General features: G+C 62.3%; 107 protein-coding genes, 2 pseudogenes and 1 riboswitch (2 of these 110 only partly in view). Of the genes and pseudogenes, 40 read left to right on the top strand and 69 right to left on the bottom strand.

Annotated elements, in window-relative coordinates; all coding sequences use genetic code 11:
- The 11 genes from J3P96_RS11180 to J3P96_RS11130 all read right to left on the bottom strand — a co-directional run.
- Positions 1-160 carry the beginning of a sugar ABC transporter ATP-binding protein gene (locus tag J3P96_RS11180; RefSeq protein ID WP_434630219.1) on the bottom strand. 1394 nt of this gene lie to the left of the window's left edge, so 160 of the gene's 1554 nt are visible here — the first part of the coding sequence; its start codon is at positions 158-160; its stop codon lies off the left edge, out of view.
- 73 nt (positions 161-233) lie between these two features.
- Positions 234-1157: a sugar ABC transporter substrate-binding protein gene (locus J3P96_RS11175; protein ID WP_434657094.1), complete on the bottom strand. Its 924-nt coding sequence runs from the start codon at positions 1155-1157 to the stop codon at positions 234-236.
- Between the two features lie 53 nt (positions 1158-1210).
- Positions 1211-1411, bottom strand: coding sequence for a hypothetical protein (locus J3P96_RS11170; protein ID WP_434573496.1), 201 nt, complete (start codon positions 1409-1411; stop codon positions 1211-1213).
- Between the two features lie 94 nt (positions 1412-1505).
- Positions 1506-2558 (bottom strand): Gfo/Idh/MocA family protein, encoded by a 1053-nt coding sequence (locus tag J3P96_RS11165; RefSeq protein ID WP_434657092.1) that lies wholly within the window; start codon positions 2556-2558, stop codon positions 1506-1508.
- A 255-nt stretch (positions 2559-2813) separates the two neighbouring features.
- A complete protein-coding gene (locus tag J3P96_RS11160; protein ID WP_434657090.1) occupies positions 2814-3824 on the bottom strand; it encodes a Gfo/Idh/MocA family protein in 1011 nt (336 codons plus the stop codon).
- 29 nt (positions 3825-3853) lie between these two features.
- Positions 3854-5785, bottom strand: a complete 1932-nt coding sequence (iolD, locus tag J3P96_RS11155; protein WP_434657087.1) for a 3D-(3,5/4)-trihydroxycyclohexane-1,2-dione acylhydrolase (decyclizing) — start codon at positions 5783-5785, stop codon at positions 3854-3856.
- 149 nt (positions 5786-5934) lie between these two features.
- Positions 5935-6756 carry a TIM barrel protein gene (locus J3P96_RS11150; protein WP_434630210.1) on the bottom strand — a complete coding sequence of 274 codons (822 nt, stop codon included), beginning with the start codon at positions 6754-6756 and terminating at the stop codon, positions 5935-5937.
- Positions 6757-6789: 33 nt separating this feature from the next.
- Positions 6790-8292, bottom strand: coding sequence for a CoA-acylating methylmalonate-semialdehyde dehydrogenase (locus J3P96_RS11145; protein ID WP_434657085.1), 1503 nt, complete (start codon positions 8290-8292; stop codon positions 6790-6792).
- 29 nt (positions 8293-8321) lie between these two features.
- Positions 8322-9131, bottom strand: a complete 810-nt coding sequence (iolB, locus tag J3P96_RS11140; protein ID WP_434657083.1) for a 5-deoxy-glucuronate isomerase — start codon at positions 9129-9131, stop codon at positions 8322-8324.
- A complete protein-coding gene (iolE, locus tag J3P96_RS11135) occupies positions 9128-10021 on the bottom strand; it encodes a myo-inosose-2 dehydratase (RefSeq protein WP_434601148.1) in 894 nt (297 codons plus the stop codon). The genes iolB and iolE overlap by 4 nt, the downstream gene beginning before the upstream one ends.
- Positions 10022-10211: 190 nt before the next feature.
- A complete protein-coding gene (locus J3P96_RS11130) occupies positions 10212-12149 on the bottom strand; it encodes a bifunctional 5-dehydro-2-deoxygluconokinase/5-dehydro-2-deoxyphosphogluconate aldolase (protein WP_434657081.1) in 1938 nt (645 codons plus the stop codon).
- Positions 12150-12461: 312 nt separating this feature from the next.
- Between J3P96_RS11130 and J3P96_RS11125 the strand changes: the two genes are divergently transcribed.
- Entirely contained in the window at positions 12462-13382 is a 921-nt protein-coding gene (locus J3P96_RS11125; protein ID WP_305500359.1) for a MurR/RpiR family transcriptional regulator, read from the top strand.
- 32 nt (positions 13383-13414) lie between these two features.
- The gene (locus J3P96_RS11120) at positions 13415-14026 is read left to right on the top strand and encodes a glutathione S-transferase (protein WP_434657078.1); all 612 of its coding nucleotides are present in this window, start codon (positions 13415-13417) and stop codon (positions 14024-14026) included.
- A 173-nt stretch (positions 14027-14199) separates the two neighbouring features.
- Here J3P96_RS11120 and hcnC read toward each other — a convergent pair whose 3' ends face one another.
- The 3 genes from hcnC to hcnA are packed head-to-tail and all read right to left on the bottom strand — an operon-like array spanning position 14200 to position 17184.
- Entirely contained in the window at positions 14200-15459 is a 1260-nt protein-coding gene (hcnC, locus tag J3P96_RS11115) for a cyanide-forming glycine dehydrogenase subunit HcnC (protein ID WP_434657076.1), read from the bottom strand.
- Positions 15443-16861 carry a cyanide-forming glycine dehydrogenase subunit HcnB gene (hcnB, locus tag J3P96_RS11110; RefSeq protein ID WP_434657074.1) on the bottom strand — a complete coding sequence of 473 codons (1419 nt, stop codon included), beginning with the start codon at positions 16859-16861 and terminating at the stop codon, positions 15443-15445. Before hcnB ends, hcnC begins: the two co-directional genes overlap by 17 nt.
- Positions 16858-17184, bottom strand: coding sequence for a cyanide-forming glycine dehydrogenase subunit HcnA (gene hcnA / locus J3P96_RS11105; RefSeq protein WP_434657072.1), 327 nt, complete (start codon positions 17182-17184; stop codon positions 16858-16860). Before hcnA ends, hcnB begins: the two co-directional genes overlap by 4 nt.
- Positions 17185-17457: 273 nt before the next feature.
- Here hcnA and J3P96_RS11100 point away from each other — a divergent pair, with 273 nt between their 5' ends.
- The gene (locus tag J3P96_RS11100) at positions 17458-18141 is read left to right on the top strand and encodes a response regulator transcription factor (protein ID WP_305500352.1); all 684 of its coding nucleotides are present in this window, start codon (positions 17458-17460) and stop codon (positions 18139-18141) included.
- Positions 18119-19504 (top strand): sensor histidine kinase, encoded by a 1386-nt coding sequence (locus J3P96_RS11095; protein ID WP_434657070.1) that lies wholly within the window; start codon positions 18119-18121, stop codon positions 19502-19504. Before J3P96_RS11100 ends, J3P96_RS11095 begins: the two co-directional genes overlap by 23 nt.
- Before the next feature lie 186 nt (positions 19505-19690).
- On the opposite strand, the gene J3P96_RS11090 is transcribed toward J3P96_RS11095, so the two are convergent.
- The 6 genes from J3P96_RS11090 to J3P96_RS11065 form a co-directional block, all read right to left on the bottom strand.
- Entirely contained in the window at positions 19691-19939 is a 249-nt protein-coding gene (locus tag J3P96_RS11090) for a DUF1652 domain-containing protein (RefSeq protein WP_305500349.1), read from the bottom strand.
- A gap of 233 nt (positions 19940-20172) precedes the next feature.
- Entirely contained in the window at positions 20173-21657 is a 1485-nt protein-coding gene (locus tag J3P96_RS11085) for a PAS domain S-box protein (protein WP_434657068.1), read from the bottom strand.
- A gap of 91 nt (positions 21658-21748) precedes the next feature.
- Complete coding sequence (locus J3P96_RS11080; RefSeq protein WP_434657065.1) at positions 21749-22882, bottom strand: HlyD family secretion protein; 1134 nt, start codon at positions 22880-22882, stop codon at positions 21749-21751.
- Positions 22879-24540: an MFS transporter gene (locus J3P96_RS11075; RefSeq protein WP_434657063.1), complete on the bottom strand. Its 1662-nt coding sequence runs from the start codon at positions 24538-24540 to the stop codon at positions 22879-22881. Before J3P96_RS11075 ends, J3P96_RS11080 begins: the two co-directional genes overlap by 4 nt.
- 140 nt (positions 24541-24680) lie before the next feature.
- Positions 24681-24959: a hypothetical protein gene (locus J3P96_RS11070; RefSeq protein WP_305500342.1), complete on the bottom strand. Its 279-nt coding sequence runs from the start codon at positions 24957-24959 to the stop codon at positions 24681-24683.
- Between the two features lie 139 nt (positions 24960-25098).
- On the bottom strand, positions 25099-26511 hold the full coding sequence (locus J3P96_RS11065) for a hypothetical protein (protein ID WP_434657061.1): 1413 nt from the start codon (positions 26509-26511) through the stop codon (positions 25099-25101).
- Positions 26512-27117: 606 nt separating this feature from the next.
- Here J3P96_RS11065 and J3P96_RS11060 point away from each other — a divergent pair.
- The 7 genes from J3P96_RS11060 to J3P96_RS11030 all read left to right on the top strand — a co-directional run bounded on the left by J3P96_RS11060 (position 27118) and on the right by J3P96_RS11030 (position 34293).
- Positions 27118-28416 carry an OprD family porin gene (locus tag J3P96_RS11060; protein ID WP_434657059.1) on the top strand — a complete coding sequence of 433 codons (1299 nt, stop codon included), beginning with the start codon at positions 27118-27120 and terminating at the stop codon, positions 28414-28416.
- 170 nt (positions 28417-28586) lie between these two features.
- Positions 28587-29408, top strand: a complete 822-nt coding sequence (locus J3P96_RS11055; protein ID WP_434657055.1) for an NAD-dependent epimerase/dehydratase family protein — start codon at positions 28587-28589, stop codon at positions 29406-29408.
- A gap of 41 nt (positions 29409-29449) precedes the next feature.
- Positions 29450-30355, top strand: a complete 906-nt coding sequence (locus J3P96_RS11050) for an SMP-30/gluconolactonase/LRE family protein (protein WP_434573457.1) — start codon at positions 29450-29452, stop codon at positions 30353-30355.
- Positions 30356-30411: 56 nt separating this feature from the next.
- Positions 30412-31380, top strand: a complete 969-nt coding sequence (locus J3P96_RS11045; protein WP_434573455.1) for a TRAP transporter substrate-binding protein — start codon at positions 30412-30414, stop codon at positions 31378-31380.
- 76 nt (positions 31381-31456) lie between these two features.
- Positions 31457-31984 (top strand): TRAP transporter small permease, encoded by a 528-nt coding sequence (locus J3P96_RS11040; protein ID WP_434573453.1) that lies wholly within the window; start codon positions 31457-31459, stop codon positions 31982-31984.
- Positions 31984-33264, top strand: coding sequence for a TRAP transporter large permease (locus J3P96_RS11035; RefSeq protein WP_434657052.1), 1281 nt, complete (start codon positions 31984-31986; stop codon positions 33262-33264). Before J3P96_RS11040 ends, J3P96_RS11035 begins: the two co-directional genes overlap by 1 nt.
- A gap of 159 nt (positions 33265-33423) precedes the next feature.
- Positions 33424-34293: an aldose 1-epimerase gene (locus tag J3P96_RS11030; protein ID WP_434657050.1), complete on the top strand. Its 870-nt coding sequence runs from the start codon at positions 33424-33426 to the stop codon at positions 34291-34293.
- Positions 34294-34442: 149 nt separating this feature from the next.
- On the opposite strand, the gene J3P96_RS11025 is transcribed toward J3P96_RS11030, so the two are convergent.
- Complete coding sequence (locus J3P96_RS11025) at positions 34443-35243, bottom strand: sulfite exporter TauE/SafE family protein (protein ID WP_434657048.1); 801 nt, start codon at positions 35241-35243, stop codon at positions 34443-34445.
- A 207-nt stretch (positions 35244-35450) separates the two neighbouring features.
- Between J3P96_RS11025 and J3P96_RS11020 the strand changes: the two genes are divergently transcribed.
- Positions 35451-36314, top strand: a complete 864-nt coding sequence (locus J3P96_RS11020; RefSeq protein ID WP_434573445.1) for an MBL fold metallo-hydrolase — start codon at positions 35451-35453, stop codon at positions 36312-36314.
- 167 nt (positions 36315-36481) lie between these two features.
- Here J3P96_RS11020 and bkdR read toward each other — a convergent pair whose 3' ends face one another.
- Entirely contained in the window at positions 36482-36970 is a 489-nt protein-coding gene (gene bkdR, locus J3P96_RS11015; RefSeq protein ID WP_003202929.1) for a Bkd operon transcriptional regulator BkdR, read from the bottom strand.
- Positions 36971-37164: 194 nt separating this feature from the next.
- On the opposite strand from bkdR, the gene J3P96_RS11010 reads away from it, so the two are divergent.
- From J3P96_RS11010 to J3P96_RS10990, 5 genes are all read left to right on the top strand, one after another.
- Positions 37165-38400: a 3-methyl-2-oxobutanoate dehydrogenase (2-methylpropanoyl-transferring) subunit alpha gene (locus J3P96_RS11010; RefSeq protein ID WP_434657045.1), complete on the top strand. Its 1236-nt coding sequence runs from the start codon at positions 37165-37167 to the stop codon at positions 38398-38400.
- Position 38401: 1 nt separating this feature from the next.
- Positions 38402-39460 (top strand): alpha-ketoacid dehydrogenase subunit beta, encoded by a 1059-nt coding sequence (locus tag J3P96_RS11005; protein WP_305500321.1) that lies wholly within the window; start codon positions 38402-38404, stop codon positions 39458-39460.
- On the top strand, positions 39461-40741 hold the full coding sequence (locus tag J3P96_RS11000) for a dihydrolipoamide acetyltransferase family protein (RefSeq protein WP_434657043.1): 1281 nt from the start codon (positions 39461-39463) through the stop codon (positions 40739-40741).
- An 18-nt stretch (positions 40742-40759) separates the two neighbouring features.
- Positions 40760-42142: a dihydrolipoyl dehydrogenase gene (gene lpdA / locus J3P96_RS10995; RefSeq protein WP_434657041.1), complete on the top strand. Its 1383-nt coding sequence runs from the start codon at positions 40760-40762 to the stop codon at positions 42140-42142.
- 280 nt (positions 42143-42422) lie between these two features.
- The gene (locus J3P96_RS10990) at positions 42423-43442 is read left to right on the top strand and encodes a branched-chain amino acid aminotransferase (RefSeq protein ID WP_305500317.1); all 1020 of its coding nucleotides are present in this window, start codon (positions 42423-42425) and stop codon (positions 43440-43442) included.
- Positions 43443-43775: 333 nt separating this feature from the next.
- On the opposite strand, the gene J3P96_RS10985 is transcribed toward J3P96_RS10990, so the two are convergent.
- Positions 43776-44531 carry an ArsR/SmtB family transcription factor gene (locus J3P96_RS10985; RefSeq protein ID WP_434657038.1) on the bottom strand — a complete coding sequence of 252 codons (756 nt, stop codon included), beginning with the start codon at positions 44529-44531 and terminating at the stop codon, positions 43776-43778.
- A gap of 82 nt (positions 44532-44613) precedes the next feature.
- On the opposite strand from J3P96_RS10985, the gene J3P96_RS10980 reads away from it, so the two are divergent.
- Entirely contained in the window at positions 44614-45732 is a 1119-nt protein-coding gene (locus tag J3P96_RS10980) for a cytochrome P450 (RefSeq protein ID WP_434657035.1), read from the top strand.
- A gap of 15 nt (positions 45733-45747) precedes the next feature.
- Here J3P96_RS10980 and J3P96_RS10975 read toward each other — a convergent pair whose 3' ends face one another.
- The gene (locus J3P96_RS10975) at positions 45748-46089 is read right to left on the bottom strand and encodes an FKBP-type peptidyl-prolyl cis-trans isomerase (RefSeq protein ID WP_434657032.1); all 342 of its coding nucleotides are present in this window, start codon (positions 46087-46089) and stop codon (positions 45748-45750) included.
- 141 nt (positions 46090-46230) lie between these two features.
- Between J3P96_RS10975 and J3P96_RS10970 the strand changes: the two genes are divergently transcribed.
- Complete coding sequence (locus tag J3P96_RS10970) at positions 46231-47295, top strand: M4 family metallopeptidase (RefSeq protein WP_434657029.1); 1065 nt, start codon at positions 46231-46233, stop codon at positions 47293-47295.
- Positions 47292-47615 carry a protealysin inhibitor emfourin gene (locus J3P96_RS10965; protein ID WP_305500309.1) on the top strand — a complete coding sequence of 108 codons (324 nt, stop codon included), beginning with the start codon at positions 47292-47294 and terminating at the stop codon, positions 47613-47615. Before J3P96_RS10970 ends, J3P96_RS10965 begins: the two co-directional genes overlap by 4 nt.
- Positions 47616-47619: 4 nt before the next feature.
- Here the strand turns inward: J3P96_RS10965 and J3P96_RS10960 are convergent, their stop codons facing one another.
- Positions 47620-47928 carry an RcnB family protein gene (locus J3P96_RS10960; RefSeq protein ID WP_434573428.1) on the bottom strand — a complete coding sequence of 103 codons (309 nt, stop codon included), beginning with the start codon at positions 47926-47928 and terminating at the stop codon, positions 47620-47622.
- A 295-nt stretch (positions 47929-48223) separates the two neighbouring features.
- On the opposite strand from J3P96_RS10960, the gene J3P96_RS10955 reads away from it, so the two are divergent.
- Positions 48224-49324, top strand: a complete 1101-nt coding sequence (locus J3P96_RS10955) for a DNA alkylation repair protein (protein WP_434657027.1) — start codon at positions 48224-48226, stop codon at positions 49322-49324.
- A gap of 9 nt (positions 49325-49333) precedes the next feature.
- Here the strand turns inward: J3P96_RS10955 and J3P96_RS10950 are convergent, their stop codons facing one another.
- A complete protein-coding gene (locus J3P96_RS10950; RefSeq protein WP_434657025.1) occupies positions 49334-51412 on the bottom strand; it encodes a putative bifunctional diguanylate cyclase/phosphodiesterase in 2079 nt (692 codons plus the stop codon).
- 96 nt (positions 51413-51508) lie between these two features.
- Positions 51509-51673, bottom strand: coding sequence for a hypothetical protein (locus J3P96_RS10945; protein ID WP_434601175.1), 165 nt, complete (start codon positions 51671-51673; stop codon positions 51509-51511).
- A gap of 34 nt (positions 51674-51707) precedes the next feature.
- Here J3P96_RS10945 and J3P96_RS10940 point away from each other — a divergent pair, with 34 nt between their 5' ends.
- A complete protein-coding gene (locus J3P96_RS10940) occupies positions 51708-52349 on the top strand; it encodes a DUF1345 domain-containing protein (RefSeq protein WP_434657022.1) in 642 nt (213 codons plus the stop codon).
- A 53-nt stretch (positions 52350-52402) separates the two neighbouring features.
- Here J3P96_RS10940 and J3P96_RS10935 read toward each other — a convergent pair whose 3' ends face one another.
- From J3P96_RS10935 to J3P96_RS10915, 5 genes and pseudogenes are all read right to left on the bottom strand, one after another.
- Entirely contained in the window at positions 52403-53704 is a 1302-nt protein-coding gene (locus J3P96_RS10935) for an ATP-binding protein (protein WP_434657020.1), read from the bottom strand.
- Between the two features lie 3 nt (positions 53705-53707).
- Positions 53708-54409, bottom strand: a complete 702-nt coding sequence (locus J3P96_RS10930; RefSeq protein WP_305500301.1) for a response regulator transcription factor — start codon at positions 54407-54409, stop codon at positions 53708-53710.
- Positions 54410-54625: 216 nt separating this feature from the next.
- Entirely contained in the window at positions 54626-55810 is a 1185-nt protein-coding gene (locus tag J3P96_RS10925) for a pyridoxal phosphate-dependent aminotransferase (RefSeq protein ID WP_434657018.1), read from the bottom strand.
- A gap of 41 nt (positions 55811-55851) precedes the next feature.
- A pseudogene (locus J3P96_RS10920) lies at positions 55852-56451 on the bottom strand (methyl-accepting chemotaxis protein); the annotation flags it as partial.
- Positions 56452-56754: 303 nt separating this feature from the next.
- Positions 56755-57477, bottom strand: a pseudogene (locus tag J3P96_RS10915) (MCP four helix bundle domain-containing protein); the annotation flags it as partial.
- Between the two features lie 178 nt (positions 57478-57655).
- Positions 57656-57876: riboswitch (cobalamin riboswitch) on the top strand.
- A 97-nt stretch (positions 57877-57973) separates the two neighbouring features.
- On the opposite strand from J3P96_RS10915, the gene J3P96_RS10910 reads away from it, so the two are divergent.
- From J3P96_RS10910 to cobM, 4 genes are all read left to right on the top strand, one after another.
- Complete coding sequence (locus J3P96_RS10910) at positions 57974-58162, top strand: CbtB domain-containing protein (protein WP_420764493.1); 189 nt, start codon at positions 57974-57976, stop codon at positions 58160-58162.
- An 11-nt stretch (positions 58163-58173) separates the two neighbouring features.
- Complete coding sequence (locus J3P96_RS10905; protein ID WP_434657016.1) at positions 58174-58869, top strand: CbtA family protein; 696 nt, start codon at positions 58174-58176, stop codon at positions 58867-58869.
- The gene (locus J3P96_RS10900) at positions 58866-59270 is read left to right on the top strand and encodes a cobalamin biosynthesis protein (protein ID WP_434657014.1); all 405 of its coding nucleotides are present in this window, start codon (positions 58866-58868) and stop codon (positions 59268-59270) included. Before J3P96_RS10905 ends, J3P96_RS10900 begins: the two co-directional genes overlap by 4 nt.
- A 67-nt stretch (positions 59271-59337) precedes the next feature.
- Positions 59338-60084 (top strand): precorrin-4 C(11)-methyltransferase, encoded by a 747-nt coding sequence (cobM, locus tag J3P96_RS10895; RefSeq protein ID WP_434657012.1) that lies wholly within the window; start codon positions 59338-59340, stop codon positions 60082-60084.
- Positions 60085-60537: 453 nt separating this feature from the next.
- On the opposite strand, the gene nfuA is transcribed toward cobM, so the two are convergent.
- Both nfuA and J3P96_RS10885 read right to left on the bottom strand, forming a co-directional pair.
- Positions 60538-61122: a Fe-S biogenesis protein NfuA gene (nfuA, locus tag J3P96_RS10890; RefSeq protein WP_003182850.1), complete on the bottom strand. Its 585-nt coding sequence runs from the start codon at positions 61120-61122 to the stop codon at positions 60538-60540.
- Between the two features lie 37 nt (positions 61123-61159).
- Positions 61160-61408, bottom strand: coding sequence for a hypothetical protein (locus tag J3P96_RS10885; protein ID WP_434657010.1), 249 nt, complete (start codon positions 61406-61408; stop codon positions 61160-61162).
- A gap of 51 nt (positions 61409-61459) precedes the next feature.
- Here J3P96_RS10885 and metH point away from each other — a divergent pair, with 51 nt between their 5' ends.
- From metH to J3P96_RS10865, 4 genes are all read left to right on the top strand, one after another.
- Positions 61460-65170: a methionine synthase gene (metH, locus tag J3P96_RS10880; protein WP_434657008.1), complete on the top strand. Its 3711-nt coding sequence runs from the start codon at positions 61460-61462 to the stop codon at positions 65168-65170.
- A 96-nt stretch (positions 65171-65266) separates the two neighbouring features.
- Positions 65267-65485: a DUF2970 domain-containing protein gene (locus tag J3P96_RS10875; protein WP_024781254.1), complete on the top strand. Its 219-nt coding sequence runs from the start codon at positions 65267-65269 to the stop codon at positions 65483-65485.
- Between the two features lie 549 nt (positions 65486-66034).
- Positions 66035-67693, top strand: a complete 1659-nt coding sequence (locus J3P96_RS10870; RefSeq protein ID WP_434573404.1) for a nitrite/sulfite reductase — start codon at positions 66035-66037, stop codon at positions 67691-67693.
- Positions 67677-68171 carry a DUF934 domain-containing protein gene (locus J3P96_RS10865; protein WP_305500286.1) on the top strand — a complete coding sequence of 165 codons (495 nt, stop codon included), beginning with the start codon at positions 67677-67679 and terminating at the stop codon, positions 68169-68171. Before J3P96_RS10870 ends, J3P96_RS10865 begins: the two co-directional genes overlap by 17 nt.
- 195 nt (positions 68172-68366) lie before the next feature.
- Here the strand turns inward: J3P96_RS10865 and sohB are convergent, their stop codons facing one another.
- Entirely contained in the window at positions 68367-69398 is a 1032-nt protein-coding gene (gene sohB / locus J3P96_RS10860) for a protease SohB (RefSeq protein ID WP_305500284.1), read from the bottom strand.
- Between the two features lie 226 nt (positions 69399-69624).
- Between sohB and J3P96_RS10855 the strand changes: the two genes are divergently transcribed.
- The 3 genes from J3P96_RS10855 to J3P96_RS10845 all read left to right on the top strand — a co-directional run bounded on the left by J3P96_RS10855 (position 69625) and on the right by J3P96_RS10845 (position 71723).
- Entirely contained in the window at positions 69625-70335 is a 711-nt protein-coding gene (locus J3P96_RS10855; RefSeq protein WP_434630134.1) for a histidine phosphatase family protein, read from the top strand.
- 52 nt (positions 70336-70387) lie between these two features.
- Positions 70388-70705: an SCP2 sterol-binding domain-containing protein gene (locus tag J3P96_RS10850; RefSeq protein WP_434657005.1), complete on the top strand. Its 318-nt coding sequence runs from the start codon at positions 70388-70390 to the stop codon at positions 70703-70705.
- A gap of 154 nt (positions 70706-70859) precedes the next feature.
- Complete coding sequence (locus tag J3P96_RS10845) at positions 70860-71723, top strand: LysR family transcriptional regulator (protein ID WP_305501220.1); 864 nt, start codon at positions 70860-70862, stop codon at positions 71721-71723.
- A gap of 141 nt (positions 71724-71864) precedes the next feature.
- Here J3P96_RS10845 and J3P96_RS10840 read toward each other — a convergent pair whose 3' ends face one another.
- Positions 71865-72092, bottom strand: a complete 228-nt coding sequence (locus J3P96_RS10840; RefSeq protein WP_305500279.1) for a YdcH family protein — start codon at positions 72090-72092, stop codon at positions 71865-71867.
- 217 nt (positions 72093-72309) lie between these two features.
- Between J3P96_RS10840 and J3P96_RS10835 the strand changes: the two genes are divergently transcribed.
- Positions 72310-72831, top strand: a complete 522-nt coding sequence (locus J3P96_RS10835; RefSeq protein WP_434573397.1) for a DUF4142 domain-containing protein — start codon at positions 72310-72312, stop codon at positions 72829-72831.
- A gap of 51 nt (positions 72832-72882) precedes the next feature.
- On the opposite strand, the gene J3P96_RS10830 is transcribed toward J3P96_RS10835, so the two are convergent.
- From J3P96_RS10830 to J3P96_RS10760, 15 genes are all read right to left on the bottom strand, one after another.
- Entirely contained in the window at positions 72883-73149 is a 267-nt protein-coding gene (locus J3P96_RS10830) for a hypothetical protein (protein WP_434573395.1), read from the bottom strand.
- Positions 73150-73242: 93 nt separating this feature from the next.
- Entirely contained in the window at positions 73243-75354 is a 2112-nt protein-coding gene (locus J3P96_RS10825) for an ATP-binding protein (RefSeq protein ID WP_434657003.1), read from the bottom strand.
- 282 nt (positions 75355-75636) lie between these two features.
- A complete protein-coding gene (locus J3P96_RS10820) occupies positions 75637-78714 on the bottom strand; it encodes an error-prone DNA polymerase (RefSeq protein ID WP_434657001.1) in 3078 nt (1025 codons plus the stop codon).
- Positions 78711-80132: a Y-family DNA polymerase gene (locus J3P96_RS10815; RefSeq protein WP_434601186.1), complete on the bottom strand. Its 1422-nt coding sequence runs from the start codon at positions 80130-80132 to the stop codon at positions 78711-78713. Before J3P96_RS10815 ends, J3P96_RS10820 begins: the two co-directional genes overlap by 4 nt.
- 7 nt (positions 80133-80139) lie before the next feature.
- A complete protein-coding gene (gene imuA, locus J3P96_RS10810; RefSeq protein ID WP_434656999.1) occupies positions 80140-80763 on the bottom strand; it encodes a translesion DNA synthesis-associated protein ImuA in 624 nt (207 codons plus the stop codon).
- Positions 80763-81380 (bottom strand): transcriptional repressor LexA, encoded by a 618-nt coding sequence (gene lexA, locus J3P96_RS10805; protein ID WP_305500270.1) that lies wholly within the window; start codon positions 81378-81380, stop codon positions 80763-80765. Before lexA ends, imuA begins: the two co-directional genes overlap by 1 nt.
- Positions 81381-81862: 482 nt before the next feature.
- The gene (locus tag J3P96_RS10800) at positions 81863-82138 is read right to left on the bottom strand and encodes a DUF971 domain-containing protein (RefSeq protein ID WP_434656997.1); all 276 of its coding nucleotides are present in this window, start codon (positions 82136-82138) and stop codon (positions 81863-81865) included.
- The gene (locus tag J3P96_RS10795) at positions 82135-83097 is read right to left on the bottom strand and encodes a HEAT repeat domain-containing protein (RefSeq protein WP_434656996.1); all 963 of its coding nucleotides are present in this window, start codon (positions 83095-83097) and stop codon (positions 82135-82137) included. Before J3P96_RS10795 ends, J3P96_RS10800 begins: the two co-directional genes overlap by 4 nt.
- Positions 83094-83942, bottom strand: coding sequence for an ABC transporter ATP-binding protein (locus J3P96_RS10790; protein ID WP_434656994.1), 849 nt, complete (start codon positions 83940-83942; stop codon positions 83094-83096). The genes J3P96_RS10795 and J3P96_RS10790 overlap by 4 nt, the downstream gene beginning before the upstream one ends.
- Complete coding sequence (locus J3P96_RS10785; protein WP_434601190.1) at positions 83942-84724, bottom strand: ABC transporter permease; 783 nt, start codon at positions 84722-84724, stop codon at positions 83942-83944. Before J3P96_RS10785 ends, J3P96_RS10790 begins: the two co-directional genes overlap by 1 nt.
- Before the next feature lie 129 nt (positions 84725-84853).
- Positions 84854-86260 (bottom strand): ABC transporter substrate-binding protein, encoded by a 1407-nt coding sequence (locus J3P96_RS10780; RefSeq protein ID WP_434656992.1) that lies wholly within the window; start codon positions 86258-86260, stop codon positions 84854-84856.
- 236 nt (positions 86261-86496) lie between these two features.
- Entirely contained in the window at positions 86497-86742 is a 246-nt protein-coding gene (locus tag J3P96_RS10775; protein ID WP_003180418.1) for a 4Fe-4S dicluster domain-containing protein, read from the bottom strand.
- 24 nt (positions 86743-86766) lie between these two features.
- Positions 86767-88506 carry a fumarate reductase/succinate dehydrogenase flavoprotein subunit gene (locus J3P96_RS10770; protein ID WP_434656989.1) on the bottom strand — a complete coding sequence of 580 codons (1740 nt, stop codon included), beginning with the start codon at positions 88504-88506 and terminating at the stop codon, positions 86767-86769.
- On the bottom strand, positions 88503-89255 hold the full coding sequence (locus tag J3P96_RS10765) for a GntR family transcriptional regulator (protein ID WP_305500258.1): 753 nt from the start codon (positions 89253-89255) through the stop codon (positions 88503-88505). Before J3P96_RS10765 ends, J3P96_RS10770 begins: the two co-directional genes overlap by 4 nt.
- 97 nt (positions 89256-89352) lie before the next feature.
- Positions 89353-90237 (bottom strand): LysR family transcriptional regulator, encoded by an 885-nt coding sequence (locus J3P96_RS10760; RefSeq protein ID WP_434656987.1) that lies wholly within the window; start codon positions 90235-90237, stop codon positions 89353-89355.
- A 129-nt stretch (positions 90238-90366) separates the two neighbouring features.
- On the opposite strand from J3P96_RS10760, the gene J3P96_RS10755 reads away from it, so the two are divergent.
- Together J3P96_RS10755 and J3P96_RS10750 are read left to right on the top strand one after the other, a co-directional pair.
- The gene (locus tag J3P96_RS10755) at positions 90367-92010 is read left to right on the top strand and encodes a GMC family oxidoreductase (protein WP_434656985.1); all 1644 of its coding nucleotides are present in this window, start codon (positions 90367-90369) and stop codon (positions 92008-92010) included.
- A 207-nt stretch (positions 92011-92217) separates the two neighbouring features.
- Positions 92218-93840, top strand: coding sequence for an MFS transporter (locus J3P96_RS10750; protein ID WP_434601197.1), 1623 nt, complete (start codon positions 92218-92220; stop codon positions 93838-93840).
- A 41-nt stretch (positions 93841-93881) separates the two neighbouring features.
- Here the strand turns inward: J3P96_RS10750 and J3P96_RS10745 are convergent, their stop codons facing one another.
- The 4 genes from J3P96_RS10745 to J3P96_RS10730 all read right to left on the bottom strand — a co-directional run bounded on the left by J3P96_RS10745 (position 93882) and on the right by J3P96_RS10730 (position 98453).
- Positions 93882-96359 (bottom strand): TonB-dependent siderophore receptor, encoded by a 2478-nt coding sequence (locus tag J3P96_RS10745; RefSeq protein WP_434656983.1) that lies wholly within the window; start codon positions 96357-96359, stop codon positions 93882-93884.
- 112 nt (positions 96360-96471) lie between these two features.
- On the bottom strand, positions 96472-97422 hold the full coding sequence (locus J3P96_RS10740; RefSeq protein ID WP_434656981.1) for a FecR domain-containing protein: 951 nt from the start codon (positions 97420-97422) through the stop codon (positions 96472-96474).
- On the bottom strand, positions 97419-97940 hold the full coding sequence (locus J3P96_RS10735; RefSeq protein ID WP_434656979.1) for a sigma-70 family RNA polymerase sigma factor: 522 nt from the start codon (positions 97938-97940) through the stop codon (positions 97419-97421). The genes J3P96_RS10740 and J3P96_RS10735 overlap by 4 nt, the downstream gene beginning before the upstream one ends.
- A gap of 105 nt (positions 97941-98045) precedes the next feature.
- Positions 98046-98453 (bottom strand): response regulator, encoded by a 408-nt coding sequence (locus J3P96_RS10730; RefSeq protein WP_305500247.1) that lies wholly within the window; start codon positions 98451-98453, stop codon positions 98046-98048.
- 241 nt (positions 98454-98694) lie between these two features.
- Here J3P96_RS10730 and J3P96_RS10725 point away from each other — a divergent pair, with 241 nt between their 5' ends.
- Together J3P96_RS10725 and J3P96_RS10720 are read left to right on the top strand one after the other, a co-directional pair.
- Positions 98695-100641, top strand: coding sequence for a DNA topoisomerase III (locus tag J3P96_RS10725; RefSeq protein WP_434656975.1), 1947 nt, complete (start codon positions 98695-98697; stop codon positions 100639-100641).
- A 663-nt stretch (positions 100642-101304) separates the two neighbouring features.
- Complete coding sequence (locus J3P96_RS10720; RefSeq protein WP_434656972.1) at positions 101305-101634, top strand: hypothetical protein; 330 nt, start codon at positions 101305-101307, stop codon at positions 101632-101634.
- 58 nt (positions 101635-101692) lie between these two features.
- Here the strand turns inward: J3P96_RS10720 and glsB are convergent, their stop codons facing one another.
- On the bottom strand, positions 101693-102601 hold the full coding sequence (gene glsB, locus J3P96_RS10715; protein WP_434573347.1) for a glutaminase B: 909 nt from the start codon (positions 102599-102601) through the stop codon (positions 101693-101695).
- A 226-nt stretch (positions 102602-102827) separates the two neighbouring features.
- Between glsB and J3P96_RS10710 the strand changes: the two genes are divergently transcribed.
- Complete coding sequence (locus J3P96_RS10710) at positions 102828-103022, top strand: hypothetical protein (protein WP_434573346.1); 195 nt, start codon at positions 102828-102830, stop codon at positions 103020-103022.
- A 6-nt stretch (positions 103023-103028) separates the two neighbouring features.
- Here the strand turns inward: J3P96_RS10710 and J3P96_RS10705 are convergent, their stop codons facing one another.
- The 12 genes from J3P96_RS10705 to J3P96_RS10650 all read right to left on the bottom strand — a co-directional run bounded on the left by J3P96_RS10705 (position 103029) and on the right by J3P96_RS10650 (position 112742).
- A complete protein-coding gene (locus tag J3P96_RS10705) occupies positions 103029-104048 on the bottom strand; it encodes a hypothetical protein (protein WP_434656970.1) in 1020 nt (339 codons plus the stop codon).
- A gap of 193 nt (positions 104049-104241) precedes the next feature.
- Complete coding sequence (locus J3P96_RS10700; RefSeq protein WP_434656968.1) at positions 104242-105648, bottom strand: saccharopine dehydrogenase C-terminal domain-containing protein; 1407 nt, start codon at positions 105646-105648, stop codon at positions 104242-104244.
- Between the two features lie 101 nt (positions 105649-105749).
- On the bottom strand, positions 105750-106559 hold the full coding sequence (locus tag J3P96_RS10695) for a DUF3618 domain-containing protein (RefSeq protein WP_434630095.1): 810 nt from the start codon (positions 106557-106559) through the stop codon (positions 105750-105752).
- Positions 106556-106987, bottom strand: a complete 432-nt coding sequence (locus J3P96_RS10690; RefSeq protein ID WP_434573341.1) for a phage holin family protein — start codon at positions 106985-106987, stop codon at positions 106556-106558. The genes J3P96_RS10695 and J3P96_RS10690 overlap by 4 nt, the downstream gene beginning before the upstream one ends.
- Positions 106987-107652, bottom strand: a complete 666-nt coding sequence (locus tag J3P96_RS10685; protein ID WP_434601203.1) for a hypothetical protein — start codon at positions 107650-107652, stop codon at positions 106987-106989. Before J3P96_RS10685 ends, J3P96_RS10690 begins: the two co-directional genes overlap by 1 nt.
- A 268-nt stretch (positions 107653-107920) precedes the next feature.
- Positions 107921-108421, bottom strand: a complete 501-nt coding sequence (locus J3P96_RS10680; protein ID WP_434601204.1) for a ferritin-like domain-containing protein — start codon at positions 108419-108421, stop codon at positions 107921-107923.
- Between the two features lie 126 nt (positions 108422-108547).
- Positions 108548-109477: a ZIP family metal transporter gene (locus J3P96_RS10675; RefSeq protein ID WP_434573336.1), complete on the bottom strand. Its 930-nt coding sequence runs from the start codon at positions 109475-109477 to the stop codon at positions 108548-108550.
- A gap of 107 nt (positions 109478-109584) precedes the next feature.
- The gene (locus J3P96_RS10670; protein WP_434557679.1) at positions 109585-110466 is read right to left on the bottom strand and encodes a manganese catalase family protein; all 882 of its coding nucleotides are present in this window, start codon (positions 110464-110466) and stop codon (positions 109585-109587) included.
- 260 nt (positions 110467-110726) lie between these two features.
- Positions 110727-111104 carry a general stress protein gene (locus J3P96_RS10665; RefSeq protein ID WP_039589227.1) on the bottom strand — a complete coding sequence of 126 codons (378 nt, stop codon included), beginning with the start codon at positions 111102-111104 and terminating at the stop codon, positions 110727-110729.
- A gap of 511 nt (positions 111105-111615) precedes the next feature.
- Positions 111616-111864, bottom strand: coding sequence for a metallothionein (locus tag J3P96_RS10660; protein WP_305500228.1), 249 nt, complete (start codon positions 111862-111864; stop codon positions 111616-111618).
- Between the two features lie 26 nt (positions 111865-111890).
- Positions 111891-112160 (bottom strand): hypothetical protein, encoded by a 270-nt coding sequence (locus J3P96_RS10655; RefSeq protein ID WP_434656964.1) that lies wholly within the window; start codon positions 112158-112160, stop codon positions 111891-111893.
- A gap of 72 nt (positions 112161-112232) precedes the next feature.
- Positions 112233-112742: a ferritin-like domain-containing protein gene (locus J3P96_RS10650; RefSeq protein ID WP_305500226.1), complete on the bottom strand. Its 510-nt coding sequence runs from the start codon at positions 112740-112742 to the stop codon at positions 112233-112235.
- 180 nt (positions 112743-112922) lie between these two features.
- Between J3P96_RS10650 and J3P96_RS10645 the strand changes: the two genes are divergently transcribed.
- A complete protein-coding gene (locus J3P96_RS10645; protein ID WP_434656962.1) occupies positions 112923-113750 on the top strand; it encodes an NAD-dependent protein deacetylase in 828 nt (275 codons plus the stop codon).
- A 111-nt stretch (positions 113751-113861) separates the two neighbouring features.
- On the opposite strand, the gene J3P96_RS10640 is transcribed toward J3P96_RS10645, so the two are convergent.
- Positions 113862-114699: the 3' portion of a LysR substrate-binding domain-containing protein gene (locus J3P96_RS10640; RefSeq protein WP_434656959.1), read on the bottom strand. It continues 65 nt past the right edge of the window; only the last 838 of its 903 coding nucleotides appear in the window; its start codon lies beyond the right edge, outside the window; the stop codon is at positions 113862-113864.

Here is a 114699-nt window from a genome sequence, read left to right as displayed (position 1 = left end):
CCGAGCCGGGGCGCACCCGCAGTTGCACGTCGGACAGGGCCACCACGCCGGGAAAACCCTTGCTGACGTTGACGACTTCCAACAGGTACGGTTCGTCAGGTAATGCGCCCGGCTGGAAAGTCGCCGCCGGGGCGCTCGTAGCAGTCGCTGATGCGAACATGGTCAGGTACTCCCTCGGCAAGATCGGCGCGGCGACCTTGCCTGTTTATTGTTGTGATGGAACGGGTGGGACGTCACTTGAACTGATCGACGTTCTCCGGCGTGATCAGGCGATAGGGCACCACGACGGATTGCATCTTCTCGCCCTTGGCCATTTTCACCGCCGTGTCGATGGAGCCATCGGCCTGGCCCTTGGCGTCCTGGAACACCGAGACCGCCATCTCGCCTTTCTTGATGGCGTTCAAGCCGTCCGGCGTACCGTCGACTCCAGCTATCAGGACACTGCCCTTCTTGGTGCCCGCTTGCTTGAGGGCCATGGCGGCGCCGATGGCCATCTCGTCGTTGTTGGACACCACAGCCTGGAACTCGCGGCCCTGGGTCAGCCAGTCATTGACCAGGGTCATGCCCTTGTCCCGCGACCAGATGCCGGTCTGTTCCTGTTCGATCTTGATGCCCGGGTACTTGGCCAGCACTTCCTTGACGCCCTTGGTGCGGTTGGTGGTGGAGTTGTTGGCCAGGTCGCCCAGCAGGATCACGATGTCGCCCTTGCCGTCCATCTTGTCGGCCAGGTATTGCATCTGCATGCGCCCGGCTTCCAGGTCATCGGAGGCCACGGTGACCACCCCTTCCGGCAACTTCAGATCGTCCGGGCGGCGGTTGACGTACACCAGCGGGATGCCCGCGGCCACCGCGGCCTTGGTGATGCGCTGGGTCGCGGCGGTGTCAACGGGGTTGACGATGAGCGCGTCGACCTTCTGGCTGATGAAGCTTTCCACCTGGCTGAGCTGCTTGACCACGTCACTGCGCGCATCTTCGAATTGCAGGGTGACGCCGTCCGGCAGGGACTTGGCTTTCTTGTCCATGGATTCGCGCAGGTAGGTCAACCAGGTGTCATCGAACTGGGACATGCTGACGCCGATCTTCAGGTCTGCCAGGGCAACGCCGCTGGCGAACATCAATGACAGGGCCAGCGAGGCAATACGGGTCTTGGTCTTCATGAACGGTCTTTCTCCACATTTTTGTTGGTCTTATGGATAAGGCGTGACGGACTTCAGGAACGCGGCAAACGCACGATCGGTGCGCCGGGCATGCAGCACACCACGGCGCCCTTGCGCTGGATGCACAGGGATTCGAAAAAAGGAAGGATTGCGGACAGGCGCAAGGGCAGTGGCAGGTGAAACGCAGAGCGGTTGAAGGTTTTCATCGACGGTACCTGGCTGTGTTTCTTGTTTTTGTTTAGTTCGTCGTTCATTCAAGCCGGGCCTGGATAAACGCGAACAGGGTTGTCGGTCACCTGGAATCGACTTTATTGGAAAATATTTTCCATATCAACTGATTTTAGAATTTTATTCGTTTTTTGTTCCATGACCAACGGGCGTGGATAAATACACCACGTTGCCCTGCTCCGCGCTTTGCCTTGCAGCGTCCAAGACACGGGTCGTGGCCAAGGCGTCGCGAGCGGCGACCGGCAGCGGCCCGTCGCCCTGCAAGGCGGCCTGGAGACGCTGGTAGAACGCCAGCCAGCAACCGCGTTCCGAAGCCACGCGCTCACGCTCGGCACCGTGTTCGAACCAGCCCCAGCGCCGGTGCTCCTCGGCGCCCCAGCGCTCGCCTGCGATGGCCGGGCTCAATCCCGCCAACGCCTGGGCTTCCTGCCCATCGAGGCCTTCGACGGTATAGCAGCCTTCGCTGCCACTGACCCGAAAGCGTGGGCGCGGCGCGTCCTGCAGGCAACTGCCGCGCAAGTGCGACACTACGCCGTTGGCGTGGGCCAGCGACATGAAGAAGCCGTTGTCGTAGGCCTGGTCCGGCCGTCGATAATCCAGCTCGGCGTAAACCCGCAGCACCGGGCCAAACAATTGCAGTGCCTGGTCCACCAGATGGCTGCCCAGGTCCCGCAGGAATCCCCCGCCGCTGACCTTGCCCACCGAGGACGGTGAGTAACGTTCGACGCTGGATTCAAAGCGAATCACCTGCCCCAGTGCGCCGGATCCGAGCAACTTGCGCACGGTCAGGAAATCCGAATCCCAGCGCCGGTTCTGGTACACGCTCAACGGCACATTGCGCCGTTCGGCGGCCAGCACCATCGTTTCGGCCAAGGCGGCGTCAAGGGCGAAAGGCTTGTCGCTGACCACCGCCACGCCGAGTTCGATGGCTTCCAGCACCAGCGCCGGGCGCGCTTCCAGCGGCGTGGACACCGCCACCGCATCGACGCCGGCCGCCACCAGTTGCGCAAGGCTGTCGAACGCTTGGGCCTGTGGATGCTCGCTTGCCAATTGCTGGCGCCGCTCGGCGGAGCGGGTTACCACGCCGACGAAAGTAGCCCCCGGCAGGCTGCTGATCAGCGGCGCATGGAAAAAACGCCCGCCCTTGCCGTAGCCTACTAATCCGATTCGCATGAAAGCCCCTTATGTAGATGCAACTCCTGTGGGAGCGAGCCTGCTCGCGAAAGCGTCAGGCCCGCCAGCATTAATATCGCCTGACCCACCGCCTTCGCGAGCAAGCTCGCTCCCACAATTTGACCGAGTACCTTCAGGGTAAACGAGGTCGACTGTGGGAGCGGGCTTGCTCGCGAAGGCGGCGGTAATTTCAACATTGATGTCGACTGACACTACGCCTTCGCGAGCAAGCCCGCTCCCACGGGAAAATGGTGCTCAGCCGTAGAATCGTGGCCGTTCGGGCAGTTCGACCTTGACGATCTGCCCGCTCTGCTGCGCTTCGATACACGCGTCCGCCGCCACCGCCGCAGCGAACCCATCCCAGGCCGAGGGGCCGCCCACCTGGCCGGCGCGCACGCCGTCGATGAAGGCCTGCAGTTCGACGTCGTAAGCGCCGATGAACCGATCTTTCCAGTCCATCAGGATCGCATTGGAAAGCTTGGCGCCGCTGCGCAGTTGCACCTGGGACGGTTCTGGCAGCCTGGCGATGCCGGTCTCCCCCACCACTTCGCACTGGATGTCGTAGCCGTACTGGCAATTGACGAACACTTCGACGTCGATGCGCGTGCCCTTGGCGGTCTCCAGCAGGACGATCTGTGGATCGCGCAAGTGCGCCAGGGCCTTGCTGGTCTTGCGTGGAAACACCACCTGCACCGAGACGTAGTCGTCGGCCAGCAACCAGCGCAACACATCCAGCTCGTGAATCAAGGTGTCGGTGATGGCCATGTCGGTCTTGTAGTTTTCGCCCACGCTGGGGTTGCGGTGGGCACAGTGCAGCATCAACGGCTCGCCGATCTGTCCGCTGTCGATCACCGACTTGAGCGCCCGATAACCTTCATCGTAGGGGCGCATGAACCCGACCTGTACCAGGCGCTTGCCGTGGGCCACTTCGGCTTCGACGATACGGCGGCAACCTTCGGCGGTAACGGCCAACGGCTTCTCACAGAACACCGGCTTGCCGGCGGCGATGGCCGCCAGCACGAATTCTTCATGACTCGGGCCCCAGGACGTGACGAGGATCGCCTCGACGTCCGGCGCCTTGACCAGTGCATGGCCGTCGGGATAGACCTCGGCGGTCAACTTCAGGTCGGCCACCACTTTCGCCGCTTGCACCAGGTTGATGTCGGTCACCGCGACGACCTGGCTGTTGAGCAACGTCTGGCTGCAACGACGGATATGGTCCTGGCCGATGGCCCCGGTGCCGATGACGCCCAGCTTCAAAGACATGTGGAACTCCTTTCGTAGGGTTGGGGCAATCAGTATTGACGGGCCTTGGCCAGTCGTTCGTTGAGGGTCTTGGCGACGGCATCGGTACGGGCGCTGGTAGAGACTTGCGCCACGCCGACCCGCCACCACGACAGGTACTTGTGGATCATGGTCTTGGGCAGGACCTTGATGTCGATCAGCGTCGAGACCGTCTGGAGTCGAGCGTCGGCCAGCGCGGCGTGCAGTTCCTCCAGTGTCTTGACCTTATAGGTCTTGCAACCGTAGGCCGCCGCGCTCATGGCGAAATCCACCGGCACGAAGGCGCCGTCGAGCTTGCCCGTCTCGGGGTTGCGAAAGCGGAACTCGGTGCCGAAGCTGTCCATGCCGTGTTCCATCTGCAGGTTGTTGATGCATCCGAACGTCATGTTGTCCAGCAGCACCACATTGATCTTGCGGCGCTCCTGGATCGAGGTGGCAAGTTCGGAGTGCAGCATCATGTAGGAGCCATCGCCCACCAGCGCGTAGACCTCTTTGTCCGGCTCGGCGAGCTTCACGCCCAGGGCGGCATTGACCTCGTAGCCCATGCACGAATAGCCATATTCGACGTGGTAGGTATTCACGCCCTTGCTGCGCCAGCTGCGCTGCAAATCACCCGGCAGGCTGCCGGCGGCGGCGACGATGACGGCATCATCGGCCAGGGTTTCGTTGAGAGTGCCTAGCACGCGGCTCTGGGTCAGGCAGGAGCCGGTGAGCTCGATGAACTCGCGAAACACCGCCGGGTCCATGTGGTCGTTGATTTCCGGGACGAAATCCTTGGCCTGGTAATCCGCCTGGTAGACCCGGTCCACTTCGGCGTCGAGTTGGGCCTTGGCATCGGCTATCTGCCCGCCCCATTCGGCGCGATAATCCCCCATCGCGGCCGACAAGGCCTCCAGGCCCGAACGGGCGTCGGCCAACAGTTGCACGCCGTCGAGTTTCAAGGCATCGCATGGGCTGATGTTGAGGTTGAGAAACTGCACCTCGGGATGCTGGAACAGCCATTTCGACGCCGTGGTGAAATCACTGTAGCGGGTGCCAACGCCGATGATCAGGTCCGCTTCCTTGGCCAGCAGGTTCGCCGCCAGGCAACCGGTTTCGCCGACGCCGCCGACGTTCAATGGATGACTGGAGACCACGGCGCTTTTGCCCGCCTGGGTTTCGGCGAAGGGGATGTCGAAACGCTCGGCAAAGGCCTGCAACGCGGCGTTGGCCCCGGAATACCTGACGCCACCACCGCAGATGATCAACGGCCGGCGCTTGCCCTTGAGCAGCGCCAAGGCATCGCCGAGCATCGCCTCGGTGGCCGGGCGACGGTCGATGCGATGGACACGTTTTTGCAGGAAATAATCCGGGTAATCGTAGGCCTCGGCCTGTACATCCTGGGGCAGCGCCAGCGTCACCGCGCCGGTTTCAGCCGGGTCGGTCAGCACCCGCATCGCATGGATCGCGGCGGTCATCAATTGCTCAGGACGGTTGATGCGGTCCCAGTATTTGCTCACGGCCTTGAAGGCATCGTTGGTGCTGATGCTCAGGTCGTGGAACTGCTCAATCTGTTGCAACACCGGGTCCGGCTGGCGACTGGCATAGACGTCGCCGGGCAACAGCAACAACGGAATGCGATTGGCCGTGGCGGTGGCCGCGGCGGTCAGCATGTTCGCCGCGCCAGGGCCGACCGAGGAACTGCAGGCGTAGATCCTGCGCCGCAGATGCTGTTTGGCAAACCCGATGGCGGCATGGGCCATGCCCTGCTCGTTGCGGCCCTGATGGACCACCAGGTCGCCGCTGTCCTGTTCCAGCGCCTGGCCCAGGCCCAGCACGTTGCCGTGGCCGAAAATGGTAAAGACCCCGGCGACGAACTTGCTCTGGACGCCATCGACCTCGATGTACTGGTTATCGAGGAATTTCACCAGGGCCTGGGCCATGGTCAGTCGTGTTGTGGTCATGCTTGCACCTTTTCAAACGCAACTCGGTCAAGTGTGGGAGCGAGCTTGCTCGTGATAGCGGTGTATCAGGCAACTGATGTGTTGAATGGGCTACCGTCATCGCGAGCAAGCTCGCTCCCACAGGGGTTCTCCATCGTTTTGAGATCAGGTCAGGCCTGCGAGCTTTGCAGGTGGCTCATACTCGCCCCCAGCGCCTGGCGGATATCGGCCAGTTCATGGACGCTTTCGGCAAACGGCTCGAAGGACAGGTAGCCTTCATAACCGCCCGCGCGCAGCGCCTCGATCTGCGCGGCATTGCCAAGGATGTCGGCGTCGCCCACCAGCACCCGGTGGCCGTCGCGAATGCTCGCCAACGGAGCCTGCGCATCCTCGACGCCGGAGATGTGCACCAGCCCGGTCAGCTCGGGAAAAAATTCCTCCTCGCCAGCCAGGTGGTGATGAAAGGTGTCATGCACCAGGCGGAACACATCCAGCCCGCCGATGGCCTTGATCGCCTCCACCGCCGCGCGTTTGCGCCGCAACGAGCACTCCTCGAACCCCAGGGGTTCGATAAAACCGTAGATGCCGAAGGCGCGCAGGATCGGCGCCAACTCACTGAGCGCGGTGCGTAGCCCCGCCGCGCGTTCGGCGGCGTTGCGCGGGTCGGCGCGGTCGTTGAGCGGGCACATCACCAGGCCCTCGGCGCCACACTCGCGGGCGTAATCGGCCAGGCGCACGGCCTGGGCGCGGCGCTCTTCATTCCATACGTCGAACGGGTACAGGGCGTTGATCGACAGCACCTTGACGCCGCGTTCGTCGCACAGCTCACGGACCCGGGCGGGCGGCATGCCGTCTTCGATTTCGACACCCTTGAGGTCATTGCGGATTTCGATGGCATCGGTTTTCAACGCCAGCGCCAGGTCGATGAAAGCGGGCAGCGACAGGCGTGGGGCAACCATTCGGTTCAAGGCAAAACGCAGGGGCTTGTTCATTGTTGTTCTCCCTCCGGCATTCATGGAAATAGGTTATTGAGCAGTGGGCATGCTGAATTCGGGACCCTTGGCGATGCTGTCCGGCCAGCGCTGCATCACGCTCTTGTAGCGACTGTAGAAGCGCAGGCCTTCCTCGCCATAAGCGTGGTGGTCACCGAACAGCGAGCGCTTCCAGCCGCCAAAGGAGTGCCAGGCCATGGGCACCGGAATCGGTACGTTGATACCGACCATGCCGACCTTGATGCTGCGGGCGAATGCCCGGGCGATGCCGCCGTCACGGGTAAAACACGACACGCCGTTGCCGAATTCATGGGCGTTGATCAGCGCGACCGCCGTGGCGAAATCCGGCACACGAACGATCCCGAGTACCGGGCCGAAAATCTCCTGCTGGTAGATGCTCATTTCGGCAGTGACCTGGTCGAACAGCGTCGCCCCGACAAAGAACCCCTGCTCGGCCCCGGGCACCTTGAAGCCCCTCCCGTCGACGATCAGCCGCGCGCCCTCGGCTACGCCGGAATCGATGAAACCTTCAACCTTGGCCTTGTGCTCGGCAGTCACCAGCGGCCCCATGTCGGTGCCGGGCTGCTGGCCATTGCCGACCTTCAACTGGTCGATGCGTGGCAACAATCGCGCGATCAGCTCATCGCCGACGTCACCCACCGCCACGGCGATAGAGATCGCCATGCAGCGCTCACCGGCCGAGCCGTAAGCCGCTCCGATCAGCGCATCCGCCGCCTGGTCGAGGTCGGCGTCGGGCATGACGATCATGTGGTTTTTCGCCCCGCCCAGGGCCTGCACGCGCTTGCCGTTCGCGGTGCCCTGCTGGTGGATGTATTCGGCGATGGGCGTGGAGCCGACAAAGGAGATCGCCTCGATGTCCGGGTGCTGCAACAGCGCATCCACCGCCGTCTTGTCGCCCTGGACCACGTTGAACACGCCATCCGGCAACCCGGCCTCGGTCAATAACCGAGCCATCAGCAGACTGGCGGACGGGTCGCGCTCCGAAGGCTTGAGGATGAAGCAGTTGCCCGCCACCAGCGCCAGGGGAATCATCCACAGCGGCACCATCACCGGGAAGTTGAATGGCGTGACCCCGGCACAGACGCCCAGGGGCTGGCGCAGGTTCCAATTGTCGATGCCACCGCCGATGTTGTCGCTGAAATCGGTCTTGAGCAGGCTCGGCGCACCGCAGGCGTACTCGACGATCTCGATGCCCCGGGTGACTTCGCCGTGGGCGTCGGAGAGTACCTTGCCGTGCTCGCGGCTGATGATCTGCGCCAACTCGTCGTGGTGGCGGTCAAGCAGTTCCTTGAACTTGAACATCACCCGGGAACGGCGCAACGACGACTGCTCGGACCAGCCGGGAAAGGCCGCCAGCGCCGAAGCCACCGCTGCCTCGACGGTACCCGGTTCGGCCAGCGCCACCCGGGCCTGTACCGTGCCGGTAGCGGGATTGAAGACGTTGCTGAACCGCGCGGAGTCGTTGCTGTGCTCCTGACCGTTGATGTAATGGCCTATTACCGGGGTGTCGCTCATTGTCCTGGTCTCCGTTGGAATGTTCGAATTCAGAGGTCGAGCAGCCAGCTATGCTGCGGATCGTTATGGAATTGCCAGACCCGCTTCGGACCGGCCATGACGTTCAGGTAATACGACTCGTACCCGTAGGGCACGCTGACCGGGTGGTAACCCTTGGGCACCACGACCAGATCGCTGTTTTCCACGGCCATGGCCTGGTCGATGCTGCGATCGTCGGTGTAGACCCGCTGGAACACGAAGCCCTGGGGGGGGTTGACCTGGTGGTAATAGGTCTCTTCGAGAAAGCTCTGGTGCGGCAAATCGTCGGTGTCGTGCTTGTGCGGCGGATAGCTGGACGAATGTCCCGACGGCGTGCGCACTTCCACCACCAGCAGCGAATGGGCCGGCTCGCTGTCCGGCAGGATGTCGCAGACGTAGCGGGTATTGGCGCCCTTGCCGCGCACGCTGCGCTTCATGCTCTCGGGACGGATCAGCCGTGGGCCGTACGCATTCGGGGCGCCGCCCGGCGCGGCGCACACCGCCACTTGCACATCGCTCAACGCGGTGATCTGGGCCTGGCTGCCGGGCGGCAGATACGCGGCGTAAGGGGATTTGTCCTCGAATACCGACTGGCGATCCCCGAGGTTGTCCCAATCGAAGGCGCCCTGCCCCGGTGCTTCGCCCTTGAGGTTGATGCGGCCGCTGAGCAGTACCACGCACAATTCCCGGTCTGCGGCGGCCACCGGCAGGCTTTCGCCAAGGCTCAAGCGGTAGGCGGCAAAACCGACGTATTCCAGCGCGTCGCGTGGCAGTTCAACCATGGTCCGGTCGCTGGGATTGCTCTTGATCAGCAGGCTCATGGCGCAGTTCTCTCCTGCAACAGGGCACGCAGGGTGTCGTAGCCCTTCTTGGCATAGATATAACTCGGCGCCACCGCCGGGTCCTGCTCGGCCTCCACCACCAGCCAGCCCTGATAATCGGCAGCCAGCAGGACATCGAGCAACGCGGCGAAGTCGATATCGCCATCTCCAGGCACGGTGAACGTGCCGTTGATGATGCAGTCGGGAAAGCTCCAGAGGTTGTTGCGCGCCAACTGCACCACGGGTTTGCGCACGTCCTTGAAGTGCACATGGCAGATGCGCTCGATGTGTTTGCGCAGCACCTGCAGCGGTTCGCCGCCGCCCATGTAGCAATGGCCCGAATCGAACAACAGGCCGACCTCGCTGCCGGTCAGCGCCATCAGCTTGTCGATGTCCGAAGGCGATTCAACGTAGGCGCCCATGTGGTGGTGGTAGGCCAGGCGCACGCCTTGGGACAAGGTGAAGCGGGCCAGCTCGGTGAGCTTGTCGGCATAGGCCTGCCAGGCCTCGTCAGTGTGAAAGCGTGGCCGCTCGATCAACGGAATGCGCTGGCCCTGGATCGAATCGGCCACTTCGCCATAGACCAGCACCGTTGCGCCGTTCTGCGCCAACAGCTCGACATGGCTGGCGATGGCGTCGATCTCCTCGGCCGCCGAACGACGCGCCAAGCGACTGGAATACCAGCCGGAGACCAGCGCCAGGTCGTAAGGGCGCAACACGTCGCCGACGCCCTTGGCGTCCTTGGGAAACTTGCCATTGAGCTCGAAACCTTCATAGCCGATTTCCTTGCCTTCGCTCAACGCCGTGCTCAACGGCGTCTCGCCGCCCAACGATGGCAAGTCGTCGTTGCTCCAGGAAATCGGGTTGATGCCAATTCGAATAGCGGGCATGGCTGCACCTATTGTTGTTTTCTCTAATGTCCAACCGATCACCTGTGGCGAGGGAGCTTGCTCCCGCTCGGCTGCGAAGCAGACGCAAAAACCAGTGGCTACGGTTTACCTGTCGCATCGGGGTAGCTGACTTCGGGACTGCTTCGCAGTCCAGCGGGAGCAAGCTCCCTCGCCACAAAAGCCCTGTATCTCAGGCACGCGCAGCGCGCCAGGCCTCGATCAATTCCACAAACCGGCCCTGCACATTCCGGATCAGCGTTTCATCATCGATCTCCCCGGCCAGCCAGGCGCGGCTCGGTTCCTGGAAGATCGTCCGGCCCACGGCAAACCCTCTGCAAGTGCTGCTCTGGCTGGCCTGGCGAAAGCCTTCGGCCAACGCGGCCGCAGGGGCGTTGAGGCCCAGCAGCACCACGCCACGGCAATACGGATCGCGCTGCTGGATCAGCTCATCAAGTTGTTTCCACTCATCGCAGGTCTGCGCCTCGATTTTCCACCACGCCGGGAAAATACCCAGGTTGTAGAGCCGCTTGAGCGCCCGATACAGCACATCCGGATGGGCCGATGGATGATCCTTGGGCGGAATGACCTCCAGCAGCAATTCATGACCGCTGACCTGGGACGCCTTGTACAAGCCCAACAACTGCGCTTCCTGCTCCAGGCGCAGCAGCGGCTCATCGTCAGGATGAAATTGCACCAGGCATTTGATGATCTGCTCTTGTGGCCAGGCAATCAGGTTGCTGCCGATGGAACGGCCGTGTTCGAACGCCAGCGGCCGCGAGCCCTGCACTTCCACCGGCCGCGCGACCCACCAGCCGCGCCCGGTGGCCGCATTCAGGGAATCCTGGCCGAAACGCTGGTCGGCCAGCAGACCGACATCCGCCTCGATGCCCTGGCGTTGCAGGTCAGCCTCGACCCGCTCCACGGCCTGGATGAACAGTTGCTTGAGCTCGCCGATGCTGTCGAGGCCACGACCGCCCCGCTGGGCCAGTTCCACCAACTGCCAGCGATGGTCAAAGGCAAAGATGAACAGCTGTTTCCAGACCCTGCGCGGCACGCTGACCTGATGCAGCCGTTGCAGCACGACATCCTGGTCAGGGCGGGTGATCGGCACCGGGCTGGCAAACAGGTAATCGAGCTCGGCCCGGGTCGGCATCGCCGGGGCGCAGGCATGACGCGACACCACCAACCCGCCACAGGCGTTGGCCAACTGGCAGCAGCGTTCATCACTGGCGTCTTCCAGCCAACCGGCGAGAAAACCCGACATGAACGCGTCGCCCGCACCCAGCACATTCAACACCTCGACCCGCACGCCGGGGTAGATGGCGCCGTCTTCCAGGCGGTTCGGGATATCGCCGTGGATCACCGTGCAACCTTGCGGGCCAAGCTTCACCACCAGGGTCGCCGCCGTCAGCGAGCGCACGGTACGCAGCGCGGCCAGCAGATCCTCGCTGCCACCAGCGATCAAAAACTCTTCTTCGGTGCCGACGATCAGGTCGAAACGCGCCAGGATGCCTTGTACGTGCTGGCTGACCTTGCGGTCGGCGACAAAACGGGTTTCGCCATCGGCCTTGGGCGCCAGGCCCCAGAGTACCGGGCGGTAGTCGATATCGAGGATACGTTTGACCTGGTGCGTCTGCGCGTAGTCCAGCGCCTGGATGCTGGCCTGGTAGACGCTGTCGGTGGAGAAATGCGTGCCGGTGATCAACAGCGCCTTGCTGGAGGCGATGAAAGCTTCGTCGATGTCCTCGGCCCGTAGCGCCATGTCCGCGCAATTTTCACGGTAGAACACCAAGGGGAAGGTCTCGCGGTCCTTGATGCCGAGCAGCACCATGGCCGTCAGGCGTTCAGGGTCGACCTTGATGCCGCTGACGTCGCAGCCTTCTCGCATCAGGGACTCCACCAAAAAGCGCCCCATATGGTCATCGCCCACCCGGCTCAGCATCGCCGACCGGAGCCCGAGGCGGGCCGTGCCAAAGGCGATGTTGGCAGATGAGCCACCGAGGTACTTGGCGAAGCTCGAGACATCTTCAAGCCGCGCGCCGACCTGCTGCGCGTAAAGATCGACGCCCAGGCGCCCCAGGCAGATCACATCCAATTGACGTCCACTGGCAAAACGAGTCTGGCCCATGCTGGCTCCTGTTATTTTTATCAGCCTGCGCTTGCCGCCGGAACCGACGCCAACGCTTTGGTGAATGCAGACTAAAACGAGCGAACGGCAATAATCAATATTTTTTCCATAAATTTTTATTGTGGAATATTTTTTCCAATAGACTGTTACTTGACCGGACCAGACGCAGTGCATCGTTTCAGCAGGGCTTCCAACTGCGCGCGCTCATGATTTTCCCCGCGCCTACGCTGTAGACTGCGACCAGCCAACCTATTGTCGAGGACCGGCCCGTTTCCCAGGGCGTCCTATAAGAACAAGCCAGAAGGATTTCCTATGACCCGCCCCGATCTGCCGGTGCCGTCCGAGAGCGCGTCCGAACCCGCCCTCCCCAGCCCACCGATCAACGCCGAGCGGCTGTTGCAACTGATTACCGAGGAATACGAAGGCCTGCCTCGCCAGCTCAAACGCATTGCCAGCTACATGAGCCAGCAAAGCGACCGGATCATGGTCGATCGCATCAGCGACATCGCCCGGGAGTGCGAGGTACACCCGTCGGCCATCGTGCGTTTTTCCCAGCGCTTCGGCTTCAGCGGGTTCAGCGAAATGCAGGCGCTGTTTCGCGAGGCGTACACCCACAAGACCACGCCGGTGCAGAACTACCAGCAACGCATTCGCAGCATGATCGCCAACAAGTCGCAGAAGGCCAGCGCCGGCGACCTCGCCCGCGAATGCGTCAACGCTACCCTGTCGGGCATCGAGCGCCTGGGGCTGGAACTCGACGACGAGGCTTTCGAGAAAGCCGTCGACCTGGTGGTCAACGCCGACAACATCTACGTCGTTGGCGTGCGGCGTTCGTTCGCCGTGGCCGATTACCTGGTCTATAACCTTCAGCACACCAACAAGCGCATTCACCTGGTGTCCGGCCTGGGCGGCAGTTATCGCGAGCAGATGCGCAGCGTGAGGGCCAACGACCTGGTCATTGCCATCAGCTTTACCCCGTACGGCAAGGAAACCCAGCACTGCCTGCGCATCGCCCAGCATCACCAGGCCAAGACGCTGATCATCACCGACAGCAACCTGTCGCCCCTGGCCAAGCGGGCCAATGCGGTGCTGCTGGTGAACGAAGGCAGCTCGTTCGCCTTTCGCTCGTTGAGCGCCACCCTGTGCCTGTGCCAGGCGCTGTTCATCGCCGTGGCCTACCGGCTTGAACTCAAGGTTGATGAAATCCACGAACAGGTCGGATTCGAGGACTGACCCGGCCTGTAAAAACCGCTGAAGGAGAAGCCATGAAACTGATCGGCATGCTGGACTCGCCCTACGTGCGACGCGTCGCCATTTCCGCCAAGCGCCTGGGGATCGCCCTGGAACACCAATCGGTGTCGGTGTTCAGGCATTTCGAGCAATTCCAGCGCATCAACCCGGTGGTCAAGGCCCCAACCCTGGTGCTGGACGATGGCTCGGTGCTGATGGACTCGAGCTTGATCATCGATTATCTGGAAACCCTGGCCGGGCCCGCGAAAAGCCTGATGCCGAGCGATACGGGGCAACGGTTGCAATCGTTGCAACTGATCGGGTTGGCATTGGCGGCGTGCGAAAAATCGGTGCAGATCTATTACGAACGCACTTTGCGACCAGCGCAAATCCAGCATGCGCCATGGCTCGAAAGGGTCTCGGGCCAGCTGCTGGCGGCATATGGCGAGTTGGAGCAGGCATTGGTGAAACAACCATTGCCCACCGGTGGCTCGCTCGACCAGGCCGGCATCAGCGTCGCGGTGGCATGGACCTTCACCAACCTGTTGGTGGCCGATCAGGTGCAAGGCAAGGCCTTCCCACAGATCAGCGCGTTTACCGCTTATGCCGAAGGCCTGGAAGCGTTTGTCAGTACACCGGTGGAATAACGCTCCCACAGTACAAAACTGTGGGAGCGAGCTTGACGAAAAACCTGCGACCGACCAAAAAACAATGTGGGAGCGAGCCTGCTCGCGAAGGCGCCAGCGCATCGACATTGACGTCGACTGGCACGCCGCTTTCGCGAGCAGGCTCGCTCCCACACTGGGTTTCGACCCGGCTTTCAGGCCGGTTGCATTTTCCTGGGTTCTACGACCGTCAGCACTTCAAACCGATCCGCCAGGAACGGCGTGATATCCAGCGGCAACGGTTCGTCGTTCACCAGTTTGTCCAGCAATACCCCGGTGATGGCCGAGGTCAGGATGCCGGTGCGAAAATGCCCGCAGGCGTTGAGGTAGCCCTCCACGCCGCGCATCGGCCCGAGGATCGGCAATTCGTCCGGTGAGCCGGGACGCAGGCCGGCCCAGGTGCGTTTCAGGTTGATGTCGGCCAGTTGCGGGATACACCGCACCGCACCTTGCACCAAACCCTCGATCTCAGGGTAAGTGGTGGTCACGTCGAACCCTTTGTCTTCCGTGGTGCTGCCGATCAGGATTTCGCCGTTGTCCTTCTGCGCGATATAACAATCGCTGGTGGTCAGGCAGCCCCTGAGGATTTTCGGCATGCGCTCGGTCAGCAGGATCTGCCCCTTGACCGGCTTGACCGGAATCCGCACGCCCGTCGCCTGCTCGCTCAAGTCCGCCGCCCAGGCGCCGGCGGCATTGATCAGCGTCCGGCAAGTGAACGTGCCGGCTTCGGCGGTTTTCACACCGGCCACCCGACTGCCATTGCGCAACACCTCTGTCACGTTGGTGTTGAAGAACAGATCAACGCCATTCTGCCGCGCGCCCTCGGTATAGGCGTCGGCCAGGCGGAACGGGCTGACCTGGTGGTCGCAGAGAAACTCCAGCGCGCCCTGGGCCTCGTGGCTGACACTCGGTTCGGCCTCGCGCAACGCCGCCTGGTCGAGCCAGCGCACCTGATCAGCCAGGTGCGGAATGCAGGCGACAATGTGTTCGGCGTAGGAGCGGTCCTCATCGTCATAGATCACGAACTTCAGCCCGGTCTCTTCAAACTTGAAATCCATGCCATGACGCTTGATCAGTTCCCTGTGCAACTGCGGATACATCGCGTTGGACTGCAAGGCGAAATCGAAAAACGAGTCGGGCAGGATATGCGGCGTGCTGGCATCCACCGCCACGGCGGCGCCTTGTGTATGCCGCTTGCGGTTGGCCGACATCATGCGGAAAAAAATCACCCCGCAGCCCAGGCCCACCGACTCGCCGATGGCCCACAGGCCGCCGGCCGACGCGCGGGTGGCGTTGCCTGGACGCTTGGCATCGATCAGGGCGACTTTCAGGTGCTTGCGCTTGGACAGTTGATAGGCGCAGGACGCCCCGATCACCCCACCACCGGCGATCACCACGTCATAGTGCCTGATCATGGGAAACCACCTTCGTGTCGACGTTCTGGAACGCTGAGAAAGGAACCGGATCAATCGGAAAACGTGGTCGCAGCCAACCCACATCGGTGCGTCCGGTGGCTTCGCGCAAGCGGTCGGTGCAGTAGCCGACACACAGGCGGCCCTGGCAATCACCCATGCTCACGCGGGTGCGCATTTTCAGGCTGGCCATGTCTTGCACACCCTGTTCAAGGGCGCGGTCGATGTCCGCGCGGGTGGCGTGTTCGCAACGGCAGATCACTGTATCGGCGGCTGGCAGCGCGGTTTGCCCGGCGCCGCGCCGGGTGTAGCGATCAACGGCGGCGCGAAAACGAATGATCCGGTCCAATCGGACCTGATAGCGCCTGCGGCGCTCCTGCGCCGTGGCCTCATCCAGGACATTACGCTGCAGCAGGACCGACAGCGCCGCGATGCGTCCGCTCAACATGGCCGCTTCACCGCCGCGAATCCCGCCCATGTCGCCCGCCAGGTGGATATGCGCTTCGCTGCTGCGCTGCCAGGCATCGGACACGGCGCGCAGGTAGCCGTCCTCGCTGAAGCCATGGCCAAGCCCCATCTGCTGGCTCAACTGCGTGCGCGGGATAAACCCGTAGCCGACCGCCAGCGTCTCGGCAGGCAGCTGTTCAGCCCGTTCAAGGTCCGGCTTCCAGTCGGCGCAATAAGGCGCAACGGTCACGCTGCCCAATTCACTCTCACCCTCGGCGCGGACCACGCCCCAACCATAACGCACCGGGATGCCGTGCCGCTTGAGGTACGCCAGCATGCCCAGGCCATCGAGGAACAGTTGCGGCTTGTTCAGCAACGCCAGGCTTTCCTTGGCGATCCTGCCGAAGGCACAGGCTTCGTAGATGCCCGCCACGGTGACGCCCGAGGCGTGCAACTGGCAGGCCACCAAGGGCAGCAACGGGCCGGTGCCGGCAATCACCACCGGGCTCGGCGGCTTGACCACGCCACTCTTGATCTGCAATTGCAGGCCACCGAGCATCATCACCCCCGGCAGTGTCCAGCCGGGGAACGGCACACTGCGTTCATGACAACCGGCTGCCAGGATCAACTGGGAATAGGCCACCTCGCGCAGGCGCTCGTCGGCGTCCAGCAGCATCAGCGCGCGGAATCCCTCGGCACCGATGACCCGACTGCCCAATCGCACATCAATCAGGCCGGCGTTGCGCTGGAATTCCCCATGGAGCTTTGCCAGGGCCTCACTGTAACGCGCCCCCAGGTAGTCCAGGCTCACGCCATCGCGCAACGGCCCGCGGTACACCACGCCGCCCAGGCGTGGCGCTTCTTCGAGCAGCGTGCAACGCAGACCATTGGCGGCCAGCTCGATGGCCGCCGCCATCCCCGCCGGCCCGCCGCCAACAATCACCGGATCGAGGTTCATGGCGCCTCCGTTGTGGCGATGCGATTGGCCCGGGTTTCGATCTGCATGCCCGGTCGCACCAGCGTCTGGCAGGCCCGTCGCTTGTGGCGGCCATCGATCCTGACGAGGCAGCATTGGCAAATGCCCATGCCGCAATAGGCCCCGCTGATCTGATTGTGGTCGTTGCGGGCCACCTGGCGTTGGCCCAGGGCCTGGATGACGGTGAGGACGGTCTCACCCTCGGCGGTGTCAACAGCCTGGCCGTCCAGGCGTACGGTCATGTCGGCCCGTTTCAGCGGTTGAATATCGAATTTTCGGCGTAGAACATCCTGGGGATCGATCATGCGACTCTTCCTTAAGGTTCAGTAGGTCTCGGCTCCTTGCGCCACTTGCCATCAGCTTCCCACCAGAGCCCGCCAGCGATAGCGCGGCAGGACACAGCGAGGGACGCAGCATGATGGTGCGTGCCGGAATATGTTAGGGATTATTTGTGACGAAGTATTGATCCAGGCCAGTGAATGCATTTGCCGGCGCCCATGAACTTTTTTTCAGAAAGCCGACAGGTAATCTTTGGCAGAATGCTGCGCAATGGCTCCATTTCCCAACCGGTAACGCCCATGAACCGTATCCTGACCATCGAAGACGACGCCGTGACCGCCCGTGAAATCGTCGCCGAACTGACCCGCAACGGCCTCGACGTCGACTGGGTCGACAACGGCCGCGAGGGCCTGGAGCGGGCGGTCAGCGGTGACTATGACCTGATCACCCTCGACCGCATGCTGCCCGAACTCGACGGCCTGGTGATCGTCACCCAGCTGCGCAGCATGGGCGTGGCCACGCCGATCCTGATGATCAGCGCCCTCTCCGATGTCGACGAGCGGGTGCGTGGCTTGCGGGCCGGTGGCGACGATTACCTGACCAAGCCGTTCGCCACCGACGAAATGGCCGCCCGGGTCGAAGTGCTGCTGCGCCGCAACAACGGCGCCCGCGAACCGGAAACCGTGCTGCGGGTGGCGGACCTGGAGCTGAACCTGATCAGCCGCGAGGCCAGCCGCAACGGCCAGTTGCTGAGCCTGCTGCCCACCGAATACAAGTTGCTGGAATTTCTGATGCGCAACAGTGGCCAGATCCTCTCGCGCATGATGATTTTCGAAGAAGTCTGGGGTTATCACTTCGACCCGGGCACCAACCTGATCGACGTCCACATCGGTCGCCTGCGCAAGAAGATCGACCCGCCGGGCCTGGAACCGCTGATTCGCACGGTACGAGGTTCCGGTTATGTCATTGCTGAACCCCGCTAAGGGCTGGCGCTCCTCCAGCAGCCGCCTGCTGGCGCTGTACAGCTCGCTGTTCGTGATCTGGAGCGCGATCCTGATGGGGGTGATGTATTACGAGGTGTTCGGCTACCTCGACAGCCTCGCCAAGCATTCGCTGATGCAGCGCCAGCACCTGTTCGCGCGCATCCATGGCGAACAGCTGGAAGACGCGCTCATGGCCAGCCTGTCGCTGGATGAGCGCGGCGTCGACGCCTACGGTCTGTTCGACCCGCAATTGCGCCATCTGAGCGGACCGATCCAGCGCATCCCCGCCGACCTGCCGCTGGACGGCAAGATCCATATGCTCGGTGGCTGCGTCGATTCCGACGACCCGATGATCCCCTCCGACAGTTGCGACGCGGTCGCGACCCGCACCCAGGACGGGCGCTGGCTGGTACTGGCGCGGGACAACGGTTCGCTGTTCGCCGTGACCCGCATCATCCTGCACGCGCTGCTCTGGGGTGTCTCGTTGACCATCCTGCCGGGCATCGCCGGCTGGCATCTGTTGCGGCGCCGACCGCTGCGGCGTATCCGCGCCTTGCAGGCCAGCGCGGAAGCGATCGTCGCCGGCGACCTGACCCATCGTCTGCCGTTGTCGAGCCGTCGCGATGAACTGGACATGCTGGCAGCCATCGTCAATGCCATGCTCGATCGCATCGAACGGCTGATGAATGAGGTCAAGGGCGTCTGCGACAACATCGCCCATGACTTGCGTACCCCGCTGACGCGCCTGCGTGCCCAGCTCTATCGCATCCAGCAGGAGGCCGCGGACGGCTCTCCGGAAGCGTTGCAGATGGATCAGGTGATCGCCGAAACCGATACGCTGATGGCGAGGTTTCGCGGTCTGTTGCGGATTTCGGAACTGGAGGACCAGCAGCGCCGCTCCGGTTTCGTGCGTCTCGATCCGTTGCAGCTATTGCAGGAATTGCATGACTTCTACCTGCCGCTGGCCGAAGAGCGCGAGCTGGTCTTCACGCTCGAAGTGCCCGACAGCCTGCCCTTGCTCAACGGAGACCGGGCGTTGCTGTTCGAGGCCGTGTCGAACCTGTTGAGCAACTCGATCAAGTTCACCCCGCCGGGCGGCGAGGTGATCCTGCGGGGCGTCGACCAGGGCGACAGCAGCCGCATCGAAGTGCTCGACTCCGGCCCTGGCATCCCCGAGGCGGAACGCAAGGCGGTGTTCCGGCGCTTCTATCGCGCCGAGGGCAGCAGCCAGCACGGCGGCTTCGGCCTGGGCCTGTCGATCGTCGCGGCGATTGTCACGCTGCACGGGTTTACGCTGGAGGTGGATCGCAGCGAGCTGGGCGGGGCGCGGTTGGCGCTCGATTGTCGGGCGACGCTGCTTTGATTACGCAGTCCCATTGATGACGCGGTCTTCCGTGGCGAGGGAGCTTGCTCCCGCTCGGCTGCGCAGCAGCCGCAAGCTGTTAGACGCGATGTGCCTGGGGACTGCCGATTCGACAGGTTTGGGATCGCTGCGCGATCCAGCGGGAGCAAGCTCCCTCGCCACGGGGGATCGCGTCGGTCTTATGGGTCAGGCCGGATCGCTGCGATGCAGCGGCGTGTTGTACAGCTCATAGCGCAGTTCATCGATCAGCTTGTTCAAGCCTTCCTCGGAGCGGATGCTGTCGACGCTCATGCCGCTCACTACCAGATCGACCTCGCCGCTTTCCTGGCGGTACAGGCGAATGGTCAGGGTGCCGTCGCCGTTGAGGCTGCATTCACAGGCCAGTGGCGCAAAGCTTTGCTCGAGACGGGTACGTAACGGAGCCAGATGGGTCATCTATGCACCTCAGCTTCGAAGTCGCAAATGACCGGTGGCCGGCCTCCTGGCTCCCATAGACGTCCTGTCGATCTCACACTTGAAGGGTTTGCTGCACATCGGGGCGTATTCCTTGATTGTTTCGTGGGGACGCGGCGTTCAACAGCAATGCCGCACCCCTCCAGCCTAAGGAGGTTATAGCGTGCGCAGAACCTGAATTTGCACCAGAACACCAGGTGCATTTGCACTGGCTATCATGGTGCCTTTATCCGCCATTCGTTCGCGAACAAGCCCCGCTCCCGCGCCCAGACAATCGCCTCGCTACGACTATGGACGTCGAGTTTCGAATACAGCGTCGCCACGTGATTGCGCACGGTGTTGGGGGCCAGTTTCAAGCGCGCGGCAATTTCCTTGTCCGCCAGACCCTCGCAAATCAGCCCTAGTACGTCACGTTCGCGGGCCGTCAGCTCAGTGAACGACGTCGTCGGGGTCTGCGCGTTGATGCTCTTCACATTGGCCAGCTTTTCGATCAGGGTGCGGCTGAACCACGACGCGTCCTTCATCACTTCTTCGATGGCCGCTACCAGCTCCAGCTCCGAGCGCTTGCGTTCGGTGATATTCATCAGCACCAGCAGGAAACATGGCTTGTCCTGGATGATGACGGTATCGGCCGCCACTTCGCAGTCGATCTGCTCCCCGCCTTTCTTGTGCACCTTGACGTCGACCCTGGACACGGTGGCAGTCTTTTCCAGGCGCCCGAACAACGTCGCCGCCGCTTCCTTCTCGAGGAAGCCGATCTCCTCCACGGTCTTGCCCAACAGCTCTTCGCTGGCATAACCCGTCGCCTGGAGGAAGGCCTCGTTGATTTCCGCCAGTTGCAGCTCGGCGCTACAGATCAGCGTCGGCACCGGTGACAGCCGGAACGACTTGGCAAAACGCTCCTCGCTCTGGCGCAGCGCCGTTTCGGCCTTGCGCCGCGGCTCCATGTCCATGAACGAAAACAGCATGCAATCTTCATCGTGGAGGTCCAGCGGCTGGCCAGCGACGATCACCTGTTTGTTGGTGCCATCGGGCAAGCGCAGTTCGGCCTGCATCTGCGGGATGGTCGCGCCCTGCCCCAGGCGCTCGACGGCCAGATCGCGCTTTTCGGCAGCCTCGAGCACATCCAGTTCATACACCGAACGCCCAATCACCTCTTCGCGGCTGTAGCCGGTCATTTCCAGGAAACCCGCGTTGACCTTGATATAGCGCAAATCGCTGAGACGGCAGATCACCGCTGGTGCCGGGTTGGCGCCAAAGGTTTTCTCGAAGCGCTGTTCGGCGCTGGCCCATTCCGTGGCATCGCTGAGAATCAGCACCAGGTATTCCGGCTCGTCGTTGCGGTCGGTCAGCACCATGCTGCGGATGCGGTGCACCCAGGTGCGGTCCGGATCGGCCACGGGCGTGACCTCCACCAGCACATCGCTGAATTCGTCGCCGCGGGCGACACGGGCGATGGGATAGTTGTCTTCGGGGAGCGAATGGTTGTTGCGATAACGCAAATTGAAACGCCGGGCGTACTCCTTGGCGTTGGTGCCCAACTCGCCAAGCTCCTCGACTCCGTGCATGGTCAAGGCCGCTTCGTTGGCCCAGGCAATCGTCTGGTCGACTTCGATCAGCATCACGCCATCCGATAGCCCGGCGATGATCTGCAGCAGTTGGCGGCGATTGGTATCGGTGCTCGGGACTTCCAGATTCATTGGATCTCCGTGGGGGTCAGAAACGCATGGAGGTTACGACTCCTGCACGAGTGACGCGTTCCCTGTGCAGGAAACGGCTTTCTTCTGCGGGTCATTGCTGTTCGGCGGCCGTGTCGATGCTCACCACCACCGACATCCCTGGCCGCAGGCGTTCACTTTCGGGTTGGTCCGGATCCACGGCGATGCGAACCGGAACGCGCTGGGCAATCTTGACAAAATTGCCGGTGGCGTTGTCGGCCTGCAGCAGGCTGAACTCGGAACCGGTGGCCGGGGAAATGCGTTCGACATGCCCCTGGAAGCGGCGATGGCCGAGGGCATCCACGGTGAAGCTTGCCGGCTGGCCGACCCGTACCTTGTCCATCTGGGTTTCCTTGAGGTTGGCGATCACCCACTTCTGGTTCGGCACCAGCGCCATCAACTGCGCTCCGGAATTGACGTAGGCGCCCAGACGCACGCCTATCTGCCCCAGCTGACCGTCCCGTGGCGCCAACACGCGCGTGTTGGACAGGTCGATGCGCGCCAGTTGCACCGCCGCCTCGGCGCTGGCGACAGCGGCTTCCAGGGAGCCGCGGTTGACGATGACGGTTTGCCGGTCCTGACGGGCAATTTCCAGGCTGGCCTGGGCCTGGGCGACGGCCGCGGTGGCTTGGGCGCTGGCGGCGCGACTGATATCCAGTTCACGCCTGGACACCGAACCGTCCTTTATCAACGCCTCGTTGCGGCGCAGGTCGGCGGCGGCTTTGTGGGCCTGGGCCTGGCTGTCGGCCAGCGCGGCCTGGCGCAGCTTGATGCTCGCCTCGGCGCTGTTGCGCTGCTGTACGACGTTGGCCAGGGCCGCCTGTTGCACCGCCAGTTGCGCCAGCGCCTGGTCGAGCCGTTGCCGGTAGATGCGGTCATCCAGGCGCACCAGCAGATCGCCGGCCTTGACGAACTGGAAGTCCTGCACCGGGACTTCATGGACATAACCACTGAGCTGCGGCCCGATGATCGTCACCTGCCCGCGCACCAAGGCATTCTCGGTGGTTTCCACGGCGCTGCTGAACGGCGGCAATTGCCAGGCGTAAAGCACCACCAGCACGCCGACAATCGCCACTGCGGCGAATCCGAGGGATGAAAGTACCCGCACTCGCAGGGAGCGCGGTTTTGTCGCCGGAGCGGCAGGAGGCGCCTGGTCTTCCGGCGTATCGGCGATGGCGTTGGTGGTCGTGGTGGTCGGCTCGGTCATGAAGAAGTGGCACCGCTGGGTTGTGGCGAAGGAGCAGGCGCTGCGGCGGCGGGCTGGGTGGTGCTCATCAGCCACAGGGCACGAATGGAAATCCAGATCATGGTCAGCACGGCGATCACCGCGATCAGCATGAACACATCGTTATAGGCGAGTATGTTGGCTTCGCGGGTAGCGGCCGTGGCGAGGCTGCGAAGGCCTTGCAGGTGACGCAGGCCCGGATCGGCAATCAGCGAACTCACCGCCGAACCGCCGCTGTCCACCCGCGCGGCGACGCGAGGGTCGAACTGACTCAGGTTCTCCACCAGATGGCTGGAATGGAATTTCTCGCGCACCACCTGGAACGTGCCGAGCACCGCGGCCCCTACCAGGCCGCCGAGGCTCTGGCAGATCCCGAACAGCACGGAAAAACTCACCAGGTTTCGCGGGTTGGTCAGCACATTGCGCACGCCCAGGATCATCGTCGGCCCGAGGAAGAACGTGCTGCCGAATGCCAGCAGGAACTGGCTGAAATACATGTTTTGCGGACGGCTCAGGTTGTTCGAATAACTGTCCATCGCCGACCCCGTGGCCATCAACGCCAGGGAAATGATCAGCGGCATGAACAGGTGCGCCGGGTTGATGGTCAGCGCGCTGGTCACCAGCCCGGCAATACTGCCGATCAGCATCACCACGTAAAGGCTGTGCATCTGCTGGCTGCTCATGTTCAGCGCCTGCAGGAAACCCACCGCCCCGGTGGACTGTTCCGAGGTCACCATGCGGATCAGAATCACCGCCAGGGCCAGACGGATCATTACCCCGCTGCCGAGCCAACGCGTCATCAGCATCGGATTGCTGCGGTTATGTTCGATCGCCAGGCCCGCCATGATCAGCACGATGGAAGCCGCCGAGGCCACGCCGATCCATGGCGCTTCCAACCACCAGTCAATGCGCCCCAGCGACAACACCGCGCACAGCAAGGCGACGCCGCTGGCGAGCACGGTGAAGGTCAGGAAGTCGAGTTTTTCAAAGGTCTTGAAGCGATCGCCCGGCGGCAACTTGAGCAGCAGCACGCAGCCCAGCGACAGCAGCGCCATGCCCAGTTCGAACAGGTACAAGCCGCGCCATTCGGCGATTTGCAGCAGGTCTTCAGAGAACAGCCGGGCCATTGGCAAGGCCAATTGCGAAGTGCCCAGGCCCAACACCAGCGCCTTTAGCCGCCACTTGGCCGGGAAAGCCTGGACCATGTAATACAGGCCCAGGGAACTGAGGGCCGCCCCCACCATGCCATGGGCCGCACGCACGGCGATCGCCGAGTTCAGGTCGTTGACGAACAGGTGGCCGAAGGTCACCAGGGCGTAGAGCGCCAGGAACACTTCGGTGAACGCGCGCAAGCCGAACTGCTGGCGAAATTTCACCAGCAGCAGGTTCATCGAGACATTGGTCATGACGTAGGCCGCGGGCAACCAGGCCATCTCCGCCGTGGTGGCGCCCAGGGACCCTTGCAGATAGGGCAGATTGGCGATCACCAGCGAATTGCCCAAACCCCCGGTCAACGCCACCAGCACGCCAACCAGCGCGTAGGCAAGCCGCTTGGGCGTGGGATGCAACGGCGTCGAGGGCGAACCGGGCAGAGTCGGCCGTTCGTGCGGCTGCCAGGCGCGCGGGGTGTAGTGATCCATTCAAAAACCTTGCGGGAACATAGCGACAATAGGCCGCTGGAAACTTTCCAGATGCCTGTTCGACGACAAGGAACGCCAAGAAGTGCCGCAGTTGCTTTCATGGCGAGGGAGCTTGCTCCCTCGCGACGGATCGAGATGGTTCAGGCGTCGCTGGCAGGGCCTGCCGCTTTCGAGCGGGCGCGATCCTTGGCGGCCTTGGCCTCGGCGGCCAGGCACTCCAGGCAGAACTGCTCGGCGTAAGACATGAGAATTTCGGTGGTGTCGCCCTTGATCGTACGCGAGCCCGCGAGAATGTAGCGCATGCGTTTTTCAGTGACGCCGATGCGCAAGGCAATCCAGGCCGGCGTCTGGCCGATGCGGTCGACCAGTTTGTTGGCGTACTCGGTGGAGTGGTTGTAGCGCTCGGCATTGGGGAACATAGGGGGTCCATGAAGAGTTGAGGCAGAGCGGCAGGTTACTCCTTTTCGTGCGGCGGGCTTGTTTTTAACCCAACCTTGAGCCGCCTGCGAGCAGCCACAAGGTTGGATATGCCTGAATGCAGGGCTGCGACGCAAGGGTCTATGGGCCAACCCATCTATCCCTGACTGTCCCAGCTTGTCCGAGGACATTGACTTGGCAAAGGGTGATGTAATATCCGTGACTTGGCTCTAGATTTTTAAATGTGTATTGGGCATAGGTAATGGGAAGTAACGTTGATTCTAGTGCTGAGCCAACAGGTTTGCCTTTGTTGTCAGCTTTATAAATACAGACTTCATAATTTACGCCGTGAGGCGTTCTTTTCGTCCAGCCGACCGTTATGCTGTCCTTCCCGCTGAAACCAGAGCGTTCCGAACCAACAAAACTTGGCGCACCAGGAACAGGGGCCGCACCTGTATTGCCAGAGAACAGCGCACTTTTCGACTTCAGCCCTATACTATCTACCGCATAAACCGATCCTTTGAAAGCTCTATCAAAGCCCAACTTAAAAGAAACGTGCGGCCACACCACATACCTGTCCTGATGGTGTGCTGTTTTAGTTTCTCCGTTGACGACGGCGACATAATGGGAAACTGCAAAATTATCGGTAGACTTAAAGGACACGACCAAAGATCGACTGTCCGGGTAGTATTTACTCCCCACCACTGGCGTAGAAGGAGGGGTGAGTGATGCCTTTCTTATATTGGACTCGATGCAATTCTGTACGATATTTGTAACTTCAAAAAAATCGACATTGATAATATTGGCTTTTTTTAGCCACTCCGAATCTGCGGAGAACCATTCGTTAATGGCCGATCCGAGTTTTTCCGGGCCGTAGAGCTTGGAATACTTGACAACTTGCAGTGAGCGCAAATGATCCGGCGGGTAAAGGCTGTGTATTGTCTTCCCAATATATTCCCTTACCTCAGCCAAGCGGGGCAGGTCCTTACCGACCCAATCACGGCGGACATGACCCCAGAACATAGGGCCGCTCACCTCTCCCCAAGCAAGAATGATATTTCTTCCAGGATACCGCAGATTTATTTCTCTAAGAGTCAGATCCTTGGCTGCGGGGGGAATCAATAGGTCTGACAAGCCATCCACGAGCTCACTTTTTATGGCCTCCCACCAAAATTCGCCAAGTTGGGAGTCTGTGTGATTGAGATCAAAAATAATGATTTCATTATTTCGAGCACCCCCCTCGGTTAAAAACATTCGGCAATCGTAAATTAGATTTTTTAGGGTTCTACTTGACTCGATAGGCCCGTGATAGAAGTTGAATGCAACGGCATCATGGTACCGGTGCATACGCAGGCGCAAGTCCAACACGCGAATACCACGCTTTAGCTGGTAATAAAAGGAGTCTTCTTGACAGGCAACCCATCCCTCTTCAAAGCCGCCCACTCCTTTTTTATCCACTCCCGCGTTATGCGCAGAAGGAAGTGCCAACTGATGAAGTTTAAGGGTACCGAGCACCCCCCTGTTGTCGGTCATCCAAGTATCTGTTCTGTACATGCCTATACCCTCTTTGCGGCGATTAAAGTTAGTCCCCCCCTATTACAGACTCCCATAAAATTGGTAACTGTCGAGTGGACAGGCATCCAATCTAAGCGCAATGCCGCAGGAGCGATACCGTTAGACATAAGCTGATTTCATTTTAATATTCCAGGACTTATTGCGAGTCCATTAAGTGCGGGTATACATTTTCCAACAAGTGCATACGGTCGTTTTCCGCGAGATACAAATGCGGTGGCGAGGGAGCTTGCTCCCGCTGGCTGCGTAGCAGCCCTGGAAGATATGGCAATGAGGATCGCGTAGCCATGTTGGGGCTGCTGCGCCGCCCAGCGGGAGCAAGCTCCCTCGCCACGGATGCTCCCACCGCGCGGCCATTCGACTAATGTCTTAGACCGGTCATCGCACAACCAGCTCGCTCAGCGGAGCCTTTCCAGGCCAAGGCAGCATGCCCTTAAACGTCAGAGACACCCACTATCACCGGCTACCGGCAAGAAAAATCGCAGTAATGGCCAGTTGACAAGAATCACCCGCCACCAAATAATCCCTGCCATGTTGTACGACGACGTATAACAGATAAAAACAACAAAAAAGCAAGGGAGCGTCAGAGTGAGCACACGTGTCCGTTTTTCGCCCAAGAACCGTCCAACCCGTCCTTTTTCCCCATCGAATGTCGCCCTGGGCCTGATCAGTTGCAGCAGCCTGGCCATGTTCCTGCCCATGACTGCCAGCGCCGCAGGTTTTGTCGATGACGCCAAAGCCACGCTGAATCTGCGCAACGCCTATTTCAACCGCAACTTCGTCAACGACGCCGCCGCCCAAGGCAAGGCCGAGGAATGGACTCAAAGCTTCATCCTCGACGCCAAGTCCGGTTTCACCCAGGGCACGGTCGGTTTCGGCGTGGACGTGCTCGGCCTGTACTCGGTCAAGCTCGACGGCGGTCGTGGCACCGCCGGCACGCAGTTGCTGCCGGTGCACGACGACGGTCGTCCGGCCGATGACTTTGGTCGTTTGGGCGTGGCCCTCAAGGCCAAAGTCTCGAAGACTGAATTGAAAGTCGGCGAGTGGATGCCGGTGCTGCCGATCCTGCGTTCCGACGATGGCCGCTCCCTGCCGCAAACCTTCCAGGGCGGCCAAGTCACTTCCACCGAGATCAACGGCCTGAGCCTCTATGGCGGTCAGTTCCGTGGCAACAGCCCGCGTAACGACGCGAGCATGGAAGACATGTCGATGAACGGCCGCAGCGCCTTCACTTCCGACCGTTTCAACTTCGGCGGCGGCGAATACGCCTTCAACGAAAAACGCACCCAGGTCGGTGTCTGGTACGCGGAACTGTCCGACATCTACCAGCAGCAATATTTCAACCTGACCCACAGCCAACCCATGGGCGACTGGACCCTGGGCGCCAACCTGGGCTACTTCACCGGCAAGGAAGACGGCAGTGCCCTGGCCGGCGATCTCGACAACAAGACCGCGTTCGCCATGCTCTCGGCCAAATACGGTGGCAACACCTTCTACGTCGGCCTGCAGAAAGTCGGCGGCGATGACGCCTGGATGCGCGTCAACGGCACCAGCGGCGGGACCCTGGCGAACGACAGCTACAACTCCAGCTACGACAACGCCAAGGAAAAATCCTGGCAGCTGCGCCACGACTTCAACTTCGCCGCCGTCGGCGTGCCGGGCCTGACCCTGATGAACCGCTACATCAGCGGTGACAACGTGCACACCGCCACCGTCGATGACGGCAAGGAATGGGGCCGCGAGACCGAGCTGGCTTATACCGTGCAGAGCGGTGCGCTGAAGAGCCTTAACGTAAAATGGCGTAACGCATCGATTCGTCGCGACTTCAGCACCAACGAATTCGAGGAGAACCGGATCTTCATCAGCTACCCGATTTCGCTGCTGTAACGGAAGGATTCAGCCTGGGCGCATCCCATGGCAATCTACGGCAAGGACGCCGTTCCAGAGCGGTTCGTCGATCAAACGTTGACAAGGCAGCAGAAGGATAAGGATATTCGCCCTCGGTCGTACGACAACTTATAACAACTGTACCTCTCACTGTTTGCTCAGGTAATGCCATGACCACGACACAGATTCGCCACCCTTTCAATCGCTTGCTGTTGACCGGCGCCGCCGGCGGCCTTGGCAAAGTCTTGCGCGAACGTCTCAAGCCTTACGCCCGCCATATTCGACTGTCGGACATTGCCAACATGGCACCGGCCATCGACGAAAGCGAAGAAGTGGTGCCCTGCGACCTGTCGGATAAACAGGCCGTGCACCAATTGGTGGAAGGCGTCGACGCCATCCTGCATTTTGGCGGTGTGTCGGTCGAGCGTCCGTTCGAAGAGATCCTCGGCGCCAACATCAGCGGCGTGTTCCATATTTATGAAGCCGCGCGCAAACACGGCGTCAAGCGCGTGATCTTCGCCAGTTCCAACCACGTCATCGGCTTCTACAAGCAGGACCAGGCCCTCGACGCCCTCTCCCCTCGCCGTCCGGATGGCTACTACGGCCTGTCCAAGTCCTACGGCGAAGACATGGCCAGTTTCTACTTCGATCGCTACGGCATCGAGACCGTGAGCATCCGCATCGGCTCGTCATTCCCGGAACCACAGAACCGCCGGATGATGAGCACCTGGCTGAGCTTCGACGACCTCACCCAACTGATCGAATGCTCGCTCTACACCCCGAAAGTCGGCCACACCGTGGTCTACGGCATGTCCGCCAACCGCGACGTCTGGTGGGACAACAGCCATGCCGCGCACCTGGGCTACCAGCCCAAGGACACGTCGGAAATCTTCCGCGCCAAAGTCGAAGCCCAGCCGATGCCGGCCGAGGATGACCCGGCCAGGATCTACCAGGGCGGCGCCTTTGTTGCTGCCGGCCCGTTCGACAACTGATTCGCCTGTTTCATGGGATACACACGAACCAAGGAATCGCCATGCAAGCCGAATTGATTGTCGACGCACGCAATGCCGTCGGGGAAAGCCCCGTGTGGGTTCCCGAGGAAAATGCCCTCTATTGGGTGAACATCCCCAGCGGCGGCCTGCAACGCTGGAACGCCAGCACTGGAAAAATCCAGGGCTGGGAAGCACCGGAAATGCTCGCCTGCATTGCCCGTCACCAGGACGGCGGCTGGGTCGCGGGCATGGAAAGCGGTTTCTTCCGTCTGCAGCCCAATGACGATGGCAGCCTGGACAGCGAGCTGTGCGCCAGCGTCGAGCACAGCCGTACCGACATGCGCCTCAACGATGGCCGCTGTGATCGCCAGGGCCGTTTCTGGGCCGGCAGCATGGTGCTGAACATGGGCGCCAACGCCGACGAAGGCCGGATGTACCGTTTTGACGCCGGGCAAAGCAGCCCGGTCGAGCCACAGCTCAGCGGTTTCATCGTACCCAACGGCCTAGGCTTCAGCCCCGACGGACGGACGATGTACCTCTCCGATTCGCACCCGTTGATCCAGCAGATCTGGGCCTTCGACTACGACATCGACAGCGGCACCCCGTCCAACCGGCGGCTGTTCGTCGACATGATGCCCCTGGCAGGACGGCCGGACGGCGCAGCGGTGGATGCCGATGGTTGCTACTGGATCTGCGCCAATGACGCCGGGCTGATTCACCGCTTCACCCCGGACGGACGCCTCGACCGTTCGCTGGAAGTGCCGGTGAAAAAACCGACCATGTGCGCCTTCGGCGGCAGCCAGCTCGATACCCTCTTCGTCACCTCGATCCGTCCGGGTGACGACAATGATCCGCAATCCCTGGCCGGCGGCGTGTTCGCCCTCAATCCCGGCGTCAAGGGCCTGGCTGAACCTGCTTTCGGAGGACGGAAACACTCCGCGAACTGATCTGCTTTGCCGCTTCACATCGATAGACATAAAAACAACAACACTGGAGATTGACCATGAATTTCAAACGCACGCTTCTGATCGCGGCCCTGCCCCTGGCCTTCCTGGCGCAGGCGGCACACGCACTCGATATCAAGATCGCCGACATCCACCCCAAGGGCTACCCGACCGTGGTAGCCGAGGAATCCATGGGTAAAACCCTGGAAAAGGAGAGCAACGGCGAACTGAAGTTCAAGTACTTCCCTGGCGGCGTACTCGGCTCCGAAAAGGAAGTCATCGAGCAGATGCAAGCCGGCGCGATCCAGATGTCCCGCGTCAGCCTGGGCATCGTCGGCCCTGTGGTGCCGGACGTGAACGTGTTCAACATGCCATTCATCTTCCGCGACCAGGCGCACATGCGCGCCGTCATCGACGGTGAGGTCGGCGATGCGATCCTCGACCGGATCACCAACTCCGAATTCGGCCTGGTGGCCCTGGCATGGATGGACGGCGGCACCCGCAACCTCTACACCAAGAAGCCGGTGCGCACGCCCGAAGACCTCAAGGGCATGAAAATCCGCGTCCAAGGCAACCCGATGTTCATTGAGATGATGAACGCCATGGGCGGCAACGGCATCGCGATGGACACTGGCGAGATCTTCAGCGCCTTGCAGACCGGCGTGATCGACGGCGCGGAAAACAACCCGCCGACCATGCTCGAGCACAACCACTACCAGAACGCCAAGTTCTACAGCCTGACCGGTCACCTGATCCTGCCTGAGCCGATCGTGATGTCGAAAATCACCTGGAACAAGCTCACCCCAGAGCAGCAGGACATGGTGAAAAAAGCGGCCAAGGCTGCCCAGGCTGAAGAGCGCGTGCTGTGGGACAAGAAGTCCGCCGCCAGTGAAGAAAAACTCAAGGCCGCCGGCGTCGAGTTCATCACCGTCGACAAGAAACCTTTCTACGACGCCACCGCGCCGGTCCGGGCCAAGTACGGTGCTCCGTATGCCGACCTGATCAAGCGCATCGAAGCTGTCCAGTAAGGCCTCTCAATCTGTATTCATGAAACGGCTGGGCGCGCCTGCGGTTAAAAGGCGCGCCCGGTTACGGTGGAACCCGATGAAGAATTTGCTGCTGCGTATCAACGACACGATTTACATGACTTGCATCTGGGTCGCCGGCCTGTCTGTCCTCGCCGTTGCGCTGATGATCCCTTGGGGCGTGTTCGCCCGCTACGTCCTCGGCACCGGCTCAAGCTGGCCGGAGCCCACCGCGATCTTGCTGATGATCGTATTTACCTTCATTGGTGCTGCTGCCAGCTACCGCTCCGGCTCGCACATGGCCGTGGACATGGTCACCAGCCGCATGCCCCCGCACCTGCAAACCCTGGCTTCGGTGTTCACCCAGCTGTTGATGGCGGCGGTATGCATTTTCATGACTGTCTGGGGCGCCAAGCTGTGCATGACCACCTGGAACCAGTTCATGAGCGCCATCCCTACCCTGCGCGTTGGCATCACTTACATGCCGATCCCGATCGGTGGGTTCCTGACCCTTATTTTTGTCCTGGAAAAACTCTTGCTGGGTGATCAAAGCAAGCGTCGGGTCGTGCAGTTCGACCTGGTTGAAGAAAACGAAGGTGCCGTTTAATGGACGCTCTGATTCTGCTGGGCAGTTTTTTGCTGTTGATCCTGATCGGCATGCCGGTCGCCTACGCGCTGGGCGCTGCCGCCCTGATCGGGGCATGGTGGATCGATATTCCGTTCCAGGCCATGATGATTCAGGTAACGGGCGGGGTGAACAAGTTCTCGCTGCTGGCCATTCCGTTCTTCGTCCTGGCCGGCGCGATCATGGCCGAGGGCGGCATGTCCCGCCGATTGGTGGCATTCGCCAGTGTGTTGGTAGGCTTCGTGCGCGGTGGCCTGTCTTTGGTCAACCTCGTGGCCTCGAGTTTTTTTGGCGCGATCTCCGGCTCCTCGGTGGCCGATACCGCCTCGGTCGGCTCGGTGCTGATCCCGGAAATGACACGCCAGGGCTACCCGCGTGAGTACGCCACCGCCGTCACCGTCAGTGGTTCGGTACAAGCGCTGCTGACGCCGCCAAGCCACAACGCGGTGCTGTACTCGCTCGCCGCTGGCGGCACCGTCTCCATTGGTTCGCTGTTCATGGCCGGCATCGTCCCCGGCATCATGATGAACCTGTGCCTAATGGCGCTGTGCCTGGTTTTTGCGAAAAAGCGCAATTACCCGAAGGGCGAAGTGATTCCGCTCAAGCAAGCGTTGAAGATCTGCAAGGAAGCCATGTGGGGCATGATGACCCTGTTCATCATCCTTGGCGGCATTCTCTCGGGTGTGTTCACCGCCACCGAATCGGCCGCGATTGCCGTGGTGTGGGCATTCTTCGTCACCATGTGCATCTATCGCGACTACAAGTGGAGCGAGTTGCCAAAACTGATGCACCGTACGGTACGCACCATCTCCATCGTGATGATCCTGATCGGCTTCGCCGCCAGCTTCGGCTACATCATGACGCTGATGGAAATCCCGGCGAAGATCACCACCGCGTTCCTGACCCTTTCGGACAACCGCTACGTGATCCTGATGTGCATCAACGTGATGTTGCTGCTGTTGGGCACCGTGATGGACATGGCACCGCTGATCCTGATCCTGACACCGATCCTGATGCCAGTGATCGTCGGCATCGGCGTGGACCCGGTGCAGTTCGGCATGATCATGCTGGTGAACCTAGGTATCGGCCTGATCACACCTCCGGTGGGCGCGGTACTGTTCGTCGGTTCCGCCATCGGCAAGGTGAGCATCGAAAGCACCGTCAAGGCCCTGCTGCCGTTCTACGCCATGCTGTTCCTGGTCCTGCTGTTGGTGACCTACGTTCCTGCCATTTCGCTGTGGCTGCCGAATCTGGTGTTGTAACCCCAACAGTGAGCAAGCCCCCTTGTGGCGAGGGAGCTTGCTCCCGCTGGACTGCGCAGCAGGCCCCTCCGGTGTCAATCGGGGCGTCTGCTTCGCAGCCGAGCGGGAGCAAGCTCCCTCGCCACAAAAGCTTTCAGCCCTTACAAAAAAGACGCCGCCATGACACCACCTCTCCTTCATCTCGAAGACGAACTCACCCGACTTACCCTGGCCCCGCACCTTGGCGCCAGTCTGGTTGAATGGACATTGCGCAGCACCGGTGCGCCGTTGCTGCGCCCGCCCGCACCACAAGCGCTGGAAAACCGCCTGCCAGGAAAACTCGGCTGCTTCCCGTTGATCCCCTGGTCGAACCGGATCGCCCAAGGCGGTTTCGACTGCCCGGGCGGCTGGCTCGCCCTGGAAGCCAATAGCCCCAACGATCCCTTTCCGATCCATGGCAGTGCCTGGCAGCAGCCCTGGCAGGTCACAGAACGGACCGACCAGGAAGTCTTGCTGCAGCTGGACAGCCAAACCCCGTTCGCCTATTGCGCCAGCCTGCGGATCCGCTTGAGCGGCGGCCAACTGCAAATCGCCCTGCACGTCACCCACATGGCCGAACAGGCTGCCTGGCACGGGTTGGGGCTGCATCCGTACTTCCCGCGCACTGCCCGCACCCGTCTGCAAACCCGCGCCAGCGATGTGTGGATGTGCGATGCCTCGAAACTGCCAACGGAACTGAGGGACATTCCCTCGGAGTGGGATTTCCAGCAACTTCGGTCATTGCCCGACACCCTCGTCGACAACGGCTTCGGCGGCTGGGACGGACAATGCCTGATCCAGCAACCGGACCTGGGTTATGAACTGGAATGTCGCGCCAGCGGCAGCGAATATTTCCTGTTGTACTGCCCCGTCGGTCTGGATTTTTTCTGCATCGAACCGGTCAGCCATCCGGTCAACGCGCATCACCTGCCAGGACGGCCGGGGTTGCGCTTGCTGGAGCAAGGGCAGTCGGTGGCGTTGGGGTTTTCGATGCAGTGCCGGGAGTTATAAGCACCACGCGATCTACGTGGCGAGGGAGCTTGCTCCCGCTGGCCCGGTCCGACGCCTCGGGCGAAGCAGGCCCATCCATTATCAAGCCTGGCGTCTGCTTCGCAGCCGAGCGGGAGCAAGCTCCCTCGCCACAAAAGCCTTCTCCTCCGCTAAGCCCGTAGCAACATGAACCCCGCCACCGCCAGACACACCCCGGCAAACCCCACCTGCAACGCCCGCGCTGGAACCTTCGCCGAGAAGCGTCGCCCCAAAGTCATTCCGACGATGCTCGCCGCAATGAACGCCGCCCCGACCCGGTCGATGCTGACCCCGGCATGAAACGCGCCCACCACGCCGATCAACGAAATCAGGCTGATGACCATCAAGGAGGTGGCGACAATGCCGCGCATCTGCACGTCGGTCAGTTGCTTGAACGCCGGGACTATCAGGAAACCGCCACCCACCCCCAGCAGGCCCGAAACCATGCCCGTGACCGCGCCCAACGCCGACAGCGTGGCGGTGCAGCGGGCGGTCCAGGCCAGGCGCCCGGTCTGCTGATCCAGCATGCAGTTCTTCTGGCCCCAACTTGCCGCGCCGTGGTCGCTGGGTCCCGGCTGCGGGGTTTCCCGGCGCAGCATTCGCGCCGCCACCAGCACCATCAGCAGGCTGAACAGAATCATCAGGATTTTTTCTGAAAGCTGGTGGGCGAAATAGACACCCACCGGCGAGAACACCGCGCCCAGCAGCGCGATGAGCAAGGCCGCGCGGTAACGCACCAGCCCATGGCGCAACCCATCGATGGCGCCGACAGCTGCGGCGCTGCCCACCGCAAACAACGCCACCGGCGCGGCCTGGGTCATGCTCCAACCCAGGCCCAACACCAACGCCGGCACGGCCAGAATTCCGCCGCCCGCCCCTGTCAGGCCAAGGATCAGGCCCATGATCACACCAAAAAAACTTGCCAGTAACATAACCGTCTCTCAAGCCGCGCACGCCTGTTGTCAGGTGTGATCGCATTTGCAGGACGCGGTGGCCCTCACTTAAGCTGCGGACCATATGTTGTAAGTCCCAAACGTTGCAACCCGCTATTCATAGATTGGTATAGGACGAGCGAGCTTGCTCCCGCTGGGCCGCGTAGCAGCCCCTTTCATGAGTTCTTCCCGCACAGGTTCGTTGTCATGCCCGCGCAGATCCAAAGCTTCCTCGACCCCGCTTCAAAGACCTATACCTACGTGGTGTATGAACACGCTGGCGGGTCCTGTGCGGTGGTCGACCCGGTGCTCGACTACGACCCGGCATCAGGCCGCAGCGGCACGGAGCAGGCCGATCGGGTGATCGCTTTCGTGGCTGAACACCAGTTGACAGTGCAATGGCTACTGGAAACCCACGCCCATGCCGATCACTTGTCCGCCGCTCCTTACCTGCGGGGGAAACTGGGCGGCAAGATCGCCATCGGCGAATCCATCCATCAGGTACAGAGTGTCTTCAAGACGCTCTTCAATCTCGAAGCGCAATTTGCCGTGGATGGTTCACAGTTCGATCACCTGTTCGCGGCCGACGAATCTTTTTTTATCGGCAACCTCAAGGCCACCGCGCTGCACGTTCCCGGCCACACCCCGGCGGACATGGCCTACCTGATCGATGGCGATGTGATCCTGGTGGGTGACACGCTGTTCATGCCTGACGTGGGCACTGCCCGCTGCGACTTCCCTGGCGGCGATGCCCGTCAGCTCTACGCTTCGATCCGCAAGCTGCTGGCCTTCCCTGCCGGCGTGCGGCTGTACGTGTGCCACGATTATCCGCCGGAGGGCCGCGAGCCCCAGTGCATGAGCACCGTGGGCGAGCAGCGCCAGCACAACATCCATGTTCGCGACGGCATCGACGAGAACGCGTTCGTGGCCATGCGCACCCAGCGCGACAAGACCCTGGGCATGCCGACGCTGCTGTTGCCGGCGATCCAGGTGAATGTGCGGGCAGGCCATTTGCCGCCGGCGGAGGGTAATGGCGTGACCTATCTGAAGATTCCAATCAATCAGCTCTAGATCACCCCATATCCAATGTGGGAGCGAGCCTGCTCGCGAAGGCGGTGGGTCAGCTTGCATTGATGTCGGATGTAATGGCCTCATCGCGAGCAAGCTCGCTCCCACAGGGATCGGCGGCAGTCACATTGCCCGGTCACACCATAAATCCAATGTAGGGGCGCAGCCTTTCAGGTACCCAGCGTCAACCCGTTGGCCGGCAGCGGCAACGCGGTCTTGTAGCGCACCTGCTTGAGGGCGAAGCTTGAGCGGATGTTTGCCACCCCGGGGACTTTGGTCAGGAAATCCATCATGAACCGCTCCAGCGACTGGATGGTCGGCACCAGCACACGGATCAGGTAATCCGGGTCGCCCGCCATCAGGTAGCACTCCATCACTTCCGGCCGGTCGGAGATCGCCTCTTCGAAGTGCTGCAGCGCCTCTTCCACCTGTTTCTCCAGGCTGACATGGATAAACACGTTGACGTGCAGGCCGAGCAGGTCGGCATCCAGCAGGGTGACCTGCTCACGAATCACTCCCAGTTCCTCCATCGCCCGGACCCGATTGAAGCACGGCGTCGGCGACAGGTTGACCGAACGGGCAAGGTCGGCATTGGTGATGCGAGCGTTTTCCTGAAGGCTGTTGAGAATGCCGATGTCGGTGCGATCCAATTTGCGCATGAGACAAAATTTCCTGTTTCTTATCGTTGTGCAGATTTTTTATCTGCAAATCATCTAAACAGCAAGCCAACAGAGAAAAAAATTCTTCTACGTCGAGCCTATGATTGTTGTAGGACAATTTCCCACCTACCCAGGGAAATTCGTCAGCTAGCGCGCCCACTACAAGAAATTCACAAGATCGAGCGTAGAAAGCCATGAACCCAGCGTACGAACCGCTACGCCTGCACGTCCCCGAACCTTCGGGCCGTCCCGGCTGCAAGACCGACTTCTCCTACCTGCATCTGACGGATGCCGGCACGGTGCGCAAACCTCCCATCGACGTCGAACCCGCCGACACCGCCGACCTGGCGCGCAGCCTGATCCGCGTGCTCGACGACCAAGGCAACGCCTTGGGCGAGTGGGCCGAGAATGTCCCTGTCGAGATTCTGCGCAAGGGCATGCGCGCCATGCTCAAGACACGCATCTACGACAACCGCATGGTCGTCGCCCAGCGCCAGAAAAAAATGTCGTTCTACATGCAGAGCCTTGGCGAGGAAGCCATCGGCAGCGCCCAGGCCCTGGCCTTGAACATCGACGACATGTGCTTCCCCACCTACCGCCAGCAAAGCATCCTGATGGCCCGCGAAGTGCCGCTGGTGGACCTGATCTGCCAACTGCTGTCCAACGAGCGCGATCCGCTCAAGGGCCGGCAGTTGCCGATCATGTATTCGGTCAAGGATGCCGGTTTCTTCACCATTTCCGGCAACCTCGCCACCCAGTTCATCCAGGGCGTGGGCTGGGGCATGGCCTCGGCGATCAAGGGCGACACCAAGATCGCCTCGGCCTGGATCGGCGACGGCGCCACTGCCGAATCGGACTTCCACACCGCCCTCACCTTCGCCCACGTCTACCGCGCCCCGGTGATCCTCAACGTGGTCAACAATCAGTGGGCGATTTCCACCTTCCAGGCGATTGCCGGCGGTGAAGCCACCACTTTCGCCGGACGCGGCGTCGGCTGCGGCATCGCCTCGCTGCGGGTCGATGGCAACGATTTCATCGCCGTCTACGCCGCGTCGCGCTGGGCCGCCGAACGGGCTCGCCGCAACCTCGGTCCGGCCCTGATCGAATGGGTCACCTACCGCGCCGGCCCGCACTCCACATCTGACGATCCTTCGAAATACCGCCCCGCCGATGACTGGAGCCACTTCCCGTTGGGCGACCCGATTGTGCGCCTCAAGCAGCACCTGGTGAAGATCGGCCAGTGGTCCGAAGAGGAACACGCCGCCGTCACCGCCGAACTCGAAGCCGAGGTGATCGCCGCGCAGAAAGAAGCCGAGCAGTACGGCACCCTCGCCGGCGGGCAGATTCCGAGCGCCGCGACCATGTTCGAGGACGTCTACAAAGAGATGCCGGAGCACTTGAAGCGCCAGCGTCAGCAGTTGGGGATCTGACATGAACGATCACAACAACAATATTGCGTTGGACACCGCCATGACCACTACCACCATGACCATGATCCAGGCGCTGCGCTCGGCCATGGACGTGATGCTCGAGCGCGACGACAACGTCGTGGTGTTCGGCCAGGACGTCGGTTACTTCGGCGGCGTGTTCCGCTGCACCGAAGGCCTGCAGAACAAGTACGGCACCTCGCGAGTGTTCGACGCGCCGATTTCCGAAAGCGGCATCGTCGGCGTGGCCGTGGGCATGGGCGCCTATGGGCTGCGGCCGGTGGCCGAGATCCAGTTCGCCGACTACGTCTACCCGGCGTCGGACCAGATCATTTCCGAAGCCGCGCGCCTGCGCTATCGCTCGGCCGGCGAGTTCACCGCGCCGATGACCCTGCGCATGCCCTGCGGCGGCGGCATCTATGGCGGCCAGACGCACAGCCAGAGCATCGAGGCGATGTTCACCCAGGTTTGCGGGCTGCGCACCGTCATGCCGTCCAACCCCTACGACGCCAAGGGCCTGCTGATCGCCTCCATCGAAAACGATGACCCGGTGATCTTCCTTGAACCCAAGCGCCTGTATAACGGCCCGTTCGACGGTCACCATGACCGTCCGGTAACGCCGTGGTCCAAACACCCGCAGGCGCAAGTGCCCGACGGCTACTACACCGTGCCGCTGGACGTCGCCGCCATCACCCGTCCGGGCAAGGACGTGACGGTGCTCACCTACGGCACCACGGTCTACGTCTCCCAGGTAGCAGCCGAAGAAACCGGGATCGACGCCGAAGTCATCGACCTGCGCAGCCTGTGGCCGCTGGACCTGGACACCATCGTCAAATCGGTGAAGAAGACCGGCCGCTGCGTGGTGGTCCATGAGGCCACCCGCACTTGCGGTTTCGGCGCCGAACTGGTGTCGCTGGTGCAAGAACATTGCTTCCACCACCTGGAAGCGCCCATCGAGCGTGTCACCGGTTGGGACACCCCCTACCCGCATGCGCAGGAGTGGGCGTATTTCCCTGGGCCGTCCCGTGTGGGCGCGGCGTTGAAACGGGTCATGGAGGTCTGAATGGGCACGCACGTTATCAAGATGCCGGACATCGGCGAAGGCATCGCGGAAGTTGAATTGTCGGTGTGGCACGTCAAGGTTGGCGACATGGTGGTCGAGGACCAAGTGTTGGCTGATGTCATGACTGACAAGGCGATGGTGGATATCCCTTCGCCGGTGCACGGCCGGGTCATTGCCCTGGGCGGTGAGCCGGGTGAGGTCATGGCGGTGGGCAGCGAGCTGATCCGCATTGAAGTGGAAGGCGCCGGCAACCTGAAGGAGTCGGCGCAATCGGCGGCACCGGTGGCCAAGCCTGAGCCCGTCGCGAAGCCTGAACAGGCTTCCAGACCCGAGCCTGTGACGGAAAAACCCGTCGCCGCTCCCCGCCCGGCCCAAGCGGCACAGGCGCCGGTGGCCCGCGATCCCGACGAGCGCCCGCTAGCCTCGCCGGCCGTGCGCAAACACGCGCTGGACCTGGGTATCCAACTGCGCCTGGTCCAGGGCAGCGGCCCCGCCGGGCGAATTCTGCATGAAGACCTGGAGGCTTATCTGGCCCAGGGCCCATCGTCCCAGGCCAAGGGCGGTTCGGGTTATGCCGAACGTCACGACGAACAGCAGATCCCGGTGATCGGCATGCGCCGCAAGATCGCCCAGCGCATGCAGGAAGCGACCCAGCGCGCCGCCCATTTCAGCTACGTCGAGGAAATCGACGTCACCGCCCTGGAAGAATTGCGTGTTCATCTGAATGAAAAACACGGCGCCAGTCGCGGCAAGTTGACGTTGCTGCCGTTCCTGGTGCGCGCCCTGGTCGTGGCGCTGCGGGATTTCCCACAAATGAACGCCCGTTACGATGATGAAGCCCAGGTCATTCACCGCTCCGGCGCCGTGCATGTCGGCGTCGCCACTCAGAGTGACGTCGGCCTGATGGTGCCGGTGGTACGCCACGCCGAGGCCCGCAGCCTGTGGGACAGCGCGGCGGAAATCTCGCGCCTGGCGGCAGCGGCCCGCAACGGCAAGGCCAGTCGCGACGAATTGTCCGGCTCGACCATCACCCTGACCAGCCTTGGCGCGTTGGGCGGCATCGTCAGCACGCCGGTGCTGAACCTGCCTGAAGTGGCGATCGTCGGCGTCAACAAAATCGTCGAGCGGCCCGTGGTGATCAAGGGCCAGATCGTGATCCGCAAGATGATGAACCTTTCCAGCTCCTTCGATCACCGGGTGGTCGACGGCATGGATGCGGCGCAATTCATCCAGGCCCTGCGTGGCCTGCTCGAACAACCCGCCACGTTGTTTGTGGACTAATCATCAATGGAGCAGGCCATGCAGACTCAGAAAACCAAGCTGCTGATCATCGGCGGCGGTCCTGGCGGTTACGTGGCGGCGATCCGCGCCGGCCAACTGGGCATTGACACGATCCTGGTGGAAGGCCAGGCGTTGGGCGGGACTTGCCTGAACATCGGCTGCATTCCGTCCAAGGCGTTGATCCATGTGGCCGAGCAGTTCCACCAGACCCGCCATCACAGCCAGGGCTCGGCCTTGGGCATCACCGTGGCGGCGCCGAGCCTGGACATCGGCAAGAGTGTGGAATGGAAGGATGGCATCGTCGATCGCCTGACCACCGGCGTCGCGGCGTTGCTGAAAAAGCACAAGGTCCAGGTCATTCACGGCTGGGCCAAGGTGATCGATGGCAAGACCGTTGAAGTCGGTGACACCCGCATCCAGTGCGAACACCTGCTGCTGGCCACCGGCTCGAAAAGTGTCGAGCTGCCGATGCTGCCGATTGGCGGGCCGATCATTTCGTCCACCGAAGCCCTCGCCCCCACCTCGGTGCCCAAGCATCTGGTGGTGGTCGGCGGCGGCTACATCGGCCTGGAACTGGGCATTGCCTATCGTAAGTTGGGTGCTGAGGTCAGCGTGGTCGAGGCCCAGGAGCGGGTCCTGCCGGCCTACGACGGCGAGCTGACGCAACCGGTGCACGAGGCGCTCAAGCAACTGGGCGTGAAGCTGTACCTCAAGCACAGCGTCGAAGGCTTCGATGCCCAGGCCAGCACCTTGCAAGTGCGCGATCCCAACGGCGACACGCTGAACCTGGAGACCGACCGCGTGCTGGTGGCGGTCGGGCGCAAACCCAACACCCAGGGTTGGAACCTCGAAGCGCTGGACCTGGCGATGAACGGCTCGGCGCTGAAAATCGACAACCGGTGCCAGACCAGCATGCGCAATGTCTGGGCCATCGGTGACCTGAGCGGCGAACCGATGCTCGCCCACCGGGCCATGGCCCAGGGCGAAATGGTCGCCGAGCTGATTGCTGGCGAGCATCGGGAATTCAACCCGATGGCCATCGCGGCAGTGTGCTTCACCGATCCGGAGGTGGTCGTGGTCGGCAAGACGCCGGACGAGGCCAAGGCCGCCGGAGTCGATTGCATCGTGTCGAGCTTCCCGTTCGCCGCCAATGGCCGGGCCATGACTCTGGAATCGAAAAGCGGTTTCGTCCGGGTCGTGGCCCGCCGGGACAATCATCTGATTATCGGTTGGCAAGCGGTCGGTGTCGGCGTGTCGGAGCTGTCCACGGCGTTTGGCCAATCCCTGGAGATGGGCGCGCGGCTGGAAGACATCGCCGGCACCATCCACGCCCACCCGACGCTGGGCGAGGCCGTGCAGGAAGCGGCGTTGCGGGCATTGGGGCATGCGTTGCATTGTTAACGGCAGTTATCCCCGTGGCGAGGGAGCTTGCTCCCGCTGGGCTGCGAAGCGGCCCCGATCCAAGCGACGGGATTGTTCAGTCACACCGCGTTGACCGGGTTACGACTGCTTCGCAGCCGAGCGGGAGCAAGCTCCCTCGCCACGGGGAGTCGGCAGAAAATCTGCCTGTTGCCTATCTCTCAGGCTGCGAAACACCCCCGGAATGAAGTATTGTTGTCCCCATTAAAAAACGTCAGAAGCCTTGAACCGTTTCGACGGTTGTCAGGAAATAGAGGGTGTCATGGGTAACGAGAGCATCAATTGGGACAAACTGGGCTTTGACTACATCAAGACCGACAAGCGCTATCTGTCGCACTGGCGCGACGGCGCCTGGGACGCGGGCACCCTGACCGACGACAATGTGCTGCACATCAGCGAGGGTTCCACTGCTCTGCATTACGGCCAGCAATGCTTCGAAGGCCTGAAGGCCTATCGTTGCAAGGACGGTTCGATCAACCTGTTCCGCCCGGACCAGAACGCCGCCCGCATGCAACGCAGCTGCGCCCGCCTGCTGATGCCACATGTCGACACCGAGCAGTTCGTCGAAGCCTGCAAGCAAGTGGTTCGCGCCAACGAGCGCTTCATCCCGCCGTATGGCACCGGCGGTGCGCTGTACCTGCGCCCGTTCGTGATCGGCGTGGGTGACAACATCGGCGTGCGCACCGCGCCCGAGTTTATCTTCTCGATCTTCTGCATCCCGGTCGGCGCTTATTTCAAGGGCGGCCTGACCCCGCACAACTTCCTGATCTCCAGCTTCGACCGCGCGGCCCCGCAAGGCACCGGCGCGGCCAAGGTCGGTGGCAACTACGCCGCCAGCCTGATGCCCGGCTCGCAGGCCAAGAAGGCCAGTTTCGCCGACTGCATCTACCTGGACCCGCTGACCCATTCGAAAATCGAGGAAGTCGGCTCGGCCAACTTCTTCGGCATCACCCACGACAACAAATTCATCACCCCCAACTCCCCTTCGGTATTGCCCGGCATCACCCGCCTGTCGCTGATCGAACTGGCCAAATCGCGCCTGGGCCTGGAAGTGATCGAAGGCGACGTGTTCATCGACAAGCTGTCGGAGTTCAAGGAAGCCGGCGCCTGCGGTACCGCAGCCGTGATCACGCCGATCGGTGGTATCAGCTACAAGGACAAGCTGCATGTGTTCCACAGCGAAACCGAAGTCGGCCCGATCACCCAGAAGCTCTACAAAGAGCTGACCGGCGTACAGACCGGCGACGTGGAAGCACCCGCGGGCTGGATCGTCAAAGTCTGACCTAGACACCTCGGTAGCAAAGGCTCGCTCCCACAGGGATTGCCGGTATCCAGAAATCCTGGATTTCACCTCAGGTCCAATGTGGGAGCGAGCCTGCTCGCGAAAGCGGTGGGTCAGCTTGCAGATATGCCGGATGTGCAGGCCCCTTCGCGAGCAGGCTCGCTCCCACAGGGATTGCCGGTATCCAGAAATCTTGGATTCACCTCAAATCCACTGTGGAAGCGAGCTTGCTCGCGATGGCGGTGGGTCAGCTTGCAGATATGCTGGATGTGCAGGCCCCTTCGCGAGCAGGCTCGCTCCCACAGGGATTGCCGGTGCCCAGAAATCCTGGATTCACCTCAGGTCCACTGTGGGAGCGAGCTTGCTCGCGATGGCGCCTGTGGGTACGACATCGACTTCTCCATTGACCCCGAACCGCCCCGCCATTTCCCTGCGTCCGCAGGCCGTCAATGTCAGGGCCCGGCTGTCCAGGTCCTGCCGCACCCATTTGCGCTTGATCGCCAGTTGCAACAACGCCGCGCCCAAGGCTCCGCCCAGGTGCGGTCGGCGCATGCTCCAGTCCAGGCACGGGCAGGCGAACCGGCGTCGTTGAATCATCAGCGTAGAAATGTCCATGCCCAGCCCTTCAAACAGCGCTTCGCCGGATTCACTGAGCCGATAGCCCCGCCCCTCCACTTCCACCAGCCACCCGGCTTCCAGCAAGCGATCATGCAGCCGCACCGCCAGCGTACCGGCCATGTGGTCGTAGCAAGTGCGGGCGAACTGCAGGCGATCCGGCGTGCGCGGCGTGAAGGTCGGCCTGGCGCCCTGGCCAATCATCATCAACGCCTCCAGAGCCTCGGCTACGCGCTGGTCGGCGAGGCTGTAGTAACGATGGCGCCCCTGGACGTGCAAACGCACCAAGGCGAGGTCCTTGAGCTTCGCCAAATGCGCACTCGCGGTGGAAGCGCTGACCTCGGCAATCGCCGCCAACTCCGTGCTGGTGCGGGCGTGGCCGTCCATCAGCGCGCAGAGCATTCGGGTGCGGGCCGGTTCGGCAATCGCTGCGGCCACCTGGGACACGCCCATGTCATGGTGTTCTGCGTTCATATTTCGCTCCCGGACGAATCAAGCCATGCATCGACTGGAGATAGTAGCAACACTTTCTCCACCACGAACGAGGCTGCGCTTAATGGACCCGATCACCGCCGCGACTCACGCTGATCCCTACCCTTACTACGCCAGCCTGCGAGCCAACGGAGGATTCGGTTTCGACGCGCATCTGAAACTCTGGGTCGCCAGCAGCGCCGAGGCGGTGTGCGCGGTACTGCATCATCCCGATTGCCATGTGCGCCCTGCTGACGAGCCGGTGCCCAAGGCAATTGCCGATGGCCCCGCCGGCCAAGTGTTCGCACACCTGATGCGCATGAACGAAGGCGAACGGCAGCGCTGTCCGAGGGCGGCGATTGCCCCGCGGTTGCAGGACATCGATCCGCGCCAGGTCGAGGCATTGGTCAGGGCACGCTTGCTCAGGGAGGGCGCCGCAGGTCTGCACCAGGCGCAGTTCGTCGGGCCGGCCAGCGTGGTGGCGGCATTGCTGGGTTTCAACCCGGCGGAGAGCCGCCTGATCAGCGAATTGACCGCAGACTTCGTCGCCTGCCTGTCACCCCTGAGCCAGGTGAAGCAGCTTGAAGCCGCGCACCGGGCCAGCGGGCAACTGATGAGCCTTTTCCAGGAGCGGATCGAGGCACAGGACGCTCCGTTGCTGAGCCTAATGTGCCAGGGTTTTGAAGGCGCCGCCCCGGACAGCCGGATCGCCAACCTGATCGGCCTGCTCTCGCAAACCTACGAAGCCACGGCGGGCTTGATCGGCAATGGACTATTGGCGTTAGCTCGCGACCCCGCTTTACATCAGCAAGTTCGGGACGATCCCAAACAGATCGGCGCGTTGCTGGCTGAAGTGCAGCGCTTCGACCCGGCGGTGCAGAACACTCGGCGCTTCATCGCCATGCCCTGCGAAATCCTTGGCACTGCGCTAGAACCGAGAGATGTGGTACTGGTCCTGCTGGCTTCAGCCAACCGCGACCCGCAGCTCAACCCGCAACCGGACGCCTTGCTGTTGGATCGCGCCAACCGCCGCAGTTTCAGCTTTGGCAGCGGCCGCCATGAATGCCCAGGCCAAGACTTGGCCATGAATATCGCTCGGGCCACCATGGAAACAATCCTTGAGCGCAATCCACGCCTGGATCGGTTGAGCTGGTGCTATCGCCCCTCGGTCAACGGGCGCATCCCGCTGTTCAGCAATCGGTGATGAAAAAAGGCGCCATCAATCGTCGCGGGTCAGCACTTCCAGCAGCTCGATTTCAAAAACCAGGTTGCTGTTGGGCTTGATGTGAGCGCCCATGGAGCGCTCACCATAGGCCAGATGGGCCGGCACCAGCAGCTTGCGCTTGCCGCCGACTTTCATCCCCATCAGGCCGATATCCCAGCCCCTGATCACGCGACCGGTGCCAATCACGCATTGAAAGGGCTTGCCACGACTGTAGGACGAATCGAACTCGGTGCCGTCCTCGAGAGTGCCGCGATATTGAGTGGTAATCAGCGCGCCTTTGACTACGCTTTTGCCGTCGCCCTGTTCCAGGTCGATGATTTGCAGCTCTTCATTCATGGCGTTATTCCCGTGTGATCCAGGCGCGGGGTTTTCGCAGAAATCCGCGCGACAGGCAACCTTTTGCGGCAAAGGGGAACCGCAACGGCCACTTCGGTTCACATGGGTATCGACCCTGCATTTTCAGATAAGGACTTTCTGATGATCGACTCTCGCCCGCTCCACGGTTTCATTCCGCCTTATATCCTCAATCGCATCATTGCCCATGGCTCAGAACAGCAACGTTCCAGCGCCCTCGGCACCCTGACCCACGTCAAGAATCTGCGCCACAACCCTGGCCCGCCGAGCAATCCACCCGCCACGGCGAAACTGCCCAGACCCGGCAAGGCCGGTCATCCACAGCGCAGCGTGCACGACGCGCAGAACAGCATGGAACTGCCCGGCCAACCGGTGCGCCTGGAGGGCCAGGCGGCCAGCGGCGACCCGGCGGTGGACGAAGCCTATGACGCCCTCGGCGCCACCTATGAGTTTTTCTGGAAAGTGCTCGGGCGCGACTCCATCGATAACAAGGGTTTTGCATTGGTCGGCAGCGTGCATTACGGCCAAGGTTATGAGAATGCCTTCTGGAACGGCGCGCAGATGGTGTTCGGTGACGGTGATGGCGAGATCTTCCAGCGTTTCACCCGCTCCCTGGACGTGGTGGCCCATGAACTGGCCCATGGCGTCACCGAAAGCGAAGCCGGCCTGATCTATGCCAACCAGTCCGGGGCGTTGAACGAGTCGATCTCCGACGTGTTCGGCGTGTTGGTCAAGCAATTCGTATTGGGCCAGACCGCCGACCAGGCCGACTGGCTGATCGGCGCCGACCTGCTCACCGACAGGATCAACGGTGACGGCCTGCGCAGCATGTCCAACCCTGGCACCGCCTACGATGACCCGCTGCTGGGCAAGGACCCGCAACCCGGGCATATGCGCGAATTCGTCATCACCCGTGAAGACAACGGCGGCGTGCACATCAATTCCGGCATTCCCAACCGGGCCTTTTATCTGGTGGCAACAACCCTGGGCGGATTTGCCTGGGAAAAGGCCGGGCGAATCTGGTATGACACCTTGTGCGACAGACAACTGGCCAACGACGCCTCCTTCAGTGCGTTCGCCCGCCTGACCGTCGAGCATGCCCGCCAGCGTTTCGGTGAGCAGGAAGTGCAAGCGGTGCAGGATGGCTGGGCGCAGGTGGGCGTCGACCTGAACGAGGAGAACGGATGAAAACCCTTCCAGACCTTGATGATAAAGCCGTGGTCAAGCTGTCACGCCAAGGTGGCGTGGCGGCCATCCATGCCCTGACCCGCCCCCGGGAAATAGAATTCGCCCAGTGCGATATCAACCAGCGCTCGCGCATCTGCTCGGTGCTGGAGGGCTGCCTGCCGCTCACGTCCTCCACGCCGGGTCGGGGCGACCAAAGGTATTTCCAGATCGAGGTACGTTATCGGGCGAACGATCAGGATGACGAGATGGTGCTGCAGGTGCCCGAGGACCGGGCACCTGGCGAGCTGGTCCACTTGTGGGACAAGGGCGAAGTGCTTTGAGGGTCTAGCGTGTGGCGGGAACGATCTTGACGATGGCGCCGGACACGGTTTCGATCAGCAGGTACTTGTCGTCGATCTGCACCCATTGCTGCTCGTCGGTCGGCTGCTCGAGTTTCTTCTGCTTCCAGTCCTTCATGGCCCTGTCCGCGCGCTGATAGTCTGCCGGTACCCGGTCATTTTCCACCAGCCGGCGGCCATTGCTCGGCGAATGCTCAAGGGCGTCTCCGGTTTTCTCGACCGCTTGCGCAACGGGCCCAAAGGCTCCGAGGCCGGCGATCAGGACCAGACTGGCGATCAAGGTTGGTTTACGCATAAAAAACTCCAGTTATTCAAGGTACTGAATCTGGGACTGCACTGGCGGCGAATCATTCCGTTTACTGTTGCTTCAGAAGGCCCCCATTCCCATGTGGCGAGGGAGCTTGCTCCCGCTGGGTTGCGCAGCGACCCCAATCCAGGCAACGCGATCATTCAGTGATACCGCATTCCCCGGGTTTACGACTGCTGCGCCCGAGGCGTCGGACCGGCCGAGCGGGAGCAAGCTCCCTCGCCACGGGTCTGGCATGGCATAGTGGCGAGCCTTGACCCAACACCCGCCGGACGGACCCAACATGAGCACCACCACCTCTTCCCCCGCCCTCAAGGAAATCTTCAACGCCGCGCGCCTTGAACACATCGCCAGCGAAATGCGCGCGGTGTACCCGGCCTTCGATGCGAAAGCATTCTTGAACCTGGCCAATGACGGGCTGGCCGACCTGTCGGTGATGCAGCGCATGGCGCGGGTCAGCGAGTGCCTGCATGAGGTCCTGCCGCTGAGTTACGAAGCCTCGCTGGAGGTGCTGCGAGCCGTGGCCCCGCGTGTGAACAGCATGTTCGTCAGCATGTTCCTGCCGCACTACGTCGCCTCCTACGGTCGGCACACCTTCGAGCTGTCAATGGACGCGCTCAAGTATTTCACCCGGTTTGGCTCCGCTGAGTTTGCCGTGCGGCATTTCCTGCGCGACGACCTGACACGCACCCTCGGGGTCATGCATGACTGGGCGCTGGACGCCAACGAGCACGTCCGCCGCCTTGCCAGCGAAGGCAGCCGGCCGCGCTTGCCTTGGTCGTTTCACCTGGAGCCGATCCAGGCCAACCCGGAACTCGCCGCCGGAATCCTTGATGCGCTCAAGGCCGACGACAGCCTGTACGTGCGCAAATCCGTCGCCAATCACCTGAACGACGTGACCAAGCAGCATCCCGATTGGGTCCTGGAGCGGATCGAAGGCTGGCCATTACACGAGCGCCATAGCGCATGGATTGCCCGACACGCGCTGCGCAGCCTGATCAAGCAAGGCAATCCGCGGGCGCTGGCGGTTATCGGCGCGGGCGCCAGGGCGCAGGTGGAAGTTTCCGAGCTGCAAGTGACGCCAGCGGTGATTCGCCTGGGCGAGCCCATCACCTTGTCGTTCAAGGTGCAGTCCACGGCCGGACAAAGCCAGCGCCTGGTGATCGATTATGCGATCGACTATGTGAAAGCATCCGGCGGCACGTCAGCCAAAGTGTTCAAGCTGAAGACCTTCGACCTGCCCGCCCTGGCTTCTGCCAGTCTCAGCCGTTCCCAGCAGATTCGCGAGCTGACCACCCGCCGGCACTACGCGGGCCGGCATGCGGTCCATCTGCTGATCAATGGCGAACGGCTGGGCAGTACCGCGTTCGAGATCGTTCCCTGAACGATCGCCTCAGGCCATCTCGACGCGTCGGGCCTGACGAATGTCCCTCAGGAAGTGTTCGGCCGGCTGCGGGTGCCCCAGCAGATACCCCTGCAGCGAATCGCAGCCCAACTGGGTGAGGAAGTCCTGTTGCACATCGGTCTCCACGCCTTCGGCAACGATCCGCAGGCCCAAGGCCTGGCCGAGGGCGACGATGGCCGAGACGATAGCCGCGTCGTCACTGTCGTGCTCAAGGTCTCGCACGAAACCGCGGTCGATCTTCAGCTCGTTGGCCGGCAGGCGCTTGAGGTACATCAGGCTCGAATAACCGGTGCCGAAGTCGTCGATGGACAGGTCCACGCCCATGTCCGAGAGCTGTTGCAGCACCGTCATGCTCGCGTCCGCGTCGCTCATGGCAGTGGTCTCGGTGATTTCCAGGGTCAGGCTGTTGGCCGGCAAGTGGTGCGTCTCCAATGCCTTGGCCACGCTCTGCACCAGGCCCGTATGGCAGAACTGCAACGCCGACAGGTTCACCGCGATACGCCAGTCGGTGTAGCCCAACACGTACCATTCGCGCATCTGCCGGCAGGCTTCGTTCAGCACCCATTCGCCGATCGGGATGATCAGCCCGGTCTTTTCCGCCAGGTCGATGAAGGTATCGGGCATCAGCAGGCCCTGGGTCGGATGGTTCCAGCGCAACAGCGCTTCGGCGCCCACCGGGCGGCCTTTCGCTGCGTCGAATTTGGGCTGGTAATGGAGGCTGAACTGGCGCTGTTCGACCGCGATGCGCAAATCCTGCAGCAGTTGCAGTTGCCGGCGGGCGTTGCTGTTCATCGAGGCGTCGAAAAAGCTGTAGCCATTCTTGCCGGCACCCTTGGCGTGGTACATCGCCGCATCGGCATTCATCAGCAATTCATCGGCGCTCTGGCCATTGCCAGGGTACAGCGCGATGCCGACGCTGGCGGAAATCTGCAGGTCATGGTCGGCGACCCGGAACGTGCGACCGATCAGCCCGACCTGACGCGCGGCCAGGCGCAAGGCGTCGTCCGGCTCGGCGAGTTGCACCAGCAGGACAAACTCGTCACCACCAATCCGCGCCAGGGTGTCCTGGCTGCGCAGGTCTTCACGCAGACGCAGCGCGACGTCCCGCAGCAACAAGTCACCCATGTGGTGGCCAAAGGCATCGTTGACCGGTTTGAAGCCGTCCAGATCGATGAACATCAGGGCGAAACAACCGCCCTGCTCTTGCACCCGGTGCATCGCCTGGCCGATGCGATCCGCCAGCAAGACCCGGTTGGGCAGGCCGGTCAGGGGGTCGTGCAGGGCCAGTTGGGTCAGTTCGCGATTGGCCTGGGTCAAGGACTTGGCCAGTTCCGCGGTACGGGCTTCCAGGCGCGCATCGAGGATCGAAGTCAGCAAGGCAATCGCCAGCACCGCCAAGGTGGTGATCAGCACCAGGTTATCCAGGCCCTTACCGCTCAAACCGTCCAGGGAGCCGCAGAAACTGCCTTCGCTGAACTGCGCCGCGGCCATGCCGGTGTAATGCATGCCGACGATGGCAGCGCCCATCACCACGGCGGCACCGGCGCGAGCGAGACGTACATGAGGGGTGTTCTGGCGCAGGTGAAAGGCGATCCATAACGCCGCCGCGCACGCCACCACGGCTATTACCAACGAGGCGCCGAACAGCGTCGGGTCATAATCGATGCCCGGCTGCATCCGCAGGGCCGCCATACCGGTGTAGTGCATGGCGCTGATGCCAGTGCCCATCACCAGCGCGCCGAACACCAGTTGCCAGGCCCGCAGTTGTGGCTGGCTGACCAGCCAGAGGGCAAAGCCGCTGGAAAGGATGGCGATCAGCAGCGACAACGCAGTAATCGCCACATCGTAGCCAAGCTCCACCGGCAAGCTGAACGCGAGCATGCCGATGAAATGCATGGACCAGATGCCCACCCCCATCGCCAAGGCACCACCCGCCATCCAGAAATGCACGGCCCGACCCTGGGCAGTGGCAATGCGTCCGGTCAGGTCCAGCGCGGTATAGGACGCCAGGATCGCGACAAACAGGGAAATCGAAACAAGGGCGGGGGAATAGCTGCCGATGAGCATGGATTTTTCTCGTGGCCAAAAGGCCGAACTGCTTCCATGCCTGGTTGAAAAGTCGGCGATTGTACACAATTGGTACGGCGGTGCACGAACCAAGCATCAAAAAGCCATCATCGGCGGAATATTTGCGACGAAAGACACCTCGTCATCACGATCAAGCTCGTCCATACACAAATTCATGTGGGAGCGAGCCTGCTCGCGAAGGCGGCAGTCGCCGCAAATGAAGAACCCGAGCCTGACTGCTTCGGCTAAGATCTGATTCATACTCCCCGGCATTCCCCCGCCACAGTGAGCTCTCATGCCCCGCCTCACCCGCACTCACCCGCGTCTTTCCTACGCCACGGTCATCGGCCTGGCGGCGGGCCTGCTGATCCCCGCGGATTCGATCATCGGCAAGGTCCTGATCGGCTGGAACGTCGGGGTCTGGACCTACCTGGCGCTGATGTTCTGGCTGACGGTGCGAGCCAAGGCACCTGACGTCAAGCGCATCGCCGAAATCGAAGACGAGAACGCCGGGCTGGTCCTGCTGATGGTTTGCATCGCGGCCTTGGCGAGCCTGGCGACCATCACCTTCGAACTGGCCGGCAGCCGCGACCTGCAAACCGCAGGCAAGCTGCTGCATTACGGTTTCACGGCATTGACCGTGATCGGTTCATGGCTACTGATCGGGGTGATTTTCAGCGTGCACTACGCCCGCCTGTATTACACCTGGTCCGGCAAGGAGCCCGCCCTGCGTTTTGCCGAGGGCCTGACCACGCCGAACTACTGGGACTTTCTGTACTTCTCTTTCACCATCGGCGTGGCGGTGCAGACTTCGGACGTGGGTGTTGCGACGCGGCAGTTGCGCAAGATCGTGTTGGCGCAGTCGTTGATCGGGTTTGTGTTCAACACCGCGATCCTGGGGTTTTCGATCAATATTGCGGCGGGGTTGTTTGGCTGAAGAGGGGCCACTTTGTGGCCCAGCGGGAGCAACTCCCTCGCCACAGGAGGTGATCAGCAGGTTGGGGGTAGCCAGAGCCGGAAGCGTGCCCCGCCCAGCGGCGAGGCTTCGACCGTCAGGGTGCCGCCCTGGGCTTGCAGGGCGCGGCGGCTGATCGCCAGGCCGAGGCCGAAGCCGCCCGTGGCGCGATCACGGCTGCGGTCCAGCCGGTAGAACGGCTCGAATACCCGCTCACGCTCGCTGTCGGGAATGCCGATGCCGTCATCGTCGACCCAGATTTCGCAGCCTTGCTCGCTGACCAGCACCCCCACCTGGATGCGCCTTTCGCAATAGCGCATCGCATTGCGCAGCAGGTTCTGCAAGGCCCTGGCGGTGAGGCGCGGGTCGAGCTCGAAACGCTCCAGCGCCCCGTGCAGCAAAACGTCGATCACCACCTCCGGCGCCGCCAGGTCTTCATCGAGGCTGCCGAGGATGCTGTCGATGAACTCGTCCAGCGGCACTTCGACTCGCTCCGGCAGGCGCTCGGGGTTCTGCAGGCGGCTATAGGACAACAGCTCCAGCACCAACTCATCCAACTCACGAATGTGCGCCACCAACCCTTGCAGACGCTCGCGGCTGGGCGCCGGCAAATCCTCGGACAAGGCCAGTGCCAGGCCGAAATCGAGCCGGGTCAACGGCGTGCGCAGCTCATGGGAGACGGCATTGAGCAGGTCGCGCTGCTGATTGAGCAGGTTCTCGATATCGCCCGCCATGGTGTCGAAAACATGGGCCAGGCTGCCGATGTTGGAGCGCGGCGCGATATGCGTGCGCTCACCCAGGTGGCCCTTGCCGAAACGCTCGGCGGTGCGCTTGAGCCGCTCCAGATCGCGCCAGTGCGGCCGCAGCCAGAGCAGCAGACAGCCAAGCATCGTCGCGCCGATCAGCACGTTGATGCTCCAGTACAGCCAGCTGACATCCGCCGGATCCGGGGGAACGATCATCTTGACCGCGGTACGCCCATCCAGCGGCGCGGCCGCCAGGGTTCGCCAACCCCAGTCGCCGATGCGCACCACATTCTCACCGCGCTGCAGACGCGCCTGCTCGGCGGCGGTGAAATCCGCATCATCGGTGGCGGCGAGCTCGATGTGCAGCGGCTCGAACTCCTTGTCCATCTGCGCTGCCAGCGCCGGCCATTGCGCGCTGGGCACGGCGCGAAACTGCTTGGCCATCAAGGTTTGCAGGCCACGGGAATAGTCGAGGTTGTAAGTCTGGAAGCGCTCATGGAACAGGCGGATCACCAGGTCCGGCATCAGGTAGATCGCCGCGCTGTAGGAGACAATGGTCACGAGATAGAGACGAATCAGCAGTTTCCACATCGATCAGCATTCCCACTCGGAACGGCTGAACAGGTAACCCTTGCCCCACACGGTCTTGATCTTGCGCGCCTCGCCGGCGTTGTCGTCGAATTTGCGCCGCAACTTGGAAATGGCCACGTCCACCGAGCGATCGGTGCCGTTGAATTCGATGCCGCGCAAGCGCTGCAAGATCTGGTCGCGGCTGAGCACCTCTCCGGAATGCCGGGCCAGCACCACCAGCAGGTTGTACTCGCCGCTGGACAGCTCCACCGGTTGCCCACGCCAGGTGACAGTGCGCTCGGACAGATCGATGCACAGGTTGCCCATGACAATACGGTCGTTGACCGTTTGCGGTTCAGTGAGGCTACTGCGCCGCAGCAGGGTGCGTACCCGCGCCAGCAATACCCGCGGCTCGCAGGGCTTGGTGACGTAGTCATCGGCGCCCATTTCCAGGCCCAGCACCTGGTCGTGGCTGTCGTCCCGGGCGGTGAGCATCAGGATCGGCAGGGTCGCCGAATCGGCGCGCAGCAGGCGGCAGACTTGCAAGCCATCCAGGCCCGGCAGCATCAGGTCGAGGATCACCAGATCCGGCGGATTGGCCCGTGCCCGCTCACGGACGTGATCGCCACGGTTGAGGACGCTGACCTGATAGCCGTTGCGCTCCAGGTAGCTGGAGATCAGTTCGCAAAGGGCGGCGTCGTCTTCGACGAGGAGGATGTTGGGCATGGGGTGGTCCAGAAAATACGGTGGCGCCTGGGCGGGACTCATCGCGAGCAAGCTCGCTCCCACACGGTTTTTGCTGCGTACCGAAACCCCTGTGGGAGCGAGCTTGCTCGCGATAGCTGTCCCACAGGCGCAAGAAATCTCAAGCCGCAAGGATATACGCCGGCGCCCGTGGTCGAGCAAAACCCTTACACAATTTCACACAGCCTCTACAAAACTTTACCAATCGGCCTGCAACAGGGCCGCCGCACACTCGACGATCCGCCGGCACGCATCCGCCAATTGCACTTGCTCGACCACCAGGCCGATCCGGATATGCCCCGCCGCGCTCGGCCCGAACGCCTCGCCCGCGAGCACCGACACGCCATAGCCGTCCAGCAGGCGCTCGGCAAATGCCTGGGCGGCGAGACCCGTCTGGCACACGTCGACCATCACGAACATCCCGCCATCAGGCCGTACCGGCCTGAGGCCCGCACGCCCCTCCAGCGCCGCGCACACCAGATCACGGCGCTGGCGATATTCCTCGCGCATCCGCGCCACTTCAGGCAGATCCCGCTCAAGGGCAACCTGGGCGGCGCGCTGGACGAAGTCCGGCAGGCCGAACAGCATGCACAGCGACAGGTTGGCCAGATGCCCGGCAAGGGGCTCGGGGCCGATGGCCCAGCCGATGCGCCAGCCCGTCATGGCGTGGGATTTGGACAGGCTGTTGAGGGTGGCGGTGCGCTCGGCCATGCCCGGCAGGCTGGCCGGGCTGATATGTTCGCCGTCGTAGAGCAAGTCGCTGTAGACCTCATCGCTGATCAGCCACAGGTCATGCTCGATGCACAGTTGCGCCAACGCTTGCCAGGTAGCTAGCGGCAGGCTGGCGCCGGAGGGATTGTTGGGGCTGTTGAGCAGCATCGCGCGGGTACGCGGCGTGATCAGCCGGGCCACGTCGGCCGGCTCTACCCGAAAAGCGTTTTCCGGACGCACCGCCACCGGGACCACTTTCGCCCCGCAGGCGCCAAAGACCGCTTCGTAGGTGACGTACATCGGTTCGGCGACAATCACCTCGTCGCCGGGGTCGAGCAGGCATTGCGCGACCGCGAAGACCGCACACTGGGCGCCGGGCAGCACCGTAACGTGCCCGGCGCCCACCGGTTGGCCGCAACGTTGCTGGTGGCGCCGGGCGATGCTGGCGCGCAACGCATGCAGGCCACGGGTATCCGAGTAATGCGTATCCCCCGCCCGCAGGCTGGCGACGGCGGCCTCGACAATGGCCGGTGGCGTGTCGAAATCCGGATCGCCCACCGACAGCAACAGCACCTCCCTGCCCTGTTCGCGCATGGCCAGCGCCCGGTCATGGATCTGCCAGGCGGCGGCGCCGTCGCCGGTGATGCGTTGGGTCAAGGCTGAAAAGCGCATGCATTGCTCCTGTTCGCGCGGTATCCAGCTTCAACCCTATCTCAAATAACGAAGCGCGCCACCGTCGCATTCAAACCCACCGCCAGGCGCGACAGTTCGTGAGTGGCGTCGCTGGTCTGTTGCGCGCCGCTGGCCGATTGGGTCGCCAGGTCACGGATGTTCATCAGGTTGCGGTCCACTTCGCGGGAGACCTGGGCCTGTTCTTCGGACGCGCTGGCAATGACCAGGTTGCGCTCGTTGATCTGGTGGATCGACTGGGTGATCTGTTCCAGCGCCACGCCGGCGCCACGGGCCAGTTCCAGGGTGCTTTGGGTGCGCTGGTTGCTTTGCTGCATCGACTGCACGGCCTCGCCGGTGCCGTTCTGGATGCCGGCGACCATTTTTTCGATTTCCTGGGTCGATTGCGCGGTGCGATGGGCCAAGGCGCGGACTTCATCGGCCACCACCGCGAAACCACGTCCGGCCTCCCCGGCCCTGGCGGCTTCGATGGCCGCGTTAAGGGCCAGCAGGTTGGTCTGTTCTGCGATGGCGCGGATCACGTCCAGCACCTTGCCGATGTCGCGGCCCTGGACTGCCAGGCCCTCGATCATCGCGGCGGTGGCTTGCACGTCGTGGGTCATGGTCTGGATCGCATCGACGGTCTCCACCACTCGCGTGCGCCCTTCCCGGGCCGCCTGGGTGGACTGGTTCGAGGCTTCGGAAGTGGACACCGCGTTGCGGGCAACCTCCTCGACCGCGGCGGTCATCTCATTGACGGCGGTGGCCGCCTGCTCGATTTCGCTGTGCTGCCGTTGCAAGCCACGGGAAGATTCCTGGGTGACGGCACTCAACTCTTCAGCGGCGGCGCCCAGCTGGGTGGCGGAACCGGCAATCTGCTCGATGGTCTGGCGCAGACTGCCCTGCATGGCGCCCAAGGCCTGGAGCAATCGCGCAGGTTCGTCCTTGCCGTCGTCGACGATGACGGTGACCAGATTGCCGCTGGCAATGGTCCGGGCTGCTTCGAGCGCTCGATTCAGCGGCGTGACAATGCTGCGGGTCAGGAGCAAGGCCAGCAACACGGTCGCCAGCGCGGCGATGACCGAGACGACGATGATGCCGGTGATGGCGCTGCTGTAGTAGCCGTCAGCCTTGGCCGATGCTTCGCCGGCGCTGGTCACGTTGAACTCGATGAGTTTGTTGAGCTGTTCGCCCATCAGGTCGGTGCCTTCCTTGATCCGCGTATTGATATGGGCGCGCAGTTGATCAAGCTTGTCCTGACGCGACAGCTGGAGCATTTCCTGCTGGGCCTCGAGATACTTTGCAAGCGTCGCGGAAAAAGTCTTGTACAGCTCGGCCTCTTGCGGGGTGGCCGGCAGCGCCGCATAGCTGTTATTGGCCTTGTGCAGTTTTTCCACCAGCACACCGACGCGCCCGTCGGCCTCGTTCAGGCTGGCCGGGTCACGGTTCACCAGTATGCGAAACGAGAGGATGCGCATGCGCAAGACGCTTTCCATCACACTGGCCAGATGGCTGACGCTGGGCACCTGGGTCTGCTCCATGTCCACCGAAGCCTGGCGGATGACCGACATGCGATTGGCGGCGAACACGCCGAGGACGACGACAAGCAGTGCGATGACAGTGAAGCCGAGAAAGGCTCTGGGGGCGATATTCAAGCTGCGTAGGGACATGGGAAGACCTCGGATGGTGGTCGAGCGTCCATGCCGCCGGCGTATTGTTTGGGATAATTGTGGGTACGCCTGCCTCGTTATCGGCCCGACTTGAGGCTTTTGCAGGGGGAGATGGAAAATATTCCGTGATGTCAGCGGCGCGAAGCCGCGATTGACGCCCCGGCCTCGCCCATGGTCTCCTGTCGGCCTAGTTACGGGTGCCCTTCACAGGGTGAAACGGGAAACCGGTGAATCGTGTGCTTTACTCCAAGGCCACGTCAGTCCGGTGCTGCCCCCGCAACGGTAAGCGAGCGAAGCGTCGAATCCACTGTGCCTTGGCATGGGAAGGTGACGCTTGCAGGCAAGGCTTCGGCCCAGCCCCTCGCGAGCCCGGAGACCGGCCCATGACTCAAGCTCAACAAACCCGCGGTGGGCGGGCGCTGTTCGAATTCTGGCGAGCCCTCGCCCGGATTTTCATTGCGCTCGCTTCCCCGCCGACAAACCCGAGGGAAGCGCCATGTCGACCATCAGCAGCACCGCCCGCACCACCAGCAGCACTGTCACCCTGAGCCAGCGCCTGAGCGCGGCGGTCCTCGCCTCGATCCTCGGTGCGGGCCTGGTCTACTTCGCCGGTTTCTCCCACATCGAAGCGGTGCACAACGCGGCCCACGACACCCGGCATAGCGCCGCGTTCCCGTGCCACTGAGACCTGACGACATGATCAAGCGTATCGCTCGGACTGCCGGTTTCAGTGGGCTGCTGGCCGCCCTGCTGTTGACTCTTCTACAAAGCCTGTGGGTCTCGCCGTTGATTCAGCAAGCCGAAACCTACGAAAAGGCCCCGGCCAGCGAAGTCCATGAGCATGTTTCGGGCGCTGCCCACAGCCATGACGACGAAGCCTGGGAGCCGCAAGACGGCTGGCAACGCCTGCTCGCCACCACGGGCGGCAACCTGGTGGTCGCGGTGGGTTTCGCCCTGATGCTGGCGGGCCTGTACACCTTGCGCGAGCCGACGCGTACGTCCCAGGGCTTGCTTTGGGGCCTGGCCGGTTACGCCACCTTCGTCCTCGCGCCAACGCTTGGCCTGCCACCGGAACTGCCTGGCACGGCGGCGGCTGAGCTGGCCCAGCGGCAGATGTGGTGGATTGGCACGGCGGCGTCCACGGCGGTAGGCATAGCCCTGATTGCCTTCGGCCGGCAGTGGCTGCTGAAGCTGCTGGGTGTCGCGACCTTGGTCGTTCCTCATGTCATCGGCGCGCCGCAGCCTGAAGTCCATTCGATGCTGGCTCCCGAGGCGCTGGAAAGCCAGTTCAAGATCGCCGCGCAACTGACCAATGTCGCGTTCTGGCTCGCCCTGGGCCTGATCAGCGCCTGGCTGTTTCGCCGTGGCGCCCAGGCTCGCCACGACGCATGAGTAGCGGGCCGCTCCTGGTGGTCGGCCTGGGCTGCCAACGCGGTTGCCCGGCCAGTGCGTTGCGGGCATTGCTTGAGCAGACGCTGTTGGCCCACGGCATTGCGCTCGATGACGTACAGGCCGTGGCCAGTATCGATCTCAAGCACGACGAACCAGGCCTGCTGGAGCTGGCCGAGCAATTGGCGCTGCCACTGACCTGCTTCACTGCCGAGCAGTTGGCGGGTTATCAAACGCAGCTCAGCCAGCGTTCCCGGATCGCCTTCGAGCGTACGGGCTGCCACGGCGTCGCCGAAAGCGCCGCCCTTGCCCTGGCCGATCAACTGGGCGATTCACCCGCGAGGCTGCTGATTACCCGCCAGAAAAGCGCGCAAGCCACTCTGGCATTGGCGACAGCTTCGTAACCCTCGATAATCGCCGCCGGAATCATGAGCGCCGCTCATGCAAGGCCCTTTTCTACAGGAACCGGTCATGACCGTTTACTTCATCGGTGCCGGCCCCGGCGACCCGGAACTGATCACCGTGAAAGGCCAGCGCCTGATCCACCGTTGCCCGGTGATCATCTATGCCGGCTCCCTGGTGCCGGCGGCCGTGCTCGAAGGCCACAGCGCCGAACAGGTGGTCAACAGCGCAGAGCTGCACCTGGAACAGATCGTCGAACTGATCAGGATCGCGCATCTGAACGGCCAGGACGTGGCCCGGGTGCACTCCGGCGATCCGAGTCTGTATGGCGCAATCGGCGAGCAGATCCGCTGCCTGCGGGAGCTGGACATCCCTTTCGAAATCGTTCCGGGCGTCACCGCCACCTCAGCCTGCGCGGCCCTGCTCGGCGCCGAGCTGACGCTACCGGACGTGTCCCAGAGCGTGATCCTGACCCGTTACGCGGACAAGACCGCGATGCCCTCCGGTGAAGAACTCGCCAGCCTGGCACAGCATGGCGCAACCATGGCGATTCACCTGGGCGTCAATCACCTGGAAAAAATAGTCGCCGAACTGCTGCCCCACTACGGCGCGGATTGTCCGATCGCGGTGATTCACCGGGCCACGTGGCCGGATCAGGATTGGGTGGTGGGTACGCTGGAGGATATCGCCGGGAAGGTCCAAGCCAAGGGCTTTCGACGTACGGCGCTGATACTGGTGGGGCGTGTGTTGGGCAATGATGTGTTCAGCGAATCATCGCTGTATCGCGCCGGCCATGCGCATCTGTACAGGCCCTGACTCGTCGATATGGCTCAACCGGAATCCCTTGTGGGAGCGAGCCTGCTCGCGAAAGCGGCGGATCAGCCGGCAACGATGTCGAATGTGCCGGCCCCTTCGCGAGCAGGCCCGCTCCCACACGACTGGTGGTGCCCGCCGGAATCGTGACCCTGACCCGGATCCTGTGGGAGCGAGCTTGCTCGCGATGACCATGGGACGTTCAACATCAACGCAAGCTGACCCACCGCTATCGCGAGCAAGCTCGCTTCCACAGGGATCGGCGGCGCCTTTAAGATGGCATGCTGATCACAGAAGCTTTTGTGGCGAGGGAGCTTGCTCCCGCTGGACCGCGAAGCGGTCCCCTGGCGACTCACGCGTCAATCACGGAAGACGCGCGGGTTGCCTTGCGATTGCTACGCAATCGAGCGGGAGCAAGCTCCCTCGCCACAGTGTTCTGCGCGCAGCTAGCACCTATCAGTAGTAGGCGTTTTCTTTCTGCGTGTGGTCGGTCACGTCGCGTACGCCCTTGAGTTCCGGGATGCGCTCGAGCAAGGTGCGCTCGATGCCTTCCTTCAAGGTCACGTCAGCCTGGCCGCAGCCCTGGCAACCGCCGCCGAACTGGAGCACGGCGATGCCGTCTTCCACCACGTCGATCAGCGACACCTGGCCGCCGTGGCTGGCCAGCCCCGGGTTGATCTCGGTTTGCAGGTAATAGTTGATGCGCTCGTTGACCGGACTGTCGGCGTTGACCATCGGTACCTTGGCGTTCGGCGCCTTGATGGTCAGCTGGCCGCCCATGCGGTCGGTGGCGTAGTCGACCACCGCATCGTCCAGGAAAGCTTCGCTGAACGAGTCGATGTACGCGGTGAAGCTCTTGAGCCCCAGCGCGGTATCTTCGGGTTTTTCTTCTCCCGGCTTGCAGTAGGCAATGCACGTCTCTGCGTACTGGGTGCCGGGCTGGGTGATGAAGATGCGGATCCCGATACCCGGGGTGTTCTGCTTGGACAGCAGGTCGGCCAGGTAATCGTGGGCGGCATCGGTAATGGTAATGGCGGTCATGGAAACTCCTCGCAGGCTTGCCGGCAGTTTACGCCAATCATCGCGCCGGACAAAGTCCCAGTATTTTTGTCAGGAAAGCAGCCGACCGCGCAAGGGCGCGAAGCAGCAACTGCCGGGCGAGGTCGCGCTTGATCCGCGCCATCTTCGCTGCGCTCAAGCCATAGGTGATGTGGGTCTTGTGCACGATCCCCCCTGCACCGGCCAGAGCCGGTAATAGATCGGGCCGGTACCGCTTGCGAACATGAGCTAAATTCATGCAAAAGCCCTCCATGATCAAATCCTGCACAGGTTTGCTATCATTCCGGCCTTCGTAATGGTCTTTTTTCCAGGTAGTCCTATGTCTGATCGCAGCGCTCGCCTTTATCTTCTCCAGCAGGCCCTCAAGGAACGCATCCTGATCCTCGACGGCGGCATGGGCACGATGATCCAGAGCTACAAGCTGGAAGAGCAGGACTACCGTGGCAAACGCTTCGCCGACTGGCCGAGCGACGTCAAGGGCAACAACGACTTGCTCGTGCTGACCCGCCCCGACGTGATTGGCGCTATCGAAAAGGCCTACCTGGATGCCGGCGCCGACATCCTCGAAACCAACACCTTCAACGCCACCCAGGTGTCCCAGGCCGACTACGGCATGCAGGGCCTGGCCTACGAGCTGAACCTGGAAGGCGCGCGCCTGGCCCGCAAGGTGGCCGACGCCAAGACCCTCGAAACCCCGGACAAGCCGCGCTTCGTCGCCGGCGTGCTCGGCCCGACCAGCCGCACCTGCTCGCTGTCGCCGGATGTGAACAACCCCGGCTACCGCAACGTGACCTTCGACGAGCTGGTGGAGAACTACACCGAAGCCACCAAGGGCCTGATCGAAGGCGGCGCCGACCTGATCCTGATCGAGACCATTTTCGACACGCTCAATGCCAAGGCCGCGATCTTCGCCGTGCAAGGCGTCTATGAAGAGCTGGGCATCGAGTTGCCGATCATGATTTCCGGCACCATCACCGACGCCTCCGGCCGCACCCTCTCCGGCCAGACCACCGAAGCCTTCTGGAACTCGGTGGCCCACGCCAAGCCGATCTCCGTCGGCCTGAACTGCGCCCTCGGCGCCAGCGAACTGCGCCCGTACCTGGAAGAACTGTCGAACAAGGCCAGCACCCATGTGTCGGCGCACCCCAACGCCGGCCTGCCCAACGAATTCGGCGAATACGACGAGCTGCCGGTGGACACCGCCAAGGTCATTGAAGAATTTGCCCAGAGCGGCTTCCTCAATATCGTCGGCGGTTGCTGCGGCACCACCCCGGCACACATCGAAGCTATCGCCAAGGCCGTCGCTGGTTATGCTCCGCGGCAGATTCCCGAGATTCCCCGGGCGTGCCGCCTGTCGGGCCTGGAACCGTTCACCATCGATCGCAGCTCGTTGTTCGTCAACGTCGGCGAGCGGACCAACATCACCGGCTCCGCCAAATTCGCCCGGCTGATCCGCGAAGACAACTACACCGAAGCCCTGGAAGTGGCACTGCAACAGGTCGAGGCCGGCGCCCAGGTGATCGACATCAACATGGACGAGGGCATGCTCGATTCGAAGAAGGCCATGGTGACCTTCTTCAATCTGATCGCCGGCGAACCGGACATTTCCCGCGTGCCGATCATGATCGACTCCTCCAAGTGGGAAGTCATCGAAGCTGGCCTCAAGTGCATCCAGGGCAAGGGCATCGTCAACTCCATCAGCATGAAGGAAGGCGTCGAGCAGTTCATCCACCACGCCAAGCTGTGCAAGCGCTACGGCGCCGCCGTGGTGGTGATGGCCTTCGACGAAGCCGGCCAGGCCGACACCGAGGCGCGCAAGAAGGAAATCTGCAAGCGCTCCTACGATATCCTGGTCAACGAGGTTGGCTTCCCGCCGGAAGACATCATCTTCGACCCGAACATCTTCGCCGTCGCCACCGGTATCGAAGAGCACAACAACTATGCCGTGGATTTCATCAACGCCTGCGCCTACATCCGCGACGAACTGCCCTACGCGCTGACCTCCGGTGGCGTGTCCAACGTGTCGTTCTCGTTCCGTGGCAACAACCCGGTGCGCGAGGCGATCCACTCGGTGTTCCTGCTGCACGCGATCCGCGCGGGCCTGACCATGGGCATCGTCAACGCCGGCCAACTGGAGATCTACGACCAGATCCCGGTGGAACTGCGCGACGCGGTGGAAGACGTGATCCTCAACCGTACACCCGAAGGCACCGACGCCCTCCTCGCGATCGCCGACAAGTACAAGGGCGACGGCAGCGTCAAGGAAGCGGAAACCGAAGAATGGCGCGGCTGGGAAGTGAACAAGCGCCTGGAGCACGCGCTGGTCAAGGGCATCACCACCCACATCGTCGAGGACACCGAGGAATCGCGCCTGTCCTTCGCCCGCCCGATCGAAGTGATCGAAGGCCCGCTGATGGCCGGCATGAACATCGTCGGCGACCTGTTTGGCGCCGGCAAGATGTTCCTGCCCCAGGTGGTCAAGTCCGCCCGCGTGATGAAGCAGGCCGTGGCGCACCTGATTCCGTTCATCGAAGCGGAAAAAGGCGACAAGCCAGAGGCCAAGGGCAAGATCCTGATGGCCACGGTCAAGGGCGACGTCCACGACATCGGCAAGAACATTGTCGGCGTGGTGCTGGGGTGCAACGGCTACGACGTGGTCGACCTCGGCGTGATGGTGCCGGCGGAGAAAATCCTTCAGGTGGCCAAAGATGAGAAGTGCGACATCATCGGCCTGTCCGGCCTGATCACACCGTCCCTGGATGAAATGGTGCATGTGGCGCGGGAGATGCAGCGCCAGGACTTCCACCTGCCGCTGATGATCGGTGGCGCCACGACCTCCAAGGCCCATACCGCCGTGAAGATCGAACCCAAGTACAGCAATGATGCAGTGATTTACGTCACCGACGCCTCCCGCGCCGTGGGCGTGGCGACGCAGTTGCTGTCCAAGGAGCTCAAGCCGGCGTTTGTCGAGAAGACCCGCCTGGACTACATAGACGTGCGCGAGCGCACCTCCAACCGCAGCGCCCGCACCGAGCGCCTGAGCTACCCGGCGGCGGTGGCGAAGAAGCCGCAGTTCGACTGGAGCAGCTACCAGCCGGTCAAGCCGACTTTCACCGGCGCACGGGTGCTGGACGATATCGACCTGAACGTTCTGGCCGAGTACATCGACTGGACGCCGTTTTTCATTTCCTGGGACCTGGCCGGCAAATACCCGCGCATCCTCACCGACGAAGTGGTCGGCGAAGCGGCCACCGCGCTGTACGCCGATGCCCGGGCGATGCTGCGCAAGCTGATCGACGAGAAACTCATCAGCGCCCGTGCCGTGTTCGGCTTCTGGCCGGCCAACCAAGTGCATGACGACGACCTGGAAGTCTATGGCGACGACGGCAAGCCACTGGCGCGCCTGCATCACCTGCGCCAGCAGATCATCAAGACCGACGGCAAGCCGAACTTCTCCCTGGCCGACTTCGTCGCACCCAAGGACAGCGGCGTGACCGACTATGTCGGTGGCTTCATCACCACCGCCGGCATCGGTGCCGAAGAAGTCGCCAAGGCCTACCAGAACGCCGGCGACGACTACAACTCGATCATGGTCAAGGCCCTGGCCGACCGATTGGCCGAAGCTTGCGCCGAATGGCTGCACCAGCAGGTGCGCAAGGAGTATTGGGGCTATGCCAAGGATGAGCGCCTGGACAACGAGGCGCTGATCAAGGAGCAATACACCGGCATCCGCCCTGCCCCCGGATACCCGGCCTGCCCGGATCACACCGAGAAAGCCACCCTGTTCCGCCTGCTCGACCCCGAGGCCAGCGAACTGAAAGCCGGACGCAGCGGCGTGTTCCTCACCGAACACTACGCGATGTTCCCGGCGGCGGCGGTCAGCGGCTGGTACTTCGCCCATCCCCAGGCGCAGTATTTCGCCGTGGGCAAGATCGACAAGGACCAGGTCCAGAGCTACACCGCGCGCAAGGGCCAGGACCTGAGCGTGACCGAGCGCTGGCTGGCGCCGAACCTGGGCTACGACAACTGATCAGGCGTTTCTGAAAAGATCGCAGCCGAGGCGCGCTGCGATCTTTTCCCTGGGGTTGTCTATGCTTGTCCCAAACCCATGGCAGACGAGGGATTTATGGACGATCCAGTCGACAACAAGCCGCCGACCCTGTTGCAGATGATGCACAGCGTGCTGGCCGCCGCTTTCGGCGTGCAGAGCGGCAAGAACCGCGCCCGGGATTTCACCCACGGTAAGCCGAGTCACTTCGTGATACTGGGAATCGCGTTCACGGTGATCTTCGCCTTGACCCTGTTCGGCATCGTCAAGCTGGTGGTGCATCTGGCGGGGTTGTGACGCCCTTCAACATCACACACTTACCCCTGTGGGAGCGAGCCCGCTCGCGAAAACGATAGTCCAGTCGATGATGATGATGTCGACTGACACATCGCTTTCGCGAGCAGGCTCGCTCCCTCAATGGGTTATGCGTGGATTGGGACGTTATTGATGACTGACCCAGAACACCGCCGTGCCCACCACCAGGATAATCAGGAACAGAATGGCCCAGGCATCAACGGTACTGTCGCTTTTCCTTGCTTTGGTCGGATTACTCATTGCATCGCCTCTTGTCGGTTTTGTAGGTGATTGCATAGGGACTCGACCACAGTTAAGACGATGATTGCCCGTACGACAAATGTGGGTTAGCCAATAATCGAAGGCATTAGTCGATTTGGTTCTTTACATATACTCAAACATCACTTTTGCGCATAACTCAAAACAGGTATCTTGCACCGGCTCCTCTAGGAGTGCGCGGCCGTGCGCGCAGAATTGCCGAGGCAGAACCCGATTTCAGCGAGCCAACCTGCAGCTGTTTCTGATCGGCCCAAGCCTGAGAACGAGACTTATATGTACGTATATGACGAGTACGATCAGCGGATCATCGAGGACCGCGTCAAGCAGTTCCGTGATCAGACCCGACGCTATCTGGCAGGCGAGCTGAGCGAAGAAGAATTCCGCCCTCTGCGCTTGCAGAATGGCCTGTATATCCAGCGCTTCGCCCCGATGCTGCGCGTGGCGGTGCCTTATGGCCAACTGACCTCGCGCCAGGTGCGCAAGCTGGCCCAGATTGCCCGCGACTATGACAAGGGCTACGCCCACATCAGTACCCGGCAGAACGTCCAGTACAACTGGCCTGCCCTGGAAGACGTGCCCGAGATCCTGGCGGAACTGGCCACCGTGCAGATGCACGCGATCCAGACCAGCGGCAACTGCCTGCGCAACGTGACCACCGATCAGTTTGCCGGCGTCGCGGCCGACGAACTGATCGACCCGCGCCCATGGTGCGAGATCGTTCGCCAATGGACCACGTTCCACCCGGAATTCGCCTACCTGCCGCGCAAGTTCAAGATCGCCATCAATGGCTCGACCTCGGACCGCGCGGCCATCGAAGTCCATGACATCGGCCTCGAAGCGGTCTACAACGCCGCCGGCGAGCTGGGCTTCCGCGTGCTGGTAGGCGGCGGCCTGGGCCGTACGCCGGTGGTCGGCGCGTTCATCAACGAGTTCCTGCCATGGCAGGACCTGCTGAGCTACCTCGACGCCATCCTGCGGGTGTACAACCGCTACGGGCGTCGCGACAACAAATACAAGGCGCGGATCAAGATCCTGGTCAAGGCCCTGACGCCTGAAGTGTTCGCCGAAAAGGTCGAGGCCGAAATGGTCCACCTGCGCGGCGGCCAGACCACCCTGACCGAAGCCGAAGTCCATCGCGTGGCCAAGCATTTCGTCGACCCGGCCTACAAGGCCCTGGACAACCAGGACGCCGAACTGGCCGCCCTCGACAAGGAACACCCGGGCTTCGCGCGCTGGCGGACACGCAACACCCTCAAGCACAAGAAACCGGGCTACGTCGCGGTGACCCTGTCGCTGAAGCCGACCGGTGTCGCACCGGGCGATATCACCGACAAGCAGATGGACGCCGTGGCCGACCTGGCCGACCGCTACAGCTTTGGCCAGCTGCGCACGTCCCACGAGCAGAACATCATCCTGGCGGACGTTGAACAGAGCCAGTTGTTCACCTTGTGGGGCGAGCTGCGCGAGCAAGGCTTCGCCACGCCGAACATCGGCCTGCTGACCGACATGATCTGCTGCCCGGGCGGGGATTTCTGCTCGCTGGCGAACGCCAAATCGATCCCGATCGCCGAGTCGATCCAGCGCCGCTTCGACGACCTCGACTACCTGTTCGACATCGGCGAGCTGGACCTGAACATTTCCGGCTGCATGAATGCCTGCGGTCACCACCACGTCGGTCACATCGGCATCCTCGGCGTGGACAAGAAAGGCGAGGAGTTCTACCAGGTCTCCCTCGGTGGCAGCGGCAGCCGCGACGCCAGCCTGGGCAAGATCCTCGGCCCGTCGTTTGCCCAGGATGACATGCCGGATGTGATCGAGAAGCTGATCGACGTGTACATCGAACAACGTACCGAAGACGAGCGTTTCATCGACACTTATCAACGTATCGGCATCGACCTCTTCAAGGAACGCGTCTATGCAGCGAATCATTAAGAACAACGAGGTCATCGACGAAACCTGGCACTTGCTGCCCAAGGACGCGACCTTCGATGGCATTTCCAACTGCGACGACCTGATCGTGCCCCTCGCCCTTTGGCGCGACCATGCCCATGCGCTCAAAGCCCGTGATGGCGGCCTGGGCGTGTGGCTGGATGCCGACGAAGAAGCGGAAGAAATCGGCGATGACGCCAATCAGCTCCAAGTCATCGCACTGAACTTCCCGGCCTTCACCGACGGGCGCAGCTACTCCAACGCGCGCCTGTTGCGCGAACGATATGGCTTCAAGGGCGAATTGCGCGCCATTGGCGATGTGCTGCGCGACCAGTTGTTCTACATGCGCCGCTGCGGTTTTGACGCCTTTGCCCTGCGTGCCGACAAAGACCCCTATGAAGCCCTCGAAAGCCTCAAGGACTTTTCGGTGACCTACCAGGCGGCCACTGACGAACCGTTGCCACTGTTTCGCCGCCGCTGATAGTTGAAGTATGAAAAAGCCCTGATCCGGGTGTACCGGGTCAGGGCTTTTTTGTTGGTCTCGACTTCGAAACCTCTGTGGGAGCGAGCCTGCTCGCGAAAGCGGTGGATCAGCTTGCATCCATGGCGAATGCACCGCCGTCTTCGCGAGCAGGCTCGCTCCCACAGGGGACAATGTTGGTGCGACTTCAGTGGATTACCAGAACCGCTGCTGCGTCAGGCGGCTCCACCAGCTCAGCAGCACCCGGTCCACCGAACCGCTGGCCGCCATGCCGATGCGCTCCTGCAGGCTTTTGCGTTCGGCATAGTGCAGGTGATAGAGCTCGGCACCCTTGGCCCGTTCGGCCAGGTATTCATCGCTGGTCTTGAGCTCGTCCACCAGGCGTTTCTCCAGCGCGGCGACACCGAGCCAGACCTCGCCGGTTGCCACTTCATCGATAGCCAGCTGCGGGCGGTAGTTGGACACGAAGTTCTTGAACAACTCATGGGTGATGTCCAGGTCCTCCTGGAATTTTTCCCGGCCCTTCTCGGTATTCTCGCCAAACACCGTCAATGTGCGTTTGTACTCGCCGGCGGTCAGCACTTCGAAATCGATGTCGTGTTTCTTCAGCAGGCGATTGACGTTGGGCAATTGGGCCACGACGCCGATGGAGCCGAGGATCGCGAACGGGGCGCTGATGATCTTCTCGCCGATGCACGCCATCATGTAGCCGCCGCTGGCTGCAACCTTGTCGATGCACACCGTCAGCGGCACGCCGGCCTGACGGATCCGCGCCAGTTGCGACGAGGCCAGGCCGTAGCTGTGGACCATGCCGCCACCGCTTTCCAGGCGCAGGACCACTTCGTCCTTCGGGGTCGCCAGGGTCAGCAGCGCGGTAATTTCGTGACGCAGGCTCTCGGTGGCGGAAGCCTTGATATCGCCATCGAAGTCCAGCACGAACACCCGGGGCTTGGCCGCCGGTTTGTCTTTCTGTTTCTTCCCGGCTTTTTCAGCCTTGCCTTCGCTCTTGCGCAGCGCCTTGAGCTGGTCCTTGTCCAGCAGCGTCTGCTCCAGACGCTCACGCAAGCCCTTGTAGAAATCGTTGAGCTTGCTGACTTGCAACTGCCCGGCCGACTTGCGCCGTCCCTTGCTGCGCAACGCAGCAAAACTGGCCATGACCACCAGAATGGCGATCACCAGCGTCACCGTCTTGGCCAGAAAACCGGCGTATTCGACAAAAAACTCCACAGCGACTCCTTAAATGCAATGCGCCACTGAACGCAGGCGCGTAACGGTCCCAGCATACCCATGCGCCTGCCCCGCTGCCAGCCATGAAACCTGCTGTTACCGTAACGCGGGTGAGTCCGGACGGGCCTGTAACGGTCATTTCAAACGAGCGTATGTTTTTTCGTTGACAGCCCTCCGCCATCCTCATAACCTCGCCAAACCTTCAACGTACCGGGATGACGCGGACGTGGGCAGCATTTATCTGATACGACATGGCCAGGCCTCCTTTGGTGCGGATGACTACGATGTCCTTTCGCCCAATGGCATACGCCAGGCCCAAGTGCTCGGCGGCCACCTGGCGGAGCTCGGCGTCGTGTTCGATCGCTGCCTCTCGGGCGACCTGCGTCGCCAGCAGGACACCGCTATCGGCACGCTGGGCGCGATGTCCGCTGTCGGGCTGCCGGTTCCCGAGGTGGAAATCGACGCGGCGTTCAACGAATTCGATGCCGACGCGGTGATCCGCGCGCTGCTCCCGGACATGCTGCCCCAGGAGCCCGAAGCGCTGCACATCCTGCGCAACGCGGCGCAGAACCGCGGAGAGTTCCAGCGCATTTTTGCCTTGATCGTCGAACGCTGGCTCAGCGGCCAGTATGACCCGCCCGGGCTGGAGAGCTGGCTGGGTTTTGTCGAGCGGGTCCAGGCCGGCCTGCACCGCATCCTCGAAAAGGCCGACAAGACCCACAAGATCGCCGTGTTCACCTCCGGCGGGACCATCACCGCCCTGCTTCACCTGATCACCCAGATGCCTGCCCGGCAAGCTTTCGAGCTGAACTGGCAGATCGTCAACACCTCGCTCAACCAACTGAAATTCAGAGGCCGCGAGGTGGCCCTGGCTTCCTTCAACAGTCATGCGCATCTGCAACTGCTGAAGACCCCGGACCTCATCACCTTCCGCTGAGGCCGGATTACTTGCAGACCCTTGCTGTACCACTCAAATAAGGATCGAAACAATGACCTCCGTAGCCGACGCCGTAAAAGCCATGCAAGCCAAGTTCAACCCAGCCGCCGCTGCCGGCCTGGACCTGGTATTTGGTTTCAATATCACTGACGAAGACAAGCAGTACGCCCTGATCGTCAAGGATGGCACCTGCGACATCCAGGAAGGCGAACACCCAGACGCCAACTGCACGCTGATCCTGGACAGCGAAACCCTCAAAGGCATCGTCAGCGGCGAGACCGACGGCATGCAAGCGTTCATGGGCGGCAAGCTGCGCGTTGAAGGCGACATGATGCTGTCGATGAAACTGGCCGAACTGTTCCCTTCCTGAGATTGAGCTCGCGTTCCTCGCAAGCCTTTTGATCGCTGACGAATCCCGCCCCCGTGGCGGGATTCGTGTTTCTTGCCTTGAATCTCTTGTTGAACGCCCCCCCTGCCATCGTCGAAACACCTACAATGCCCGCTCCACCCGCTTCGGCCCGACCATGGACATCGACCTCGCCCGTACCTTCCTGGAAATCGTCCGCCACGGCAGCCTCGCCGCTGCGGCGCAAAAACTGCACGTCACCCAGACGGCGATAACCGCCCGAGTCCAGAAGCTCGAAAGCCAGCTCGGCTGCGCGCTGTTCGTGCGTAACCGTGCCGGTGCGCGATTGACCGCCGATGGCGAAGCCTTCGTGGTCTACGCCAACCAGCTCGTACAGACGTGGGAGGCCGCCCGCCGGGACCTGCCGCTGCCTGAGGGTTATCGCAACGTCTTGCATCTCGGTGGCGAGGTCAGCTTGTGCAATCCCCTGATGCTTGCCTGGGCGGGGGAGCTGCGCCAGAAAATCCCCGGCCATGCCCTGCGCATGGACATCCGCGACGGTGAAAAACTCTTGCAGCAACTGGAGCTGGGTCTGCTGGATGCGGCGGTGGTCTATCAGCCCGAATACTGGCCGCGATTGCAGGTGGAGCAGTTGCTGGAGGAAAAACTCATCCTGGTGCGCCTGGCCGCTCGCCCCGAGCCCTACGTGTACATCGACTGGAGCGCGGACTTCCGGCGCCAGCACGACACGGCGCTTCCGGACAAGGCCAAGGCCGCCGTGACCTTCAATCTCGGTCCACTGGCGCTGCAATATATTCTGGAAAACGGCGGTAGCGGCTACTTCCGCACCCGGGTCGTGCAGAGCTACCTGGACAGCGGCATTCTGGAGCGGGTGCCCAAGGCGCCGGAGTTCAACTACCCGACCTACCTGGTGTATTCCAGGGACCGCGATTCGGCGGCATTGCAACAGGCGTTCGAGGTGCTGCGGGGGATCGTCAAGGCTGGCAGTGACTGGTCCCAGCGTTGGGATCCGCTGGGCTGATGCCCGGTTATCTGTGGCGAGGGGATTTATCCCCGTTGGGCTGCGCAGCAGTCCCTCGCAACTTCAAATGGGGCCGCTTCGCGACCCAACGGGGATAAATCCCCTCGCCACAACGGTTCCTAGCTGATCGCTATGCGCCTTCTATATCCGCGCGGCGATCTTGTCCTTGGTCTGCAAGCGTTCTTTCTTGAGTGTCTCCAAAGCAGGATCGGACAGCGTGACGGGCGGCTTCTCGGCATTCACGACCTCGGCGTCGATTCGCGCATACTTCTTGAGCAATTCGTCGAGCGTCGGATCCTCGCTACGCTTCTGCTGGATGTGGTCTTTTGTGCAATCAAGATCCTGGCAAAGATCATGGGACACCGGCATGGAGCACCTCCTTTGGTTGGTTCGGTGGCGAGTGCTTTTCATGGCACTGCCTGTCACCAGCATGGCCTTGCCGGTCGGCTTCTGTCGACCGCCAATCCGACCAGCGGTGACCGTTCGTCGTGCCGCGCCGCGCCCCGATCAAACCTTCGGCCCCTTCCCGCTCTCCATTGAACAGTGACCACAAGAACACTCGTACAACCTGTGTGGAGACTTACCTATGGACAGATTTACCCTGCGTCAACTCGGCCTTGCAGTTGCCCTGAGTACCAGCATGGGCATGGCATGGGCCGCGACGTCCAACGACTTTGTCGATAACGCGGCGGCCAACGGCATAGCGGAAATCGAAACCAGCAAACTGGCGCTGCAAAAAAGCCAATCGGCGGACATCAAGGAGTTCGCCAACAAGATGATCACCGACCACACCAAAGCCAACGAAGAGCTGAAGGCGCTGGCGCAAAAACACGACATCGAAGTACCGGATGACACCACGTTGATGAAAAAGGCCAAGGCCAAGATTCTCGATGTGCGTGACGAGTCCTTCGATCCAGCCTTCGCCAATAACCAGGTGATGGCCCATGAAGAAACCATCGCCCTGTTCAAGAAGGAAGCCGAGACCGTCACCGACGACAAGAAGCCCGGCAATACCGAACTCAAGGCGTTTGCCCAGAAAATGCTGCCCGACCTGCAGCATCACCTGGAAATGGCCAAGAAGCTCCAGGCCGCGCATCCTAGTAAATAACTCAAAGCAATGCATGAAAAAGCCCGACTATCGAGTCGGGCTTTTTGTTGGCTAGCTGTCGGCGGTATCGATGTCGGCGTCGGTCTTGTCGCCGGGGCCAGGTCGATCCGGCTCTGGCTTGAAGCCAGGGCTGTAGGTGTTGTCGTTGTCCTGGTGATGTTGTTTCTGATCGACCTCGCTGGCAGCGCTGTGAGCCTGGTGCGTTCCAGCCGGACCGGCGGGCGGGTTGCCCGGCGCTTGGGGATCGACGGCCGGATCGTTACGCGAAGACTGGGTCTGCGTCTGGCCTTGTTGCTGGGTATTTGCAGGATCGCTCATTGGACACCTCGTTCATGACAGGGCCGGTTCAATCGACGGCCTTGGTTATTCGAAGGTGGCAAGGCGGCTGGGTTCCATTCTTTTGCAGCATGCTCAGCCGCCCAGTACCGACCTGACCATCCGGGTTAGCGCATCCGGGCTATAGGGTTTGCTCAGCAGATGGGTGTCCGGGCTCAACTGATGATTGCGCGAGATGATGTCGCGGGTGTGCCCGGACGTGAACAACACCGGCACCGGCGGGGACTGGACCTTGGCCCAGGCGGCCAGGTCGGAGCTCTTGATCAGCCCGGGCATGACCACGTCGGTGAAGATCAGGTCGACCGCGATGCCCTCCAGCAACAGTTTCATGGCCTCGTCGCCATTCGCTGCGGTCAGGGTCCGATAACCCGACAGCTCGAGCAATTCCACCGAGGCACCGCGCACGTCATCGTTGTCCTCGACCACCAGGACAGTTTCCTGCAAGCCCGACTGATTCGCGCGGTGGTGCGTCTGCTCCTCCGACTCGGGCCTATGGCTGCGCGGGAAGTACATGTGCACCTGGGTGCCTTCTCCCGGATGACTGGAAATCTCGATATGGCCGCCGCTCTGCTTGACGAACCCGAACACCATGCTCAAGCCGAGCCCGGTACCGTGGCCGTCGGTCTTGGTGGTGAAGAACGGCTCGAAAACCTGCTTGAGGACTTCAGGCGCCATGCCCGCGCCACAATCGGTCACCGACAGCCGTACGTAATCGCCAGCCGCAACACCTTTACCGGCGCATGATGACTCATCCAGTGCGATGTTCTCGCCGATCAGGCAGATGGTCCCTTCGCCGCCCATGGCATCGCGGGCGTTGATCGCCAGGTTCAACAGGGCGTTTTCCAATTGGTTGCGGTCGACATGGATGCACCAAGGCTCATCCGGCAACGCCACGTCGATCCGGATGGTTTCCCCCAGTGCCCGTTGCAACAACTCGCCCAGGCCATCGTAGATGCGCCGTGGATTGTAGACGGCCGGGGACAAGGGCTGGCGCCGGGCAAAAGCCAATAGTTGCGATGACAGCTTGGCGCCTCGCTCTACGGCTTCGATGGACGCCCCGACCCGCCGTTGCACGTTGGGATTGTCGGGTTCGTGGCGAGCCAGCAGATGCAGGTTTCCACCGATCACCTGGAGCAGATTGTTGAAGTCGTGGGCCACGCCCCCCGTAAGCCCGCCGATGGCCTCGAGCTTCTGCGATTGGCGCAACTGTTCTTCAGCCGCCAGCCGCGCCTGTACTTCATCGGCGACCCGTTGTTCCAGCTCGCGGGTGAACTTGAGCAACGACGCTTCGGCAGTCTTGCGCTCATTGATGTCGATCAGCACACCGGGAAAACGCAGGGGCTTGCCCAACGCATCGAACTCGCAGCGGCCGCTGGCCAGCACCCAGAGGTATTCGTCCTCACCACGGCGCACACGGTATTCAGCGCTGTAGGGCGCGCCCGTGCGCACCGTCAGGTCGACACGTTGCTCCACGTCGGCAAGATCATCCGGATGGATGCGCTGGCGAGCGATCTCGATGGGCAGTGCATCCAACGAACATTCGGGCGGATAGCCGAACGTACGGGCGAAACGCTCGTCGCCGGACAGTGTGTCGGCCGGGATATCCCAGACAAACGAGCCCAGCAACGGCCCGGCCGAAAGCGCCAACTGAATACGCTCGTTGACCGCACGGTAGCTGCGTTCCGCCTCTTGTCGGGCCCGCTCGCTGAGCACCAGTTCGGTGGTTTCCACGACGATCGCCAGGACGCCAGCCGGCGAATGATCATCGTCGGGCACCGGGCTGTAATAGAGGTCCATCCAGACGTCTTCGGGCTTGCCGTCGCGCAGCAATACCAGTTCCTTGCTGCGGTAGGACAAGGTGCCGCCCGCCAGGCACACGTCGAGTACATGGCGATTGAATTCAGCGACTTCCGGCCAACCCAGCTCCACCGCGCGCCCCAACAGGTACGGGTGACGGCCGCCGGCAAACTCGGCATAGGCATCGTTATAAATCATGAAGCCCTGGCGGCCCCACAACATGACCATCGGCAAGGGCGAAGCCAGCATCAACTGGACAGCGCTGCGCAGGCTGGCGGACCAGTGCTCGATCGCACCCAGTTCGGTGCGACTCCAATCGTAGGCCCGGATACGTCGGGCCATCTCACCGTCCCAACCGGGACACCCGTTACTCTGGGATAAGAACTTCATGGAACGACTCTCACCTCAAACTACCAGCAGGGAAGCGGCATACCACAAGTCCCTTGTGCTAGTGCTTCGAGCGCGGGGTTGGCAATTGGTTCATGCCGAAGCCCCTGCGCCGGTCCTGCCTGGTCCGGGGGACAGGGTGGACACCGTGGCGAGGGAGCTTGCTCCCGCTCGGCTGCGCAGCAGTCGTAAAAAACCCGCTGTTATCCAGATGTATCCTGCTGAATGGTTTTGGGGCTGCTGCGCAGCCCAGCGGGAGCAAGCTCCCTCGCCACAGGGTGCTGTTCAGCGGAAATCGCGACTGCGCACATTGATGCCCGCCAGCAATCCAGTCAGGTCGCTCAGGCGCCCGGCGATCAGGTGGCGGACCTCGCCGACACTCTCCCAGCGCCCGTCCACCCGAAGCAATTGCGAACCCACCAGGACCTTGCGTTGACGCTCGGCCAGGTCGCGCCAGACCACCACGTTGAGATTGCCGAATTCATCTTCCAGGGTGACGAAGGTCACGCCACTGGCCGTGCCCGGGCGCTGGCGGCCGGTGACCAGTCCGGCGACGCTGACGTTGCGACCGTGTTCCACCGCTTGCAATTCCCGCGAACTGCGGCAGCGCCGGGCGCGCAATTCGGGACGCAACAAGGCCAGCGGATGCGGCCCCAGCGTGGTGCCCAACGTGGCGTAGTCGGCGAACAGGTTCTCCCCCACCGTGGGCGTCGGCAAGACCACGGGCGGTTCCTCCTCGTTGGGCAAGCCGGCGAACAGGCCCAGTTGTTTTTGCACCCCGGCGATTTCCCAGCGGGCACGGTGACGATCGCCAGCCATACCGCGCAATGCGCCGGCGTCGGCCAGTTGTTCCATGGCCCGGGCATCGAGTCGAGCCCGTTCGGCAAGGTCCGCCACATCGTTGAAAGGCCGCTGTCTACGAGCCGCCTCGATACGGCGGGCATCGTCTTCACGAAAGCCCTTGATCAGGCGCAAGCCCATGCGGATCGCCGGTTGCCGGCCCTCCTGGGGTTCGAGGCTGGATTCCCAGTCGCTGGCGCGCACGTCCGTCGCACGGATCTGCAAGTGATGCCGGCGGGCATCCTGGAGGATCTGGTCCGGGCTATAGAAACCCATGGGCCAACTGTTGATCAGGGCGCAGGCGAACGCCGCCGGTTCGTGGCATTTGAGCCAACTGCTGGCGTAGGTCAGCAAGGCGAAACTGGCGGCATGGGATTCCGGAAAGCCATAGTTGCCGAAGCCCTTGATCTGCTCGAAGATCTGCGCGGCGAACTCGGGCGTGTAGCCGTTGTTCTTCATACCTTCCGCCAGGCGCTCGCGATGCGGCTCAAGGCCGCCGTGGCGTTTCCACGCGGCCATCGAGCGACGCAACTGATCCGCCTCGCCGGGCGTGTAGTCCGCCGCGACAATGGCGATCTGCATTACCTGTTCCTGGAACAACGGAATGCCCAAGGTGCGACCCAGCACTTTTTTCAGTTTTTCCGAAGGATAAGTGACGGGCTCTTCGCCATTTCGTCGCCGTAGATACGGGTGCACCATGCCGCCCTGGATCGGTCCCGGCCGCACGATTGCCACTTCGATCACCAGGTCGTAATACTTTCTGGGCTTGAGCCGGGGCAACATCGCCATCTGCGCCCGGGATTCGATCTGGAACACCCCGATGGTGTCGGCGCGGCTGATCATCTCGAACGTCGCCCGATCGTCCTTGGGCAACGATGCCAGGGTATGCCGCACGCCTCGGTAGTGCGCGATCAGGTCGAAACAGCGACGGATAGCGCTGAGCATGCCCAGGGCAAGGATATCCACCTTGAGCAGCCCGACCGCATCAAGGTCGTCCTTGTCCCACTGGATGATGGTGCGCTCGGCCATCGCGGCGTTTTCCACCGGCACCAGGGTGTCCAGCGGTTGCTGGGAAATCACGAAACCGCCGGGGTGTTGGGACAGGTGCCGGGGGAAGCCGATCAGTTGCCGGGTCAGGCTCAGCACCCGGCGCAACACCGGGCTGTCCGGGTCGAAACCACCTTCGCGCAAGCGGTCCAGGGGCGGCGCTTCATCGCTCCAGCGCCCGCAGCAATCGGCCAGCGCATTGACCTGATCCGGCGGCAGGCCCAAGGCCTTGGCCACATCGCGCACCGCCCCGGCGCCGTGGTAACTGCTGACCACCGCCGTCAACGCCGCGCGATGCCGGCCGTAACGCTGGAACACATACTGCAAGACTTCTTCGCGGCGCTCGTGTTCGAAATCGACGTCGATGTCCGGCGGCTCATTGCGCTCGCGGGACAGGAAGCGTTCGAACAACATGTCCGTCTGGCTCGGATCGATTTCGGTGATGCCCAGGGCGTAGCACACCGCCGAGTTGGCCGCCGAGCCTCGACCCTGGCAGAGAATGTGGCGGCTGCGGGCGAAACTGACGATGTCCTGCACGGTGAGGAAGTAGCTGTCGTAGCCCAGTTCGGCGATCAGCTTCAATTCCTTGTCGATCTGCACGCGCACCTTGTCTGTCACGCCGTTCTCCCAGCGCTCGCGCAGGCCGCGCTCGGTCAATTCCCGCAGCCAGGACGCCGGATCGTGGCCATCAGGCACCAGCTCGCGGGGGTATTCGTAGCGCAACTGGCCGAGGTCGAACGTACAACGCCGGGCGATTTCCAGGGTTTCATCGAGCAAGGCCTGCGGGTAGAGATCGGCCAAGGCCTGCAAGCTGCGCAGATGGCGTTCGCCGTTGGGGTGCAGGCGCTGGCCGGCCTCGGCCACGGTGACGTGGTGACGGATGGCGGTCATGGTGTCTTGCAAGGCACGCCGACCACGCACATGCATGTGCACATCCCCCGTGGCGACGGCGGGAAGGCCAAGGTGTCCGGCCAATGCGAGCAAGTCCGCCAGCCGCTGGCGATCGTCCTGGCTGCAATGCAATTGCACGGCCAGCCATAGTCGCGTTTTGAAGACATGTTGGAGCCAGCGCCCCTGCTCCTCGGGCGCCTTGCCTTCGGGGATCCACAGCGCCAGCAAACCCGGCAGAAGTTCGTCGAAGTCTTCCCGGACGATGCGATAACAGCCTTTCTCGCTACGCCGCCGGGCGCGGGTGATCAGCCGGCACAAGGTCTGGTAACCCTCGAGGTTCTCCACCAGCAGCACCAGTTTCGGGCCGTCCTCGACCTGGATTTCGCTGCCGACGATCAGTTGCAGTCCAAGCTCCCTGGCCGCCTGCCAGGCCCGGACGATCCCGGCCAGGGTGCATTCATCGGTAATCGCCAGGGCCGCATAACCCTGCTCCTTGGCGCGGCGACACAATTCCAGGGCGCTGGAGGCGCCGCGCTGGAAACTGAAGTTCGACAGGCAATGCAGCTCGGCGTATTCGATGCTCATGCGAACCAGCCCTGCAGCCACAACGGCCCGCCCTCGCCCACCGGTCGGTAGGCCCAGCCGCGTTGCCCGGCGCGGGTTTCGATCAGGTAATAATCGCGGCGCACGTCGGCTCCGTCCCACCAGCCGGACTCGATGCGCTCCGGCCCCATGAGGATTCGCGCCTGGCCCTCAGGTAACGCCTGGGGCTCGCCGAGCAGCCAGCCGGGACGCTGGATTTCCTCGCGCAGCGGGCATGCCTGTTGCCGCGGCTGGGGAATCATCTGCCAGGCGCACTCGGGTCGATGATCGTCTCCGAATCCCAGCCCCAGCACGGCGTCATCCCCCAGGCGCGCCCGCAGCCGTTCGCGCAGTTGTTCCCAGGGCAAGGACTGTTGAGGACGCTCGTCGAACAACTCCAGGCGCTGGGGCACGAAGCTCGGCAGGTTGTCGGCACACAAGCGAAATCCGCGCACTGGCGCCTCGACCTGTACCTGTTCAAGACGACCACGAGCCAGTTCGAACAGCATCGAAGGCTCTCGCTCGGCGCTGAGCAGGCCGACCTTGATCACCGTGTCCGGCAGACCGGCGTGTTCCAGATGCAAGTCGAAACGCTGCACACCGCTGTCGCGCCCACACAGGAAAGCCGACAGGTCACCGGTCAACCGGCGCAGCGGAAACAGCAGTGCCTGATGGGACTGCACGTCGTAATTGAGTTCGATGCGCACATCAAAACGGTCCGGAGGCAGGTAGAACGACAGCGCCAGGGTACGACTGCCCGTCAGCGCGTCGAGGTGCTTGAGCACATCGGCCTCGAAGCGCCGCGCCAGGGTGTGCCGAGGCAAGGCCCGGATCTGATCCAGGCGGCGCAGGCCCATGCGCGACAGTGCCGTGGCGACGTCGGCGGCCAGGCCGATGCGGTCCACCGGCATTTGCCCCAGGTACGCTTGCAAGGTTTCGCCATCGGGCACGACCAGGGCGTCATGGGCATTGGCCAACATCCGCGCCGCCACGGGGTTGGGGGCGGCGACGATGCGATGACGGAAGCCCAGTTCAGTCAGCTCGGCCCGCAACCGAGCCTCGAACACCGGCCAGGGCCCGAAGAGCCCCAGGCTCGATTCGATCTCGAACAGCACCGTGCGCGGGTAATGCACGCTGACCTGGGAACTGAAGCGGTAGGCCCAGGCCGCCAGGAATTGTTGCCAGTGCTCGATCTGCGCCGCGTCGTATTCGGCCGTGGCGAACCCTTTGCTCAGGGCCTGGGCGGCGGTCATGGTCTGGCCGGGCCGCAAGCCCAGGGCGCGCGCCGGCTCATTGACCGCTTGCAACACCCGGCGCTGGGCCGGACCGGTCAGCAGCGCCAGGGGCTCGTCGGGATCGGGGCGCTGGCGCAGCGCGGCGTCCAGCGCCAATTGCGGGAAGAGGATACAGACCCAGCGCATTGCAACCTCAATGCCCCGTGTGCGTGGTGAACGCAATCGGCGCCGAACGGGCCAGTCCGCCCCGGGACTTGAGCACCCGCAATTGTGCCGGGCGGGCATCGATGGCGATGCGCAAGGCCGCCGGGGATGGGTTGATCGCTTCCTGGATCGAGCGCCAGGCGAACGCCAGGGTCTGGCCGGTTTCCGCCGCGACCTGCAAGCGACGCAGGGCCCGGTCATCCGCTTGGCGGGGCCAGCACAGCACCGCGCCGCAACTGCCCGAACGCAGGCATTGTTCGGTGGCCCACAAGGCATCCCCTGGGTCGGCCTGGATGATCGACAACTGGCGCAGGTCCACCCCGGCATTTCGCCAGGCCTGGGGATAGGGCACGAACGGCGGCGCCACCAGCACGATGCGTTCCCCCGCCGCCGACAGCCGCGCCAGGGTCGGCCACACCAGTTGCAACTCGCCCACGCCCGGCGCGCCGATGAGGATTTCCGTCAACGCCGCGTCCGGCCAGCCACCACTGGGCAATGCCGCGTCCAACGCCGCATGACCGGTGGGCTGCGGGCTGGCGGCCGGCGGCGCAGGCCGGCCCCTCCAGACCTGGCCGCCATTGAACAGCGTGTCCAGCGCAACGACGGCGCCCATCAGCCTTGTCTCACCAGGCCACAGAACACGCCTTCGATCGCCAGGTCCTGGTCGGCTTCGACGATGATCGGCTGGTAGGCCGGGTTGCGTGGCAACAGGCGCACGCGCTCGCCGACTCGCTCGAAGCGCTTGATGGTCACTTCACCGTCCAGGCGCGCCACGACGATCTGCCCGTTGGCGGCCTGGGGCGTACGTTGTACACCGACCAGATCGCCATCGAGGATACCGTCCTCGATCATCGAATCGCCCTGGACCCGCAACAGGTAATCCGGCGCCTTGGTGAAAATCGCCGGGTCCAGCAACAAGCGGCTGTGGACCTCGGCATCGGCGCCGATCGGCAGGCCGGCAGCCACCCGACCCAACACCGGCACGTCCAGCAGCTCGGGGCGCGGCGGCTGGTTCAGCAGCCGGATGCCTCGGGCCTGGTGCGGATTGACTTCGATGAAACCGGCTTCGGTCAACGCCAGCACATGCTTGCGCGCCACGCTGCGGGAGGCAAAACCGAACGCCTCGCTGATTTCAGCGAGGCTGGGAGGCTGGCCCTGCTCGGCGATGCGTTCGCGGATGAAGGTCAGGATGGCGGTACGGCGGGGAGTGAGAGTCGTCATGGAGTACATTTGTACTCCTGTCGGTTTTGCCTGACAAGCGCCGCCAGTCAGTTCATGGGGTGGCTGACGGGCCTGATTTTGGTGGGTTTTGCATTTCCCTACGGGAGCGAGCCTGCTCGCGAAGGCGGTGGGTCAGCTTGCATGGATATTTGAAGGTGAACACCTTTCACAAGGAAATACTCTTTCCCCAAGAAAAGGATAAACCCGTGGCGAGGGAGCTTGCTCCCGCTCGGCTGCGCAGCAGTCGTAAAAAACCTGCTGTTGTCCGGATGAATCCTGCTGAATGGTTTTGGGGCTGCTGCGCAGCCCAGCGGGAGCAAGCTCCCTCGCCACGGGGTTCATCGTCGTCTTTGAACAACACTCCTCCCGAGTAGGAGAATTTTTGCGAGGGCTTCAACACATTCAACATCCATGCGAGCAGTCCCACCGCCTTCGCGAGCAAGCTCGCTCCCACAAAGAATCTCCTACAAAGAATCCGCGAACAGTTGGATTCAACTAAAACCCGCCAGATAAGCCCAGGGAAAAATCCCCCGCTCGTGCCCATCACTGAACACCAGCTGAACCCCATACCCCTGGGCATTGACCTCAACCACCCGCACCCGGGCATCGACCTGAACCGTCAGCCCTTGCAGGCGAAACGCCCGGCATTGGGAACATGGACATTGCCTGCGTAGCTCGACATGCTCCAGCCGTTGCTCGCGACCATCGGGCCAACTCAGCCGCAACTGGCCCTTGTCCCGAGAATTGCCGATCGTCAACGGACTCATTGCAACTGGCCCAAGGCGATGCGCACGGCCTTGCGCACTTCAGGGTCGCCATCGTCCCGGGCTGCCTGCAAGGCGGGGATCGCTCCCGGATCGTTCAACTCGCCCAACGCCAAGGCCGCTTCCTTGCGCAGATTGCTGATGCGATGGCCCAGGGTTTCGATCAGTGCCGGCAACGCCTGGACATAACGCAAGCGGCCAAGACTGCGGGTGGCGCGCAGGCGCACTTGCCAGTAATCATCATCCAGGGCATCGATCAGGGCCGGGCCGGCGTCGGCGTGACCCACTTTGCCCAGCGTGGTGGCGGCCTCTTCACGCACCGTCCAGGCCGGGTCGCGCAGGGCCTGGCGCAGCGCCGGCAAGACTTGCGCATCCGCAGCCAGGCCCAGGGCGCCGGTGGCCGCGCGGCGCACTTCGCTGTCCGGGTCGGCGCTGGCGAGCCGGGCCAGGGCCGGCAGAGCCTCAAGCTGCTTGAGCCAGCCCAGCACGCCAACCGCCTCGCGACGCACGCCGGCATCGGCGTCGACCAGGGCCGCGATCGCAGCCGGTGCGGCAGCGCCCAGGCGCAACTCGCGCAAGGCCCGGAACGCAGCGATGCGCACGCTGGCATCCGCGTGGGTGGTCCAAGGCAATATCACCTCCCCCGCCGCCTCGCTTTTGAGCAGGCTCAGGCTCTGGGCAGCCGCGGCCTGCACGGTCGGGGCGGTATCGGTCAGGGCCTGGCACAGGGCCGCGACCACTGGCGCGTCCTCCCAGGCTTCGAGCAAGCGCGCGGCTTCGGCCCGCACCTCGGCGCTGGGATCCCGGACCAGACGGTCGACGAGCCACAGCAGGCCTTCGGGTTCCTCCAGGTCAGCCAGTTCGATCAGGGCGATGCGGCGCACCCCGGCGTCGTCGTCCGTCAGGCGTGGTTGCAGGGCAAGAATGTCATCGTTATCGGTGTTTTCGAATAGAGAAGTCATAGGGCAAATCGCGGCAACGAGGTTTCAGGAGGAAGCCCGAGGGGATTGAGGCGCGGCAATTGCCGGCCGTCTTCATGGCGCAGCAGCTCGAGGCAATGGCGTTTCAATCGGGAAAACTCAGGGCGGGTGACCAGGTCGGTGGTTCGTGGCCGCGGGAAATCCAGGCGCAAGTCCTCGATGATCCGGCCCGGGCGCGGGCTCATCACCAGCAAGCGATCAGCGAGGAACAACGCCTCGTCGATGTCGTGGGTGACGAAGACAACGGTGGTGCGGATCCGCGTCCAGATGTCCAGCAGCAGCTCCTGCATGTTCAACCGGGTCAACGCATCCAGCGCGCCGAAGGGTTCGTCCATCAGCAACAAACGCGGGCGGTTGACCAGCACCCGGGCGATCTCCACCCGTTGCTGCATGCCGCCGGACAGTTGGTCCGGCCAGTGCCCGGCGAAACCTTCCAGGCCCACCAGGGCAAGGATTTCATCGGCAGCCCGGTATCGTTCAAGCTTGCCCTGGCCGCGCATCTTCAAGCCGAAAGCGACGTTGTCGCGCACACTGCGCCACGGAAACAGGGTGTGCTGCTGGAACACCATGCCGCGCTGGGGCGACGGGCCGGCCACCGGCAGCGCATCGACATTCAGCGTGCCGGCACTGGGTTGCAGGTGCCCGGCAAGCGCGCCGAGCAACGTCGATTTGCCGCAGCCGGACGGCCCGAGGATGCAGACGAACTGACCGGCCTCGATCTGGCAATCCAGCCCCTGCACTGCTTCGAAGGCCTGGGCACCCTGGCCCAGGACAATGGATAACTGGCGGATATCGATCCGCCCTTCAGGGGTTTGCATCGCGCTCATCAGGCTTTTCCTCGGGGTCGGTGCCAAGGCGTGAACAGCCCGCCCAGGCGCTTGATCAACAAACTGCTGCCCATGCCCAGCACGCCGATCAGCAACATGCCGACGACGATGTCGGGGTAGTTCTGCACGGTGTAGGACGCCCAGGTGTAGTAGCCGATGCCGTACTGGCCGGCGATCATTTCCGCCGTCACCAGGCAGAACCAGGACGTGCCCATGCCGATAGCGAGGCCGGTGATGATGCTCGGCGCGGCGCCCGGCAGGATCACCTCCAGCAGGATCGCCCGGCGCCCTGCCCCCAGGCTTTTCGCCGATGCGACCAGGCGCCGGTCCACCCCTTCGACGCCGTGCACGGTGTTGAGCAGGATCGGGAACAGCGCACCGGTGAAGGTGATGAACACCATCGACAGTTCCGACGAGGGAAACATCAGGATCGCCAGCGGGATCCAGGCCACCGCCGGAATCGGCCGCAGCACTTCCAGCGGTGGCAGCAACAGGTCCTCGGCCCACCGGGAACGGCCGATGGCCAGGCCCAGCGCCACGCCCACCAGCAACGCCGCGCCATACCCGGCAAAGACCCGGCCCAGGCTGCTGCCCAAGTGCCGAACGAGATTGCCCGACTCGCCCAGGCCGAGCGCGGCCTCGATCACTGCCAGCGGGGCCGGGACGTTGGCGAAGGTCACCAGGCCGAGGTCCCAGTGGCCGTTGGCGGCGAGCTGCCAGAACAGCAGGCAGAGCAACAAGGAAGCGGCTCGCAGGAGCCAGCGTTTGGGTGATGGGTACACAAATCTATCCTCCGCAATGGACCCTGTGGGAGCGAGCTTGCTCGCGATAGCGGTTTATCAGGCACTTCAACTTCAACTGACCTGACGCCATCGCGAGCAAGCTCGCTCCCACAGGGGTCGGTGTCAGGTTTATCGGGCGGCGACTGCCTGGGTGGTGGCTTCGGTAAAATCCAGGACCTTGCCGCCCTCGGCCGTGGCAAATTGCTCAGCCTGCCCTTTCAACAGGAACGCGCTGAGTTGACCCTTGGCATCGCTGGCGAACCACGCCTGCTCGGCCAGCAGCTTGATCCCGCTGTCGCTGGCCTGGGCGTAGACGGCGCGGATGCCCTTGCCTTCCTGTTTGAGATTCGCCAGCGCGGTGAAGGCTGATTGCGCCGAGGCGTAATGACGCACTGTCGGCTCGCCGCGTACCCAGATCTGCGCCACATGGCGGGGATCGGTGATGGGCTGGCCGGTCAAGGCATCGGGGTTGCCAAGTGGCGTCTGGGCGTAGTTGCCCAGTTGCGCGGCGTAATCGAGGTTCGACGCCTTGAACGCGGCGCGGATGTACTGATCATCGATGAAGGTGTTGAGGTCCAGGCCGCGATCAGCCTTTTTCAGCAATTTGAGGGTGTCGATCGCGGTGCCGACGGCTTGCCGATATTCGGGTTTCCAGGACAGGTCGCGGGTCTGTACGCCCAGCGGCCCGTGGAACAGATAATTGACCTCGGCATCCACCCCGGTGACCTTGGCGATCAGCTCACTGTATTTCTCAGGCTCGGCGGCCAGCAACTGATTGGCCTCGATGGTCGCGCGCAAATAAGCGACGACGATTTCCGGGTACTTTCTGGCATAGGCCTGATCCACCAGTGCGCCGTGGAAAGTCGGCGTCCTGGCCTGGGCACCGTCATAGATCTTGCGGGCGAAACCGCGACTGGGGAACAGTTCGGCGAACGGTACGAAATCGGCGTGGGCGTCGATCTTGCCGGCCTGCAGCGCCGAGCCGGCGACCTCCGGCGGCTGGGCGATGATGTTCACGTCCTTGAGTGGATCCCAGCCCTGGGCCGCGACGGCTCGCAGCAACATGCCATGGGCGGTGGAAGCAAACGGTACGGAAACCGTCTTGCCCTTGAGCTCGGCGAGGGACTGCACGCCCGAAGCGCTGGGCACGACAATGCCGTTGCCGCTGCCCTGGGTGCTGCCCGACAACACGCTGATGAACAGGCTGTGCTTGCCGGCGGTCTCGAACGCCACGCCGTTGAAAGCCCCGGGGAAGTCGGCCATGGCGCCGAAGTCGAGTTTGCCAGCAACCATCTCGTTGGTCAGCGGCGCGCCGCTGGTGAAGTTTTTCCACTGGATGTCGTACTCGGCGTCCTTGTACGCGCCGTCGTGGGGCAGGTATTTGTCCAGCAGGCCGAGCTCGCGGATCAACAACCCGCCGGCGGCGCAGTTGATGGTGGTGTCCTGGGTGCCGATGGCAATGCGGATGATTTCTGCCTGGGCAGGCAAGGTCAATGAAGCCAGTACCAGACCGGCCAGCGCTGCACGCAATAACATGGGTGTGTCCCCTCGATTCATTGATTGGATGTTCGTCTCCGCCACGATCAGGGCGCGGTGGGAAACGAGGGGTGTTCTGAATGGTGCGTCCGGGGGTGACCGGATGGCTTTTGTGGTGCTAGGGCGGGCCTCATCGCGAGCAAGCTCGCTCCCACAGGTTCAGGGGTGTACATAGCAACCGCGACTGGCCTCGATCCCCAGTGGGAGCGAGCTTGCTCGCGATGGCGTCCGCTCGGTCACCGCAGCAAATAAGGAATCTCCACTTTCACCGCCCCCGTCGGGCAGTCCTTTTCACAGGGCATGCAATACCAGCATTCATCGAACGCCATGTAGGCCTTCTGGGTGGCCGGGTTGATCGCCAACAGGTCCATCGGGCAGACATCGACGCAGACCGTGCAGCCCTTGTGGGCGATGCATTTGTCCTCGTCCACGGTGACGGGGGCATTGGAGCGGAAGAAGATTTCCTGGGGTTGATAGGCCATGGGCATTCTCTCTGGGTGTAGGGCTCACGCCGCGTCGGCACCGAGCCGAAGCCGGTCGTAGGCCTGCAGTTCGTCGGCATCGAGGGCGATGATGTAGGGCTCGACGGCTTTCTTGAACGAGGTCATCGCGCCGTCCTCGCCTTTCTTCAAATGGCAATGGCAGAACCAGTCGCTGTCGTTGCGTTGCGGATGATCGACCCGGTAGTGGTACAACCCCCAACGGCTTTCGGCGCGAAACAGCGAGGCGCGAGCGGCCATCTCGGCGCAATCGCGGATCACGCTGACTTCCATGGCGCGCATCAGTTCGTGGGCGTTGTGGGCCTTGAGCTGATCAAGGTCGCGCTGGATATCGCTGAAGCGTTGCAGGCCGATCTGCATTTTTTTGCTGACCTTCGGCGGTTGCAGGTAATCGTTGACGAAGCGGCGCAGCTTGTATTCCACCTGGGCCGGCGGCAGGCCATGCGCACGGTCGAGCGGCGCGTAGACGCGGTTTTGTTCCTGCTCGATCTGCTGAGTATCCAGTGCCGAAAAATCCTTGCCAGCGACAAAGTCCGCCGCGTTCTGGCCGGCAAACCAGCCGTAGGTGAACGCGCCGAGCATGTAGTTATGCGGCACTGCCGCCATGTCGCCCGCCGAGTACAAACCCTTGACCGAGGTCTCGGCCCGCTCGTTGACCCACACTCCAGAAGCCGAATGACCGCTGCAGAAGCCGATCTCGGAAATGTGCATCTCCACCATCTGCGTGCGGTAATCGGTGCCCCGATTGGCGTGGAACTGCCCGCGACTGGGGCGCTCGTTGCTGTGCAGGATTTCCTCGATGTTCTGGATGGTTTCCTCGGCCAGGTGATCGAGCTTGAGGAACACCGGACCGTTGCCGCCTTCGAGCTCCTGATGGAACTCCCACATCATCTGCCCGCTCCAGTAGTCGCACTCGATAAAGCGCTCGCCCTTGTTGTTGGCGGTGTACCCGCCCAGCGGGCCGGTCACGTAGGCGCACGCCGGGCCGTTGTAATCCTTGATCAACGGGTTGATCTGGAAGCACTCCAGGTTCGCCAGCTCGGCCCCGGCGTGATAGGCCATCGCATAACCGTCGCCGGCATTGGTCGGGTTCTCATAGGTGCCCATCAGGTAGCCGGAGGCCGGCAACCCCAGGCGCCCCGCCGCGCCGCAGCAGAGGATGACGGCCTTGGCCTTGATCACATGGAAGTCGGCGGTGCGGCAGTCAAAACCCATCACACCGTTCACCGCGCCCTCCCCGTCGGTCAGCAACCGGGTGCAGACCAGCCGGTTGGTGATGCTGACTCGCGCCCGTTTCAACTGGCGATAGAGGACTTTCTTGATGTCGTGACCTTCCGGCATCGGCAGCACATAAGCGCCCATGTGGTGAACCTTTTTCACCGCGTAATCGCCGGTTTCGTCCTTCTCGAACTTCACGCCCCAGCGGTCCAGTTGCTCGATCGTTTCGAAGCTGTGGGTGGCGTAGGCGTACACCGCCGCCTGGTTGACGATGCCGTCGTTGGCGATGGTGATTTCCTTGGTGTACTGCTCGGGCGTCGAATGGCCCGGGATAATCGCGTTGTTGAGCCCGTCCATGCCCATGCTGATGGCGCCGCTGCGCTTGACGTTGGCCTTGTCGACCAGCAACACGCGCAGGTCGCGGTTGCGCTCCTTGGCCTTGATCGCCGCCATGGGGCCGGCGGTGCCGCCGCCGATGACGACGATGTCGTATTCCTGTTCGAGGATATTCCTGGAGCTCTGGGTCATGCCTGCGTCCCTTTTTGCCGGTCGATCCGCAAGCGATACTGGAAGGCATCGCCACGGTAGTAGAGGTATTCGAAGTCCAGCGGCTGGCCGCCGGCGTCATGGGTCAGCCGTTCGATGCGCATGACCGGCGAGCCAGGCTCGACGTCGAGTGCCTGGCACAAGTCGCTGTCGGCCAGCACCGCATCGATGGCAAGGTCGGCGTGACCGAGGGCCAGGCCACAATCGTTTTCCAGGATCAGGAAGATGTCGCGGGTCACCAGGTCGGCTTTTTCCAGACGCTCGCCGAGGGCCTTGGGCAGGTAGGTGATTTCCAGGGAAACCGGCTCGCGGTTGATCAGCCGCACCCGCTTGATCTGCGTTACCACGTCGCCTTCCGCCAGTTTCAGTCGCTCGGCCACCGACTTGTCCGCCGGGATGAACTTGAAACTGCGCAGGCGGTTGATCACCTCGTAGCCGCGACCGGTCATGGACTCGGCCAGGCCCTGCAGTGTGCTGACGTTCTGGAAGGTCTTGGGCTTGGCGACGAACGTGCCTTTGCCATGGATCTTGAAAATCAGCCCTTCCTTTTGCAGGTCGCCCAAGGCCTGGCGCACGGTGATGCGGCTGACGCGAAACAGCGCGCCCAGCTCGCTTTCCGAGGGCATCTGGCTGCCTTGCGGGTATTCACCGTCAAGAATGCGCGCGCGCAGCACGTCGCGCAGTTGGGTGTGCAGCGGCACGCTGCTGAGGGAAAGAAGGTTGTCGGGCATGGGTCGCAAGTCACTTGTCATAACGAGTTATGACGTGATCTTAGGGAAAGCACTCGATGCTTGAGAAATACCGTTTGGACATAACCTTAGAGCAGGGTCAGGGCAACAGCAGCCCTTGCTCGCGCTCGCACAACTGCACCACGTAATCCCACAACACCCGCAACCGGACGGACTTGTGCAGCTCGCGGCGAGTGCTGATCCAATAGCTGCGGCGGATGGTTTCGTCCGGCAGCAGCGGCACCAGCGTCGGATCGCTGCTGGCCATGTAGCACGGCAGCACGGCGATCCCAAGGCCCGAGCGCGCGGCCTGTTGCTGGGCAATGACGCTGGTGCTGTGGAACACCACGCGAGGGTTTCGGCAAAAGCTGTTGAGGAACATCAGCTCCTGGCTGAACAGCAGGTCATCGACGTAGCCGATCCAGGCATGGCGGGCCAGATCCTCGCGACTGCGTAACGATGGCGAACGGTCCAGGTAAGCCTGGCTGGCGTAGAGCGCCAGGCTGTAGTCGGTGAGCTTGCGGGTCACCAGCAGGTCGGCCGCCGGGCGTTCGAGGTGAATGCTGATTTCCGCCTCGCGGTTGAGGATGCTGACAAATCGCGGCACGGCCACCAGTTCCACTTCGAGCCCCGGATAGCGCTGGAACAAGCCGTCCATGCGACTGGCGAGGAACATGATGCCCAGCCCTTCCGTCACGCCGAGGCGGATCTTGCCCAGCGGCGCGCTGGATTGGGTGATGTCTTCCTGGGCCAGCAACGCGACGTTCTCCATGGCCTCGGCATGCTTGAGCAGCGCTTCTCCGGCCGGAGTCAATTCATACCCTTGGGCGTGCTGGACAAACAATGCAGTGCCGAGGCTTTTCTCGATCGCTTCGATGTGCCGCGCCACCGTGGCATGGGTGGTGTTGAGCCGTCGCGCGGCCGTCAGCAGGCGGCCGCTGCGTTGCAGTTCGAGGAAGTAGCGCAGGTCATTCCAATCGAACATGAGCCATCCTTGAATCGCCTGAAGTCATGACTGTTCATAAACGCACAGCCGCTGCGCAAAAACTAACATTCTTTTGACGAAAACTAACAACTAGGATGAGTCCCACAAGAACAAAAAATGAGGTCGCGAATGCAACCTGTCGTCGATGAATACGATTATGTGATCGTGGGCGCCGGCCCTGCCGGCTGCCTGCTGGCGAACCGGCTTTCGGCCAATCCGCAACACCGGGTGCTGTTGCTCGAAGCCGGCGGGCGGGACAATTATCCGTGGATCCACATCCCGGTCGGCTACCTGTTCTGCATCGGTAACCCACGCACCGACTGGTGCTTCAAGACCGAAGCGCAACCCGGCCTGCAAGGGCGCGCCTTGAGTTATCCGCGCGGCAAGGTGTTGGGCGGCTGTTCGTCCATCAACGGCATGATCTACATGCGTGGCCAGGCGGCGGACTACGACGGCTGGGCCGCCGAAGGCAATGTCGGCTGGGGCTGGAAGGATGTGTTGCCGCTGTTCCGGCAGAGCGAAAATCACTTCGCGGGGGATTCCGAGCTTCACGGCGCAGCCGGGGAATGGCGAGTCGAACGCCAGCGCCTGTCATGGCCGATTCTCGATGCCTTCCGCACCGCCGCCGAACAGAGCGGCATCCCCAGCGTCGAGGATTTCAACGGTGGCGACAATGAAGGTTGCGGTTACTTCCAGGTCAACCAGAAAGCCGGGGTGCGCTGGAACGCGGCCAAGGCCTTTCTCAAACCGATTGGCAATCGCCCCAACCTGACGGTGCTGACCGACGTCGAGGTTGATCGTGTGTTGCTGCGTGACAACCGCGCCGACGCCGTCAGCGCCCGCTGGCAGGGCAAGAACATGAGCTTCAAGGCGCGCAGGGAAATCGTCCTGTGCGCCGGCGCCGTCGGCTCGCCGGGCATCTTGCAGCGCTCTGGGATCGGCCCGCGCAGCCTGTTGCAACGCCTGGGCATCGGCGTGCTGCATGAACTGCCCGGCGTCGGTGGCAACTTGCAGGACCACTTGCAACTGCGGCTGATCTATCAGCTGGAAAACGCCCGCACCCTGAACCAGATCGCCGGCACCCTGTGGGGCAAGATGGGCATGGGCCTGCGTTACCTGTACGACCGCAGTGGCCCGCTGTCCATGGCCCCCAGCCAACTCGGCGCGTTCGCCCGCTCGGGGCCGGAACAGGCCTCGGCCAACCTCGAATACCACGTACAACCGTTGTCCCTGGAACGTTTCGGCGAACCGCTGCACAGCTTCCCGGCGTTCACCGCGTCGGTGTGTGACCTGCGCCCGATGAGCCGTGGTCGCGTGGACATCCGCTCGGCCGATCCTCATGAGGCGCCGTCGATCCAACCCAATTACCTGAGCCATCCCGAGGACCTGCGGGTCGCCGCCGACGCCATCCGCCTGACCCGCAGAATTGTCGCCGCGCCGGCCCTGAGTGCTTTCAAACCGGTGGAATATCTGCCAGGCCCGAGCCTGCAGACCGAGGAAGAACTGCATCAGGCCGCCGCCCGCATCGGCACGACGATTTTTCATCCGGTGGGCACCTGTCGCATGGGCCAGGACGGCGAGGCGGTGGTGGATGCGCAACTGCGCGTCCACGGCATCAAGGGCCTGCGCATCGCCGACGCCTCGATCATGCCGCGCATCACCTCGGGCAACACCTGCTCGCCGACGCTGATGATCGCCGAGAAGGCCGCGCGGATGATGCTTGAGCCGGCCGCCGTGGGCGCTACGCTGCAGAAGGAGCCCGCCACGGTCTGAAATCGCCAAGTCTCTCTGTGGGAGCGAGCCTGCTCGCGAAGGCGTTATGTCAGTTGAACAATATTGACTGATACACCGCCTTCGCGAGCAGGCTCGCTCCCACAGGTTGAAAGGAGTGTGATCCAAGGAAGTGTGTCAAATCAGGAGACGCCCCAACCCGGCGTCGACAGTGGAACAACAAAAACAATCACTGTGAGGGATACCGCTATGTCTGAACATGTTCAGCCCCTGGAAGCCACGCGCAGCGCAGGCACCAGCCAGGAAACCCAGAAAGTCATCTTCGCCTCGTCCTTGGGGACGGTGTTCGAGTGGTACGACTTTTTCCTCTACGGCGCCCTCGCGGCGGTGATCAGCAAGCAATTCTTCGCCGGGGTGAACGACACCACGGCGTTCATTTTCGCCCTGATGGCTTTCGCCGCCGGTTTCATCGTGCGGCCCTTCGGGGCGCTGGTGTTTGGGCGGCTGGGGGACATGATCGGGCGCAAGTACACGTTCCTGGCAACCATCGTGCTCATGGGCCTGGCGACCTTCTGCGTCGGCCTGCTGCCCAACTACGCGAGCATCGGCATCGCCGCGCCCATCATCCTGGTGGTATTGCGCATGCTCCAGGGCTTGGCCCTGGGCGGTGAATACGGTGGCGCGGCGACCTATGTGGCCGAGCATGCACCGATGGGCAAGCGCGGCTTTCATACCAGCTGGATTCAGTCCACCGCGACACTGGGCCTGTTGCTCTCGCTACTGGTGGTGCTCGGTTGCCGTTACTTCACCGGTGACCAGTTCGAAGTCTGGGGCTGGCGCATTCCGTTCCTGCTGTCGATCCTGCTGCTGGGCATCTCCACCTGGATCCGCCTGAGCCTGCACGAGTCGCCGGCCTTCCTGAAAATGAAAGAAGAAGGCAAGTGCTGCAAGGCGCCGATCCGCGAGTCCTTCGGCAAGTGGGAAAACCTGAAGGTGGTGCTGATCGCCCTGTTCAGCATCAATGCCGGGCAAGCGGTGACCTTCTATGCCGCGCAATTCTACGTGCTGTTCTTCCTCACCCAGTTCCTCAAGATGGACCCGGCCCTTGCCAATAGCCTGTTGATTGTCAGCGTGGTGATCGGCGCGCCGTTCTTCATCTTCTTTGGCTGGCTGTCGGACAAGGTCGGGCGCAAACCGGTGCTGATGATCGGCCTGCTGCTGGCGACGGCGTTGTACTTTCCGATCTTCAAGACGCTCGCCCATTACGCCAACCCGGCCATCGACCTGGCGAGCCGCCAGGCGCCGATCACTGTCGTCGCCGACCCGGCCACCTGCACCTTCCAGTTCGACCCGGTGGGCAAGGCGCGTTTCGACAGCCCTTGCGACAAGGTCAAGACCTTCCTGGTCAAGCAAGGCCTGCCCTACACCAGCGTCGCGGCACCGGCCGGCAGCACCGTGCAGGTCAGCGTCGGCGACGTGAAACTCGAAGGCTACGACGAAGCCGCCCTGCGCGGCGCGGTGACCCTGGCGGGCTATCCGCAACAAGCCGACGCCCAGCAGATCAACCGGCCGATGATCGTCGCCCTGATCGTGGCGCTGATCATCATTTCAGCGATGTGCTACGGCCCGCTGGCGGCGCTGATGGTCGAGCTGTTCCCGACCCGCATTCGGTATACGTCGATGTCCCTTCCGTACCACATCGGCAACGGCTGGTTCGGCGGTTTCCTGCCAACCGTGTCGTTCGCCCTCGTGGTCTACACCGGGGATATTTTCTACGGCCTGTGGTACCCGGTGGTGATCACCGGCGTGAGCCTGGTGGTGGGGATGATCTGCCTGCGGGAAACCCGCAACGTCGATCTGGATACCAACTGAAAACCGCCCGTGGCGAGGGGCAGGCCCCCTCGCCACGGCACTCAGAAGCGCGCCTTCACCGTCGCGGTGAAATTGCGCGGCTCACCGTAATAGTTACCGAAGCTTTCGGTGCCGATGGTGGTGTAGTAGCGCTTGTCGAACAGGTTGTTGCCGTTGAGCGCCACCGACCAGGTGTCATCTATGCGGTAGCCGATCCGACCGTTCCACACCGCATAACCGGCCTGGGTGATCTTTTCACCGCTAAGCGGCGATACGCGGAAATTATCGCTCTGCGCATTGACCCCGGCGCCGACGCTGAACCGCTCGAAGGCGCCACCGAGGGCGTAATCGCCCCAAAGGCGCAGCACGTGGCGCGGCACATAGCTGTTGAACGAACCGCCATTGAGGCTGCTGTCAATGTCGTCCAGAGTCTTGGTCTGGGTGTAGGTATATCCGGCGAGCAGTTGCAGGCGCTCGATGACTTCGCCGCTGATCTCGGCCTCGAAGCCCTGGGCGCGGACCTTGCCAGCGTTCTCGTAGCAGTAGCCGTCCGATGAGGCGCAGGTGGAGTTGTAATCCGTCTGAGCCTGATCCTTCTGCACGGTGCGAAACAGGTTGAATGCCGTGTTCAGGCGCCCTTCGAACCACTCGCCCTTGATCCCCAGTTCATAACTTTCGCCCACCAGCGGCTTGAGCGCCGAGCCGCTTTGCGAGCGGTAGTCGCCTTGGGGCGTGAAGATGTCCGAGTAACTGGCGTAGGCGGTCAGGTGTTCGTTGAGATCGAGCAACACGCCGGCAAATGGCGTGACCTGGCCGGTCTCGGTGCTCCTGGCGTGTTCCGTACCGCCGGTGAGAAATACCGAGTCGCTCTTGGAGCTGTACCAACTCACCCGACCGCCGACAACGAAGGTCAACGGATCCGCCAGTTTCAGGCGCAACGTGGAATACACGCCCTGCTGTTCGGTGAGGGTCTTGACCGGCCCGCCGCGGGTCGAGTTATCAATGAAGTAGCTGTCGTCCGGCTCCGGGATGTGCCGATCCGGGTCGAAGACGTTCTGCTTCTGCGGCAACAAAGCGACCGAATAGAAATCATCCTTGTCCGAACGACTGGCGTTGGCCCCGAAGATCATTTCATGTTGCTGGCCGAAGGCTTCGAACTTGCCGTCCAGGTAGGCGTCGAGGCCGTAGTCGACCTGATCGTAGTCATACAGGCTGCCCAACAGGTTGGTGGTAGAGCCCCCCGGCGTCACCGCACCCGATGCAAACGCGTATTTGGTGTCCTGGGTGTTTTTTGTATAGACGCCTGCGACTTTCACGGCCCAGTCATCGTTGAGCTGATGTCGAAGGTCGCCGAAGACCGTGGTCCGTTGGCTGCGCCAGGTGTTCCACGACGGGTCCAGGCAAGTGGAACGGCCGAGTTTCAGGTCGCTGCCATTGCGGTAGCGTGGCAGCCCGCCCCAGCAAGGGCTCGCGTCGACATCCTCGTACGCCACGCCCAGGCCGAGCGTGGTGTCGGGTGCAAGGTCCATATCCAGAGCGCCGTAATAGACCTGATCCGTACGCCGGGCATCGTCGTAGAAATAGCGCCGGCTCTGCTCGGCGATCACCGCCCTGCCCCGCACGGTGCCGGCGTCGTTCAACGGGCCACCGGTATCGACCTGCCCGCGATAATTGTCCCAGGTGCCGCCCGAGAGGCTGAGTTCAGTCTGCGCCGTGGCCTGGCCGCGCTTGCGGACGAAATTGACGCCACCGGACGTACCGCCGGATCCCTTCATCATGCCGGCAGCGCCGCGCAGGACTTCGACCCGGTCGTAATAGGCCATGTCACTGCTGAAGCTGTCGGCCTGGACATAGCTGTTGCCCATGTCCAGCGGCACGCCGTCGTACTGGTATTGGCCGGACATCCGGAACCCGCGGGAATAGAAATACTTGCCGCCCATGGTCGAGTCGTAGACGGTGATACCCGGGGTCTTTTCCATCACCTGCTCGATGGTGTTCAGGTTCTGATCGTCGAGCATCTTGCGGGTGATCACGGTGACCGATTGCGGCGTTTCGCGCAGCGAATGCTCGCCTTTGCCGATGGTCACCGCCCCAGTGGTATAGGACCCGCTGTTTTCGGTGGTTGCCGTGAGCAGTTGGCCGTCGATGGTCGTGGTGCCGAGCTCCAGCGCCGAGCCGGGCGCAGGTGCGGTACGCAGCCGGTAGGTCCCGTTGGCCTGGGGTTCGACTTGCAGGCCGCTACTGCCGAGGATGCGCGCGAAACCTTCGGCCACGCCAAAGGAGCCTTTCAAGCCTGGCGACCGCATCCCCTGCATTTGTGCGGCATCGAACGAAATCGCGACGCCGGCGAGGCTGGAGAAACGCGTCAGCACATCCACCAGGGTGCCAGCGCCGATATCGTAGGCCTGCGCCGAGTGTTGTGGCACCGAAGCCTGCGCAACCGGACTGGCGTACGCCGCCCAGGCGCCGAAAGACGTGGCGGCCAGAAAACCGATTTTCATTGCGATTGCCAGACGACCTGGCGTGTTCACGCGAGACATGTGTCCCCTCCCCCCAAAACAGTCAAGAAAACTCACTGAGGGATGAGCCGAACGATGCCGAGGAAAAGTGCAAAGACATTTCAACCGGACCAACGGGAGCGCGTCGGCCTTGTCAGGCACGCGACACCTGGACCCAGAACCGGCTGTAGCGAGTCACTCGCAACGAGAAACCGGTTTCGAGTGCCGCCAGGGCAAGATCGGTATTGTCGATGGGGAAAACGCCGGAGACTTTCAAGTCGCCGATGGCCGGGTCGCAGCGCAATATTCCCGTGCGATAGCGGGAAAGTTCCACCAGCAAGGCCGACAGCGGGCGGTCGATGGCGATGATGCTGCCCTGTTGCCAGGCACCCACCGATACATCATTGGCGCGCAACGCACCCAGCGACCGACCGGTGAAGCCCAGGCGATCACCCGCGTCGACCCGCTGGGCTGGCCCGCCGCTGCGCAAACTGACTTGCACGGCCTTCTCCAGCACCGCCACCTCACCGCCGTCGTCCTGAGCGCGGACGATGAATCGCGTCCCCAGGGCCAGCACTTCGACTTGGCCAGTGACGACCTTGAATGGCCGCTGCAAGGGATCGACCCCGGTCGTTACGAGAATTTCGCCCCACAACAGCGTCAATGTCCGCTGGCGGCCATCGAAACGGACGTTTACCGAGGTGTCGGTGTTGAGCAGCAGCGTGCTGCCGTCCACCAACTGGAACTCACGCCGCTCGCCCACGCCGGTCCGGTAATCGCAAAGCAGGTTCTGCGCGGTCTCGCTGCGCCAGCCCAGCCATCCCAGGCAGCCGGCGGAGGTCAGCAGCAAGGCGCTGCGCAGCACCTCTCGACGAGGTCGGCCAGGGTGGGCAATCAAGGTTGGCGCAGCCAATGCGCCCGGCACGCTGGCCATCTGTTCCGACACCGCCGCCATGCGTTGCCAGGCCTGCTCGTTCAGCGGATCCGCGGCCAGCCAGGCCCGCCACCCTTCGCGCTCCGCGTCAGTTGTGGTGCCGGAGTGAAGCCGGGCATACCATTGCGCCGCGACACGGATGGCCTGCAATTGCTCGGGCGACACGTTCATTCGAGCTGCAACTGGATTTGCATCAGACAGCAGTGTTCCATGGCCTTGGCCATGTGGTTGTTGACCGTACGTACGCTAATGCCGAGGCGCTCGGCGATCTGCGGGTAGGTCAAGCCGTTGAACTGCGAGAGGATGAATGCTTGCTTGACCTTGGGGCCCAGGCCTTGCAGCAGCCGATCGATTTCCATCAGGGCGTGGAACAGGATCGCCTGCTCTTCCAGCGATGGCTGCTGCGCTTCAGGCATCGCGGCCAGCGCTTCGAGGTACGACTGCTCAAGGGAACGGCGGCGAAAGAGATCGATCAGCAGCCCTTTGGCGATCATCGACAGATAGGGCCGCGGCTCGCGGATATCCAGTGCCGAGCGCGCCTTGATCACCCGAACGAAGGTATCTTGGGCCAGGTCCGCCGCATCGAAGGTATTGCCGAGGCGCTTGCGCAGCCACCCCTGAAGCCAACCATGATGGTCGCAATACAGATCGTTGACGGCGCTGCGTAGGGACAGATCGTGGGCGGACATGACAATGGAATAATTCGCGACTGATAATGACTCGCATTGTCATCGTAGCGACCGCCGTATTGCAACCGGATGTGAGCGAAAAACCCTGCCGTGGCTTCAGCCGAATCAGTGAACCGAATGGCTTTTCACCGTGCTCTCCACCAGATCGAGCATCTGTCCCAGCGCCCACGGCTTGGCGATGAACGAGGCCTGGTGCTTGATCCCCGCGCTTTCCGGCGTCTCGAAGCCCGACATGATCAGCAGCGGTATCTGCGGCCAGCGGTCCCCGGTCAGGTTGGCCAGGTCCGCTCCGTCCATCGCCCCGGGCATGGTGATATCGGTCAGCAGCAGGTCCACATAGTCGGCGCTCTCCTCCAGGAACGTCAGCGCTGAATCCGCGCTTTCCCGAGGCTCGACGACAAACCCTTCCTCTTCCAGGATTTCACACAGAAACTCCAGGATGGTCGGATCATCCTCAACGACGAGAATCAAACGTGTGGTCGCCTGTCCGTTGCCCTTCGGCATCGAATTCATGAAAGTGACTCTCCTTGATTCCATTAGCTTGCTTTGCGGTTTCAGCCGCTCTGCAAGTTATGAGCGACGCCCTTGCGAGAAATTCATTCTGCTTGTGCAGACAACCGCCGGGCGTTGCGCCAAACGGCCCGCTGCAACGCAGCGCAACGTTCTATCTGTATATCCATACAGATAAAGCTTGCCGCGACGCCGATCCCTGACCATGCTAGCGCCCCATGAAACCTGCTTAGGAAGAGGCGCTATGCGGCTGTACCTGTGTGAAAAACCGTCCCAGGCCAAGGATATCGCCGCGGTGCTGGGCGCCACGCGACGCGGCGACGGCTGCTGGCTGGGCGTAAACGTCACGGTCACCTGGTGCATCGGCCACCTCCTGGAGACGGCCCCGCCCGACGCCTACGATGCCCGCTACAAGCGCTGGGTACTGGCCGACCTGCCTATCGTGCCGGCGCAATGGAAGATGACCGTCAAACCGAAGACCGCCAGCCAGTACAAAGCGGTCAAGCGCCTACTGGGCGAAGCAACGGAACTGGTCATCGCTACCGACGCCGACCGCGAGGGCGAAATGATCGCCCGCGAGCTGGTCGAGCATTGCCGCTATCGTGGGCCCATCCAGCGCCTGTGGCTGTCGGCGCTGGACGAAGCATCGATCCGCAAGGCCCTGGCCGCCCTCAAGCCCGGAGCGGAAACCTTCAACCTCTACCACTCGGCCCTGGGCCGCTCTCGGGCCGACTGGCTGATCGGCATGAACATGAGTCGCCTGTTCACGCTCCTTGGGCGTCAGTCAGGCTATCAGGGCGTGCTGCCGGTAGGCCGCGTGCAGACACCGACCTTGCGGCTGGTGGTAGATCGCGACCGTAGCATTGCCGATTTCGTCCCGGTCGCCTACTGGGCCATCGACGTGCGACTGAGCCACGCCGGCACGGCCTTCACCGCCCAGTGGCGCGCCGATCCGGATGCCTGCGACGACCAGGAGCGCTGCCTGAACCAGGCCCTCGCCCGCGATGCGGCGCAAGCCATGGGCAATGCCGCTACCGCCAGGGTGATCAAGGTCCGCACCGAACGGCTGCGTGAGGCCGCGCCGCTGCCGTTCGACCTGGGCACGCTGCAGGAGGTCTGCTCGAAGAAGCTCGGCCTTGGCGCTCAGGAAACCCTGGACATTGCCCAGTCGCTCTACGAAACCTACAAGCTCATCACCTATCCGCGCAGCGATTGCGGTTTCCTGCCCTTGAGCCAGCACGGCGAAGCACCCGCCATTCTCGCCGCCCTCGCCCAGGCCGACCCGGGGCTTGCGCCGCTGCGCGAGCACCTGCAACCGCAACGCAAATCCCGCGCCTGGAACGATGCCAAGGTCAGCGCGCACCACGGCATCATTCCCACGGCCGCGGCGAAGAACCTCGACAAGCTCGCCGGCAAGCAACGGGCCGTCTATACGCTGATTCGCGCGCGCTACCTGGCGCAATTCCTGCCCAACCATGAATACGACCGGACCCAGGCCGACTTCGATTGTGCCGGCCAGGCCCTGCGGGCCGTCGGCAAGCAGATCATCGAACCCGGCTGGAAACGCGCCCTGCCCGAAGCACTGGCACCCACACGCGGCCGCGAAGCCCCCGCGCCACAAACCCTGCCGCCGCTCGCCGAAGGCCGCGATTGCAATGTGGACGAGGTGATTCCCAAGGACCTGTGGACCCAGCCGCCCAAGCCGTTTACCGAGGGCGACCTGATCAAGGCGATGAAGAATGTCGCCAAGCTGGTGGAGGACCCGCTGCTCAAGCAGAAGCTCAAGGACACCACCGGCATCGGCACCGAAGCAACCCGAGCCTCGATCATCCAGGGTCTGCTCGATCGTGGTTACCTGGTGAAAAACGGCAAGGCCCTGTCCGCCACTCCAGCGGCGTTCAGCCTGATCGACGCGGTGCCTCGGGCGATCGCCGACCCCGGCACCACCGCCATCTGGGAACAGGCCCTGGACATGGTGCAGAGCGGTGAGATGAGCCTGGAAGAATTCGTCACGCGACAAGCCGCCTGGATGAGCAAGCACGTCGCCCGCTGCCAAGGCATGAGCCTGACCATCAACGGCCCGGCCAGCCCCGCCGGACGTGGCGCGGCGCCGTGGAAGAAAAAACGCAAGCCGGCCAAGCGCAAGGCCGACGGCGCACCACGCAAAGCGGGCAAGGCCAAGGCCACCTGAACCCACTGAGTCCCTTCGTGGCGAGGGAGCTTGCTCCCGCTGGGCTGCGTAGCAGCCCCAAGGAACCACACGCGCTATACCTGATACATCGCATGTGCCTTTTTGAGGGCCGCTTCGCACCCCAGCGGGAGCAAGCTCCCTCGCCACGGCAAACCAATCGCAGCCGGTTTTTCATACCCAAACCATTTTGTCCGACAATATGTAGTGACCAAAAATAATCACTACAAAACCGTTGACGCCTCCGATTTGCCCTTGCATGATGCAGACGTCTCCCCGATCGGGAGTACGGTAAATGTTTGAGCAAGCTCGTCTGACCGCCGAGCTGTTTTTTTCGATAAGGGACTGCCCACAAGGCAGATTGAAGGTGCTGACCTGGCAAGACCGTCCGGTAACAAGGACGAGAAACGCTGGCGATCAATCCTCATGACGCATGGGCTCGACTGTCGAAAGTCGACACTGACCTGAAGATTCTTCGCTGTTTCTCATCGTTGTAGCGCATTTGCGTAGCAGCCCTTCGATAACACTACACAACCGATGCACGACCCCGTCGGATTCGACGGACGAGCGCTGACGACCTGTTTTCGGTAGCAGACAGGCAATTACCGAACAGCGAAGTTTTGCGAACCACCAGACAGATCAACCAAATGGTCAAGGGGCTTACACATGAATCTGAATAATCAACCATCTATTGATGAACTGGCTCGCATGTTCGCAGCACACAAGGACACCCTGGATAGCCATATCCTGTGGATCAGCAAGACTGGCCAGGTCCATATGGACTGCCTCTCGCCTTTCACCCAGGAAGAAGAATTCGAGAAGAGCCAGGAAGACCTGTGTGCCCGGCTGAAGATGTACCGTCGCGGCCAAGGCTACGTCGGCAAGAAAGCCGCCGCTGACAAGGACTTCATGGGCCGCGTGCTGCAAACGCTGACCCACGCCTGGCAATCGGTGCAGAACTCTGCCGAGGTCCGGGTCATCGACCGCCTCTGCTGACATTCCACAAATATAAAGGGCCCGCTCCTGCGTCAGGAGCGGGCCTTTTTTTTGGCTTCTAGAAAACCGACCAGCCGATCCGTTGGCTGAGCAGTTCCAGCGCGGCCATGCCGGCCAGGGAGTTGCCGGCGGTATTGAGTTCCGGCGACCAGACGCAGACGCTGAACTGCCCGGGCACCACGGCCACAATCCCGCCGCCCACGCCGCTCTTGCCAGGCAGGCCGACGCGATAGGCGAAGTTGCCGGCCTCATCGTACAAACCGCTGGTGGCCATGATGGAGTTGACTTGCTGGGTCTGGCGAGCGCTGAGGATCTGCTCACCGCTGTGCTTGCAGAAACCATCGTTGGCCAGGAAGCAGAACGCCCGAGCCAGGTCGATGCAGTTCATTCGCAGCGCGCAATGGCTGAAATAGCTGCGCAACACCGCTTCCACGTCGTTATGGAAATTGCCGAAGGACTGCATCAGATAAGCCATCGCCGCGTTGCGGGCGCGGTGCTGGTATTCCGACTCGGCAACCTTGCCGTCTACCATCACCTGGGGATTGCCCGACAACCGTCGGACGAAATCGCGCATCGACAACGCCGGGGCGGCGAAGCGTGACTGGTTGATATCGCAGATCACCAAGGCACCGGCGTTGATGAACGGATTACGCGGCCGCCCGCGCTCGAATTCCAGTTGCACCAGGGAATTGAAGGGCTGGCCAGAGGGCTCATGGCCCAAGCGCTCCCAGATGGCTTCGCCGGAATGCTCGATGGCCTGCACCAGGCTGAAAACCTTGGAAATACTCTGCACCGAGAACGGCGTCTCGGCATCGCCCGCGCAATAGATCTCGCCATCGTTGCTGTACACGGCAATACCGAGTTGATTGGCCGCCACGGTGCCGAGGGCGGGAATGTAGTCGGCCACCTTGCCCTGACCAATCAGGGGGCGAACCGCATCGAGGATCTCGTTCAACAGTGCTTGCATGTGCGCAGGGGTCCGGTCATTCCCCGTTCGAGTGCGGGGATACAGACGCTAGACGCTGGTGGGTGGGGTCAGAGCACACTGATTATCTACCTTCAGGCACTCAACCCTTGTGGCGAGGGGATAAATCCCCTCGCCACAAAAGCCTCGCACAGTGCTTGAGCTGTGTGGGCGCTTGTCGTGAAATCCTGCGGTCTATAGTCAAGGATCAACCCGCAGGAGGTAACCGATGCGCCAGATCATGCAAAAGGAACCCTGGTGGGCCGCGCCGCCCCGGCCTGGGCAGGATGAAAGTGAATTGGAATGGGGCTGGCTGGTGGTCTACAGCGAAGGCGAGCCGCGTTTCGAGTTCATCAAGGAGCGCCCCACGGACGAACAGATCCGTCAGCGCAAAGGCTGCCGGGTCACACTCGGGTCCGAGTGACCGCGCTCATGGTTCGATGACAGGCAGGAACACCGGTCGGTTGCTCAGGTCTGCCGCCACCAGGCTATCGTCGATTTGCCCAGCCAGGTAGTACACCGCCGCCATGACGCCGCTGAGGGGATGCTTGAGCGATTTGAACCACGCTTCGTCGAACGCCGCGCTCAAGCTTTTACGGATCTGCGCTTCCATTTCCGGCCGTTCGCCCTCATGGATGATCGCCCGGATGCCCGCCACGCCTACCGAAATCAGCGCCCCTGCCGCCTTCCCGGCGACGGCCGCCGCCGCACCGGTCGCTCCTCGCGTGGCGAACTGCGCCTCGATTTTTTCACTGGTACGTTGCGCCACCGCGGCAATCACGGCGTCCGACGGACCGGAACCGGTGTCGGCGGCTTTGTCGACATGATCGATCAGCGCCGCATAGGCCGGCAGTGTATTGAGCGGTTCAGTGTGGATCATCTCGTACAACGTTGCGTTGCGCGTCGCTGGCGGTCCCAGGTTGATGGCCGTAATTGCGTGCAGACGTCGGTTCATCAGTTCGGTCGGGATTCGATGCCGTTGCGCAATGACCTGGACCTGTTGGTTGAGCAGGCGCAGGTAATACCCCGTCGCATTGGCCCGGATCGCCTCGGGATCGATTTCCACCGCCACCGGCTCCAGCACCTGCTCGCGATATTGTTCCTGCAGATAACCCGCCAGGCGCCTGGACGACGAGTCCGCCTCGCCCTTGGCGCTTGCCGAATACCAACTGACCTTCACGGCCAGCCACTCCTGGGTCCAGTAGCTGCTGAACCAGGGGATGAATGCAGCCTCGGTGCGCTCGTAGACCAGCACTCGCCAATGTTCCATCGATCCGCGCGCATAGAGTTCGGCTTGCTCGGTGGCGCTTTTCGACGCGGCGATGATCTGCCGGTCCGCCTGCCGCCAGGTGTCCGGCGCAATCACCACCGGGGCGACCTGTTGGCCGCGCTGCGACGTGGCGCACCCCGCCAGAACGAGCATCACGGCCAGCATCAGCGAACGCCGCACGATTGCGCCACCTTGGATTTTTCTCGACCATGGATTGAGTGTAGGCCGTCAGACAAGTCAATGTGGGAGGAGCTTGCTCGCGATGGCGGCGTATCAGTCGATGTCAACTTTGCTGACACACCGCTATCGGGAGCAAGCTCGCTCCCACAGGGTCTGCCACAAGCTCCCTCGCCACGAGTCGCGGTCGTGTCAGTTAAAACCGGGTGAAGTGCTCGAATTGCCAAGCATCCGCAGCGCCATCCTCGGACGGTTCATGCGAAGTGCCACTCGGCGTCCACTCGGTGCGCTGCCCCACCAGAGTGCCGAGGTAGGGCCTGGCGACCTCCAGCACCCGCTCGTGGTCCAGCTGTTCCGGCTCGACGATGCCGCGATCCGGATGCTCAACCGCCCAGACGATGCCAGACAGCACGCCTGCCGCCACCTGCAGGGTAGTGGCACTGTTGAAAGGCACCAGCGCGCGGGCTTCGTCAATGCTCAGCACCGAGCCAAACCAGTAGGCATTCAGCTCATGCCCCATGAACAACACCCCCAGCGCATCCGCACCGCCGCTGTCGATTTCGCCGTTGAGGATGCGCTGCCGGGCTTGGGTTTGCCAGCCGCGACCGATCAGCTCGTGGACCGAGAGCAAGGCGTCGTTGCAGGGGTGGTAGGCGTAATGCAGGGTCGGTCGATAGATCAGTCGACGCTGGTCCTTCACGGTAAGCAGGTCGGCTGTGGAAGCGGTTTCATGATGGGTGATCATCAGCCCCAGGCATGGCCCGCCCAACGGCGTCCAGGTCTTGACCAGCACGCTGGCGCTCTGGCGTGCCAGGTAGATCGCATTGCGACTGCCGAAGCGATGGCGCCGGGCAGACGCTGGCCAGGTTCGCTCATGGCTGCCCCATGCCAGCTCCGCCGGTTGGCTGCCTTCACTGATGAAGCCCTCCACTGACCAGGTGTTGACGAACTCGTCGTCCTCCTTGGGTTGCCGGGAACGCTGGGTATCACGCTCGGCAAAATGAATCACCTTGATCCCCAATTCCATGCATAACCTGGCCCAATCGACACCGGCGCGGCGCTGAGGTATCGGATGCTCCAACTGCACCGCCAGCTCCACCAGGCCGGCCTTCAGCAAGTGGGTGATCAAACCGGGATTGGCCCCGTGAGCGACCACCGCCGTCGGCCCTCCGGCCAATTTCTTGCGCAGGCTCAGGACCTGATAACGCAGCGCGTAATTGGTGCGATGGGAAAAATCCAGGTGCGGATCGTCATATCCGCCGGCCCACGGTTCGACACAGGTATCCAGGTACAGGGCGCCCTTGGCGCAGGCATATTCGATAATGGCCAGGGAACTGACTTCCACCGAAAGATTGACGATGAAGTCACCGGGTTTGACCCAGCGATCCAGCGTCTGCGCGAAGGTTTGCTCGGTCAATGCCTTGCGGACAAAACGGATCCCCCGATCCTTGAACCAGAGGTTCTGGTCGATCACCGGCGCGATCACGGTAATTTGCCTGACCTCGATATGGTCCTGCCCCAGTACCAATGGCAACGTGGCCCGGGCGATGGAGCCGAAGCCGATGAAGACCAGGTGGCCGCTGAACGGAACCTGATGGTTCATGTGCCGCCTCCTTGAGGGTTTACCGCGCCTGGAAATAACCAAGGCTGCCGTGAATCCCGACAGATACGGCGCGGGTCTCCCCGCGCCGCATCATTGCCGATTTACGATGTCCCCAGGCCGCCAGACAGATCCGCGCCGGAATGCGCGTGCCCGGTGGCCGGCGCAGCGCTTGGCTCGTCACGGTGCTCGGTGGTCTTGCTCACCGTATCGCGGACCGTTTCGTAGCCGTCGCGGGCCTTTTGCTTGGCCTTGTCGGCCAGGCCGGCGCTGGTCTTGCCCATTACCCGCTGTTCGGTCGACGTGCTGGGTAGGGCTGCTCCGAGCATGGCGCCCAAGGCGATACCCGCTGCCGCCATCATCAGCGGTTGCTCCTTGAGCAGGCGGCTGAACTGATCGCCCAGATCCTGGGAACCGTGGGCCAGACGGTCGCCTGTCTGCGTGGCGCTATGCCGTGCATTACGGGCGCTCGCCCCCAGGCCATCAGCCAGATGCGACGCCTTGTCCTTGAGCTGATGAAACCCTTCGCGCAAGGAGTTGGTGGTGTCATGCAGATGACCGCGGGCGCTGTCCAGGCCACCGGACAGTCCCTCGCTCCAGCCATTGGTGTCCTGGTCGGGGCCAACGCGATAACCGACCCGGGGCGGGTGGTTCTGGCCGAGCATCAGCCAGCACAAGCCGACCGTGGTCAGCACGGTTGGCACCGGATTGTTGCGCACCGTCGTGCCCAGGTTGCCGAAAAATTCGGCGCCATTGCCTTTCACCATGCCCAAGGCCTGATCAAGCATCTGCCCCGGCGTGAACTTGCTGCCCAAGGCATCGACGATGTGGCTGATATGGGCGCGCTGTTCGTCGATCTCGCGCTCGATGGTCTCCGGGCTCTTCTCCGCTTCAGTCTTCAATTCATCCTTCATGAGGCTTTCCTCCGCAGGGCTTCCTGGTCTTTGTGCATGGCATCGAGCGTTCGGTCAGGCTTGAAATGGGAAGGCTCGAATTGCTTCTTGCCGGACTGGACCATGACAAAACCGATGATCATCACCACCACGCCGACAATCAGCGCGGCCAGCCACGGCGCCATCATCGTGCTCAGGCCATACACCACTGCCATCAGGAGGATGATGAAGCCGGCCATCAGCACCATGGCGCCCCCGGCCACTGCGGCGATACCTGCCTTCAGGGTGTTGAGGCTCGCCTGGAATTCAGCCTTGGCCAGCGCCAGCTCCTTGGTAAAGAGCGAGGGGACTTCGTGGGTCAGTTGCCGCAGCAAGCCCATGACCGAGGCATCGTTTTCGGGCGTCGAGGCGCCGGCGGAACGCTGGATATCCGGGTCTGGTCGATTCATCACAATTCTCCTCTGGTATTGGCCGAACCCGGCAGCGAGCCGGTGGCGGAATCACTGGGATGGTCCTGAACGCTGGGTGAAGTCGGGGTTACGCCGGTGGCGAGGCCGCCGCTTGTTGCTGCTCCCGGACCGATGGGATCAGGCACGGGGTCAAAGGGTTGCGCGTCGAAGGGCTGGGCGCCGAAACCTTCGGCGGCTGGATCCGACTCCGTGGAGGCAGGGCTTTGCACTTCGGTGGTGATCGGCGAGGTGCCAGCCTTGAGGAAACGCGACAGCCCGAACCCCACCGCGATACTGCCGGCGAGGAACAGGCCGGGGTTATCCCGCGCCAGGCGAGAGCCATCGTGCAGCAGCTCTTCAGCGCTCTTGTTGCGCAGTTTGCTGGCCAGGCCGCTCATGCTGTCGGCCATGTCCGCCAGATAATGCGACAAGCCAAGGGTGTCGTTGGCTTCAAGCTCGGACATCGCGGACTTCGCGCCACGCGCCAGTGCATCGATCTGGTCCGCCGCGGTATCGCGGTACTGGCCGAAATGCGCATCGGCCTTTTCGCGGGCGCTGCCGATGGCTTCGTTAACGTCCTCCTTGATGTGGTTCAGGGATTCTTCAGGTCGTCCCTGGTTTGCGTTACCGCTTTGTCGCTCGGTGTTGTTGTCCGGGATAGTCATGTCTGTCCATCGCCTCCGTGATGAAAAACTCAACATCAGGCAAGCGCCGAAACGTTGCCTGGATAAGTGCCTCTCAGAACAAGTGACGGGACGCGCGGGAGCGTAGTTCCAACGAGTTTTATTGTCAGACGCTGTGCGGTCGTTGGGGGCGTTTGGCTGGGTTTCGCTTAAAAAAAAGGCATTGGGGATGAACTCCAATGCCCGATTCAACACTGCACCCGTGGCGAGGGAGCTTGCTCCCTCGCCATGAGAGCTCGTCAATTCAACCTCAGGTTTCCATCGTCGCCGCCTGGTTCCCGCCCTGCTCGGCGATTTTCGAAAGTTTCTCGTCGGTGGCTTTTTCTTCCTTGAGCGTCGCCAGCAACAAACCGACCACTTCGTCGCCCAGGTTCAAGTGCTTGGCCATGGCGATCAGCGTGCCGTAGCTGGCGATTTCGTAGTGCTCGATCTTCTGCTGGGCACCGATCAGCCCTGCATCGAGCACTGCGCCTTTTTCGATTTCTTCGATCAGCTCCTTGGACTCTTCCACCAGCCCTTCCATGGCAATGCATTTCATGCGCTTGAGCTTGATACCCGCCACTTCGACAAGGGTGTCGATGCGTTCGATCTGGCCTTGGGTTTCTTCAAGGTGATCGTTGAAGGCTTGCGCCAGCAAGGGGTTGGTGGTGGCTCGGGCCATGCGTGGCAAGGCACGAGTGATCTGTTTTTCGGCGCTGTAGACATCGGACAGTTCGTGAATGAACAGGTCCGTCACGGTTTTTCTGGCCATCTCGGCATCCTCCTTCGGGTTGAAGTGGTGAAGCGCCGCTTCACCTGTCATCAACACTGACCCGGAGCAAAATGCGGATGTTCAAGAAAATCCATGCACGCCTGGACAGAGGGTTCCGGGTGCGCTTTAACCCAGCGCAGTGTCGAGGAACATCATCACCGCAAAGCCCATCATCAGGCCCAGGGTCGCGGGTGTCTCGTGGCCGTTGCGATGGGTTTCCGGAATGACTTCATGGGAGACCACGAAGATCATCGCCCCCGCCGCCAGCCCGAGGCTGATGGGGTAAGCCACGGCCACGCCCGAGGACATGCCCAGGCCGATCACCGCGCCCAGCGGTTCCATCAATCCCGAACCGACCGCGATAAGTGCGGCCCGCAGGGTGCTGATCCCGGTCACACGCAGCGCCATGGCAATGGCCAGGCCTTCGGGGATGTCCTGGATCGCGATAGCGGTGGTCAGGGGCAGGCCGACCTTGAGGTCGCCATTGGCAAAGCTGACGCCGATGGCCATGCCCTCCGGCAGGTTGTGCAGGGTGATCGCGAGGACGAACAACCAGACCCGGTTGATGCGCTTGGCCTCGGGACCGCGGCGCCCACTCAGCTCATGTTCGTGGGGCACGAAGCGGTCGAGCCCGACCATCAGCGCGACGCCCAGCGCCAGGCCGATAACGACCACCAAGGCAGCAAGCAACTGGTTGCCGCAAATGATCTGCGCAGCCTCGATCCCCGGCAATATCAGCGAAAAAGAGCTGGCCGCGAGCATCATCCCGGCAGCGAAACCGAGCATGATGTCCTGGGTCCGCGATGAGATATCGCGTAGCACCACCGCCATCATCGCCCCCAGCGCGGTAGCGGCAAAACCGGATATCCCACCCAATGCCGCATAGCCGAGGTGTTGGCGATCGGCCCCCACCAGGGCGTTGTAGCCGCTATACAGCAGCAGTACGGCGACCAGTGCCAATCCCAGCCAGAAGCTCACGCCCAGCAGCAGGTTGTTTTGCACAGGATCAAGCCAGGTACGCCAGGGCGATCGGATCCGGGAGGTGGGCTGGTCCATCAAAGGTCCTTGTTGATTTGGCCGTGCAATACCCGACCGCCGAGCGCATTGGCAGAACGATCAGGCGGAATTTTCGGGCGGGGGGGCAAGGCCCCCTCGCCAACTTCTTACAGTTTGTCACCTTGCATCCCCGAACCCAAATCGGCGCCCGTGGTGGGATTGCTTTCAGGATTGGACATCGTCCGCGCCTTCATGTCCATCAACAGTGCCTCGTCCTTTTCACTCAACTGCACGCTGGCCAGGCCATCGCCGCCGTCGACCGCTGGCGTCGGATTCTCGACGTACTCCCAATCGTCGCCCTGGTTCCATGGACCGCGCACGGTAGGTTCACCCTGGGACATGTTGAAGTACACGTTGGTGAACTCCGGCATGCCTGGCAGTTTACCTTGCGGGAAGTTGGGCTGGATGGAATGCAGGGCTTTTTCGAACGACAGCTGGTGGGCGATTTCCCGGGTCATCAAGAAGCCCAGGGCTTCTTTCACACCAGGATCGTCCGTCACGTTCATCAGCCGCTCATAAACGATCTTCGCCCGGGCCTCGGCGGCGATGTTCGAACGCATGTCCGCCGTCGGTTCGCCGATCGTATCGATGTAGGCGGCGGTCCATGGCACACCGGCCGAGTTGGTCAACGGCGAGCCGGCGCCATACAGCACACTGGTGATGTGCGAGTCATTGCCGGCCCCGTTGATTTCCCGGTACAGCTGGCCCTCCTGCTCGACGCCTTCAGCCATCTTGCCCTTTGCCCCCTTGTTCAGCATGACGATGATGGAACCGATCACCTCCAGATGGCTGAGCTCTTCGGTGGCAATGTCCATCAGCAGGTCCTTGCGGCCCGGATCATCTTCGGACAAGGCCTGGGTGAAATAGCGCGACGCCGCCGCCAACTCGCCCTGGGCGCCGCCAAACTGTTCAAGCAACAGATTGGCCAGTCCTGGATTGGGCTCAGCGACACGCACGGTATATTGCAGTCGTTTGTTATGTACGAACATGGTAGAACTCCTCGATCAGGACACTCATGAGAACACTGCCGGCGGCAGGCCCATGAAAGTCAGAAGAAGTTAAACGGATAAGATTTGTTTTTTATTCAAGACAGAAGACGAATGGTAGTTTCAATCAACAGAAACTCATCCACGTCTTAATATAAGTGAACAAACGGAGCCGGGCATGACATGACCGACGCTATTTAAATCGATAGTGGCCGAAACAGACCCCATGCCAACGGCATGGGGCCTGCAGAGACCACGGGACATTACGATTTGCGACCGCCACCGTGGCTGTTTTCACCGCCTTTCTTACCGGCTTCAGAAGCTTTTTCCCGGTCGTTGGCAAAGTTGCCACCCGACGCCTGGCCACCTTTGCGGCCCGCTTCAGAAGCCCGTTCAGGGTCATTGGCAAAGTTGCCACCCGAGGCTTGACCACCTTTGCGGCCGGCCTCTGCGGCACGTTCCGGATCGTTGGCAAAATTGCCACCCGACATATGGCCACCCTTACGGCCGGCCTCGGCTGCGCGTTCCGGATCGTTGGCGAAGTTGCCACCCGATGCCTGGCCGCCTTTCTTGCCGGCTTCCGATGCTTTCTCACGATCGTTAGCGAAATTGCCAGGGTTGTTATTGCCTGTATTTGCCATTTCATTCACCTCGTTAGTTGCTATTTGCGAACCCCGTTGGCTCGTACTTATTCGGAAAACCTGAACCGCTCAAGGTTTGAAGAAAGTGCTTCAAACGGCGACGAACGGTCATCGTCTTATTTATATACCGCTGCGCTTGGCATGTATTGAAATCGGCTATCGCACAAGCGGCGATCAATTAGCACTATCAAATGTGAAACCATGTGGGAGCGAGCCTGCTCGCGAACGCAATTTATCAGTCGCTACTAATGTTGAACTTCCTATTGCATTCGCGAGCAGGCTCGCTCCCACGAGACCTCATTTCAAGCAGGTAAAAACAGTGCGTGTCTTTCCACGCTGTCCGCCAAGGGCCGGATGGCGCCAGCACCCCATTGCACCGGTCTCGTCACCCAGGCCGCGCGCCGTTCCAGGAAGCCAAAACTCGCGAGCTGCCGGTGTTGTCTTGCACCACCGCACTGACCGGCTTGCGGTGTCCGGGCACCCTGTCGCCGATGCCCGGATAAAGCGATGTTCAGGGTGAAATCGGATCGCTGGCCGGGAACGTTTCCTCCAGCGCTTCATCCAGTTGGTTGTTGGTAATGTCCCGCTCGCCGACCTTGCCACTTTGTTCGCAATGACAATCCGCCGCCGGACATGGCTCGCCATTCGGGTGTTGTTCCGCGCAGGCCTGGCTGCAATAGGCCTCGCCGTCATGATTGAACACCCGTTCAGGATCTACCTCGCAATGGCAGCCGGGGCAGCCACACTGCAGTTCGCTCATGTTTGTCCTCCAGGGGTCCGGTGTCGTCAGGATCCCACCAGTAATTGAACTTCAAGGTTGGCCGCCGCGACGCCGTGCTTCGCTACATACACTTCGTCGGTCCAGCCTTTGGTCAGGTTGCGATACGTCTGCATGCCAAGGGCCGCTCCGCTGTTCCATTCAATGACATCGCCAATGTCGACATCATTGGCGGGCCCTAGCTCAAGCACCGTGTGGCCGTCTTCTTCCGCCACATAGACGCCCACCCTGGCACTCTGTCGATTGATGGCTCTAACCTCACCGGTGGTCTGCTTCATACCTGTCCTCTTTGCGGTTGATGGCAGGTTTGGCGCGGCCGAACCGTGCCGGGCCGCGCCTCGCATTGCACCTCAGCGCTTGGCTTCGGTATGCGGATTGGCCGAACGCTCAAGGAACGCCTGGGTGATTTCCGGCAGATGATCGCGCAGCCATTCAGCCATGGCGATTTCCTGCGGCAGAATCTGCTCGCAGGCCTTTTGCGTTTCCACGTCACCGGCCACTTTCGCCGCTTCGATCAGCACCGTGTACGAAGCAATTTCCAGGTTCTCGAAGACGTAGCCACTCATGGCGCCCTTGACCACTTCGTCGCTCATCGCCATGCCACCCATGGCTTGACCGAACGCCATCAGCTTGCCGGCCATGTCCTTGAGCATCGACGGGCTACCGCCCAGGCGCTGGATGCATTGTTCCACCAGCTTCTGCTGGCCGAGCGTCTCTTCGATGTGCTGTTCGATCCGCGCCTTGAGCACGGGGTAGTGCTCCAGCCGCTCGGCCTGGGCCTTGAGCATTTTCTCCGCTTGCTGTTCCATGGCATGAGCGTCGTTGAGCCAATCCAGCAGGTTCTCTTTAGGGGTTGCCATTTACCTTCTCCTTAATCAGTGTTCATCGACGCACCGCAGTGCGAGAGCGCTGAAATACCGCACATAAGGTGGATGTCGCGCGCGCCGGGAAAGTTTGAACAATCACCTTCGGCGGGCGACGAAAGGCGCTTGGCGAAGCCGATGCTACCCTCAAGGAATCCAGGCCAGCGGAGTACACCCATGCCCGACGATCTTCACCGTGACCCCGTCGAACAATTGCAGGAATACCTGACCGGGCGGCGCTTCCTGGTGCTGACCGGAGCGGGCATCAGCACGCCGTCCGGCATACCCGATTACCGGGATAGCGACGGCGTGCGACGGGGCAGGCAACCGATGATGTACCAGGAATTCCTCGCCAGGCCCGAAGCGCGACGGCGCTACTGGGCGCGAGCGATGCTGGGCTGGCCACGCTTGCGCCAGGCACGGCCGAACCAGGCCCATGAGGCCTTGGCGGCGTTGCAGGGCCAGGCGCGCATCAGCGGCTTGATTACCCAGAATGTCGACGCCTTGCATGACCGGGCCGGGAGCCGCGATGTCATCGAGTTGCACGGCAGCCTGCATCGGGTACTGTGCCTGGACTGCGGCCAGCCGAGCGAGCGGCAGCAGATCCAGTTGTTGATGGAGGACCAGAACCCGTACCTGGCCGGTGTCGATGCGGTGCAAGCGCCCGACGGCGATACCTTGCTGGACCCGGCCTTCGAGGCCCGCTTTCAAATCCCCCGTTGCCCGCATTGCGATGGCGAACGCTTGAAACCCGACGTGGTGTTCTTTGGCGAAAACGTCGCCGCCGCTACCGCGACTCGCGCCACCGAGGCAGTCGGGCAAGCGGATGGATTGCTGGTGGTGGGTTCATCGCTGATGGCGTATTCGGCCTTTCGCCTATGTCGGGCGATCAAGGATCAGGGCAAGCCGCTGCTGGCGATCAACCGCGGCAAGACCCGCGCCGATGAGCTGTTGGATCTGAAGGTTGAAGTGGCTTGCGAAGACTTGTTGCCATTGCTGATCTAACACCGCCATCCACTGTGGGAGCGAGCTTGCTCGCGATAGCATTGGATCAGTTGCATCAATGTTGGCAGACACACCGCTATCGCGAGCAAGCTCGCTCCCACAGGGATTGGGTTATGCCGAAGGTAACTGCGCGCCCATATCCTGATCCCTGAGCGTATCGAACATCGCCTGGGCCGCGGCCGACAATTCATGACCCGGCTTGGTCAGCACGCCAATGGCCCGTTCTATTACCGGATCGCTGAGGGTGATGCAGCGGGCCCCCAGCTCGTGCATCTGGCCGACACACAGGGCTGGCACGGCGCTCACGCCCAGGCCGCTGGCAACCATCCGTCCGACAGTCGCCAATTGATGGCTTTCAAACTCGACCGGCAATTTCATGCCGCGAGCGTGCAGATGCTCTTCGAGCATCACCCGTACCGTCGAGGGTCGTTGCAAGGTGATGAACGGCTGCTCCAGCAGCATTTGCCAACGGATCTCGCCGAGCTTGGCCAGCGGCGAATCCAGCGGCACCACCGCGACGAAGCGATCGAGGTACAACGGCGTGAACGCCAGCGATGAACTTTGCATCGGCTCGAACGCAACGCCCAGTTCCACGTGACGATCACGGACCATTTCCAGCACCTGCTCGTTGATCACGTCGTTGACCGTGACGTTGACATTCGGGAACCGGGCGCGGAAGGTTTTGAGGATCGGCGGCAGCAGGTTGCCGGCAAACGAGGGCATCGCCGCCAGCGTCACGCGGCCGCGCTGCAAGGTGAAGCGCTGGCGCATTTCATCCTCGGCGTTTTCCCAGTCGGCCACCAGGCGGCGTGCCAATGGCAGCAGTGATTCACCTTCGGGCGTCAACGCTACGTTACGGGTGTTACGACTGAACAGGCGACCGCCGAGCCCTTCCTCCAGGGCCTTGATCGTCAGGCTCAGGGCCGATTGGGACAGATGCAGCCGCTCG

Source organism: Pseudomonas sp. R3-56 (genome assembly GCF_051132075.1).
In the GTDB taxonomy this organism is placed as follows: Bacteria; Pseudomonadota; Gammaproteobacteria; order Pseudomonadales; family Pseudomonadaceae; genus Aquipseudomonas.
This window is presented reverse-complemented; position numbering and strand designations above follow the sequence as displayed.

Bases quoted from the DNA above. Each gene is read 5' to 3' on its own strand.
- J3P96_RS10925 (WP_434657018.1), bottom strand. From the start codon at position 55,810: ATGCGCTTTTCAGCCTTGACCCAACGCATCACCGGCGACGGCGCCGCC.
- J3P96_RS10725 (WP_434656975.1), top strand. From the start codon at position 98,695: ATGCGGCTGTACCTGTGTGAAAAACCGTCCCAGGCCAAGGATATCGCC.
- J3P96_RS10935 (WP_434657020.1), bottom strand. From the start codon at position 53,704: ATGTGGAAACTGCTGATTCGTCTCTATCTCGTGACCATTGTCTCCTAC.
- J3P96_RS10865 (WP_305500286.1), top strand. From the start codon at position 67,677: ATGCAGCGAATCATTAAGAACAACGAGGTCATCGACGAAACCTGGCAC.
- J3P96_RS10905 (WP_434657016.1), top strand. From the start codon at position 58,174: ATGATCAAGCGTATCGCTCGGACTGCCGGTTTCAGTGGGCTGCTGGCC.
- J3P96_RS10835 (WP_434573397.1), top strand. From the start codon at position 72,310: ATGGACAGATTTACCCTGCGTCAACTCGGCCTTGCAGTTGCCCTGAGT.
- metH (WP_434657008.1), top strand. From the start codon at position 61,460: ATGTCTGATCGCAGCGCTCGCCTTTATCTTCTCCAGCAGGCCCTCAAG.
- J3P96_RS10690 (WP_434573341.1), bottom strand. From the start codon at position 106,987: ATGAATCGACCAGACCCGGATATCCAGCGTTCCGCCGGCGCCTCGACG.
- J3P96_RS10685 (WP_434601203.1), bottom strand. From the start codon at position 107,652: ATGACTATCCCGGACAACAACACCGAGCGACAAAGCGGTAACGCAAAC.
- J3P96_RS10955 (WP_434657027.1), top strand. From the start codon at position 48,224: ATGAGCACCACCACCTCTTCCCCCGCCCTCAAGGAAATCTTCAACGCC.
- J3P96_RS10980 (WP_434657035.1), top strand. From the start codon at position 44,614: ATGGACCCGATCACCGCCGCGACTCACGCTGATCCCTACCCTTACTAC.
- J3P96_RS10645 (WP_434656962.1), top strand. From the start codon at position 112,923: ATGCCCGACGATCTTCACCGTGACCCCGTCGAACAATTGCAGGAATAC.
- J3P96_RS11090 (WP_305500349.1), bottom strand. From the start codon at position 19,939: ATGACCCATCTGGCTCCGTTACGTACCCGTCTCGAGCAAAGCTTTGCG.
- J3P96_RS10910 (WP_420764493.1), top strand. From the start codon at position 57,974: ATGTCGACCATCAGCAGCACCGCCCGCACCACCAGCAGCACTGTCACC.
- hcnC (WP_434657076.1), bottom strand. From the start codon at position 15,459: ATGATCAGGCACTATGACGTGGTGATCGCCGGTGGTGGGGTGATCGGG.
- J3P96_RS10735 (WP_434656979.1), bottom strand. From the start codon at position 97,940: ATGTCCGCCCACGATCTGTCCCTACGCAGCGCCGTCAACGATCTGTAT.
- J3P96_RS10820 (WP_434657001.1), bottom strand. From the start codon at position 78,714: ATGAGCATCGAATACGCCGAGCTGCATTGCCTGTCGAACTTCAGTTTC.
- J3P96_RS10655 (WP_434656964.1), bottom strand. From the start codon at position 112,160: ATGAAGCAGACCACCGGTGAGGTTAGAGCCATCAATCGACAGAGTGCC.
- lpdA (WP_434657041.1), top strand. From the start codon at position 40,760: ATGCAGACTCAGAAAACCAAGCTGCTGATCATCGGCGGCGGTCCTGGC.
- J3P96_RS10845 (WP_305501220.1), top strand. From the start codon at position 70,860: ATGGACATCGACCTCGCCCGTACCTTCCTGGAAATCGTCCGCCACGGC.
- J3P96_RS10750 (WP_434601197.1), top strand. From the start codon at position 92,218: ATGTCTGAACATGTTCAGCCCCTGGAAGCCACGCGCAGCGCAGGCACC.
- J3P96_RS10800 (WP_434656997.1), bottom strand. From the start codon at position 82,138: ATGAGTCCGTTGACGATCGGCAATTCTCGGGACAAGGGCCAGTTGCGG.
- J3P96_RS10680 (WP_434601204.1), bottom strand. From the start codon at position 108,421: ATGGCCAGAAAAACCGTGACGGACCTGTTCATTCACGAACTGTCCGAT.
- imuA (WP_434656999.1), bottom strand. From the start codon at position 80,763: ATGGGCGCCGTCGTTGCGCTGGACACGCTGTTCAATGGCGGCCAGGTC.
- J3P96_RS11085 (WP_434657068.1), bottom strand. From the start codon at position 21,657: ATGAATCTGGAAGTCCCGAGCACCGATACCAATCGCCGCCAACTGCTG.
- J3P96_RS11075 (WP_434657063.1), bottom strand. From the start codon at position 24,540: ATGGATCACTACACCCCGCGCGCCTGGCAGCCGCACGAACGGCCGACT.
- J3P96_RS10745 (WP_434656983.1), bottom strand. From the start codon at position 96,359: ATGTCTCGCGTGAACACGCCAGGTCGTCTGGCAATCGCAATGAAAATC.
- J3P96_RS10695 (WP_434630095.1), bottom strand. From the start codon at position 106,559: ATGAAGGATGAATTGAAGACTGAAGCGGAGAAGAGCCCGGAGACCATC.
- J3P96_RS10790 (WP_434656994.1), bottom strand. From the start codon at position 83,942: ATGAGCGCGATGCAAACCCCTGAAGGGCGGATCGATATCCGCCAGTTA.
- hcnB (WP_434657074.1), bottom strand. From the start codon at position 16,861: ATGAACCTCGATCCGGTGATTGTTGGCGGCGGGCCGGCGGGGATGGCG.
- J3P96_RS10945 (WP_434601175.1), bottom strand. From the start codon at position 51,673: ATGAATCAGATCTTAGCCGAAGCAGTCAGGCTCGGGTTCTTCATTTGC.
- J3P96_RS11050 (WP_434573457.1), top strand. From the start codon at position 29,450: ATGCAAGCCGAATTGATTGTCGACGCACGCAATGCCGTCGGGGAAAGC.
- J3P96_RS10670 (WP_434557679.1), bottom strand. From the start codon at position 110,466: ATGTTCGTACATAACAAACGACTGCAATATACCGTGCGTGTCGCTGAG.
- nfuA (WP_003182850.1), bottom strand. From the start codon at position 61,122: ATGACCGCCATTACCATTACCGATGCCGCCCACGATTACCTGGCCGAC.
- J3P96_RS11145 (WP_434657085.1), bottom strand. From the start codon at position 8,292: ATGAGCGACACCCCGGTAATAGGCCATTACATCAACGGTCAGGAGCAC.
- J3P96_RS10950 (WP_434657025.1), bottom strand. From the start codon at position 51,412: ATGCTCATCGGCAGCTATTCCCCCGCCCTTGTTTCGATTTCCCTGTTT.
- J3P96_RS10975 (WP_434657032.1), bottom strand. From the start codon at position 46,089: ATGAATGAAGAGCTGCAAATCATCGACCTGGAACAGGGCGACGGCAAA.
- J3P96_RS10990 (WP_305500317.1), top strand. From the start codon at position 42,423: ATGGGTAACGAGAGCATCAATTGGGACAAACTGGGCTTTGACTACATC.
- J3P96_RS10665 (WP_039589227.1), bottom strand. From the start codon at position 111,104: ATGGCAAATACAGGCAATAACAACCCTGGCAATTTCGCTAACGATCGT.
- J3P96_RS11000 (WP_434657043.1), top strand. From the start codon at position 39,461: ATGGGCACGCACGTTATCAAGATGCCGGACATCGGCGAAGGCATCGCG.
- J3P96_RS11005 (WP_305500321.1), top strand. From the start codon at position 38,402: ATGAACGATCACAACAACAATATTGCGTTGGACACCGCCATGACCACT.
- cobM (WP_434657012.1), top strand. From the start codon at position 59,338: ATGACCGTTTACTTCATCGGTGCCGGCCCCGGCGACCCGGAACTGATC.
- J3P96_RS10730 (WP_305500247.1), bottom strand. From the start codon at position 98,453: ATGAATTCGATGCCGAAGGGCAACGGACAGGCGACCACACGTTTGATT.
- J3P96_RS10710 (WP_434573346.1), top strand. From the start codon at position 102,828: ATGCGCCAGATCATGCAAAAGGAACCCTGGTGGGCCGCGCCGCCCCGG.
- J3P96_RS10770 (WP_434656989.1), bottom strand. From the start codon at position 88,506: ATGACCCAGAGCTCCAGGAATATCCTCGAACAGGAATACGACATCGTC.
- J3P96_RS11045 (WP_434573455.1), top strand. From the start codon at position 30,412: ATGAATTTCAAACGCACGCTTCTGATCGCGGCCCTGCCCCTGGCCTTC.
- J3P96_RS11165 (WP_434657092.1), bottom strand. From the start codon at position 2,558: ATGCGAATCGGATTAGTAGGCTACGGCAAGGGCGGGCGTTTTTTCCAT.
- J3P96_RS10900 (WP_434657014.1), top strand. From the start codon at position 58,866: ATGAGTAGCGGGCCGCTCCTGGTGGTCGGCCTGGGCTGCCAACGCGGT.
- J3P96_RS10930 (WP_305500301.1), bottom strand. From the start codon at position 54,409: ATGCCCAACATCCTCCTCGTCGAAGACGACGCCGCCCTTTGCGAACTG.
- J3P96_RS11010 (WP_434657045.1), top strand. From the start codon at position 37,165: ATGAACCCAGCGTACGAACCGCTACGCCTGCACGTCCCCGAACCTTCG.
- J3P96_RS10985 (WP_434657038.1), bottom strand. From the start codon at position 44,531: ATGAACGCAGAACACCATGACATGGGCGTGTCCCAGGTGGCCGCAGCG.
- J3P96_RS10850 (WP_434657005.1), top strand. From the start codon at position 70,388: ATGACCTCCGTAGCCGACGCCGTAAAAGCCATGCAAGCCAAGTTCAAC.
- J3P96_RS10780 (WP_434656992.1), bottom strand. From the start codon at position 86,260: ATGTTATTGCGTGCAGCGCTGGCCGGTCTGGTACTGGCTTCATTGACC.
- J3P96_RS11120 (WP_434657078.1), top strand. From the start codon at position 13,415: ATGAAACTGATCGGCATGCTGGACTCGCCCTACGTGCGACGCGTCGCC.
- J3P96_RS11040 (WP_434573453.1), top strand. From the start codon at position 31,457: ATGAAGAATTTGCTGCTGCGTATCAACGACACGATTTACATGACTTGC.
- iolE (WP_434601148.1), bottom strand. From the start codon at position 10,021: ATGCCCGCTATTCGAATTGGCATCAACCCGATTTCCTGGAGCAACGAC.
- J3P96_RS11095 (WP_434657070.1), top strand. From the start codon at position 18,119: ATGTCATTGCTGAACCCCGCTAAGGGCTGGCGCTCCTCCAGCAGCCGC.
- J3P96_RS10700 (WP_434656968.1), bottom strand. From the start codon at position 105,648: ATGAACCATCAGGTTCCGTTCAGCGGCCACCTGGTCTTCATCGGCTTC.
- J3P96_RS11130 (WP_434657081.1), bottom strand. From the start codon at position 12,149: ATGGGCCAGACTCGTTTTGCCAGTGGACGTCAATTGGATGTGATCTGC.
- J3P96_RS10775 (WP_003180418.1), bottom strand. From the start codon at position 86,742: ATGGCCTATCAACCCCAGGAAATCTTCTTCCGCTCCAATGCCCCCGTC.
- J3P96_RS11175 (WP_434657094.1), bottom strand. From the start codon at position 1,157: ATGAAGACCAAGACCCGTATTGCCTCGCTGGCCCTGTCATTGATGTTC.
- J3P96_RS10870 (WP_434573404.1), top strand. From the start codon at position 66,035: ATGTACGTATATGACGAGTACGATCAGCGGATCATCGAGGACCGCGTC.
- J3P96_RS10720 (WP_434656972.1), top strand. From the start codon at position 101,305: ATGAATCTGAATAATCAACCATCTATTGATGAACTGGCTCGCATGTTC.
- J3P96_RS10795 (WP_434656996.1), bottom strand. From the start codon at position 83,097: ATGACTTCTCTATTCGAAAACACCGATAACGATGACATTCTTGCCCTG.
- J3P96_RS11080 (WP_434657065.1), bottom strand. From the start codon at position 22,882: ATGACCGAGCCGACCACCACGACCACCAACGCCATCGCCGATACGCCG.
- hcnA (WP_434657072.1), bottom strand. From the start codon at position 17,184: ATGATCGATCCCCAGGATGTTCTACGCCGAAAATTCGATATTCAACCG.
- J3P96_RS10815 (WP_434601186.1), bottom strand. From the start codon at position 80,132: ATGCGCTGGGTCTGTATCCTCTTCCCGCAATTGGCGCTGGACGCCGCG.
- J3P96_RS11035 (WP_434657052.1), top strand. From the start codon at position 31,984: ATGGACGCTCTGATTCTGCTGGGCAGTTTTTTGCTGTTGATCCTGATC.
- bkdR (WP_003202929.1), bottom strand. From the start codon at position 36,970: ATGCGCAAATTGGATCGCACCGACATCGGCATTCTCAACAGCCTTCAG.
- J3P96_RS10960 (WP_434573428.1), bottom strand. From the start codon at position 47,928: ATGCGTAAACCAACCTTGATCGCCAGTCTGGTCCTGATCGCCGGCCTC.
- J3P96_RS11125 (WP_305500359.1), top strand. From the start codon at position 12,462: ATGACCCGCCCCGATCTGCCGGTGCCGTCCGAGAGCGCGTCCGAACCC.
- J3P96_RS10830 (WP_434573395.1), bottom strand. From the start codon at position 73,149: ATGAGCGATCCTGCAAATACCCAGCAACAAGGCCAGACGCAGACCCAG.
- iolD (WP_434657087.1), bottom strand. From the start codon at position 5,785: ATGACCACAACACGACTGACCATGGCCCAGGCCCTGGTGAAATTCCTC.
- J3P96_RS11150 (WP_434630210.1), bottom strand. From the start codon at position 6,756: ATGAACAAGCCCCTGCGTTTTGCCTTGAACCGAATGGTTGCCCCACGC.
- J3P96_RS11065 (WP_434657061.1), bottom strand. From the start codon at position 26,511: ATGTACAGAACAGATACTTGGATGACCGACAACAGGGGGGTGCTCGGT.
- J3P96_RS10875 (WP_024781254.1), top strand. From the start codon at position 65,267: ATGGACGATCCAGTCGACAACAAGCCGCCGACCCTGTTGCAGATGATG.
- iolB (WP_434657083.1), bottom strand. From the start codon at position 9,131: ATGAGCCTGCTGATCAAGAGCAATCCCAGCGACCGGACCATGGTTGAA.
- J3P96_RS11055 (WP_434657055.1), top strand. From the start codon at position 28,587: ATGACCACGACACAGATTCGCCACCCTTTCAATCGCTTGCTGTTGACC.
- J3P96_RS11170 (WP_434573496.1), bottom strand. From the start codon at position 1,411: ATGAACGACGAACTAAACAAAAACAAGAAACACAGCCAGGTACCGTCG.
- J3P96_RS10760 (WP_434656987.1), bottom strand. From the start codon at position 90,237: ATGTTCGATTGGAATGACCTGCGCTACTTCCTCGAACTGCAACGCAGC.
- J3P96_RS10740 (WP_434656981.1), bottom strand. From the start codon at position 97,422: ATGAACGTGTCGCCCGAGCAATTGCAGGCCATCCGTGTCGCGGCGCAA.
- J3P96_RS10660 (WP_305500228.1), bottom strand. From the start codon at position 111,864: ATGAGCGAACTGCAGTGTGGCTGCCCCGGCTGCCATTGCGAGGTAGAT.
- J3P96_RS10965 (WP_305500309.1), top strand. From the start codon at position 47,292: ATGAAAACCCTTCCAGACCTTGATGATAAAGCCGTGGTCAAGCTGTCA.
- J3P96_RS11030 (WP_434657050.1), top strand. From the start codon at position 33,424: ATGACACCACCTCTCCTTCATCTCGAAGACGAACTCACCCGACTTACC.
- J3P96_RS10840 (WP_305500279.1), bottom strand. From the start codon at position 72,092: ATGCCGGTGTCCCATGATCTTTGCCAGGATCTTGATTGCACAAAAGAC.
- J3P96_RS10825 (WP_434657003.1), bottom strand. From the start codon at position 75,354: ATGAAGTTCTTATCCCAGAGTAACGGGTGTCCCGGTTGGGACGGTGAG.
- J3P96_RS10940 (WP_434657022.1), top strand. From the start codon at position 51,708: ATGCCCCGCCTCACCCGCACTCACCCGCGTCTTTCCTACGCCACGGTC.
- lexA (WP_305500270.1), bottom strand. From the start codon at position 81,380: ATGTACTCCATGACGACTCTCACTCCCCGCCGTACCGCCATCCTGACC.
- J3P96_RS11070 (WP_305500342.1), bottom strand. From the start codon at position 24,959: ATGTTCCCCAATGCCGAGCGCTACAACCACTCCACCGAGTACGCCAAC.
- J3P96_RS10755 (WP_434656985.1), top strand. From the start codon at position 90,367: ATGCAACCTGTCGTCGATGAATACGATTATGTGATCGTGGGCGCCGGC.
- J3P96_RS11025 (WP_434657048.1), bottom strand. From the start codon at position 35,243: ATGTTACTGGCAAGTTTTTTTGGTGTGATCATGGGCCTGATCCTTGGC.
- J3P96_RS10650 (WP_305500226.1), bottom strand. From the start codon at position 112,742: ATGGCAACCCCTAAAGAGAACCTGCTGGATTGGCTCAACGACGCTCAT.
- J3P96_RS10765 (WP_305500258.1), bottom strand. From the start codon at position 89,255: ATGCCCGACAACCTTCTTTCCCTCAGCAGCGTGCCGCTGCACACCCAA.
- J3P96_RS11020 (WP_434573445.1), top strand. From the start codon at position 35,451: ATGCCCGCGCAGATCCAAAGCTTCCTCGACCCCGCTTCAAAGACCTAT.
- J3P96_RS10970 (WP_434657029.1), top strand. From the start codon at position 46,231: ATGATCGACTCTCGCCCGCTCCACGGTTTCATTCCGCCTTATATCCTC.
- J3P96_RS11100 (WP_305500352.1), top strand. From the start codon at position 17,458: ATGAACCGTATCCTGACCATCGAAGACGACGCCGTGACCGCCCGTGAA.
- glsB (WP_434573347.1), bottom strand. From the start codon at position 102,601: ATGCAAGCACTGTTGAACGAGATCCTCGATGCGGTTCGCCCCCTGATT.
- J3P96_RS11160 (WP_434657090.1), bottom strand. From the start codon at position 3,824: ATGTCTTTGAAGCTGGGCGTCATCGGCACCGGGGCCATCGGCCAGGAC.
- J3P96_RS10675 (WP_434573336.1), bottom strand. From the start codon at position 109,477: ATGGACCAGCCCACCTCCCGGATCCGATCGCCCTGGCGTACCTGGCTT.